This window comes from Helicobacter kayseriensis (assembly GCF_021300655.1).
In the GTDB taxonomy this organism is placed as follows: Bacteria; Campylobacterota; Campylobacteria; order Campylobacterales; family Helicobacteraceae; genus Helicobacter_G; species Helicobacter_G kayseriensis.
Genome location: NZ_JAJTNB010000005.1, coordinates 1 through 82,053 on the forward strand (window position 1 = coordinate 1; position 82,053 = coordinate 82,053).

Below are 82,053 nucleotides of genomic sequence, written 5' to 3' on the forward strand. Positions count from 1 at the left end.
ACATCACCTACATTGCTTGATCCTAGCTCTGAGATATCTCCTAGAGCAAGACCTTTGATAGTAATGGTATCTGTTTGGGTGTTAGTGCTTCTGCTACTTGTGTTTTTGCGATCTGTTGTAAGCGTGAGCAATCCATTGTCTGCGATGTTAGAGAAATAATCTTTATAAGCTTGGATGAATGATGTATTGTGACCTCCGATTTTTACAACTTTATCTTTAAGCTTAAGTTTGACTCCATCTTGATAAATAACACCTAGGACTTTAGAGCTTGTGCCCGAAACATCAGTGCTGTTGTTTGAAAAATTATCTTGGATAGGGTTTGTTCCAAGTGGTGTAGCTCCAGAGTTATTGTTATTTGCGAAGATAAAGGTCACTTCTCCAAGATGACTGGTCCCATCCCAGATGTAATTGTTATTTTCATCAAATCTTCCACCATAAGTCACATTGGCTCCAATATTGACTTGTCCTTGGACAACAATATTTGTTTTTCCATTGTTTCCAGCATTGATGACATTAAACATCGAAGTGCCTTGGGTCAAAGTGGGACTTGAAGTTCTTAAGACGATGTTTGTGGTTCCATAGTTATTTTTTAAGGTTCCAGTTTCAATGGATGGAATAGTCTCGCTATTTTCTTCTAATCTTCCACTGTTATTGCTTACAAGCTCTTTGTAGTTAGCAGGCAACCAAATACTATCTTCAAAGACGATGTTTGTATTATTGTTGATTCCAGAATCTGTTGTGATATTTCCTGCAAAGAATGAAAGGGTATTGGTATCCAAACTCCAAAGATTGGTATTGCTTGCTTTACCAGAGATGTAGATATTGTTGGAGTTGTGGCTATTGCTATTTCCTCCTGTTGTGATATCTCCAATGATTCTATTGGTGCCCTGAGATTGGAGAGTGATTGTGTTGGTTGCTATTCCACCACCCAATGCTTGAATATTTCCCTTGATTGTTGTATTGCTGGAATTTTGGCTATTGGCAGAAGTAGTAATAATGTTTGTTTGAGCATTATTGGTCAAATTGCCAGAGATCTTATTGTCTCCAGAATGGTTTTCAAAAGTAATGATATTGGTATTTTTGCTTAAACTATTCTGCCATTCTGCAGAGATCTCTCCCTCAATTTCATTAGTCCCAGTTCCTCTAAAAATAATCTCATTTAGAGCAGTTCCCCCTCCCCAAGCTCTTATCTTTCCTGTGATTTTATTGTTTCCTGATGTGTTAAAGGAGATCTTATTGGTCGATGTATTGGCTTTTACTTCTCCGGTGATCGTATTAGAAGGAGTGGTTGCAATGCCATCTCTTTCAAGTGTCCCAAAAGAAATCATTGCTGTTCCTACAGAGGTGTCAATATTTCCCGTGATCGTATTGGAAGTTTTTCCTTGGAAAGTTATTTTATTTTCTGAGCTTGAATTCCCTTGCGTGAGAATATTTCCTGCGATTGTGTTGGTTGCAGTTTGTTGATTAAAGACAATTTCATTACTTCCCTTACGAGTTCCATTGTTTAAATTTACTGTTGCGATAATATTGCCTTCAATTGTATTGATGGAATTTTCCCCTTCAAACAAAAGATGATTTTCTGCTGTTTTTCCATTAAAATTTGCATTTGCTTGGATAGCGATTCCATGTTGTGGATTACTTGTGTTTTTGATTGAATTGTTTGTTCCCCGAAAGATGAAAGAAGCCTTGGCAGCAGATTTATCTGCATACCACCCCGTATAGATGACCTCGTCATTAGATTCCATTGTGGCATTTTTTTCAAAGATAACTTCACTATTTCCTTGGATCGTCCAGATGCCTTGTGTTGTAAAGTTTTCTTTGAAGGTAATGTTATTGGTCGCATTTTGTGCACCTTGAATCGTAATCTTTCCTTCAAGTTTTTTTACTGTTTCTGTGTTTTGTGCATTTTGAGCACCATCTCCAAAAGTAAAAGAAGTATTGGCACTGGAGACTTGAGTATCAGATCCGATATTGATGCTTCCAGTCATTCCGTGTTTGAAAACGCCTGTAAATTGATTGCTGTTACCGCTACCAGAAATTTTTAGATTCCCCTTAAACTCTGCTGCTTCTGCAGTGAGATTGAAAGTCTTAGAACTTTGTCCATTAAAGTCAATGGTCATTGTTGAATTTGGGAAATTAAAGGCATCGCCATTAAAGCTAGTATCTTTCAGATCAACATTCGAAGTTGAATTCGACATGGTTACAGTTCTAAAGTCTTCAGAAATTTGAGTCGTGCTTCCTGTTCCGAATTTAAACGTCAAATCTCCATTAATATCCGTACAGGTTCCATCTCCTCCCACACACCCTGGCTTACTTACTTCTTGATCTGCATGCACACTCCCAGCACTCAATGCTAAGGCTAGTGAGCTTGCAATTAGTGGTTTGAATAGGTAATTTTTAGAGTTTTGCTCGAGGTTGTTAAAGACGCACTTTAATGTTTTATTGTTTTTAGCGTGCATATATTCTCCTATTTTGTGTTATTAAAAGTGTGAATGATACCAAAGTTAGAATAAAATAAGTCAATTAATAAAAATTTAAAATGAAGTAGTTTGTTTTAATTAAAGAAATGATAAATATCGTCTAGAAGGTCTTACCCTCCCTAGGAGAGGGAGAGTAGAGACACAAAACATCAAAAACATTCTTCAAAAAAAGTTATTGATGAAAAAACACTAAAAACACTTTTGGAGTCCCCACACGCTAAAGGGACTCCATAAAATGTTTTATCCCCCCCCCCCTTTTTTTTTCTATTATTCTCGGACTCAGCTTTGAGCTGTTTGTTTTTATAAAGCCTGCTGAGCCGATGATTGGATATTTTGATTTTCTTGTGTTATCTTTTCTTCTGTTGTGTTTTCTTGTTTTGTATTTTCTTCGGTTTTGCTTACTTCACTGAATTTTGGAGTCATTTTCCATTTGACCTGTTTGGGTTCTTCTTCATAAGCGACTCTTTTGCTGATATTTTCTCCAAAGCTCACTCTTACTCCTAGATTGACTTGATATTCTGTTGTGAGTTTCCCACCAAAACTTCTTTCAAAGTCAAAATAAAGCCTCGTGTCATCTTTGAAAGATACATTTGTCCCAATATTCATGACAAATCTTCCAGTTGATTCGTATGGGTTTGTTGAGATGATGTGTCTTTGTTTGGCTATATCCATATTGTCCATAGAGATATTCCCATTGGCGATGTAATCATAGACATAATAAGTGCCAAGATAGAGTTTTGCATTGGCTTTAGAATCTGCCTCAAAGAAATCTTTGAAATCAAATCCCCAGTTAACCCCCGCTCTGCTCCTAATGAGATGTATCTCATCTTGTGTATATTTGGCTTTTTCGGTATATTGTGTGTTGTTATCCACATAAACTTGGGTGAAATTTTTCCCTCCAAGATATCCATAGCCTATTTCTGCTTGAGGATCGATGAAGAAACCCAAAGGAAGCTTAGCTCTATATCCAAATTCTTGAGAGAAGCTTGCACCCGTAGAGTTCACATCATACTTTTCTGTTCCAGTTGTGGAGAGTGAGTTCATGATGTGAGAAATTTTCACGATACTGTCGCTATAAAATCCTCCCATCTCTTGATCTTGAATATAGCTTGCATAGAGTGCAAAATCTAGAGCATTGAGCATGCTAGAGTTGATGACGCTCGCAGCTCTTTCTCTCTCAACAACGCTATTAAAATCACTTTTTCCAAAAGAATAAGTGAAAGCCACACCAAAATAAGCTCCGGCATCTTTTAAGCTCAATTTCTCATCAAATCCTGCTTGCAATGAGGTGTAATTGACTGTTGAGCCTGTTGCAAAATCAAGGTGTTGCTGTCCATTATATACCCTTGTCCAAAATCCTTCTGTTCCTACAGAATCTCTAAGTTCTCCCATTCTTTTGTTGAGAGAGTTGAAATTTGCTGTGAAGACTTGATAAGTGCTCAAATAAGCCTGAATAGCCGTTTTGGCATAAGTTCCATCTAGACCTTTAGCGATAAGTTTTGCTCCGCTAGGGATGTAGTATTGATAATAAGATCCTTCTTCTTTGTTTTGGATATCCACAAGAAAGTTGCTAAATCCTTTTTGAATTACAAGGCGATCATCTTTTGAATCAAAGCTGGATCCTTTGGCATTTAATCCTTTAAATACAACAGAAGACTTGTAGGGATCATTGACTTCTATAAGGATGATGTCATTATCAAATCCACGATTGACAAGTCTTGGCATGTTCTCATTGGCCAAATTTACTTGGAAATAATGGGTTTGATTGCCATTGGAGAGATCGGCCTTATTGATCATGACTTTGTCTGCACTATTTGCATCTGCATAGAGTCTAAAAATGAGATTGTTGCCTGAGATTCCTTTTGAGGTTCCTCTTGATTGATCTCCGATCGTGAGGATTTTGTAATACTCTCTTTTTTGAGCATAGCCCAAATCAGGCATACTGACTTCTCCACTTTGAGCATGATAGATTGGAGAAGCAGAAAGATCGATAATGTTGTTTGTCGCTTGTGTCAAATCAAGGGTATTTCCATAGACAGAATTTGCATTGATTTGTCCTATTGATTCTAGGTTGTGGATGACTCCTAAATCAATTGTTTTATTTGGATTTCCATCTGTTCCAAAAACCAATCTGGCTCCATCTTTGAGTGTTAGATTGAGAAATCTTGTTTCATTGATGATCTTAGCATTGGCATTACCAAAGTTGAAGACTAGGGCAGAATTATCGACAGTGACATTTTGATCTCCTGATAAGGCTGTTGATGCGATTGCATAGGAATCTTTTGCTTGTCCATTGAGCCCAAAATAGACAAGTGATTTTTGATTGAGTGTCAGATCATTTCCATTTCCTTTGATTCCATACTCAGTTTTTTCTCCGGCAATATTCGCAAAAATCAAATGATTAGCTGTGAGCGTTCCGCCATTAAGAGCCATTCCCCCCGCAGTTTTTCCTTCTATGTTTTCAAAAATGAGTTTTGCTCCTTTTTGGAAAGAAAGAAAACTATCTTGACTAGAGATTCCTTCTCCTAGCCCGAATCCTATAGATTCGCCATTTTGTGATTTGATTTGCCTAAAGAGCAAAATTCCTTTGGAGTCGATTTTGTATGTCCCATCTTGGACTGCATGGTGGATTCCATAAGCATTGCCTGTTTCTGCGATGATGGGATCAAAAATCACTTGACCGCCAAAATGATAGATCCCATTTTCTGTTGTGAGGATTCCAGCTTTAAGATTCCTTGTATCACCATTGATGAAGTAAGCACCATTTTTGAACTCTATTGTGCTTCCTTCCTCTGTATAAAGGACAAAGGAGTTTTTGTTGGAACCAAAATCTTTTGTTTGGATACTCTTAGCATTGAGCGTGATAGAGGAATTATTATCGACATAGAGCCCATAGGAATTTCCAGTCCCTGAAGATCTGATATTTTTGATTTGAGCTTGATCTAGCGTGAGATTAAGTTTTCCAGATAGGTAGATTCCATAAGCATTTGTATTTTCTTTGGCTTGGAGAGTATCTATGATAAGGATTGAATCTGTACCAGATTTTGTTTTCTCAAATGTGACATGAGAGTTAGAGTTCATATCGTTTTGGAGATAGATTCCATAGATATTGCCTTCTGTTGCTTGCACTCTAAATCTTGCTTGCAATGAATTTTCAGGATCAAAGATTTCATTTGTAGAAATTTTTGCATTTCCTATTTTGTATTTGACAAATTTTGTGATATCTGACCCTGTGAGATTGGAATAGATTCCGGCCCTATGGTTAGATGTATCAAATTGAGCATGTTCTCCATAATAAAGCCTTGCTTTGTCAAAAGAAATCTTGCTTGTCTCTGTGAGTTGGATCACATATCTATTTCCACTTGATCTGCTGAGGTTTCTAATCTGAATATATCCAGAGCCATTATCACTTCCAGCAAACTTTAATTCTTTTGAACTTGCTTGATAGATTCCAGAATCTCCTCCAACATTCTTAAGATCAATGTAGGCTGTCTTGTGTGTGAGATTGAAAATATTTTCTGAATTTCCCAAAGATTGTATTCCTCGTCCCTTGATTGTTTCAAAGGCGATATTGGAATTTTCTCCACTGAGAGTAAAAATATTTTTTGAATTTTCAAGGGAGTTGATTCCATTTTGATCAATTGAAGTAAATGCGATCTTTGCATCTCTTCCTTCTAGCAAAAATTGATTTTCTCCAGATGTGTTGGCATTGCTGATCCCATTGGCTCCAACTGTATCAAAGCTTATATTGGATCCAGATCCATTAAGGCGATAGGTATTGTTTGAATCTCCAGCATGATAGAGTGCATTTTTAGCGCTTCCTTGTTTGAATTGAATTTGAGCGTTATCTCCTAGAAAGAACGTATTTTGAGAATTTAGACTTGAGCTAATGCCTGCTTCTTGAGTTTTTTGCTCAAAAATGATTTTTGCTCCACCATTAGCAAGAGTAAAGCTGTTGGTCCCACCTGTATTTTTGATCCCTGATCCTCCAATTTCTCCTACAAAAGTGATGTTGCTTGATGAATTTAGATTAAAAGAGTTTTCTCCACCTCTGTTTGCAATGCCATCTTGTGTAATAGCACCATTAAAGATAATCTTGGAAGATGCATATTGCAGATTGTAGGTTGATGCTCCTCCTTCATGGATGATACCACTTGATTGTGTGCCAGAAAGTTTATTGAAATTAAGATCCTTATAGATTTGATAGGTGATTTTTCCATCTTTTGCAAAGATCCCAGATACTTTTTTGTCTGCAGAATAGATGTTTTCAAATGTAGTTGTTCCATTGATGTAGTAGTTTCCATTTTGAGCATTATAAAATCCAGATCTTATATTGTTATCGACACTGATTGCATTGATGATTTGAGCTGAACTTGTAGAGCCACTTCCTTTGAGCGTGAGTTTTGAACCTGTATTGTCATAGATGTAGTTATCTTCTTCATTTGATCCAAGTGTTTTGAAGACTAGGTTAATATCTCCAGAAAGATTGACTTCTTTATTCCCCCCATCGATCCAAAGCCCTCTTGTTTTGTTAGAAGATGTGAGATCAAAAGTTAGGGTGTTGTTTTGATCAGATTGAATAGCAATATTTGCAGATTCTGTGATGGCAATCCCTCTAGCTTCCCCTGTTCGGTCTGAGCCAACAGCAAAAGATGCTTTCCCCTCAACTCTTAATCCTTGATTGCCTCCTTTGAAATGGAATACGGTGCTTGAACCTGTCCCGCCAATAGATCCGCTAGAAATTGTGATATTTCTGATTCTTGCATTAGCTCCATTCTCTAGGGTGAAAGCCGAAGCATTCCCTCCCCCGATTGAATTTTTTTGACTAAATGCTCCATTTTCTACAACCGATTCTCTTGCTAGGTTTCCATCAGAAGTTCCCAAGAAATCAAAGAGAATAGATTCTCTTGTCCCATTAATGGAATCGGGAGCAAAAGCAATATTTTTTGCATCAAAGTAGGATCCAGTCTCGAAAACAACGCCAGAGACTTTGCTTCCTTTGATCGCATTGGCTTGCAATGTGTATTGTGTAGAAAAATTGGATTTTTCTCCTGTTCGGACATATACCATTCCTGCAGATGAGTTTCCATTGATCGCGCCATTATTGAGAGTAAAACCTATATTTCCTACACTTGCCCCACTTGAAAGAGAGAAGAGGTAAGCGTGATCCCCATTAACGGTGTTGGTTACGATATTTGGAGTGCCTTCTAATCTAATGCTTCCCTTTCCTTCAAAGTGAACGAGAGCAGAAAGATCAGTTCCCTTGATAGAATTAGATGATAGAGTGAGATTTCCAAAATTTGTAATTGTTGCATTTGCGTTATTTTCTAAGACGATACCATAAGCTGATTTTCCTCTGATCGAGTTAGATTTGAAGATAAGCCAAGTGGCTTGAAGACTTTTATTCCCTGAACTAAAGGTAAAACCAGAAGCTTGTTTGGCGAGACTGTCTGTTCCTACATTGATTTGAAGAACTCCATCATTATTTGCATTGACACGCACCTGATCTCCAGAGACATAGACCCCAGAGATTTCTGAGGTTCCATCTCCTGTGATGTTGTAAGTATTGGTCACTCCAGATTTGTAAGAAAAGCTCAAAGTTCCACTCATTGCATAAAGTCCATAAGCTTTACCATTGTTTGAAGTGGAGATGTTTTGTGTCAAACCTTTTGTCCCACCTCCAAACCCACTTCCATCTTGTCCAACGGTTGTGTTTGCAGAGAAAGCAAATCCTGTGATGACTCCTCCACTTCTTGAGAGGGTTGTGGTGATTCCCCCTCCTGTTGAGAAGTTTCCAGAATTTTGTTCTCCATTATAAATGCTGTAGAAGATGTTGCTAAGTCCTTGAGTTGGAGTGCCATTTGCGATTTGAACACCATTGATATTGAGAACACCACTTTCTTGGTTGTTGATAGCAAAAACCCATCCTCTTGTGTTTCTTCCTGTCCCAGAAAAGATAGACTCGAAAGTGAGTTTATCTTCTCCATTTCCTTGGATTGTGAGACTTTTTCCATCTTCGATATAGATTCCATAAGCATTCCCCCCATTGCCTTGAACTCCAGCATTTAATCCAGAACTTCCTGCACTGCCTGGCTGTCGGAACGTTTCATCTGTAGCCCATCCTAGACCAGCATTCCCACCATATCCTCCACCCCCAACATTTCCGTGATTGCCCCCATTTCCAGCTCGAATAGTTTGTTTAATGAGACCATTGATGAAGAGTTGGGTATTTGGATTTTGCACATAGATTCCATATGCATTCCCCCCATCTCCCCCATTCCCTCCGTTTGCCCCATTCCCCCCATTCCCTCCACCTCCTCTATAGTCACTGTTGCTTGCGTGAGCCCATCCAGCATCTCCACCTTTTCCTCCATCACCCCCTCGACCTCCATTCCCCCCATTCCCTCCATCACCCCCTGTGATTGTTTGAAAGAGTTGTCCATTGACTCTGATAAGAGTAAATCCCCCGATTCCTTGAGCGTTCCCTCCATCACCCCCTCGACCTCCATTCCCCCCATCTCCTCCACCTCCTGCAATCCTGCCTTGTCCCCCATTCCCTCCAAGATTGGCTCCTCCCCCATTTCCACCATCACCCCCTCGACCTCCATCACCCCCTCGACCTCCATCACCCCCATTTCCACCAGTAATATCTTGAGAAAACCCCCCTCTGATATTAAGAGTGCCTCTTACTCCTCGTGCAAGTTGACCTGTTTGTCCATCTGCTCCTACTCCCCCATCTGCTCCTCCCCCTCCAATTCCTCCTCTTCCTCCAGCAGAGTTAATATTTGTTCTTCCTCCATCACCCCCTCGACCTCCATCACCCCCTCGACCTCCATTCCCTCCTTTACTTCCTGTAGCTCCTGTGACTTTTTGAGCAGATTGAGTGAAGCTAATGTCTGTTGGTCCAACAACGCCTTCTGAAGCAGAGTTGTAAGCATTTCCTCTTGAACCATTTGCTCCATTTGCACCTCTTGATCCATCATTTCCTTGACCACCATATGTTCCACTATAGCCATCAGAACCTTTGGAACCTGTTGTTCCATTGTTTCCCGATGATCCATCTCCGATGTATTGACCTATCACATCGGCGGGCTGAGCTCCAGATAAACTCATCGCTAAAGTTGAAGCAATGATAGGAATGAAGAATGTTTTAGAAATTTTAGAATCAAAAAGAGAAGGGGTTTTTGGATCTGTAGTTTTGGGATTAGTTAGTTTCTTTCTCCCCCCCCCCCTAGATGGATTATTTAAAAGCTTTTTCATAAGGGTATCTCCTTTATCAGTGTGTAAATAGGAACGCATATATTAGTCAGATTTTGAAAGGGTGATCAGAATATTTTTAATAATATTTAGAATAACTTAAAATAAATATTTTGATTTAAAATCATCTAAATACAAATCTTTCGGTTTTCTGCGATTCTTAATCAAGATTCTTAAAAAGACAGAATATTGATAGGTTTTAAAAATTGATAGAAGAATCTTTTTTTGAAATAATTTTTTTAAAACTAAGCCGTTTGAAAAGCTTTGTGGGCTGATTTGATATCTAAAGAGTTAAGATACTTGCAAGAAGCGATCTAGAGCTAGACTCCAAAATAGAGCCTAGCTGAAATTTGATCATTTATTTGATAACAATTGTTTTGATTCCATTTTGACTATATACAAGAATACGTTTTGACTTGCCTTTGAATTTTTCTAGAGCTTTTTTATAGCTTGCTAAATCTTTGATCGTGATATTTTCGATTTGCCCGATAATATCTCCAGATCTCAAGCCTGATTCATAAGCCTTGCTTTCTTCGTTGACATTATTGACTAGCACCCCATCAATATCTCTTGGGATTTGATTTCTTTGTCTGATTTGAGGAGAAAGCTCTTGAACACTAACACCATCCAAGCCTTGTGTTCCATTTGTTTCTTTTTTGTTTGCTTTACTAGAGCCTTTAGTATCTTTGCTTTCTGCTAAGGTCAGTGTAACTGTTTTTTCTTGTTTATCTCTTATGTAGGTGAGAGTAACTTTTTCATTTGGAGACATTGTTCCGATTAGATTTCTTAACTCTGCAGAACTTTTTATTGGGCGATCATTTACTTTTGTGATGAGATCCCATACCGCAAGTCCTGCTTTTTTTGCTGGAGAATCTGCCTCAAGGCTGATGATCACTGCTCCTTCGTGGTTGCCATAAGTATCTCGTAGATCAGTGCTTACATCTTGGATCCCTACGCCCAAATATCCTCGGCGGATAGTTCCATTTTCAATTAGCTGTTTAGCGATGCGTTTGACCATTTCTGAGGGGATTGCAAAGCCTATACCTTGGTTTCCTCCACTTTTTGAGATGATGGCTGTGTTGATGCCAATGAGGGCTCCTCGGCTATCAACAAGTGCTCCTCCGGAGTTTCCTGGGTTGATGGAGGCATCTGTTTGGATGAAGTTTTCATAATCATTGATTCCGATACCATTTTTGTTGAGTGCAGAAACAATGCCTTGAGTGATGGTCTCACCTACACCAAATGGATTCCCAATCGCAAAGACAAGATCGCCAACTTTGACAAGTGAGCTATCCGCAAATTTGACTGCGGGAAGATTTTTTTCTTCAATCTTGATGACTGCAAGATCAGTTCGAGAATCTGTGCCGATGACTTTGGCTTGATATTCTTTGTTGCTTCCCGGTAAAGAGACGATGACTTTATCTGCCCCATCGATCACATGGTTATTGGTGATGATATATCCATCATTGGAAATAATCACCCCACTACCCAAAGAGCGCTCTACTTTTTCTCTAGGGATTTGATTGTAAAAATCTCCAAAAAATTGTTGGAAGAAGGGGTCATTAAACATTGGGTGATTGCTCATTTGATTTTTGATCTTCTTTTGTGTCGAGATATTGACAACGACTTTTGAAGCCTCTTCGATTGAAGAATTAAAAGAATAAACCTTTGTTTGTCCTATATCTGGAAAAACTCTTTCTTGCACGCTTGGCATTTCTTGCACATCAAATCCAAGCAATAGGCTGACGCTTAGTGCAATGGGAATAAAAACTTTATGTTTCATAAAAACTCCTTGTTAGTTTGAAAGCTGATTTTTGAATATTCAAAGCTTAATCTGAAACTGTAAATGTTTTTAGAATGGTTTTTAAATCAATAGAAACCATTCTAAATAAGGCCGACAAGTTCTTTTGCCTTTTTGTAGGTGCTTTCTGCAATAGGTTGAACTTTCTCTCTTCCTTGATTGAGGACTTCTGCAAGATAATCTATCTGATGACGGATCTTAAGATACTCTTCTTGAATGGGGGAGAGAGTGGAGATAATCGCCTCAGCAATCCTTTTTTTCAAGACACCATATCCTTGATCGATAAATTCTGTTTCTATTTCCTCTCTTGATTTTTGCGTAAAAAGCTCATAGATGCATAAAAGGTTATACACTCCCTTGCGATCTGGATCAAATACGATTGATGAATGCGAGTCTGTGGTCGCTTTTTTGATTTTTTGTTCGATCTCTTTTGGGGTATCAAGAAGAAAGATTGCGTGGTTTTGGGCTGTGCTTGATTTGCTCATCTTGCTTGTAGGATCATCAAGACCCATGATTCTAGCTCCACTTTTGGCAATTAGGGGTTCTGGGATCTTAAAGCACTCTCCAAAGTCACGATTAAATCGTTGTGCGACATTGCGTGTAAGTTCAAGATGTTGTTTTTGATCTTCGCCAACTGGGACAAGATCTGTTTGATAGAGTAAGATATCGCTTGCCATTAGAGCAGGATAATCAAAAAGTCCGACATTGATATTTTTGGGATTTTTTTGAGCTTTGTCCTTAAATTGGGTCATACGCTCCATTTCTCCCATAGGAATATTGCAATTTAAAATCCAAGAAAGAGCAGGGTGAGTATCAATTTCACTTTGGATAAAAAGGCTAGAGTGTTTAGGATCAATACCGCAGGCCAAGAGGATAGCGACCATATCATAAGTTTGCTCTCTAAGAAGATAGGGATCTTGTTTGGTAGTGATGGCGTGCGAATTGACCACACAAAAGATGCTGTCATATTTTTCTTGTAGATAAACCCAATTTTTGACAGCTCCAAGATAGTTTCCAATTGTGATTTTTCCTGTGGGTTGAATCCCTGAAAAGACTCTTTGTTTCATACTGCTCCTTTGGTTTGTTTGGGCTGACCGATAAAGATCAAGCTCTCATATTCTAGGTCCCCTGTGTATTCCAAGATCTTTTTGGCTTGTTTATATTTTAAGACACCACCCCCCATAATTCCCGTATTGCGAAGATGAAGGATGAGATCTTTGTTGGTTGAAAAAGTGAGAATCTTATGTGCTATCTCAATTTCACCTTCAAAAAAATCTAAAAGTAATTTTTGCATATTTTCTTTTGTGGGTAGGGGGGATTTGGAATCTAAAAATGAATGAAAGCTCTTGAGTGTATTGGCAGTCATTATGCTGAGTGCGATCTTGCTAGATGTGTGTTGGGAGATAAGACCAAGAGTGTGCTTAAGAGATGTAGCCCATTGGAGCGATGAACTTGAAAAAATCAGATGGGGGGAAGAGATCTGCTCTAAGCAAATATTAAAATCTTGGCATATAAGAGAGACTTTGTTTTGTATGGCGGAGGGAGGATTAAAAACTTTGAGCATATTTTCAGAGAGATCGCATCCTATAAAATGATCAAATGCAATGTGATGATCTTGAAAGGCTTGGAGAGATGCTCCCGTCCCGCACCCTAGATCTAAGATGTCTTTAAAATTTTTACCCCATTTTTGGACTAAACGATCTATAAGCAATTGAAGAAAAAATTTTTGCACTTCGCAAGAAGCAGAATAAGAAGAGGCTTCGGAGTCAAAAGAAAATAAACGCAAGCTTAACCCTTGAGATAAGGTGGGATTTTCTGAATTATTATAGTCTAAAGTTTTGGTAAAATCACCCCATCAAACCCCAATTCTTAAGGATTCTGCAATGATTTCATTTCTTTTTATCACTCAAATTGTTTTGACAATTTTTATCGTCGTGCTTGTTTTGCTTCAAAAGAGTTCTGGAGGAGGGCTTGTAAATTATAGTGGAAGCAATGAAAGTGTGTTTGGAGCAAAGGGGGCTGCTGGATTTTTGACCAAACTCACCCTCTTTTTTGGGGCTCTATTTTTGGCCAATACAATTGCCTTAAGCTATTTGTATGTCAAGCAAACGCAAACAAGCTTGATGGATTCCATTCCTCAGTCTACACAAAGCACAGAGGCTCCATCTGCCCCTTTAGCGCCAACAATTCAATAACAAAAAGGAAAGATATGTTAAATGCCATTTATCAGCAAACTCAAACTTCAATGACTAAAACAATCGAATCTCTTAAGAGGGATTTTGCAACATTGAGAAGCGGAAAGGTGTCGATTGCGATTTTGGACAATATCCGTGTTGATTATTATGGAACTCCCACCCCGCTTAATCAAATTGGATCAGTGATCGCAACAGATGCGACGACGATTGTGATCACTCCATGGGAAAAGACACTGATTAAAGATGTAGAAAAAGCTATTCAAGAAGCAAATATCGGTGTCAATCCCAATAGTGATAGCGAAAGTATCAAGCTCTTTTTCCCTCCTATGACACAAGAACAAAGAAAAGAAGTAGCAAAAGATGCCAAAGCAATGGGAGAGAAAGCAAAAGTTGGAATTCGCAATGTGCGACAAGATAGCAATAATGCGATTAAGAAACTTGAAAAAGACAAAGAAATCACAGAAGATATGAGCAAAAAAGGGCAAGATGAGATTCAAAAGTTTACAGATGAGTTTGTCAAAAAAATTGAAGAGATGGTGAAGCATAAAGAAGAAGAGGTGATGAAGATTTAGCGCAAGGAGAAAAAATGCAAGGAAAAGAGATGAATGTAAAACAATATTATCTTGATGCAAATGCATTATTGGAAGGACATTTCCTTTTGAGTAGTGGGAAACATTCCCCTTTTTATTTGCAATCAGCAAGAGTGTTGGAAAATCCAAAAGTTGCTCAAGAGCTTGCAGAATCTCTTGCATTACAAATTAAAGATTTTGGTTTGGAAGTGGATTGTATTTGCTCTCCTGCTTTGGGAGGGATTTTGGCAGGATATGAACTTGCTAGAGCTTTGGGGGTGCGATTTATTTTTACAGAGCGTGTTGAGGGGAAGATGACTTTGAGGCGTGGATTTGAGATCAGCCCCAATGAAAAGATTCTAATTTGTGAAGATATTATTACAACTGGTGGATCTGCATTGGAATCTGCAAGTTGTGTAGAGGAATTGGGCGCTTGCATTGTTGGGTTTGCAGGGCTTGCCAATCGTGGATTTTGCAAAAGAGTAGGTTCAAAGCTTGAGGCCAAACCCGAAGGAAAGCTCCCTTCCAATCTCCCTCTTTTTGCTTTGGATGATTTTGTGTTTGAAATTTTTGCTCCAGAGGATTGTCCTTTGTGTCAAGAAGGAAAGCTCCCTGCTATCAAACCAGGAAGTAGGGGAAATTGACAAAAAAACATAAACATCTTAAAAAAAGCACAAGAGGTGTTGAGCAAAAGAAAGCAATGCCTCAGCGAGCATTCTTTCTTAAACGCTTTAAGGCACTTGTGATTGATTTGTTTATGATTTATACACCTATTTTGTATGTGATGACTTATGTGATTTTGGGAAACAAAGAAGCATTCCAATCAAATCAATGGGCGATTTTTGGCTGTGTTTTGCTTTATGGCGTGATTGATTCTCTTTTTTGTTGTATTTCTGGACAAACTCCTGGAATGCGTGCTCAAGGGTTGGTGCTACAAAATCGACAGGGTCAATTTCCCTCATTTTTTTTGAATCTATTGCGTTTTTTTGTATGGCTTTTGAGTTTGGGGTTGGTGTTTGGCTTTGTATTTCCTTTTTTTAGAAAGGATCGCAAAAGTTTTCATGACTTGGTTTTTTCCACACAGCTTGAAGAGAAGAATTGTGAGAGAAGGGTTTAGTCCCCCCCCCTGTTTTTAAAAGATGATTGAAATATATCCACCAAATCTCATCATGTCATAGTGCCGATCTTTTGGCTCTCTAATGCTCGCAAGCGAAGCATCTGCATCTCTTTTGTCATTTTTCATTTTTCCAAACATTGCCTTAGCGCCAATATTGATGATGTTTTTGATTCGATATCCAATGCTTCCACCATAGATTAGTCCATGATATCTTGCATTGAGGGATGCATTTTGATTTGCACCAATATCATAACCTTCCTTGATTTCATTGTAGCCATATCCTACAAGTCCTCGGAGATAAAAACCATTGACATCAATCCCTACACTTAGCGGAATCATCGCTCCCCATCCAAGTACTTCAGAAAAACTTTTGTGGTCTGTGAGGGTGTTGCTTTGGCCTTTTGCTGAAACATAGATAGGAAACTCAAAATCAATGCCAAAAATTCCTCTCAACCCTCCTGCAGTTGCAATCGTCGTAATTGTTGCAGAATATCCAAGATCAACAGAGATATATTCTGATCTTCCGATTTTTGTCCAAGATCCTCCGATAGATCCATCGTTGAAGAACATCCATCGCTTAAGATCACCTGTTGCCTTGCTTCCATTGATCACTGATCCTTTTTGCAAGTTTTTGACAGCATTTCCTGAGGGTTTTTTGGGAGCAGCTTCTAAGAATCCTGAAAGTAAAAATCCACAAACTATAAGGCTGATTATTTTTTTCATCAACTTTTCTCCTTTTGTTATTGTGTTCATTTTTTTGAGTTAAATCGGCAAGATTCTAACTTGATTTAAGGAAAGATGACAAAACTTGGTGATCCATTGCTAGAGTGCAAAATCATTGTTTGATAAAGTTTGGCGTAATATTGCATTAAATTTTTTTGGAGTGCGGGTTCGATTGTGTAAGGAAACCAAGCATTGTTACTAATGACGACAAGATAGGGAGGGGCATCTTCATAAGTTTTTTGGCTTGTTCCTTCATAGCAAATCACACTCTTGATGCGAAAGCCTTGATATAAAAAGGTTCCAAATTCTTTGCTTGCACTAAATCTAGGAGCTCCATCTCCCAAGAAGATTCGCTCTAGGGGTTTTGCTAGAAAATCTGGGAGAGGAATTTTTTCTCCAAATGGAGCCAAGATAACCTTATCAAAGATGGAGACTTGTCCATTTTGAAAGATATAAGTGGAGTTATAAAGCCTATCTTCTTTTTCTCGCATAGCTCCCACAACCAGTGTGCCCTGAAGGCTTAGATCTTTGAGGATCTGAAAGTAGGCTGATCTTTCTAGCACAAAAGGAAAGGCAGTTTCTGGAAGAATGACTAACTTGTTTCCCTCTTGTAGTGAAGAGCGAATTAATGCGATTTGAAACATTGTATTTTTTAGAGCATTGTCCCTTTGCCACTTGAGGTCTTGTGAGAAATTTGTATGCACAATATCAATTTGATTGAGGGTAAGAGTTGGAGAAGGAGGGGAAATGTAGAGTGCAGAGAATAAAAAAAAGCACACTAGAGGATAATAGATCAGCTTAGCTTTTTTGGAAGCTTGATAGGATAAAGTGCAGATAATGACGCTTAGAGCAAGTAAAAATAAGTCAGTTTTGGATACTCCAAAATAGCTATAAGCAAAAAAGCTATCAATTTTCATCCAATCAAAACCAAAGGGATGGATGAAGCTTAAACAAAGCAAGCCCAAAAGACGATAAAAGGGGTTGGAAAACCATAATGCTATGGCAAAAATAAGCATATAGATACAGGCTACAAGAATGCTGATAAGGGGAACAAGATAAGTAAAGCCAAAATAAACAAAGGAAAATCCCACCCAATAAAACCAAAATAGTCCCACAAAAAAACCAAACTTAAATTTATAAGAAGAGGGAATGAAAAGAAAAATATATAAACTCAATAGCCCAAAAATGGAATTTATCAAAAGCGGGAGTTTGAGATTGAGAATCATCTCAAAAATCCAAACCCAGTAAAGCGGAAGGACAAATACAAAAGCAAAAATTAGGGCTCGCAGCATAAATTTCCTTAGCTGATAAGAATCTCAAACACTTAAAGGAATTATTGTAGAATTCAAAACATTTTCAAGGGTTTGTTTGGAGCATTATACATGGATAACTTAGGTTATATTGATTTTATCATTCTTGCATTGATTGCCCTGAGTGCAATCAGAGGTTTTTTTTCAGGTTTTATTCGAGAATTGTTTGGAATGCTGGGGTTTGTTTTGGGGATTGCTTTTGCTTCAAGATTTTCTACTGAAGTTGGGCAATGGTTTAAAATAAAAGTTTTTGATTTTGATTCTCAGACTCTTCATACCCTAATGGGATTTATTTTGGTGTTTTTGGCTGTTTGGGCAATCATGCTTTTTTCATCATGGATCATTGATCGTCTAGTTAAGATTGCTTTTTCTAAATATCTTAATGGTTTGCTTGGAGCTTTGTTTGGAGCAATAAAGGCATTTTTGATTGTCGCAATTATTTTGCATTTTATTTTCCGATTGGAATTTATGTCTGGTGTTTTGGCTCATGTCGGGAATCACTGTGTGATGTATCCCGCAATGGAAAGCATTGCATCCAAGATTGCCAAAATCGATCTTGCTCAACATATTCCAAAAGATTCTCAAGATGTTGAGCAAAAGCTTAATGAAGCAAAAGAAGGACTTATAGATGAGGTCAAAAATCTTGAGAATCAGATGGAGCAATCTATGAAACAAAATCTTCAAGGACAATAAATGTTTGATAATCAATATATAAAACAGCGGATTCAAAAAGCAGATTCTCTTCGAGAACTCGGAAGAAATCCTTATGCTAATGGAAAAGAACGCAGTGTCAAAAACGCAGAATTTTTGGAGAAATATGCCCATATCGCTCTTTGGGAAGAAAAAAAAGATATGGAAAAGAGCGAAGAGATTGTTGGGCGTGTGAAATTTGAGCGATGGATGGGGAAGGCAAGTTTTGTTAAGGTCGAAGATGAGAGCGGAATCTTGCAGGTTTATTTTTCAAAAAATGAATTGGGAGATGAGTTTGAGATCCTTAAAAAGCATCTTGAAGTAGGGGATATTATCTATGCCAAAGGTTTTCCTTTTGTCACTAAGACCGGAGAGCTTAGTCTTCATGCAACTTCATTGGAGATTTTAAGCAAGTCTATCGTGCCATTACCTGAAAAATTTCACGGCTTAAGTGATATTGAATTGCGCTATCGCCAACGCTATCTTGATTTGATCACAAATCCTCATGTCAAAGAAACTTTTAAGATGAGAAGCTTGATTGTTTCGCATATTCGTAGATTTTTTGAAGAAAAAGGGTTTTTGGAAGTGGAAACCCCTATGCTTCATCCAATCCCTGGTGGAGCTAATGCACGTCCATTTATCACCTATCATAATGCGCTAGAAGTGGAGCGTTATTTGAGAATCGCTCCAGAGCTTTATTTGAAGAGATTGATTGTCGGAGGATTTGAAGCTGTTTTTGAAATCAATCGCAACTTTAGAAATGAAGGGATGGATCATAGCCATAATCCAGAATTTACGATGATTGAGTTTTATTGGGCTTATAAAACTTATCAAGATCTCATTCAGCTTACTCAAGAACTTTTTTCTTCTTTGCTCCAAGCACTTCATCTTCCGATGCAGATTCCTCACGGAGATGAGGTGATTGATTTTGCAAAAGTTTCTATTTTGACTTATAAACAGTCTTTGTGTCAAATTGGAGGAATTCCTCAAGAGGTTGTGGAAGATTCTCAAAAGCTTTATCAGTATTTGATTGATCAAGGTGTTGAAGTCAGTGCATCAATGAGTTATGGTCATCTTCAAAGCGAGGCTTTTGATGCCTTTGTAGAATCAAAACTCATCAATCCGACATTTATCACAGAATACCCCATTGAGATCAGTCCTCTAGCAAGACGCAATGATGAAAATCCGCTTTTGGCAGATCGATTTGAGTTTTTTGTTGGGGGGAAAGAGATTGCCAATGGATTTAGTGAGCTCAATGATCCCCTTGATCAGTATGAAAGATTCAAAGAGCAAGTAAAAGCCAAAGATGCAGGTGATGAAGAAGCACAATATATGGATGAAGATTATGTGTGGGCATTGGCTCATGGGATGCCCCCAACTGCAGGGCAGGGGATAGGAATCGATCGGCTTGTGATGCTTTTGAGTAATAATAAAAGCATTAAAGATGTCATTTTGTTCCCAGCAATGAAGCCTATTAAGCAAACCTATGAAATCAAGGAGGAAGGCAATGAGTGAGTATTTGAAGGCAAATGATCGAGAAATTTTTGATCTAATTGAAGAAGAGTTCCAAAGACAGAATACACATTTGGAGCTTATCGCAAGTGAAAATTTTACTTTTCCTAGTGTGATGGAAGCTATGGGGAGCATTTTGACAAACAAATATGCAGAAGGGTATCCTTACAAGCGATATTATGGGGGATGTGAATTTGTTGATCAAATCGAAGAAATCGCGATTGAGCGAGTTAAAAAACTTTTTGGCTGTGCATTTGCCAATGTGCAGCCCCATTCTGGGAGTCAGGCCAACAATGCGGTTTTTAATGCTTTATTGAAGCCTTATGACAAGATTTTGGGAATGGATTTGAGTCATGGGGGGCATTTAACTCATGGTGCAAAGGTGAGCTCAAGTGGGAAAACATATCAAAGCTTCACTTATGGAGTGAATCTTGAGGGATGCATTGATTATGAAGAAGTGAGGAAAATCGCACATATTGTGAAACCTCAATTGATTATTTGTGGATTTAGTGCTTATACGAAGAGATTAGATTTTGCAAAATTTAGAGAGATTGCTGATGAAGTGGGGGCGATTTTGATGGGAGATGTGGCACATGTGGCAGGGCTTGTTGTCGCTGATGAATATCCTCATCCTTTCCCATATTGTGATGTGGTGACGACAACGACACATAAAACTTTGCGTGGGCCAAGAGGAGGGGTGATCTTGAGCAATAGTGAAGAAATTGCAAGCAAAATTGATAAGGCTATCTTCCCAGGAACACAAGGGGGGCCTTTGATGAATCTGATTGCAGCAAAAGCTGTGGGTTTTAAAGAAAATTTAAAGCCTGAGTGGAAAGTATATGCTCAACAAGTTCGATCCAATATTGATGTGATGGCAAAAACTCTTATGCAAAGAGGATATAAACTCGTGGGGAATGGGACAGAAAATCATTTGATTTTGATGGACTTTTTGGAGAAAGATTTTAGTGGGAAAGATGCGGATCTGGCTCTTGGAAATGCCGGAATCACCGTCAATAAAAACACTGTTCCTGGAGAAAAGCGTAGTCCATTTGTGACAAGTGGCATTCGCTTGGGATCTCCTGCATTGACTGCAAGAGGGATGAAAGAAAAAGAGTTTGAGTTTGTAGCTCACAAAATCGCTGATGTGCTTGATGAAATAGGTGATCAGAGTGTGCAAAGTAGAGTCAGAGAGGAGATTAAGCAATTTACTCAAGACTTTAAGCTCTATACGCGTTCAATTTATTAAATAAAACAGAGGAGAAGATATGGAAAACAATTTAGATGATATTTTAGTAGATAGTGCAGAAAATCCAAATCAGCAAGATAAATCAAAGCGAAAAATTTTGATCGGTATTGCTTCGGCATTGCTTGTCGCTGTGGTTGTTTTGGTGGTTTATTTTGTTTTTATCAAAAAAGAGAAACCTCAAGGGCTAGAGGTAACGCACGCTGAACTTGAAAAATTTGTCAATCCTTCTTATGAGTCAGTGCCAAAGAGTAAGGCAGATGAGGAAATCGATCAGTTAATCGCTGAAATCAAGGCTAAAGATAAGGGTGCTGATACGCTCAATCAAGAAAAGCAACAAAACCAAACTATAGAAACTTCCAAAGAAGAGGCAAAAAATCCTCAGATTCAGGAAAATAGCGCTTCTATCCAAGCTCTTCAAAAACCACAAGAACAAGAAAAGCAACCACAACAAGCGCAATCACAACAAAGCGCACCTCAAGCTAAAACTCTTGAAAAACCAAAACCGCAAACCAAGATTGTTAGTAGCCCTCCAAAAGCTCAAAATAGTGAGAAAAAGCAAAATGCTTCAAAACAGCAACCTCAAGCAAAATCCGCTGTCCAAACATTTGATACATTGAAAAAAAAGATCCCAAATGGTTTTTATCTACAAGTAGGTGTTTTTGGAGGAAAACCAAATACAAAGTTTCTTGAGAAGCTCTCTAGATATTCTTATGAAGTTGAGAAAATGGACCAAAAAGGAAAAGTTGTAAATCGTTATTTGGTTGGACCTTTCAAAACAAGAAAAGAAGCGGAAATGAAAGTTAATGAAGTGCTTGAAAATATTGCCAAACCTCTAATCGTTGAGATTCGTTAAGCGATAAGCTTATGGGGCAAACCCATAAGCTATGATTTTAAGGAATCAAGCAAATCCTTAAAACTCACTTTAAATGCCTCCAATCCTTCTTGCAAAAGTTTTTTATAAAGAGCAGATAAATCATAATCTTTGAACACAGAAAGATCGCTTGCGCTTTCTTTGAGCGTTGTATCGTTGTTTGCAAAATAAGCGTGGATTGTCTCAAGTGGAGCTGTATTGAGAGAATGTGGCAAAAGAAGTTCATCGACATAATAGCTTGGTGCAAGTGTATGATCTTTGACACCTGTGCTTGCAAAAAGTGTGCGTGTATCGCGATCGCCAAGCTCTTCGATTAAGTTGTAAATGTGTTTTGCATTTGTGATTCCAAGTTTTTTTTGTAAATGTGGAGGAAGAGAAGGATCTAGAGCGCGATCAAGGCGAGATACAAAGACGCTAATGACACTTTTCCCCTTGCCTCCAGCTTTTCTTGCTCTTTGAAATGCATATGCACATTCAAGTGCTTGAGTGGGGGAAAAAATCAGTGTCGCATTGATGGGAATGTTTTGCTTCAAAAGCTCTTCCATGACCTCATATCCTGCTTTGGTTGCAGGGACTTTAATCATCACATTGGGCTCATTGATGCTTTGGAATAGTCTTTTTCCCTCTAGAATACTTGCTTGTGCATCATCGCAAAACAAAGGATCGATTTCAATGCTCACATAGCCATTGTCTTGATCTAAATCATAGATTGGGTGTAAAAGTTTGGCAGCAGTTTTGATATCTTTGATCGCAAGTGTTTCATAGATTTCTTTTGCACTTTTATGTTGCAAGGAAGAGATCTCCTCTTGATAGGCTGGAGAGTTTTTGAAACTTTGTGCGAAGATGCTTGGATTGCTTGTCGCACCAAAGATCTTCCCCTCTTGAATGAGAGAGGGAAATTCTTGAGTTAAAAAATCTCTTTCAATAAAATCACACCATAAGCTAAAGCCTTGATTTTGCAATGCTTTATCCATTAAAATGCTCCTTGAAGTAAAGTAAAGCTAGATTATAGCTAAGGAGTGGGAGTTGAGGGGAGTTGAGTTTGTCCCAAGTGATGATTTTCAAGAAGATATCAGAATCTTAGAAGAGTTATTGAGTTTTTTTGAGGTGGATTTTGTTTTGATTCCAGATAATCCCCTTGGCAATCCAAGCGTTTCTTCGCTTGTGAGTGCCACAATGATTGCCAATGCTTTGGGCATCAAAACTATTGCCACAATTAGCGGAGGGGGGAGAAGCAAGGAGGTGGTTAGAGCTTGTCTAAAGGGGGTGAAATATGCAGATCTTTTGGGAGTTGCTTGTGTCAGTGGAGATTGTCAGGGTAGCTATGGAATCAGTGCCTTGGAAATTTTGGAGTTGGCAAGAGAATTTGAATTTTTTAAGATTGTCAGCATGCGTGATTTGAAAGCTAAGATCCAAAATGGAGCAACGCATGCGATTACTCAACCCTTATTTGATAGCAATAAATCCTTTGTTGAAAGTATTCCTGTCTTTTGGAATTTTATGCCTGTTTTTTCTCATTCTACCTTTGCAAAAATCGCCAAAAATCAAAAACAACTTGGCTTTGATATCCCAAGCTCTTATCAAAATAGCTCTGATCTTATGGCGGAGAATGCAAGGCTTTTGGAGATGATTCTATCCTCTTGTGACAATCTATATCTCACACCTTTGAATCTCAAAAAGCAACTTCCTTATCTTAAAGAGTTATTTTTATTGGTCGGTGTTTGATGTGGAGATTGATAATTTTGTGAGTCCCTCCCCCTATAAGGCAAGATAGCTTAAGACAATCTGAAGATTTTTTTAAGATGGTGAGATGAAAGGTTTCCCTAATAAAAATCTTTACACAATGCTTTGAGTAAGTTGGGATTGATTCCGCCATTGATAGATTGATTGGTTGTGAGAAAACCAATAATGCTACCTTTTTTGATGAGGATAGGTGGAGTGTCTGACGATGAATTGTTGGCTGAGCATGGGCTGTGAGAATCTCCAAATATTCCATACTCATTAAAGATTGATGTTGGGCTATAGGGGTTTCCATAATTGCTAATTTCATTAAAAATTGAATCGCTTGAAAGAGAGTTTTCAATTTTTCCCAAATAGGTATTCTCATCATCTTGAGCAATAATTGATGCACCCTCTAGGAGGTAACATAAATCATTGCAATGGCCAAATAAACAAAGAATAAAAAGAATCAAAAACCTTTTCATTGTCCTATCCATTGATTTGATAAGATTGTTTCATAATGTCCATAATATCTTCAAGTTGATTGATATGGTTGTAGATGATTTCAAAGTCCCTTCCCCATATTCCGCTTTCTGAAATATCTGTCACAATCCCTTTGGGATCAAGAAATCTACTAGAATGATCTTTTTTGAAATTTGGATAAATCTTGATTTGTTTTTTTTGAATCAATGCAGATCCAACGCTTCGGATATTTCCTCTAAAAATAACATAAACGCGCGTAAAGTCAATCTCGATATTTGTATCAAGTTTTAGCATTTCTTCTTTGAAGGCAAAATACATTTCTTGAATGCGCGGAGGAGCAATGAAAAGATGATCTTCTTCTGTGTAGAAATCTTTTTTTATTGTAGTTCTTGGGATTTGCAAATGTGTTGTTTCTTGAATTTTCTTAAAAACAGAATCTTTGCAATGTTGTTTGAGAAGCTTGAGTTCTTCTAAAGAGATTGTTTTAAGCATTTCTATTTTTGAAAGATAAGTTTGAATCTCTTTGTTTTCTTGCTCCATTTTCAAAATCTCTTCTACAGTTTGAATATATTGATATACACCCTCCTCAATTGCTTTTTTGCGTTTGATTAGCTCAGCTTCTGCTCGCAAAACTTTGACACGATCTAAATCAATGGTCGAAAAATTTTCAAATACATATTTCTCCCATTGTTCAACCTCTTCTAGGGTTGCTATGTGGGAAAGTATTTTTTCTTCTATTGCTTTCATTTTGTATCCTTAAATAAAAATTATAGGGGAGAAATTCCTCTATTGATCAATATAAAATAAACATATAAAAATAAACATAAACAACTATAAAAAATAGATTATCTTATGGATTCCTCTAGACACTCAAAAGAGTTTTGAAAAATCAAAACCGATTCTTTTCATAGGATTGTTTAATTAAAGAAAGCACATAGTCTAAATCTTCAATTCTTGAGAAGGTGAGTCTGGAATTTGCTCCACGTCTCGAAAAGGTCATATTCTGTAACATACTGCAGGGATCTGTAAAATTGTCTCTATCGCAATTAAAGCTAATTTGCAAGCCTGTTGAGCCTTCAAATCTGGCAACCGCAAAATTCCTATTTCTAGAACCTCCCTTAAATGAAATTTGTGTACTATGAGCGATTATGGGGAAGTTTGAGAATTTTCTTATTTTCTCTTCAAGGGCAAAAAAGAGTTGTTTTTGTGAATAAGATGCATTTTCTTCTAAAAATTCTTGGATAGTTTTCATTTCCTAATCCTTTTTTATAAATTTGAAAAGGAATAATACTAAAAAATTACTAGAAAACAACATAAAATAAAAATTTATCTATATTTTTCTATTTAATTCCCCCTCACTCAAACACTCCACCCCTAGCTCTCTAGCCTTTTCTAGTTTGCTCCCTGCATTTTCTCCATAGATGACATAATCTGTTTTTTTGCTTACACTTGAGCTGACCTTGGCTCCCAGAGATTCTAAATATGTCTTAATGCTCTCGCGATCTTGGCTCATTGTCCCTGTGAGCACGACACTTTTCCCATAGAGCCAATGTGAGCTATCGCTTGATTTGGCGGGGCAGGTGGGAGAGATGATTTCAAGCAAACGCTTGATTTTTTCAGAATTGACAGAAATGAACTCGCTAAAAGATTCCGCCATTTCCTCTCCAAATCCATCAAGAGAGAGAAAATTTTCTTTGTTTTGATTAAAAACCTCTAGCCCAAAAGCATTTTGGAGCTTTTTGCTTGCACCCTCTCCGATATGTTCAATCCCTAGGGCATTGATCAATCGCCATAGTTCCACGCCTTTTGTCGCTTGGATTCCATCAAGTGCATTTTGGGCCTTTTTTTCTTTCCACCCTTCAAGCGCGAGCAGATCTTCTTTTTTGAGAGAATAAAGATCTTCGATGGTTTGAATGAGTTTTTGACTATAGAGTTGCTCAATGATTTTTCCGCCCAAGCCATCAATATTGAGCGCTTTTTTGGAAACAAAATGGGCGAGGGATTCTTGGATCCTAGCAGGACAGGTGAGATTTTGGCATTTGATAAATTTCTCTTCAATGAGCAATTCGCTTTGACAAATAGGGCATTGTGTTGGACGCACAATAGGGGTTTCATCGCCCTTTCGCAAAGCACTTAGGGGCTTGATGATTTTGGGGATAACATCACCACTTCGGATAATGATCACTTGATCCCCGATTCGGATATCTTTTTTGGCAATTTCTGAGAAATTATGCAAAGTCGCGCGTGAGATCATCGCTCCTTCAATTTCTACAGGATCAAGTTCAGCCACAGGAGTGATGATCCCTGTGCGTCCTACTTGAAGCGTGATAGAGCGTATTTTTGAGCTCTTCTCAATTGCGGGGAATTTATAAGCACAGGCAAAGCGTGGGGATTTGATAGTAAATCCAAGGGAGCGTTGTGTGGGAATCTCATCTACAACGATCACCATTCCATCAAGCATAACAGGATATTGATCACGATTATTGAGAATCTCTTGATAGCACGCTTGGATTTCATCAATGGATTTGCAATGTTTGATAAAAGGAGGTTTAAAAAATCCATAACTAAAGATTTCATTGACCAATCCAAAAAAGCTTGTGTGCTTTGAGGTGTGATATCCAACCCCCCAAGGGATAAAATTGAGTTTGCGTTGAGCAACGATTTGGCTATCAAGTTGTCTTAGGCTTCCCGCTGCGGCATTGCGAGGGTTAGCAAAGAGGTTTTCTCCATTTTGAGCCCTTTGGGCATTTAAAGATTCAAAGTTTTGTTTGTTGATAACCACCTCTCCGCGAATCTCAATTTTTTCTTGAAGGGGTATGGAGAGAGGGATAGAGTGAATTGTGCGTGCATTTTGCGTCACAAGCTCACCAATTTGCCCATCTCCTCTTGTGGTTGCTGTTGAGAGGATTCCATTTTCATAGCAAAGATTGAGTGATGCCCCATCAAATTTGGGAGAGCATACAAAGGAGGATTGAGGATAAGCTTTTAAAATCCGATCTACCCATTCTTTGAGCTCTTGAGTGTTGAAAATATCATCCAAACTCCACATTCTTTGAAGGTGAGTGTTCTTTTCAAATTCTTTTAGCGGAGTATCGCCTACTCTTTGGGTAGGGGAAGTGGGATCGATGATGTGAGGATGATCAGATTCGTATTTTTTAACTTGGTGATAAAGGAGATCATACTCTTCATCTGTAGCGATTGGATCATCCAAAACATAATAAGCATAAGCCATTTTTTTGAGTTGCGTTACGGATGTTTGATAGTCAAAAGATTTCATTGTTTTGCCTTTAGTTTTACTTTAAACCCTTTGCAAAATTGTAACACTTAAATTTAGCCTAGGATAGATGGGTTATAATTACGAGTTTTATCCAATCAATCGGAGTGAAGATGTTAAGAAGTCATTTGTGTGCAGAGTTGAGTGAGGCTCATATTGGGCAAGAGGTGCAGTTATGCGGATGGTGTAATACCTATCGCGATCATGGTGGGGTTGTATTTATTGATTTGAGGGATAGAAGCGGTTTGATTCAACTTGTATGTGATCCTAGCTCAAAAGCTCACGCGCTTGCTTCAAGTGTGAGAGATGAATATGTTTTGAGAATCAAAGGGTTGGTGCGAGCTAGAGGAGAAGGGCTTGAAAATCCAAAATTGGCTACAGGAAAGATTGAAGTTGTTGTTGAAGATCTTGTAATTGAAAACAAAAGCGCTACTCCGCCAATTGGGATTGGAGATGAAAGCGTGGGAGAAGATTTAAGGTTGAAATATCGCTATTTGGATTTGCGTTCTCCTAAGGCTTATAAGATTTTTGAAATGCGTAGTAAGGCTGCAATAGCTATTAGAAACTGTATGCATAAAATGGGGTTTTTGGAAGTAGAAACGCCCATATTGACAAAAGCAACTCCAGAGGGGGCAAGGGATTATCTTGTCCCAAGTCGTGTTCATGAGGGAGAATTCTTTGCCCTCCCACAAAGTCCGCAGATTTTTAAGCAACTTTTAATGATGAGCGGATTTGATCGTTATTTTCAGATTGCAAAATGTTTTAGAGATGAGGATTTGAGGGCAGATCGTCAGCCAGAATTTACACAAATTGATATTGAAATGAGTTTTTGCGAACAAGAAGATGTGATGGAAATCGCAGAGCAGATGATTTGTGAGGTTTTTGAGGCGTGTGGAAAAAGTGTGCAAAGACCTTTTATGCGTATGAAATATTCACAAGCGATGGAAGAATATGGAAGTGATAAACCTGATTTGCGATTTGCAATGCCTTTGGTTGAGGTGGCTGATTGCTTTGTGGATTCTAATAATGAAATGTTTGCATCTATTGCAAAAGATTCTAAGGCTAATCGCTTCAAGGCACTCAAAGTAGAGGGAGGAGATAGTTTCTTTTCACGCAAAACTTTGGGAGAATTAGAAGACTTTGTGCGAAAGTTTGGAGCTAAGGGACTTGCCTATATTCAAGTCAAAGAAGATGAGGTAAAAGGCCCGCTTTATAAGTTTATGAGTGGGGCAAGCTATGCAAAACTTGCTCAAAGATTGGATCTAAAAGTAGGAGATATTGTCTTTTTTGGAGCAGGGGAGAAAAAGATCGTATGGGATTATATGGGGCGATTGCGTCTCAAAATCGCACAAGATATGGGAATGATTAATGAGGAGATGTTGAAATTCTTGTGGGTGGTAGATTTCCCAATGTTTGAAAAAGATGAAGGGCGAATCAAAGCCTTGCATCACCCCTTTACAATGCCAAAGGATCTCAATAAAGATGACATTGAAGAGATAGAATCTGTAGCTTATGATATGGTGCTCAATGGCGTGGAATTGGGCGGAGGAAGTATCAGAATCCACAAAGAGGAAATCCAAAGCAAAGTATTTGAGCTCTTGGGCATCACACAAGAAGAGGCTCAAGATAAATTTGGATTTTTATTGGAGGCTTTAAGTTTTGGAGCTCCTCCACATGGAGGGATTGCATTTGGCTTTGATCGTATGATGATGCTCTTAAGTGGAGCAAGCAGTATCCGTGATGTGATTGCATTCCCCAAAACACAAAAGGCAACTTGCCCTCTTACTGATGCACCAAGTGCTGTGAGTTTGGAGCAACTAAAGGAATTGCATATTCGATTGAGAGAAAAAAAGGAGAATAAATGAAAAAATTATTTTTAATCATTGGTGCCCCAGGAAGCGGGAAGACGACAGATGCGCAAATTATTGCACAAAACAATCCTGAAGAGATCGTGCATTATTCAACAGGAGATTTACTTCGAGAGGAAGTAGCAAGTGGAAGTCAAAGAGGACAGTTGATCAATAGCTTTGTTAGCAAGGGAAATCTTGTTCCTCTTGAAATTGTTGTTGAGACGATTGTGGGAGCAATCCAGAGGGCTCCTAAGGAAAATGTCATCATTGATGGGTATCCAAGAAGTGTAGAACAAATGGAAGCTCTTGATAAGGTGTTGAAAGATCGCGATGATGTTCAGCTTGTAAGTGTTATTGAAGTGGAGGTAAGCGAACAAGTTGCTTGTGATCGTGTTCTGGGCCGAGCAAGAGGAGATGATGACAATGTAGAGGTGTTTAAAAATCGTATGAAGGTATATCTTGAGCCTTTAAATGAGATTGAAGCATTTTATAACCAATCCAATCTTTTGACAAAAATCAATGGTGAGCGAACAATTGAAGAGATTGTTGCTGATATTGAAGCTCATATTCGAACTAAACTTTAAGGAGAAGAGATGAATTTAGAAAAAATCAAAGTTGGACAAAATCCAGAGAAAATCAATGCAGTGATTGAGATTCCCTATGGAAGCAATATTAAATATGAGATTGATAAGGAAAGCGGTGCTGTTGTAGTGGATCGCGTGATGTATAGCGCGATGTTTTATCCCGCAAACTATGGATTTGTTCCCAATACATTGAGTGATGATGGTGATCCTGCTGATGTGCTTGTATTAAATGAGTATCCACTCCAAGCAGGAAGCGTGATTGCTTGCCGTTTGATTGGTGTTTTGTTGATGGAAGATGAAAGTGGAATTGATGAGAAGCTTTTAGCAGTCCCTGTAAGTAAGATTGATCCACGCTATGAAAAGATTCAGAGCTTGGAAGATTTGCCTCAAATTACACTTGATAGAATCAAAAATTTCTTTGAAACTTACAAAATGCTTGAACCAAACAAATGGGTAAAGGTCAAAGAATATAAAGGCAAAAAAGAAGCGGAACAAATTTTGCAAAAAGCAATTGAGAATTATAAAAGCTAAAATATTTTCTAGAAGTTTATATTTTAGGTCTAAGATTCGCAATTTTTTTAGGATTCCAAATTTTGTAGGATAAGAGATGAAAGCAAAAGTGTTGGTTGTATGTTGTTTGACTTTACTTCAGATACTTTGGGCAAACCAATCTGAAGGGAAAAAGAATGTGAAGCAAAAGTTTGGAATTGATCAGCTTTTGCCAAAGGAAACAAAGGGGGCTGTTGGGTTAGAAGAACTTCTTCAAAGGGCTAAGGGTAACTATCAGCTTATTGCCAAAGGAGATGCGGTCGCCAAAAGCGAAGCAGAAAAAATGGCTGCATATTTGGAGTTTGGTCCTACACTCTCGGCAAGTTATGGGTATCAGTATCAAACAAATCCATCAGTGAGTGGAAATTATTATGGGGGGAATAGTGCGAGCCTAACGGCAAATTGGGAGCTCTATAGTGGCTTTAGCACAATCAATAAGGTTAAACAACAAAGTGCTTTGCATCGAGCAAGCATTGCTGAGAAGCAATACTCAGAGCAAAATCTCTACCTTCAAATTATTCAGCAATATTATGCTTATTTTACAAATTATTCCAATCTTGTTTCTTTGCAGCAGAAAAAGAAGCTATTGCAAAGCAATGTTGAGCGGTTGCAAAGACTATATTCATCGGGTCTAACAACTGTTGATGATCTAGAATCCTTAAAGGCTGAGGCTTCATTGACAGATTATCAGATTGCTCAAAAAGAATTGGAGTTGGAGCAAAATCGACTCAATCTCTCATTGCTTACTAATAGTCGTGTTGTGCAACTTAAAAGAAATCATCTGAAATTTCCAAATATTAAAGTCAAACAAGAGCGAGCAGATATTACTGCTCTCAAAGAGCAGGCAGAAAGTATTGGCTATCAAAAGAAGCAACTTTCTTATGCTCCAAAAATTAGTCTTTATAACACCTTTACATATAACGATAAATTCGGCGATGATTATTTGAGGCCAGAGCACAAGATTCAAAATGTTGTTGGTGTTTCAGTCAGTATGACTTTGGATTCATTCTCTCTTTATAAGCAAAGAGAGGCAATTGGGCTTAGTCAAATGCAAGCTCTTAAAGAGTTGAATTACAAAAAAGAAGAACAGAAAAAAGACATCGCACTTTATAAAAAATCTCTTGATATTGCCAAAATCAAAGTTAAGTCCGCAGAAGCAGGCTTGCGGTCAGCTCTATTGACTTTTGAAAATGTAAGTAAGCGTTATGATGCACAACTTGTCAATTATGTGGACTATTTAAATGCTTTGAGTCAGAAATTTAATGCCGAAGCGACTTATGTTGAAAGTCTCAATGACTATGAATTACAAAAAGCAAATTTTGTTTTTTATAGCGGACAAGATTTAGAAAAGTATATTGAGAGATAAGGAGGAAAATTTGAAAAAGTTATTTGTTTTGTTTTTATCTTGTTTTTTGTGGGCATCAGATCTTCCTTCCAATGTAGAGAAGAAAGAAAATATTTATGCAATTTTCAATATTGAGGCATTTCAGGATGCAAATCTTGCGCTAGATAGCTCGGGAATCATCTCAGATCTTTTGGTTGATGTGGGTAGTGAAGTCAAAAAGGGGGATATTTTGCTTTCTCTTGCCAATAAAGATAAAGAGGCCAATGTAAAGGTCCAAGAAGCTCAAAGCAAAGCAATAGAAGAGCAATATCTTTTTGCAAAAAAGCAATATGAGCGCTATAAAAAAACAAAAGGGGCTGTTGATCGCAACACATTGGACAAATACTATTCTGATTTTAAGAATCTAGAGAGTAGTTTTATGCAGTCAAAATTCAATGTGGAGTATCAAAAAGAACTTCTAAATAAAACAATTCTTAGAGCTCCTTTTGATGGAGTGATTGCTTCAAGAGAAGTTCAGCTTGGGGATGGTGTGGGAGCCAACAATACAACACTATTTCGTCTGATAAGCAAAGAGACTAAGATGATCTTGGAATTTGATGTGAAATATGCAAATCGCGTGAAAGTAGGAGATGAATTTGTATTTATGTTGGATGGAAAAGAACAGAGAATTAAGCTAGAAAAAATCTATCCTGTCGTGGATCAAAAAACGCGTAAAATCAAAGCAGAAGCCAAGGTTGAGGGATTGATCCCAGGAACTTTTGGTGATGGGTTTATAAAGGTTTATTGAGATGTATAAGTTTGCAATTAGTCGTCCAATCACGACGCTTATGTTTGCCTTATCTCTCGTCTTTTTTGGAATTTTGGCTTTGAATAGAATGCCAGTTTCTTTGTTTCCTGATATTGACTTTCCTATTGTTGTTGTTAAAACGACTTATCCGGGAGCAAGTCCAGAAACTATGGAAACAAAGGTGACGGATAAAATCGAAGAGGCTGTTATGGGGATTGATGGGGTCGATAAGGTAACTTCTACGAGTGTGCGAAGCGCAAGTGTTGTTGTCATAAAGTTCAAGCTTGAAAAGTCAATTGATGAAGCAGTCAATGATGTTAGAGATAAAGTATCTTCTGTTCAGCTTGAAAGTGGTATTAATTCTCCAACAATCGATAAGGCAGATACAAGTGGGACCCCTGTTATCACTCTTTTTGTAAGCAGTGATCAAGTGCCAATAACTGATTTGATGAAGCATGTTAATGATCGCGTGAAGCCTGTTTTTCAGCGTGTATCAGGTGTTGGACTTGTTGATTTGAAAGGTTATCGAGAAAGGGTGATTAAAATTTTCCCCAATCCTACATTGGTGAATAAATATGGGATTACTTATTCTGATGTTGCAAATGCATTAAAAAATGGGAATGTGGAGATTGATGGAGGGAAGATTGTTGATACGACAAATGAGTGGACAATTATTACTGATTCAAATAGTCAAACCATTCAGGATCTTGGAAACATTCAACTTGCCGATGGAGTAAGACTAAAAGATATTGCTCAAATTGAAGATGGTCTTTCAGAAGATACAACTTATGCGACTTATAATGGAAAACCTGGTGTTGTGATTGATGTGCAAAAGATTGCGGGAAAAAATGATATTGAAATTGCTGATGGGGTAAAAGCTCTAATTCCTCAAGTAAAAGCTTTGGATAATCGCTATGAGATCAATATCGTCAATGACAGCACAGACTATATCAAAGCCTCAATCGCTGATGTTAAGTTTGACTTGATTTTGGGAGCCTGTTTGGCTGTCTTTATTGTTTTTTTCTTCTTAAGAAGTGCAACGATTACTTTGGTTTCAGCGATCAGTATTCCTGTTTCTGTTATGGGGACTTTTGCTTTGGTCCATTTTGCTGGATTTACGCTCAATATGATCACTCTTTTGGCCGTAACTCTTGCTATTGGAATTATCATCGATGATGCTATCGTTGTGATTGAAAATATTCACAAAAAACTCGAATCAGGATTGAGTAAGAGAGAAGCTGCATATGAGGGTGTGAGAGAGATTGGATTTGCACTTGTGGCAATTTCTGCCATGCTTTTATCTGTTTTTATCCCTGTAGGTAGTATGAGTGGGATTGTGGGGAGATTTTTTCAAAGCTTTGGGATCACGATTGCCTTAGCGATCGGTTTGTCTTATATTGTAGTCATTACGGTGATTCCAATGATTAGTGCTATTGTTGTAAGCCCCGATCAGTCGCGTTTTTATCACATAACTAAGCCATTTTTTGAGCGTATGGATGCAATTTATGCCAAGATCCTAGCCTTTGTTTTGCATTATCGATTTGTTGTGATTGGAGCAGTTTTTGCAGTTTTTGTTGGCTCAATTTTCTTATTGGGAAAAACGGGTGTTGAATTTATGCTTCAAGAGGATAAGGGCAAGTTTAATGTATTTGTTTCGACTGATCCTGGAATTAGTCTTGAAGAGATGAAGCACAAAACACTTGCTTTGCAAGAAATTGTCAATCAAGATCCAGATGTGGAGTTTAGTACTCTTGAGATTGGATATTCTAATGGAACGATCTATAAAGCAAAGATTTATGCAAGTCTTAAGGATATCAAAGAAAGAAAAAGAGGGCAATTTGAGATTGCTGATGATGTAGTAGAAAAGCTCAAATCAAGTCCTTTTTCAAAGAATATGGATATCAGCTCAAGCGAGGTAAGTGATTTTGGTGGAGGGGATAATTCGCCCTATCAGATGAATATCTTGGGGACAGATTATGAGAAAGTAAAGCAAAGTGCGATAAAGCTTATGGAGTTTTTGGCACGCAATCCAAATGTTCAAGGGATTCACTCAAATTACACAGAAGATCAACCCGAATATAGAATCAAAGTCAATCGTGCTTATCTGAATGAATATGGAATCTCTCCATCCGAGCTTGGAAATCTTGTCAGCTCTGCATTTTCTGGAGAAATGGCTATTTCTTACTATAAGGAGGGCGGAAGAGAATATGATATCACTATAAGGGTTCCAGATTCTCAAAGAGTTTCTATTGATGATTTCAAAAAGCTTCAAATCAAAAATAAAGATGGAGATTTGATGTTTTTGGATGGATTGGTGCATATTGAGAAGACAGCGGCCCCATCAAGTATTGCAAGATTGGATAGACAAAAAAATATTGTTGTTTACGCTACACCTAAGCGTGATAGTGGAGTGAGCCTGGGGGATATGATCAAGGCAAGCATTGCTTATAAGGATGAGTGGCTTCTTGATGGAGTAAGTTTCAAAACTCAAGGGGATGCTGAAAATATGCAAGAAACTGTTGATGCCTTTGGTGTAGCAATTTTGACGGCATTTGTGTTGATTTATTTGATCTTGGCAGCACTTTATGAGAGTTTATTGCAGCCTATTATTATTATGGTGACACTTCCTTTGAGCTTTGCGGGTGCCTTTATTGCGCTATTTGTTGTTGGACAACCTCTAAGTATGTTTTCATTTATGGGGCTTATGATCTTGATGGGCCTTGTAGGGAAAAATGCGACATTGCTCATTGATGTTGCCAATGAAAAGCGAGCAGAGGGAATGCATATTGATCAGGCTCTTGTAATGGCGGGTGAGCTTCGATTGCATCCTATTTTAATGACAACAATTGCAATGGTATTTGGAATGCTTCCATTAGCGATTGCTACAGGAAGTGGATCTGCGATGAAGTCTCCTTTGGGGATCTCAGTTATTGGTGGTTTGTTGATTTCTATGGTGCTTTCATTGCTTATTGTTCCAGCGTTTTATAAAATTTTGGCTCCTATTGATACTTGGACACAGCGTTTTTATAAGCCAAAAGAGGGAGATAAGTTTTAATTCAAAAACAAAAGAGGGGGAAATTATGAGGGTTTTCTTCAAACCCTTTTAGCTTTTTCTTATAATTGAAAAAATATTTTTTGGAGAATAAGATGATAACTCTCAAAGAAGCCCTACAATTAGATCAAGAGCATCTTGAAGCAATAAAACAAGAAATCAAACAAAAAACAAAAGAATCAAAACTCAACGCCTATATTGGAGAGATTGAAGAAAGTCAAAATCAAGGAGTACCAATCCTTATTAAGGATAATATCAATGTTAAAGGGTGGGAAATCACTTGTAGTAGCAAAATTCTTCAAGGCTATATTTCTCCATATCATGCAACAGTGATTGAAAAACTACATCAATCCAATATGTGTGGTTTTGGGCGTAGCAATATGGATGAGTTTGCGATGGGGAGTACAAGTGCAAGTAGTTGTTATGGTCCCACATTTAACCCAAGAGATCTCTCAAGGGTTCCTGGGGGGAGCAGTGGAGGAAGTGCAGCAGCTGTAGCTGGAGGATTGGCTATCGCAGCTTTGGGAAGTGATACGGGAGGATCGATTAGGCAACCTGCAGGGTATTGTGGCTGTGTGGGTTTGAAACCTACATATGGACGCGTGAGTCGCTATGGACTTGTCGCTTATAGTTCTAGCTTGGATCAAATTGGTCCAATTACTCAAAATGTCGAGGATGCAGCGATTTTACTTGATGCAATCAGTGGGCAAGATGCGTTTGATTCAACTGTTGCTCCTTTGGAATCAACCCAAACTTTTTCTCATCTTGATGAAAACAGGAAATTTAAAATTGCAGTTTTGAGAGATTTTCTAAATAATGCTGATAGGGAAATACAAGATGCATATGAAAAAACAATCACGCTCTTAGAATCGATGGGGCATACAATTGTTGAAAAAAGTATGCTGGATCCAAGTTATCACATTAGTGCTTATTATGTGATTTGTACTGCTGAGGCTAGCTCAAACTTGGCAAGATTTGATGGTGTGCGATATGGGAAGAGGGCTGCAGAGATTGCCAATCTTTCTGAGTTGTATCTCAAGACTCGTAGCGAGGGGTTTGGAGAAGAGGTGAAGCGACGCATTATGCTAGGAAATTTTGTTTTAAGTAGTGGGTATTATGATGCTTATTATACGAAAGCCCAAAAGGTAAGAGAATTGGTAAAGGCCGAGTATGATGCGATTTTTGCTGATTCTGATATGATTTTGTGTCCTATCGCACCTAGCGTTGCTCCTAAATTTAACAGCACACATTCTCCTTTAGAGATGTATTTAAGTGATATTTATACCATTTCAGTTAATCTTGCAGGATTGCCTGCCCTCTCTCTTCCTGTGGGGCTAAATCCTGAGGGGCTTCCAATTGGAATGCAGTTGATTGGAAAGGCTTTTGATGAACAAAGTATTTTGGATGCGGGTTATGCACTTGAGAAAAAAATTGGAAAATTGTTTTAAGGAGATGAAATGAAGATTGTGCAAAAAGCTTTGACTTTTGAAGATGTATTGTTGATCCCTGCTTATTCTGAAATTCTTCCAAAAGAAGTATCTCTTCAGAGCACCCTAAGTAAAAATATCAAGCTCAATATCCCCTTTGTGAGTGCGGCAATGGATACTGTGACAGAATATCGCACAGCTATTGCAATGGCTCGTTTAGGAGGGATTGGGATCATTCATAAAAATATGGATATTGATTCTCAAGTAGAGCATATTCGCAAGGTCAAAAAAAGTGAGAGCGGAATCATCAATGACCCTATTTCTTTGCGTGCTGATTCAACACTTTTGGATGCAAAGAAAATTACAGATAATTACAAAATCTCTGGTGTGCCTGTTGTTGACGAAAAAGGGATTTTGATCGGCATTTTGACAAATCGTGATATGAGATTTGAAACAGATCTTTCTAGGAAAGTATCAGAATTGATGACAAAAGCTCCATTGATTACTGCAAAAGAGGGGATTAGTCTTGATGAGGCCAAAGTGAAAATGCACGAACACAGAATCGAAAAACTCCCAATTGTTGATCAAAATAATGTGCTAAAAGGCTTAATCACAATCAAAGATATCCAAAAAAAGATTGCTTATCCCAATGCCAATAAGGATCTTCATGGAAGATTATGTGTGGGGGGAGCAATTGGTGCGGGACAGATAGATCGCGCAAAAGCTTTGCATGAGGCAGGAGCTGATGTATTGGTGCTTGATAGTGCGCATGGTCATAGCAAAAACATCATTGCAACATTGGAAGCAATTAAGAAAGAGATGCAAATTGATGTGATTGTAGGAAATGTTGTAACACCTCAAGCGACATTGGATTTGATTCAAGCAGGAGCAGATGCTGTGAAAGTAGGTATCGGGCCAGGCAGTATTTGTACAACGCGAATTATTGCAGGGGTAGGGATGCCACAGATTTCGGCTGTTGCAGGGTGTGCTGAAGTGGGGCAAAAATATGGTGTGCCAATTATTGCAGATGGAGGGATTAAGTATTCTGGAGATGTGGCAAAAGCTCTTGCTGTGGGTGCTTCAAGTGTTATGATCGGAAGTCTTCTTGCAGGGACAGAAGAAAGCCCAGGGGATTTGATGATCTATCAAGGAAGGCAATATAAGAGCTATCGTGGAATGGGAAGCATTGGGGCAATGACAAAAGGAAGTAGTGATCGTTATTTTCAAGAGGGAACAGCTCAAGATAAGCTTGTTCCTGAAGGGATTGAAGGGCGCGTTCCATATCGTGGAAAGATTGCAGATATTGTGCATCAACTTGCTGGAGGGCTTAGAAGCTCAATGGGTTATCTTGGAAGTAAGGACATTCCTACACTTTGGGAAAAGGCAGAGTTTGTTGAAATCACTTCAGCTGGCCTTAGAGAATCTCATGTGCATGATGTAGATATTACAAAAGAAGCTCCAAATTATCACGCTTGAATCTGAAGAGAGAAGGGGCAATACTTCTCTCCCAAGAAATTAAATTCTAGGGAATAAGCCCAGAGATGTAAAAAAGATGATCCAAAAAATTCTTCTCTTTGCATATCACTCAACTCTTTTTCTAGATACATTTGCGCATATTGATCTTGACACCCATAGAGGGGATCTCCAAGAATAGGGTGGCCAATAAAAGAAAGGTGCAAGCGGATTTGGTGCGTGCGTCCAGTAAGGGGCTTGATGCGCAAAAGTGTTGTGTTGTTATCAGAATCGTATTGGATAGGAATGATGAGGGTTTGAGAATCTTTTCCGTGGGGAGAAATTTTTGAACGAATGGAAAGATTTTGAGACTTTTCCCCTTTGAGTGGAGTGAGAATAGGGACAGAGATTAATTGCTGATGTGTGATTTTCCCTCTCACTCTTGCAAGATAGGTTTTTTGAATCTGATTGTGTTCAAAAAGTAGTTTGAGTGAAGCTTCATAGTGTTTATCAATCGAACATAAAAGCAGTCCCGCTGTTTCATAATCTAGACGATGAGCAGGGTTTGCAGAAGGACCAAAGTCAAATTTGAGTGCATCACATAAACTGGGGTGATTATGTGTTCCCTTGGGGTGTGTGAGGAGTTTGTGTGGTTTGTCATAAATAACAAAGTGGGGTGTTTGTAATATCTTTGGGATTTTAAGAGGAGTGGGAAAGAAATGCGTGAGCTGAACTTCTCCTATGATGTCTTGAGATTTGTGAATAGGGATTTGATTTTGTCTTAATCGACCCTTATCAAGAATTTTTTGAGCCTCTTTTTGGGTGCATTGCAATGTTTGCATTAGCCATAAAAAAGCCTTTTGAGTTTGATGGATTTGATAGGTTTGTGTGATGAAGGGCATCAGGTCTGAACCACAAGCATAGGGGAGGAGCTAAAAGAATCTTGAGTGATATAAAAAGTCAGTGGATCACAATTACTTTCAAATTCTGTGCAAAAAAAGGCAATAGCCTTGATGGGTTTTGATGTTGGGGATTGTAGGGTGAGAAGTGTGTGATTTTTTTCTTTTCCAATGAGCTTTTTTGAGAGTATAGGAAGAGGAGAAAGGGTAAAAAGAGGTTTTGGATTCCCTTCCCCATAGGGGGCAAATGATTTGAGAAGAGAGAGAAGATCGTTTGTGAGGAGATGGGGAGGGAGCTCTCCAAAGATGCGTTCTTCTTCTTGATCTTCTTCAATAATGGCTTTGAAATTTTGTAGAAAAGTTTGTATATCATTTGGGCCAATTTTGATACCTATTGCACCCTTATGTCCCCCAAATTCAATAGGGATATTTAGAGATTCTAGGCTTTTAATTAGATGAGTATTGCCAAATGCACGACCACTCCCTTGATAGATTCCATCTTTGGAGGTCAGAACAAATGCGGTTTTTTGATAGTCTTGCACAAGTTTTCCAGCCAAGATTCCCAAAATCCCATCATGCCAATCCTCTCCGCAAGCAAGCACACAATGTGAAGAAATCACAAGATGATTTTTCACTTGAATAAGTGTATCTTCTTGGATTTTTTTACGCTCTGCATTGAGTGCTTTTAGGGTTTGAAAATGACTGAGGGCTTCCTCTTGAGTTTGACTTAGAATAAAAGAGAGTGCAATATCTGCTTGAGCCATACGACCAGAAGCGTTTAAAAGTGGGGCAATATAAAATGCAATACATTCCTCATCGATTTCTGCATAGTGTTTGCTTAGAAAGATTGAAAATGCAAAACTTGGATTTTTGAGGAGAGAAAGTGATTTTTTAAGGATTGTTCTATTGAGATTTTTAAGAGGCATCATATCTGAAACGCATGCAATCCCTACGAGCTCTAGAAGTGGTGTGAGGTTAAGCTCAAGTTGTGCACAGACTTTGATTGCAGCACAAAAATACCAAGCAACCAAAGCACCGCAAATATCCTCTTGGACAAATCCACTGACTTTTGGGTTGATGATGAGGGCTTGAGGAAGAATATCTTTGGGGGTATGATGATCAGTAATGATTAGAGTTTTCCCTTTTTCTTTGCAAAATTGGGCTACTTCAATGGCTGTGATTCCATTATCTACCGTAATGATCAAATCAGCCTGCGGAAAGCGCTCCAAAATAGCAATAGAGATTCCATATCCATCACTGAAGCGATTGGGTATCACATAGGAAAAATGAGGATATGCAATCAATCTAAAAAAATGCACCATAATTGCAGTAGAGAGAATTCCATCTGCATCATAATCTCCGACGATAAGAATGTGTTGTTTGCGTTGCATTGCTTGAAAGACCAAAGATGCCCCTTCTTGGGTGTTTTGAAGTTCAAAGGGGTGAGGGATGTGGCAAAGTGAGGAGATTGTATCTCCCTCAAAGCGTTTTGCAAGTTTAGCTTTGATTGTCTCTAAAGTCAGCATTTATGTTTTAGGGCTTGATGGACAAATTCTAGGATAATTGGATTGGGATTTTGTAATCTTGAGGTAAATTCTGGGTGAAATTGCACAGCGACAAACCATGGATGATCTTTGAGCTCAATTGCCTCAATCAACCCATCGCTTTCTCCACTGATAATCATTCCAGCTTTTTCTAAATCTGTGCGATATTGAGGATTGGCTTCATAGCGATGGCGATGACGCTCTTTGGCAACTTCAAGGTTTTTGTATGCTTGTTTGAGTTTTGAATCTTGTTTGAGCTTACAATCATATTCTCCAAGTCGCATTGTTCCGCCAAGTGGAGAAGTGTGAGTGCGAATTTGCTTGCATCCTTCTTGATCAATAAAATCTTCAATCATATAAATCAATGCTGAGGAAGAGTGTGGATCAAACTCACTTGAGGTGGCATTTTGGATTCCTAAAACATTTCGGGCAAATTCAATGATGGAGAGTTGCATTCCTAGGCAGATTCCCAAAAATGGGATTTGATTCTCTCTAGCATATTGTATTGCTTTGATTTTTCCTTCTACTCCTCTTTCTCCAAACCCTCCAGGGATTAAGATCCCATCTAGATTCTCAAGGATAGAGAGATTGGATTGATCAAGGCTTTCGCTATCAATCCATTCAATTTGCACTTTTGTATCAAGATTTGCTCCAGCATGGATAAGAGCTTCAGTAAGGGATTTGTAGGATTCTTTTAGACTTAAATATTTTCCAACAAATCCAATTGTGACATTTTTTTGTGGAGCAATGATTCTTTGGACGAGCAAATCCCATTCTTGCATATTGGGCTTAAATGGAGGAAGGGAAAAATTGCGTGCAATGGGAGTGAGGATGTCTTCTTTAAGAAAGTTGAGTGGGACTTGATAGATGCTTTGTGCATCTTGTGCGACAATCACACTATCATCAGCCACATCGCAACTTAGAGCAATTTTTCTTTTTAGATCTTGAGTGAGGGGTTTTTCGCTACGTGCAACAATGATTTGGGGTTGAATTCCAATGCGTCGCAATTCTTGGACGGAGTGTTGTGTTGGCTTTGTTTTGAGCTCTTCTGCTGTTTTGATATAAGGAACAAGTGTAACATGGATGCTTAGCATATACTCATTGCCAAGCTCATGTTTCATTTCTCTGATTGCTTCAAGATAGGGCATTCCCTCCATATCTCCTACTGTCCCACCAAGCTCCACAACCAAAAAATCATTCCCCTCTCCTACATTGCGAATACGCTGTTTGATTTCATCGACAATGTGAGGAACAATTTGGACAGTTTTTCCTAAATATTCTCCTTTTCTTTCTTTTTCGATGACGGATTGATAAACCTGCCCTGTTGTGAAATTATTTTTCTTCTCTAAGCTTTTGTTAAGAAAACGCTCATAATGTCCAATATCTAAATCTGTTTCAGCACCATCTTGAGTGACAAAAACCTCACCATGCTCTAGCGGACTCATTGTCCCAGGATCAAGATTGATGTAAGGATCAATTTTAAGAATTGAAACCTCAAAGCCAGAATGCTTAAGAAGTGTAGCAATAGATGAGGAAGTGATCCCTTTTCCAAGAGAGCTTAATACACCACCTGTGACGAAGATATATCGTGTTTGTCGATTCATTTTAATCCTTGAGTATTTTGGATTGTATAAAATCTGTGATTATAGCAATTCTGTTAAAAAGTAGATGATTGTGTTGGTGTTAAAATGAAAAAGAGAGAAAATCTAATTTTTGCATTGACTTTTTGAGTTTTTTGCTATAAAATCCCGCCTTTATGTCAGGGTAGCTCAGCTGGTTTAGAGCGCTGGTCTCATAAGCCGGAGGTCGGGGGTTCAAGTCCCCCCCTTGACACCATCTTCTTATTTTTTATTTTATCCCCTATGTTTTTAGAATACCTGCATTAAGCTTGCGATGTATATGCATGCACTTTCAGATTTCAAGATCAAGTTTTCTTTTGTTGAAAAAGTAGGGAAGTTTTGCAGTTTTTCTCTTTCGCTTGGGCTAAAGCCACCTTCTGGACCGATAATGATAGGAACATCAAGAGAAGATTTTATTTTTTCTCCTCCAAAGTCAAAAATGGCAAGATTTTCATAGGTTGATAAAACATGTTCAAGATTTGTCAGACATTCAATCTTGACAAAATCACTTCTCCCGCATTGTTGCGAGGAGTTGATTAGGATTTTTTCAAGTTTTTGAAGATCTATTTTTTCATTTTTTTGTGAATAATCTGCATAAAACAATGTGAGTTTACCTACTCCAAGCTCATTGAGAAAGGGTAGGGCTTTTTGGAGGTTTCTTGAATCAATGATTCCAAGAATAAGATGTGAGGGGGATTTTGGTTTATTTGGAGAATGAGTTTTTGTTTCAAGAGAAAGTGTTGCACTTTTTCGATCAATATGAATTTGTCTATATTGGTAGAGCATGTCATCTTGAAGATTCCGAAAATAAAGAAGTTGAGCTTGTTTGGTGCGTCTAGACTTATAAAGATGCTGATAGGTTTCATCTTTGATGATAAGTTGTGCATCTCCTGCTTGTTGGTGATAAATGAACTGCATTACTTGCTCCAAAAAAAGATAAGAATAAATCCAACTAAGTCTAATAGGTAAAGAATTTTGCAGAATCGAACATATCTAAGCATGGCTTCTTGGCTAGTTCGTCTTGCAACCTTGAGGATTCTTATCCTAAATATTTCACCTATAAAAACAAAAAGCCAATATCCACACATAGCAAAAGCAACCATTGAGAGATATTTTTGGGTGATTAAGACATTGATTCCACTCAAAAGAGAGACGCTCAAGAGAAAGAAAATAAGGGGCATTGCATACCAGATTCTTTTGTTAAGTGAGGGGAAATTTTTGTAAGTGTAAAGTGTATAGAGATTGAGCACAAAGGGGAAAGCAAAAAAAGCACCAAAGAATGCGTGGTAAAACACAAGATCTGAAAAGGCTTTTTGTATCGTGTTGAGTTCTTCCATAATTTTTCCTTATTGTTTGAAATGTTTGAGGGTTCTATATATAAAAAATAGGGCAAAAACAAAGAAAGCAAATCCTAAGATTTCTGTCATTCCTTGAGTGAGAAAATTGAAATCAAATAAGTTTCCATCTCCACCATTCCCAATAGAAATCACAATGGCTCCTGCCAAAACCATCCCCATAAGGCTTTCTCCTACAATAAGACCAGAAGAGAGGAGAATCCCTCTGCGTTTAAAGGTTTGTTGTTTGTCTTGAGGGATATTTTTTTGCATAAAATGAGCCAATAGAGCCCCAAAAAATATAGGAATGGTGACAATGGGTGGAAGATAGATTCCCATTCCAATTGCAAGAGGAGGAAGTGAAAATTTTCTTTTTTGAAGTAGAAAATTTATTGTAATGAGAAATATTCCCAAGATAGCTCCTAGTGCAATATGAAGCCAATCAAGCGTGCTTTTGAAGATTCCCTCAGCAATAGAGCTCATAAGGAGTGCTTGAGGGGCGCTGAGAGCATTAGATTCGCTCATTCCTTCTCTAGGAAGATGTCCCACAAAACCATAAGCTTCATACAAGAGATTCATAACAGGACCAATTACTGATGCCCCTACAATGCACCCAATCATAAGGATAAATTCTTGCTTCCAAGGCGTGGCCCCCACAAGCTGACCTGTTTTGAGATCTTGAAGATTGTCATTGGCAATTGTAGAGATTGCGATGACTGTTGAGGTCGAAAAAAGTGCAAGAGCGATAAAAAATTTAGCGTTGTCTCCAAAAACCTCAAGAGAAAAGACTTTTGCAACTCCCAAAACAATCAAAGAGAGCAGGATGACGCCAATGATTCCAATTCCAGAAATTGGACTTGATGAAGATCCAACCAAGCCAGCCATATAGCCACAAGTAGCAGACATTAAGAAGCCGATTAGAATCGAACTTAAACACATTGTAAGTGCTAAACTCCAACCCACTATAGGAGAAAAAGAAGTTGAGAAAACAAACTGGTAAAAAACACCAATAAGAATAAGGGTAGTGGATAAAAAGATTATAGCCATCCATTTCAAGGGAAGATCTTGCGGGGCATGAGCTTGGATAGAAAATGAGTTTTTAAGTCCAGTAAAAGTGGGTTTAAGCATTGTTAGAAGTGTCCAGATGGCTGAGATTCCAATTACACCCACTCCGATAAAGCGCACTTGATCTCTCCAAATTTGAGTGCCAAGCTCTTCAAGTGTGGTAGGGAGAGCAGAAGAGTTTAAAAGGAGTTGAGCATTTGTGAGCATTTCATTGCTTTGAGAGCCAAGTAGAGGGACTAAGACCCCCCAAGCTAAAAAAATTCCTAGCAAAATGGCACTCCCTACATTTAAACCTACAAGCCATCCGGCCCCAACAAGAGCTAGAGAAAAACCTACGGGAATTTGAAAGATTGCCTTGCCAATATTGAAAAAATATCCAAACCCATCAGATGTAAGGCGAAATCCTTGAGAAAGTAAGATAGAAAACGAAGAGAGAGAAGCCCCAAGAAGCATTTCTTTCATTCCACTTTCTTTATTTTCTCCAAGTTTAAGGACTTCTGCAGCGGCCCTTCCTTCGGGATAGGGAAGTTTATTTTTTTCAACAAGTTCGATTCTAAAGGGAATTGTAAATAAAACACCCAAGATTCCACCTCCTGCGCAAACAAGAAAGGTTTGCCAAAAGTCAAATCCGCTCCAATAACCCACAAGAAATAAAGAGGGGATAATAAAAACAACTGCCGAAAGAGTTCCAGCGGCCGAAACTTGAGTTTGAACGATATTGTTTTCTAGAATGCTATTTTTTCCTAAAAGTTTAAAAAATGCCATTGAAAGAACCGCAGCAGGAATTGATGAGGCAAAAGTCAAACCAACTTTTAAACCCAAGTAAAGATTGGCTGTTGTAAAAATAAGTGTAATAAGAACTCCTAATAAAAGACCGCGAAAAGTAATTTCACGCATTACTTTTGTTTGCATTAAACATCCTTATAGACCAAAATTGAGAATCTAAAATTTTATTATGAAAATTTCATTTTATTCCTGATAAAAAATCTCTAGAAAGTAAAATTTTTGTTTATTTTGATTCTAATTTTAAAGTAAAATTATCTTTTACAAGATAAAAGATATTGTTTCTTTCATCTTCTAAAAAGTAACTGTTTGTAGCTCAAAATGATACAAAACCTTCAAATAAAGGAGAATGCGATGAAAAAAGGAATTCATGAGGTTTATGCTCAAGACCCTCAAAAGGCAGATCTAGATATTTTTGGACGAGAAGTCGATCCTGTAAGTCGTAGAGGATTTCTTAAAAAAACCTCTCTTTTGACAATGGCTTCTATAGTGGGAGCAAATATCCCTTTTGCGCAAAATATGCCAGGAGGATTGATTCCAGCATTATTGGCTAATAGCGATCAGCCTTTTAGTGTAGAAGGAAAAGATGGTTTGATTTATTTAAATGATCGTCCAGTCAATGCTGAGACTCCACCACAATTTTTAGATAGTCCATTTACAGAGCCAAAATATTTCTTCATCCGTAACAATGGAAATCCCCCAGAGCTTAAAGATATTGATCCTAAAACTTGGAAGCTTGAAATCAGTGGAGAATCTTGCCAAAAGCCTCAAAGTTTCAGTATTGAGGATCTTAAGAAAAAATTCAAAACTTATACTTATGCTTTAGTGATTGAATGTGGAGGAAATAGCCGTGCAGAGGTTGTTCCAGCAACAAAAGGAAATCAATGGCAATTAGGGGCAGTGGGATGTGGAAGATGGACAGGTGTAAGGCTGAGAGATGTTCTTGAATATTGTGGAATCAAGAAAGATGCGCAATATATTGGTTTTTATGGAGCAGATAAACGACTTGATGGAGATGAAAGCAAAGAAGTTATTTCTCGCGGTGTTCCAATGAAGAAGGCTTTGGAAGATGAAACTTTGATTGCTTGGTCTTATGAGGGGCAAGACATTCCTTATATGAATGGATATCCATTGAGACTTGTCATTGGAGGATGGCCAGCTTCGGTATCTGGAAAATGGCTTAAAAAAATTGTTGTGAGAAATAAAGTTCATGATGGTGTCAAAATGAATGGTCAATCTTATCGTATTCCTTGCAAGCCTGTTGCTCCAGGTGAAAAAGTGCCCGATGAAGATATGTGTATTATGGAATCAATGGTTGTTAAGTCAATTATTACCCATCCAATTTCTGGAATTAAGACTCCATTGAATAAGCAACTTGATCTTAGAGGAAAGGCTTGGGCTGGAGATAGAAGCGTAAAAGAAATGTATGTCAGTATTGATTTTGGGGCAACTTGGCAAAAAGCAAAGCTCAAAAAACCTCTTAATCGTCTTGCATGGCAAGAGTGGAGTGCAAGTGTGAAATTCCCACAAGAGGGATATTATGAGGTATGGGCGAGAGCTGTTGATGATGCAGGAAAATCTCAACCTATGGTTCTCCCACAATGGAATCCAAGAGGTTATCTTAACAATGCCTGCCATAGAATCGCTGTGCGTGTTATCTAAGGATTTGTGATGAAAAAAGTAGTTTTGGCTTTTGTGGCTTGTCTTTCTCTTTGGGGGACAGAGATTGACAAAGAAACAGGATTAAAGGTGGCAAAAGGATTGGAAGAAGTAAAAGCAAACTGCACAGTATGTCATTCTGCAAATTTTATTATTCAATCTAAGCTTAATCGCGATGAGTGGTTGACAACGATTCGGTGGATGCAAGATACCCAAGGACTTTGGGAATTTGATCCTCAAACTGAAGATATTATTTTGACTTATTTGTCAACTCAATATCCGCAATCAAACACTTCAAGAAGACGCCCTCAGCTTGATAAAAGCTTGCTTCCTCCAAAATAAGAATTAAAATAGGGGGAGGGGGTATTAGAATCGATGAAGTGTGAAGATTATTGATCTAACTTGTTTTGTTTGCGTACAATTCTTTCAAGAAGGAGTTGAAAATCTTGAAAAAAATTTATGCATATTTAAAAAGAAAATTTGGTCCTAATTTTGTAGGAATTCCTCTTAATCAAGCAGTATTGCAAGATCCAAATCATCTTCAGAGTCCTCTAAATCCTTGGGCATTTATTCGTGTTAAAGATGAGTTTTTGACTCTTCAGAAAAGTTTAGATTCTATTTTGGGTGCAATCAAAAGAGGGGTAATTGTGTATCATGAGTGTATGGATGACAGCGAGCAGATTATTTTGAATTTTTGTACAAAAAATCCTGATTTTATTTGCGTTCGCTATCCTTATGCAGTGCTTCAAAATGTTCATACAGATAAGGAAAGGGAAGCACAAGATAGGCATAAAATGTATGAATACTATAACTTCGCTTTAAATCTTATTCCAAAAAATCAGTGGCTTATTAAGATTGATGCAGATCAAATTTATGATGCCCAAAAACTAAAAGAGAGTTTTTCTCTTGTCCAATATCAAAATGATGTTGTGTTTTATTGCCGAATAAATCTTCATTTGGAGGGAAAAAGGCTTTTGCTTATAAAGAACTCACCTATTAGCGATGTTGATGATCACTGGCTGATTTTCAATCAAGATTTGAGCTTTGTAGATCATATTCATAGCATTGAAAATCAAAATGGAAACAAGATCTTTCACACTTGGGAATTTTTATCTATTGGTTTTTCTTTTCGTGCGATTCAAGCGCCTTTGGTAACTTGGCATTTTCCTCAAATGAAAGCAAGGAGAAATATAGATCAGACTTCTTTGATTCCATTTTCTCAATACAGAAGTGTTATTCCTCAAGAATTTATTTCCAAACGCATCCCTCTAGATATGCTAGAAGAGAAAAGAATTCTTTCTTATTGGTTTGGAGAGGAGGGTGGCAGGGATTTGATTCCTGCGCATAATTTTTAGGAGTCTAAAAATCTTGGATCTGCAAAGCTGTTGGCATGGAGGTTACTAAAGGCATTTTTGAGTGAGGTGAAGAATTCTGGGTTTTTCTCCTCTAGGCTTGCTAAGAATTGTTTTGTCGCTTCTCTAGCAATAGGTGGCTTGTCTGATCCTGGACGGCGTGCAGGGCAAGTGCAAGCTGGTGTGGTGGGAATATTTTGAGAAAGGACAAAATCTCGAGTTTGACGCTCTCTGACATGAATAAGGGGGCGAATCACATAAAGACCATTTTCAGCCTTATAAATAGGCGCCATACTACGCAAAGCGCCATTGTAGGTTAGATTCATAAAAAAGCTTTCAGCTGCATCATCGAGATGATGAGCGATGGCAACCTTATTGCATCCAAGTTCTAAGGCCTTACTATAAAGTGCTCCGCGACGCATGCGAGAGCAGAAACTGCAATAAGAGCTTCCCTCTCGACGCTTTTCAACAATGGTATCCATAATCGTTGTGTAATAAACTTGGTGATTGATACCTTGCTCTGCACAAAGTTTTTCAAGCCATGAAAAATCTTCTCCTATACCATAATGCACGGTGACTGCAATATAGTCAAATTCAAATGGCGCATGGCGTTTCATTCTTTCTAAAAGACAAGCCAATAGAATCGAATCTTTTCCTCCACTAAGCCCCAAAAGCACCTTATCCCCCTCCCCAATAAGATTATAAGCTGCATTTGTTCTTCCAACAGTGCTAAGAATTTTTTTGCTGATTGTATAAGTCATTTGAGATGCTCCTTAATGATTTGTTCTTGAATAAGATTTGGATTGTATTTGATGATAAGTTGATCTTGTGTTTGATAATAATCAAGAATTCCTTCAAGTTTTGATAAATTCTGAGATCCCTTATTATGGGGAAGAAAGAGAATCTCTTGCTTGGGAGGATTTTTGAGACATATGATAAGAGAAAGAATCCAAAGCAAACATATACCTCCAATAAAAAGAGAGAGATAAAAAAGGCCAATTGCGTTATAAAGGATTCCTCCCAAAACTGCCCCCAAAAAAGATCCAAGAAAACCAAAGGTTGTCAAAAGGCCTAGAGCAGAACCTCTTTGGGAGGCTTTTGGATATTTGCTTGCAAGAGATTGCATAATAGGCTCATGAATATCAAATCCAATAAAAAAGACAATAATCCCCACTACAAAGAGCCAAAATGTTTGGTAATAGTCTGATACGCAAAATAATCCAAAGCAGATTCCAAAGGCGATGATTCCTGTGATCATCATGCTTTTATATCGTCCATATTTTTCAGCCAAGATGCTTGCAGGTGCCATTGCAAAAACTCCTAAGATTCCTGCTGGAGCATAGAATTTCCACAACTCATCTGTTTTGAAATTAAAATCTTGAAATAGCACAAGAGGAATGATGACAAAGCCAAGATTGACTAGAGCTTTTTGTAAAAATGCACTGATATACATCATCCATAGATTGAGATCTTTGAGATAGAAAAAGCGATTTTGATCTTGCTGATAGTCATAGTGGATTTTTTCTCCTTTAGGAATTTTAAAAAGCAGGATAATGAGTGCAAGGATGGAGGCAAAGGTTGCAATCCAAAAGAGAGTTTTAACTCCATAACTTCCTCCAACAAATGGACCAATGAGCATAGAAAGCAGAAATGCAAAGGAGATTCCTCCTCCCATAATGGCCATTGCCTGAGTGCGTTTTTCTTCTGGTGTAAGATCTGCAAGAAGCGCACTCATCACGCTAGAGATGGCGCCACAACCTTGCAAAAGTCTTCCAATGACTAAAAGATAGATATTGTCTGTATAAGCACAAATCAGTGATCCAAGTGCAAAGATAATAAGACCAAAGGCAATAATGAGGCGTTTATCAAATTTATCTGCCAAGATTCCAAATGGAGTTTGGAAGATGATTTGTGTCAGAGCATAACCTCCAACAGCAAGGCCAACCATCAATGGGGTGGCTCCAAGAGAAAGGGCATAAACAGAAATAACAGGCATGACCACAAAAAGTCCAAAAAAACGCAATGAAGAAACAAGCGTTAAGGGAAAAGCAAGTTTAAAGAGATTCATCTTCTGCCTTTTATAAAATATGGTTTTAAAATCAAGACGCGCGATTGTAGCGTTTTGAGTGTTAAAAGTGGAGAAAATATGCAAATTATTCTTTCAAGTGCAAATGTTAAAAAAATAAGAGAAATTCAAGCAATTTTGAGTGATATTGATGTGCGAAGCTATCGAGATTTTTTAGATGAGATAGAGATTGTTGAGGATGGAGAAAGTTTTGAAGACAATGCCTTATTGAAGGCAGAGAAAATCTATGAGCTTTTAGAAACAGAAATGCAACAAGATTTTTTAGTGTTGGCTGATGATAGCGGAATCTGTGTTGAGGCTTTGGGGGGAATGCCATCTATTTATAGTGCAAGATTTGCCTCTATTGAAGCAAGCGCTCAAGATCTTATAAAGAAAAATTTTCTTCCACCTCTTCAATCTAATACCGATGAAAATAACAATCTCAAACTTCTTGCAAGCTTGGAGGAATTGGGGATAACAGAATCTAGGGCTTCTTTTGTGTGTGTGATTGCAGTATGTGGGAAGGTGGGAAATCAAAAGATTCAAAAAACCTTTCAAGGAGAGTGTGAGGGGAGGGTGGTCAAAGCACCCTTAAATCCTCAAGCTTTTGGCTATGATCCACTTTTTGTGCCAAATGGATATGATGTGACAATGGATCAGCTCAAAGAAAAAAATCTCATTTCTCATCGCTTTTTAGCTCTGCAGAAATTTCAAGATTTTCTTAAAAAAATAGATTTTATCAGCACTCAAAACTTAGGGTTGCGAGAATGAATGCACTCTTTGGGGTAGATAAACCCATTGGTATTAGTTCAAATTCTTTTTTAATGCGTTTGAAGAGAAAATATGGATGGAAAAAATGCGGATATTCTGGCACGCTTGATCCCTTTGCTTCTGGGCTTTTGATTGTTGGAGTGGGGGCTTATACGAGGCTTTTTCCCTATCTTGATAAGAGTAGGAAATCTTATCAAGCCACGCTTTGGCTAGGAGCAAAAAGTCAAAGTTTGGATATTGAACAAATCGATAAAATCGAGGATGTTCAAGAATTTTCCAAAGAGAGAATCTTGGAAGTCTTGGAAACATTGAAGGGAAATGTTTCTTATATTCCGCCTAAATTTAGTGCCAAGCATATCAATGGAATCAGAGCATATAAACTTGCAAGAGAGGGGGTAGAGTTTGAGATCAAGCAAAGCAAAATGGAAGTTTTTGATCTCAAGCTCCTTGCTTATTGTCATCCTTTTATTTCTTTTTTTGTAAGTGTGAGTGAGGGGGGCTATGTGCGATCTTTGGGAGAGATAATTGCTAATACTTTAGGATGCATTGGGAGTTTGTCATATTTGAGAAGAGTGCAAGAGGGACCCATTGAGCTAAAGGATTCGATTAAAAAACTTGACGCTTTAGAGGCCTTAAAGCTTCCAAAACTTACTCTTGAAGGCTTTCAAGATACGATTTTTTATGGAAAGAAGTTTTGTTTGCCTGATGAATTTTTGATCCAAAAGCATCAACCCTATTTAATCCTTTTTAAAGATTTTTTTTCTATAATTGAATTTAATGAAAAAAAAGAAGCCCAATATTTACTGAATAGGATGCCAAGATGCTGATTTTGTCACGAAGAGAAGAAGAGAGTATTGTCATTGGGGATGATATTGTTGTGAAGGTTGTTTCTATTGATAAGGGAAGCGTCAAACTTGGCTTTGAAGCCCCTCCTCACAAAGTGATTTTGCGATCTGAGCTCAAAGAAGCTGTTGCCAAACAAAACAAGCAAGCTCTCATTCTCCCAAGTGGGGGGCAACTTGAAGATATTTCTAAGCATTTTAAGCCATGAAGGTTTTCCCAAAAATTAATATTTTTTTAAATGTTTTGCCTCTCAAGGAGGGGATGCATCCTCTTTTTTCACGCTTTGTTCTTGCATATGGAGATCTTTATGATGAGATGGAGATTTCTTTTGATGCGGTTAAGCAGTTTGAGATTGTTGGGAATTTTGATTTTCCCTTAGAGAAAAATCTTGTTTTTAAGGCCAAAGAGGCTTTAAGGATGGCTTTTCCTCAATATGCAGAAGAATTAGAAGGGATAAGAGTTGAGATTTTAAAAAACATTCCTCAAGGTGCTGGACTTGGGGGAGGGAGTGCCAATGCTGGAGTGTTCTTGCGTGAAGTGGGCAAAAGGCTAGGAATCTCACAAGAAAACTTGTTGCAAATCGCGTCCAAGGTCGGATCAGATGTTGCATTTTTTGTCAGTGGGTATGAGAGTGCAAATGTGAGTGGAGTGGGAGAGGTGATTCAGGAATTTGTTGAACCAAGTCATTATGTTTATGAAATTTTTACTCCTCCCTTTGCGTGTGATACCAAAGGAGTGTATCAAGCTTTTGATGAGTGTGCGTTGCCTTTGCAGATCAAATTGGATTTTTTGAATCTTTCAAGTATTGATTTATTGTGTCGCTATAGTTTGGAAGAACTCAATGATCTTTATCTTCCTGCATGCAAAATATACCCTCAACTTCTTGAGGTTGCCCAAGATTTGGGGGAGGGATGGTTTTTTAGTGGGAGTGGAAGTAGTTTTTTTAGAATCAAAGGAATAAAAGAGAGATGAAAGTTGTCGCTAAAAACAAAAAAGCTTTGTTTGATTTTCATATTTTGGAGAAGTATGAAGCAGGTATTGAGCTAAAGGGTTCAGAGGTAAAATCCCTTCGAGCTGGACGCGCAAATCTTAAAGATAGTTTTATTAAAATCATCAAAGGAGAAGCGTTTTTGTTTCATGTGCATATTTCCTATCTTGAAACTACGCATAGTTATTATAAGCCCAATGAAAGGCGTGAGCGAAGATTGCTTTTGCATCGCAAACAGATTGATAAGCTTTTTGGGAAGGTTTCTCAAGAGGGATTAACCATCGTCCCTTTAATGCTTTATTTTAATCGATCCAATCGAGCAAAGCTTGAGATTGCTCTTGCAAAAGGAAAGAATCTGCACGATAAACGCGAAACCTTAAAAAGAAGGATTTTAGATCGCGAAGCACGAAGCGCTTTGAAAGATTATTAAGTAAGGAAAGAAAATGCGAGAAATGATTGATTATGGAGTGCTTGGATTTCTGCTTTTTTTGAGTGTTGTTGTGGTGAGTATTGCTTTGGAGCGAATTTGGTTTTATGCAACGATGAGAGTGACTGATTATGCAGATAAGAGACTTTTGGAGATTGATTTACATAAACGCTTGACCTTGATTGCAACAATTGGATCAAATGCCCCCTATGTTGGTCTTTTGGGGACTGTTGCTGGAATCATGGTGACTTTCTCTGAGCTTGGAAGTGGTACAGATACTCAAAATATTATGGTCGGATTATCTTTGGCGCTTAAAGCAACCGCTGCTGGATTGCTTGTTGCTATCCCTTCAATCGTGTCTTATAATCTTCTTGTGCGAAAGGCTGAAGTGATTTTGACAAAATGGGACATCGAACACAAACCCCTTGGAGATTAAGATGAAAAAAATGGATTCTATGAATCTTGTTCCATTTATCGATATTATGCTTGTTTTGCTTGTGATTGTTTTGACTTCAGCAACTTTTATCAATACTTCCAAAGTCCCTATTGATATTCCTCAATCTCAAGAAGAAGGACAAGGGAACAAAGAGATTGATCAAAAAGAGGTGATTGTCTCAATTGATAAAAATGGAAAGTTTTTTTTGGGTGATGAGCTTGTGAGCTTTTCGACTCTTAGCGCACGCATAGCAAGTATGGATAAAAAAACACATATTATTCTTAAAGGTGATCGTAAAAGTCAATTTGATGCATTTGTTCAAGTTATGCAGATGTTCCAAAAAAATAAAATGAATAATGTCTATATTTTGGTGCAAGAAAAATGAAAAAATCTCCCAAAACAAAGGCATAATTACACTTTTGTAATTTAAGTAATCTGTAAAGGATCTAGAATGAAAAGGACTTATCAACCTCACAATACTCCACGCAAAAGAACGCATGGGTTTCGTGTTAGAATGAAAACAAAGAATGGTCGCAAAGTGATCAATGCAAGAAGAGCGAAAGGAAGAAAGAGACTCTCTGTGTAAGTTTTGATGAAAACCCTAAAGAACAAAGCAGAGTTTGATCTTGTATATAAAAACGGCAAAAGATACGATAGGGGGTGCTTTCGTGTATATATCTTATTATTTTCACATTCTTCCCTAGGAGAGCGTCGACTTTCCTTTAAAGAAAGATCAGCGCTTTCTCATTTTATTTCTCAAAAGCAAAATTTTTATTTTGGGCTGAGTGTTTCAAAAAAGGTTGGAAATGCCCCAGTACGCAATAAAATCAAGAGATGGTTTCGCGCTTTTTGTCGCAATTATGAATCATTGCTTGAGGGGAGGGCAATGATTTTTGTCGCCAAAGACTTTCAATCTATGGAATATGCATTGATTCAGGAAGAAATGTTGAAAATTTTAAATAAAAGTTGTGCTTAATGGTGAGACAGTTATTTATTTTGATGATTGAATTTTATCGTCGATATGTTTCGCCACTCAAGCGTCCAAGCTGTCGTTTTTATCCTAGTTGTTCAAGTTACTCCCTAATGCTTTTTCGATTAACTCATCCGCTTTATGCTGTAATTTTTTCTATAATTAGAGTTTTGAAGTGCAACCCATGGGTAAAAGGAGGGTATGACTATCCTTTGGTGCGAGTGAAAATCTCAGGGTTAGAGTATCGTATTGTGCGATGTTCTTACTGGATAGTTCCTAAGCAGGGCATCAAAATACCTTTTTGTATTACAAAGCCAATTTATTTGTGGGCATATATTTTATTGAAGGATTAGCAATGCAACCGCAAAATCAAAATGTTTTTTCATTTTCAAAAATACTTTTTGCTGGAGTTTTGACGCTTGTTTTTTTAAGTGTTTATACTTACTTTTTTCCTCAAAAGCCACAACAAGAAAATCAAATACAACAAACCCAACAAGAAAAATCTGCCCCCAATCTTTCTGGATCCAATGTAGCGCAATCAAAGCAGGTTGATAGTGAAGAGATTCTTGCAAGAATTGAGGCGAAAGATTTTGATCTAGAAATTGATACTTTGGGGCGTATCCGACAGGTTTTCCTTAAAGATCAAAAATTTATCTCTCAGCCTCAAGAAAGTATTTTTGCAAAAATATTTGGACACAAACAAAAGGAAGAGACAAAAATATCTTTGCCTTTATTGGATGAAAAATCAATTCGTCCTCTTGAAATACGCTTTGCAGATTCATCTTTAAATCAAAAAGCTTTCAATACGCCCTATGTGGCAAATCAAAAGGTATTTAAACTAGAAGATCAACCCCTTGAGGTTGTTTTGACTCAAACATTGGGTGATTTTATTATCAAAAAGATTTTGACCATTAAGCCAGATTTGAGCTATACGCTTGAGATACAGACAAGCGATTCAAATCAAGAATTTTTTCTTACCAATGGTGCAAGACCCATAGCTGATTCTGATCGATATGCCTTCTTAGGAACAATTATTTCGGATAAAAATGGAAGACTTGAGAATCTTGAAGAGGGAGATATAGAGGGGATTCAAAAGTATAGCTCTTCAGTCTTTTTTGCAAGTGTTGATCGCTACTTTGCAAGTGTTTTATTTGATCGCCAAAACACCTTAGAGGTTGTTGTAGATGGCAAGATTGAGGCTAAAAATCCTATCGCTTTTGCTCACCTTAAGGGGAATGCGAAGTTAGAGGGGTATATCGGAGCAAAGAACTACCAAGAGCTTAAAGCTTTATATGCTCCATTGGGTGATGTGGTTGAATATGGGTTGATTACTTTTTTTGCTAAACCTTTGTTTTTGCTTTTGGAAATGATTTATGAGTTTTGTGGAAATTGGGGTTGGGCTATTGTGCTTTTGACAATTATTGTGCGTTTGGTGCTTTTCCCTTTGAGCTATAAGGGAATGATGGGGATGCAAAAACTCAAAGAGTTAGCTCCAGAAATGAAAGAAATCCAAGCAAAATACAAAAGCGATCCTCAAAAGATGCAAAAGCATATGATGGATCTTTATCGAAAGCACGGGGCCAATCCACTAGGAGGATGCTTGCCACTTTTGCTTCAGATTCCTGTTTTCTTTGCAATCTATAAAGTGCTTTATTGTGCAGTAGAACTTAAGTCTGCGCCTTGGATTTTGTGGATCATTGATCTTTCTGCAATTGATCCTTATTATGTGCTTCCTGTGATTATGGGGGTTACGATGTATATTTCTCAGATTCTAACCCCATCTAATTTCACAGACCCAATGCAAGAAAAAGTCTTTAAGATGCTTCCGCTTTTCTTTACTTTCTTCTTTATTATTTTCCCATTCCCAGCAGGACTTGTTTTGTATTGGAGTGTTAATAATGTGATTTCTATTTTCCAACAAATCTTGATTAATAAAATTGTTGCAAAACAAAAAGAGGCAAAGCAATGAAGAAATTTGTAGGTTCTTCAATCCAAGAAGCTTTGCATCAAGCCTTGTGTGAATTCTCCTGTGCTCCCAATGAATTGGAGTATGAGGTTGTTTTATCCCCAAGGAGAGGTATTTTGGGTTTTTTAAAAAGAGATGCGATTATCTTGGCGCAGAAAAAATCTTCAAATGGAGGTCAAGATAGCTACTCTCAGATTCAAAATAATTTTTTTCAAGATAAGCCCTCCGCTCAAGATATTGGCGATCAAATTGCTCGAGAAATTAAAGAGCTTTTCAGTCACTTGCCCTATGAGATTGATCAGATTAAAGCAAAAGTACATGGAAGAGAATTTGTTTTTGTTGAATTTAATGGGGTTGATTGTGGGTTGCTGATCGGAGAGAAGGGTTACCGCTATCACGCTATTTATCATCTACTATCGGCTTGGATCAAAAAAGAGTATGGAATGAATCTGCGTCTTGAAATTGCGGATTTTTTGAAAAATAAAGAAAAAAAAGTGGAAGAGTATCTTGAAGAGTATTATGACAAAATCATTTCAAGGACTTTTTTCCAAACTCAAGCATTTGATTCTCTAAGTGCAAGCATCGCCCTTAAGCGTTTTAGGGAAACAATTCCTGATAAATATATTGTGATGAAGCAAATTTCAGAGAATGAAAGTGTGATTGTTGTGAATGATTTCAGATAATTCTACTATTTCTGCAATTTCTACTCCCTTGGGGGGAGGGGCAATGGCTGTGGTGAGATTGAGTGGGAAAGATGCCCTTCAGATCACACAAAAGCTCACACAAAAAGAAACTTTTTCACCCCGTTATGCCACACTTTGTCGTGTTTATGATGCAGGCGATGTGCTTGATGAAGTGATTGTGATTTATTTTAAAGCTCCTCATAGTTATACGCGCGAAGATGTTTGTGAGATCCAGTGTCATGGTGGAAGTGTGATTGCACGCAGGATCTTGGATCTAACCTTGGAGCATGGAGCAAGGTTGGCCCAAAATGGAGAGTTTACAAAAAGAGCTTTTTTAAATGGTCGGATTGATCTTTCACAAGCTCAAGCGATTGCTCAAATGATTGAAGCCAAAAGCCTCAAGGCTCAAAAAACTCTTGCACGCCATTTATGTGGAGAGTTGAGTGAATTTGTCCAGAATGCGCGTGATCTTTTGTATGAAGCTTTGGCTTATAGTGAGGTGATGATTGATTATAGTGATGAAGATTTGCCTCAGGATTTGATTGAGAAGCTGATGCAAAAAATTGATCTAGTTTTGGGGCGATTAGAAAAGATTTTGAAGCACTCTATTGCAAGAAATGGAATCTTGGAGGGGTTTAGGCTGAGTATTGTGGGGAAGCCCAATGTTGGAAAAAGTTCATTGCTCAATGCATTCTTGATGCAGGAAAGGGCGATTGTGAGTGATGTGGCAGGGACGACGCGAGATAGGATTGAGGAGAGCTTTCATATCGCTGGGGTGTATGTCAAAATCATTGATACTGCAGGCATTAGAGAATCAAAAGATAGAATTGAGCAAATTGGGATTGAAAGAAGCAAGGAAGCTATGAGAGAAAGTGATGTGATTTTGGCGCTTTTTGATGCTTCAAGAGAATGGGAGAAGGAAGATGAGGAGATTTTGAATCTACTTAGAGAGGAGAAAGACAAGAAAATCATTGTATTGCTTAATAAAAATGATTTGCCCAGACAGATCGATCAAGATCAACTCAAAGAGTTTTCTCCCATCGCTTTAAGTGCCAAAGAAAAAGAGATCGATTCTGTTTTGGAGGCATTGGAGAAGGTTTTGAATGAAGAAGAAAGTGATGATGTGATGCTTTCAAGTGCCAATCAAATCAAAAGTGTCCAAGATTCTATTGAGTCTTTAAGACAGGCAAAGCTTGAGCTTGCAAATGGAGTGCTAGAGCTCTTTTCTTATAATCTCAAAGATGCGATTTGCTCTATCGGGGCGATTACTCAACCCTATGAAAGTGCTGAATTGCTAGATAAGATGTTTGGTGAGTTTTGTTTGGGGAAATAAGGGGATAGGGCGTTTTTTGAGATGAAACATTAAAAGATTAAAAGATGATAAGAGAATGCAAGAGTTGGGCTTTGCTGCAGAAGGCTTGTTTGTGTTGGGAAGATTAATGCGGAATCCTTTAGATTGTAGATTTGTGTAAGCTTTAGGAATTTTGTGTGAAAAGTTGAGGAGGGGGCTCGTGTTGAGTTATATTGCTACACCTTTAGAGAAGAAAAGATTCTTGGGGCGAGAGATTTATATCAAACGTGATGATTTACTTCATCCATATTTTAGTGGAAACAAGGCTAGGAAATTTTTTTCTCTGCTTGCTCAAAATCTTCAGGGCAAGATTCTTATCAGTTATGGAGGCAATCAAAGTAATGCTTTGATGAGTTTATCAGCGCTTTGCGAGATAAAAGATTGCACGCTGATTTATTTTACTCCCCCATTTTCAGAGGCTCTTATTCAAGAGATGAAAGGAAACTTTGCTTTTGCACAAAATACAAAAAGAGTGCGTTTTGTGCAAACTTCCTTTCCTCAAGAAGAAGCGCTTTCATATCATGATCAAAATTTAGAAAGTGTGTTTATCCCTCAGGGTGGGAGTGTGGAGCTGGCAATGAAGGGGATGAGAATCTTATCAGATGAGCTTAAAATGCAAACTTGCCATTTGCATCATCCTGTATTTTTTTACTCAAGTGGTATTGGCACAGCATCCTTGGCACTAGCTCAATATGATTTAGATGTTTATACGGCTTTGGGGGCTGGGAAAATGGAGCAACTCCAAAGATATTTTTCTCCTTATTCTAAAAGGCCAAATATTTTGGAAACTGTGTTTTATACACCTTTTGGAAAGCCTCATCAAGAGATTCGGAATATCTATCAAGAGTGGTTGAAAGTAGGGGTTGAGTTTGATTTGCTCTATGATTGTCCATTGTGGATAAATATCTTGGGTAATGTAAAAAAATTTGAGGAGAGAGATTTGGTATTTATCCACTCTGGGGGAACTTTTGGAAACATAACACAACAAAAGAGATATAAAAGCTCCCTCAAAAGAGGGAGATAGGCACGAAACTTTTTCTTTTTGGAGGGATAGAAAAAGATTTTTAGAGTCTCTTGGGAGAGACTCTATGAAATCTTTGTGTTCTCCCCCCCCCCTCTTTTGATTATTTAGGAAACACACTTATGAAAAACACTCTATGAGAGTTTCGGATTTCTCCGAAACTCTCAAGGGAATGTTTATCTTTTAAAAACAGATGGAATTCTACCAAAAAATTAATAAAAATTAGAAAAAAATAAAAAAATATTAATTTTATTAATATGTTTTTATTTTGGTTATATTGAGTGATACAAAAATTTTGACAACATTGGCTACACTTCTGATTTTTTAAAAAGGAGGAGTGAATTGCTATCTAAGGACATTATCAAATATTCTAATATCCGCTATGAAGTGCGTGCTTATATGTGCTATCTTTTTTCTCGCTATATTAAAAACCCCTTGATTTCTCCATCTGTAGAGCGAATCACTCAAGGTCTTGAAAAGATCGCTCTAGAAATTCAAATTTTTGATGCGATTTATATTCTTGATGCACAAGGAAATCAAGTCAGAAAGCTCAAACAAGAGAGTTGTGATTTGAGTAAAGATCAGATTCCTAATTACTCTGATCGTGCTTATTTTTATGAGTGCAAAAAAGAGGGGCGTTGTATCTTGACTGATCCATATCCTAGCAAGAATGGTGGGAAACTTGTCGTAACGGCGAGCTATCCAATCTATGATCAAAATAATCAGCTCCAATATATCGCTTGCATTGATCTTGAGCTCAAAGAGGCTTTGGCAATTGGTGCTCCAACTAAGCTATATGATTTCTTCTCAAGAACATCTAATATCGCTTATACAGGCTTATCAGCGATGCTTTTTTTGGTCAGTATCTTGCTTTTTGTACGTGGAGTTTATAGCTTTTGGCATGCGGTTGTGCATTTTAATCGACTCGATATTAAGGAGGTGTTTGAAGCAACGATTTTGCTGACTTTGTCTTTGGCAATCGTAGATTTGGTCAAAGCAATTTTTGAAGAAGAGGTTTTGGGGCGTGATAAGGGGCAGAGTCATTATGCAATCCACAAAACTATGATTCGCTTTTTGGGATCTATTATTATTGCTTTGGCTATTGAGGCATTGATGCTTGTATTTAAATTTAGCATTATTGAACCAGAGATGATTCGCTATACATTGTATTTGACTGGAGGGGTGGCTCTCTTGCTGCTAGGGCTGAGTGTTTATGTTAAGTTTGCCTATAGTGCGGTCAAAGATGATCGCATTGCAAACAGTGATTGAGATTTTTATAAAGAAAAACATTTCCAAAAGGGGAGAAAAAATCGCATGCCTCTTTGGCGGGGATGATAGAATCCTTTTCTCCCAAAAAGACTCTGATTTTTACTCCATTTTCATTGAGATATCTCAATTCTTCTTCTTTCCATTGAAAATGCAGTAATTCTTCTAATTCTTCTAAACATCCTTCTTTGAAATATTTTTGAGGTGGAGAGCCACATAGAGATAGAAAGTTTTGTCGATAGCGTTGAGGGTCTTTGCGAAAGCCTAAGATTTGCACTTTGATAAAGCTTGGTTTTTGGGTTTGGAAAAAAGCGGGGGAGAAGAGGTTGAGGGTTTGGATTCTTTGATGGGATTGGATTGCTTGGATAGAAGCTTGAAAGGCTTTGATCGCTCCATAGCTAAAACCACTTATGGTGTAGAGTTGATCAATTTGTGCAAAAGGAGCAAAGAGCTCCTCTTCATTTTGGAAACAAAAACCACTAAAAAATTTCATCGCAATCTAGAGGAGTTAGGCTTTCTTTTTCTAGCATTGTATCTGCGAGAGTTTTAACGTGCTGATGATGATTTTGAATGAAGATCAAGAGTTCTTGTTGGGCTTGAATGATAAGTGGAAGAGGATCTAGAGCAAAGAGGTTATCTCCCATTCCATATTGTTCTAAAATCTCTTTTGCGATTATTTTGGCTTTATTTAAATCGTCTTTTGCACAAGTGTATGGCTCTTTTGTAAGAAACTTGAGTGTCTCATTTCCACAAAGATAAAAAGCCAAACGGCGGAGAATTTGAGTTTTGTTCATAAAGTCTTCAAAGTAATAAATGCTTTCCTCATCCCATAATGAGATTTTTTCAAATGGAATCTGATGTGTGTGTGCATAGAGTGCTTTAGAGCTTTGATAGAGGGCAAGAATTTCGCGTTGAGAATTATTAAGGGTAGGAAATTTTTTAAGAGATAGCATTAGAGCTTGTTTGGCTTCTTTGAAATCTTTTTGTGTTAGATTGGAGCGTTTATCTCTTAGCATCAAGAGGCCTGCTTCATTGATGAGATTTTCTATCATTGCACCACTAAACCCTGCGCATTCTTTGGCAAATTCATCAATAGAAAAATCAAGGGATTTGTTTGAAAGATAGAGCTTGAAGATATCGATTCTTTCTTGCAATGAGGGAAGATCGATATAGATTTTGCGATCAAAGCGTCCGCTACGCAATAAGGCGGGGTCAAGAACTTCTGGATTGTTTGTCGCTCCAAACACAATAACATTGGAGCTATCAAGAAAACCATCCATTTCTGTTAGAAGCTGATTGAGGGTTGATTCTCTCTCATCATTGCGTCCATTTCCGCGCACCTTTCCGACAGAATCAATCTCATCAATAAAAACAATAGCGTTTTTGCATGCTTTGGCTTGAGCAAAAAGCTCTTGCACTTTTTTTGCTCCACTGCCTACAAAGATCTGAGAGAAACTACTCCCACTTTGATAGAAAAAAGGCACTCCAGATTCGTTGGCTAGAGCTTTGGCAAGCATTGTTTTTCCTACTCCAGGTGGGCCAACAAGCAAGATCCCCTTGGGCATTCTAAGTCCCAAGGAGGTGTATTTTTGGGGATGCTTGAGATAATCGATGATTTCTAAAAGTTCTGTTTTGATCGTCTCAATCCCTGCTAGAGATTTGAGTGTGATGCTTGGATTGGGTTGAGAAGGGGTGATTATTTCTTGTTTGGGTTGTTGATTGATGGATTGGGTGGGGAGAGAAGATGGTTTTTTGAGTTTTTTATAAAAGAAATATCCTCCTACAAAAGCAATACCCAATACAATGAGGGCATAAAAAAAATCAAGAAAATAGGCGGGCCAATCAGAGCGTGTTTGAATGGGGTATTTTTCTTTGACTTGTGAGAGAGTTTGCTCATCTTTGAGGAGTTTGTATGCTTTGTTTTGATTCCAAAAGTAAAGATAGTTATCATCAACTTCAAACTTTGAAGCATTGGATAAAAGTGCCTTAAACTCTTCTTGTGTGATGTTTTTGGAATAATCTCTCAAAAAAAGAAATGCCATCAAGCCGACAAAAATCACTCCTAGAGAAAAACCAATGACAAGCTTTGTTTTTGGTTTCATCTATTACTCCTTATAGTTGAGTAAAGTTGTGTTCTTGTGTGATTGTATAAGAATTAATCTCAACCCATCCTGAAAGTTTTTGAGAGGATTGGATTTTGACTTTGTTGAAAAATTGATCAAAGCCTTGGAAAGTTTCATCTCTTTGGTTTTCAATAAGGACTTTTAGGGGAACTTCGGCATATTTTTGACGGAAGTTAAAATTATTTTGAGCAATCAATTGGTTGATCATGTGTAGGCGTTTTTTGGCTTGATCTCCATTGATGCGTGGAGTCATTGAGGCTGATGGGGTCCCACTTCTTGGGCTATAGATAAAGGGGTGGATATGTGTGAGAGGAAAAAGCTTTAGGTTCTCATAAGCTTCATTCCAAACCTCCTCACTCTCTCCAGGATGTCCCACAATATAATCACTTCCTAGGGCAAAGCCTTTTGAGGCGATTTTTTCAAAAAGCTCTAGGTCTGTTTTGAAGCGATTGTGTCGATTCATAATCTCAAGCATACGATCGTGGGTATATTGAAGTGCGATGTGAAGATGGCGCTCTAAAAACTCTTCCCCCAAAAGTTCCAAAAACTCCTCATCAATCTGGCTTGGTTCAAGAGATCCTAAGCGGATGCGTTTAATGTTTGGAATCTTAGCAATCTGCTTGATGAGTTTAGCGACAGAAGTTTGTGTGTCCTTGCCATAGCTTCCCATATTTGTGCCTGTAAGAACAACTTCTTTGATTCCTTCTTGTGCAAGAGTTTGGATTTGAGTAAGGATTCTTTCTTGTGGAAGACTTCGGGCCTTCCCTCTAGAGAAGGGAATGATGCAATAACTACAAGTAAAATCACACCCTTCTTGGATTTTGATAAATGCTCTGCTTTTTCCTACAAACTCACTCACAAGGGTTTGGTCGATATGGGTTTGGTTTTGGGTAGGGAGGAAGAATTTGGTCTTATTTTTAAGAAGAGTGTTGATGTTTTCTTTGTGGTCATGGGCAAACACTCCAGAAACTTGTGGATATACTTCTTTGCCTTTTGTGGCAACACCACATCCTGTAAAATAGATTTTTTTCCCTTTTTTTTGGATTTTATTGAGGTATTGTCTTACACCAGAATCTGCTCCATTTGTCACAGTGCAAGAATTGATGATCACGATATGGGCTTCTTCTTCATTTTGTGTAAGTTCAAAATCTTTTAAATTTTCAATCATCACTTGGGTGTCAAATAAATTTGTGCGACACCCAAAGGTTTTAAAAAACACTTTTGGTTTCATGTTTGTCTCCATGAGTAAATCGTTCCCAAACCCCATCGCTTCCAGTATTGACGAGTTTTGTGGTGTTGTAGGCAATTTTGATATCCTGCTCTTTGGACAAAAGATCAATGATTTCCCCAGAAATATTGCTTCGGACATTGAGCGTTGTGAAAGCATTGGTTTGATACCACACAGAGATTCTCATCCCACTTGCTTCAATCATATTAAATACTCGAGGTTCAAGGCTGATGCGTTTGAGTGAATAGCGCTCTTTGAGGCGTGACATACGCTTTTTGCCAATCTCAATGTGAGGTTTGGAGTATTTGCGTGCGACTTCTGTGGCAATTTCAACGGCTTTTTTATAATTGCTATCAAAAGTGATTGTGAAATCAATCCCATCCCAGATTGTCGTCATTCCTCCATGTGTGTAATTAGAGATTACGGTATTGAAGATGAAATTGTTGGGGATGAAGATAATCCTTCCAGCACGGCGTGTTTCTACATAAGTATTGTATGTCACATCTTCCAAAAGGGTAATGCGTGTCATTGAGATATCCAAAATATCTCCTACATAGGTTGTGCTGTCTTTGTGAATCCTGATGCGATCTCCTGCATGTAGTGCCCCACCAACAACAATCACAAACCATCCCAATACACTCATAAAAAGATCACGCATCGCAAAAGCAAGACCAGCTGAAACAAAACCTAAGAATGTCACCAAATAAGTGATGTTGTTGAGATAGCTTAAAAGCAAGATTAAAATAATCAGTGTGATATAAGAAAAGTTGATGATTTTGTTGGCGATATAGAGTCTTTCATGATCGAGATATTTGCGCAATGCCATCTTAATCGCAAGTGCGATAAAAAATACAACTAGGCATAAAATGGTGATATAGATTGTTTTGAGGGTTTGTTTTTGGATTTGAGAGGTGATACTTAGATCAAGCTCTGTAACACGTCTTCCAAAAACCTCAAGAGATGTTTCAAGGATACTTTGTGCAGATTGAAAATCAAGCTTCATGCTTTGAATTTTTTGTAATTCTTTGAGGGTCTCATATTGTTGTTGTTTGTCTTGAAGTTTAAGTAGTTGGGTAAGAAGATCTTTTTTTTGATCCAAAAGAGCAAGGGTTTCTTTGAGTGTTTTTTGGTTGGTTTGGAGAGTCTTTTCCTGTGCTTTGATTTGTTTGAGGAAGTTGATCCCAGTAAAGATTGCAATAGGATTTGTCACTCTTGGAATATCTTCAATCTCTTTGACTTCTGTAAGTTCGCGATAGGGATTTCCCTCATAATCTGAGAAGAAATTTTTCTGTCTTTGGAGTGCTTCTAGGCGATTGGAGAGGATTTGAAATTCTTCAGGATTTTTGGAGGAAGGCTTTGTGTGCTTGAGTTTCCACTGAATGGTTTTGATTTGGTTGTTGATAGAGGTATATTTAAGATAGCTGTTATATCTTCTAATCCAAAGATTCTCATTTCCATTGAGTGATTTGTTGATGACTTTGATCTCATCAGTAATGCTTTGCAAGGTTTCCTGTTGGCTTGTAGAGAGTTTTTTCTCTTGGGGAGCATTAGAAGAATATAGTGTAAGAATTAGCACAAAAAAGAGAAAGAATAGTTTTTTCATTTTGCAAACTCGTTTAGAATTTTTTTGATTTCCTCAACTGGTGGATAAAAAAAGTCAAATGAACCAATTGCAAGTGGAAGTATAAATTTAATTTGTTGATTTTGGGTTTTTTTATCTAAAAAAAGTGATTGAAAAAAGACATCAGGGTTTTGAATCTTATAAGAAGTGGGAAGATTGTGGAGCTTAAGAAGAGAAAGGACTTGTGATGATTCTTGAAATCCTGCAATCTTACTTGCAAGAGTATTGGCCATAACCATACCAATACTGACTGCTTCACCATGTAAAAAGTTTTGAAAATTTTGCTCTTTTTCAATCGCATGCCCAAAGGTGTGTCCATAATTTAGGGCGGAGCGAAGGTGAGATTCTCTTTCATCTTGAGAGACAATGTTGGCCTTGATTGAGATGCTTTGGAAAATGATTTCTAGAAGATGATTTTGCACATAGGACACATCAAAGAGTTTCTCAAATAGTTCTGGAGAGAAGCAAACTGCCATTTTGATCACTTCTGCCATTCCTGCATTGAATTCTCTTGGAGGGAGAGATTTTAAGAAGAGAGGAGAAATCAGGACTTGAGATGGATGATGAAACAAACCAATCAAATTTTTCCCAAAAGGAGAATTAACTCCACATTTTCCCCCCACACTGGCATCCACTTGAGCTAAAAGTGTTGTGGGAATATTATAAAAATCAATTCCACGCATATAAAGACCACTTGCCAATCCTACAAGATCGCTAATGATTCCTCCTCCTAGAGCGATCATTGTGCTTTTGCGATCAAGTTTGCATGCAAAGGCAAAGTGTAAGATTTGCTCAAGTGTTTGGAAATTTTTGTTTTCTTCTCCTCCTTGAAGAACTAGAGAAAAGACTTGAGGGGCTTTGATTTTTTGAGAAATCAAATCAAGATAGAGTGAGGCAACATTTTTTTCAGTGATGATTAAAACACTCCCATCAAAGACCAATTCTTCGGGTTCTCCAAAAAAGATAGTGCTTGAGTGAAGATGAATAGTTTGCATTAGGAAATAGGGATCAGAATCTGTGGGTATTTGTTGAGCTTGAGTGCGTGGAATGTGAGTTGCGTGGAGAGTGCCCCAGAAATTGTGTTGCTAATTGATGCCAAATTGAGTGGGAGGAATTGCAAGATCGGCTTTTCTAGCTCCAAGAGATAGATCACGGGATTTTTTGTATTGCTTTTGATGAGGTGGATAGGTTTGTTAAAAATTTGTGAGAGATTTTTGTAAGTCTTAAAAGATTCTGTATGAAAGTGTCCATCAACATCAAAATCATAAAGTTCAAAATCTAATTGCAATTGAGAAGCAATATCTAGTGTAATAGAAGCAATATTTTGATCTTCTTCTAAAAATGAAAGACTAGAGTGGCAATCTTGGATGCTGACTTGTGAGGTTTTAAATGTGGGGATTGAAAGTTCAAAGAGAGTTTTTTTGATCTCAAGAGAATGAAAAAATTTATAGTGCATAATGGCTAGACCGATGCGTTTTTTATGATGATTTTGCAAAATTTCTGTCAATTTTTGTGTGCTATAGTCAATATAGACATTGATGTGCTCATCTTGAATGCATTTGATGTGGTTGATTAGATCAAATCTCTTGGGATTGAGGAGTGTAATGATGAGTTGATTGCAATTAAGATGCTTATGCAGAAAGAGTGCCTCACCGATGTCTTGCAGGATTTCATTTTCATTTTGTAAATCCTCATCAAGATATAAAAACAAATCTTTTCCAAAAGGGATAGGGAATTGTCCCAAAGAGCTTGTGATTTGTCGATAGACATTTTGAAGAATGCTAGGGTTGCCAATAGCAAGAAGTCTGTCGTTGGGTTGCAGACTTAGAGAATAGGTTCCAAGCAAGAGTTCTTCACCGCGATAAACTCCAGCGATTTTCCATTCTTTTTGAGAGATAGAGCCAATTGTACGATAGCAATATACGCTTCCTGATGGAATAGGGATTTCCATCACTTCTCCTTTCCCCAATCCTAGATCTTGAATGGGGGTGGGGATATTGGGAAGATAGGTAAGGAGTTTATTGCTTGCTAGGAGTGGAGAAGAAATTTCTTCTAAAAGTGGATCTTGGATCTCAAGAGATTGTGTAGAGTGAAAGATAATGTGCGCTAGAGGAAAGAGATCACGAATAGTGGAGTAGGTCATTTGGCATTCTTGAAAATCCTCAAAGACCAAAAAAATAAGATCAAGATCAAAAGCAAGTGTGCGTTGAATCTTGGGCTTTGAGCTTGGATCAAAACAATAAAAAGAAAAATTGTCAGGATAAGATGGAGGGATAAGATCGGGATTGGGTGTAATGACTGTATAAAAATTGGAGCTATGAAAAGACAGAAGAAGCTTGTCTAAAAAAAATTGAGCACATTTTCCCTCTAAAATCAATGCAATCTGTTTCATAAATCTATCTTATCTCTCTTTAAGTGTTGTCTTAAATCATAAATCAACTTGCGCAATTTTAGCCTAAATGCATAGAGGGCAAAAGCCAAAGAAAGAGAAAAAATGCACAACAAAACAAAAAGAGCAAAAGGGAATCAAAATCAAAAAGATTTTTCCAAGAAAAGTGAAATTTTGGAAGCTGATGATTTGTTTGGGTTTTGAAACATAAGCTTGAAAGGTAGCCCACGATCAAAGTGATCATCAGTCCAATTGGTGCATTCCACATCCAAAAGAAATTAAAAAGAGTTGATGCAAAAATAACCCCAATGATTCCAGCAAAAAAGCCAATCATTGCACCATTTTCATTGCTTCTTTGAGTGAAGATTCCTAGCAAAAAGACTCCTAAGACAGATCCCAAAATGAAAGAAGCATATTGAGTGATGAGTTCAAGGATTGACATTTGTGATTGTGAGAGATTGAGTGCAAGAAGAAGAATGAGCAAGCCTAAGAAGACGCCAACGATTCGTATGATCAAAATAGGATTGTTATGCTTTGCAAAGCGCGCAAGATAGGGATCAAAGAAATCTTTCATAAACACTGTTGTCATTGAGTTTATAGAAGAGTCGATACTGCTCATTGTAGCTGCAAAGATTGCCACCAAAAAAATCCCCAATACTCCTTGTGGAATCTCTTGCAAGACAAAAGAGATGAGGGCATCATTGGGATTTGAAAAAGAAAGATTGTTTTGATAGAAGAGATATAGTCCCAATCCTAAAACCAAAAAAAGAAAAGTTTGTATTAGGTTGATCACGCTACCTGCATAGAGGGATAGGCGAGCATTTTTAAGATTTTTCGCACTTAAGATTCTTTGAATTTGTGTTTGCTCTGTTCCATAATATGCAAGATGTATGATACCTCCGCCTATGATTCCAGCCCAAACTGTATTGGGAGCTTCAAAGGCAAAAGAAAAATCAAGTGCATTGAGCTTATTTTGAGTAATCAATGCAGAGAGGGATTCTTGCGGGGAGAGTGGAAGCAGGAGAAAAAGAAAGAAAAGTAAAAGAGCAAGCCCTATCCACATAATCAATAGCTGAAGTCCATCACTTAAGATCACAGAGCGAATTCCACCCAAAGTGGTGTAAAGCAATGCAAAAAGCACAATCAGACAAATGGTAATTTCAATAGGAAAAGAAAGGATGCGTGAGAGAATCAAAGAGGGTACATAAATGATCACGCTTGCAATCAATATGGTTTTAATAAGGTAAAACAGAGCAAGAATATTTTTGAGATTTTTTCCAAAGCGAAGTTGGAGATATTCATAAATGGATGTGATGTTGAGATGATAAAAATATGGAATCAAAGTTTTGCTTGCAATCCAAGCAACAAGGGGCAGGTTCAAAAAGAGTGCAATTGCCTTGAGCCCAGTTTGATATGACCAGCTTGGAGCCCCTATGAAAGTGATCGCACTCACTTGAGTAGCCACAATAGAAATGCCAATAATGGGCCAGCCAAAATGCCTACCTGCAAGAAAGAAGTCAGAAGATGTTTTGATTTTTTTGCAAGAGGAGAGTCCAATCCAGACAATCAAAACAAAATAAGCCAATAAAAAAATCCAATCGATCTTATTCATGGGGCGGGATTGTAGCAGAAGATTTTCTTATGTTTTAGAGACTTGCGGGTTTGGCAGAGGATTAAAACTTGTTAAAATTTTAATTTTTCAAAGGAGAAAAGGGTGTTTGAGCTATTGCAAAAAGATGGGAATGCAAGGGCAGGGAAAATCAAGCTTGCACATGGAGATGTGCAGACTCCTGTTTTTATGCCTGTTGGGACTCAAGGTGTGATTAAGGGGCTAGATTGTTTTGATGTGACAAATCACCTAGGTGCAGAAATTATTTTGGGAAATACTTATCATTTATATCTTAGGCCAACAGCACAGAGGGTGAGATACTTTGGGGGATTGCATGGGATGAGTGGATATAGGGGGAATTTTTTGACTGATAGTGGAGGATTCCAAGCTTTTAGTTTAGGAGGAAAAAGAAAAGAAGAGGGGATTGAGTTTAAATCCCATATTGATGGGAGCAAGCATTTCTTTACCCCCTCAAAGGTGCTTGATATCCAATATGATCTTAATAGTGATATTATGATGGTTTTGGATGATTTGGTTGGGTTGCCTGCAAGTAAGGAGAGGATTGAAGAATCAATTCATCGCACAACAAAGTGGGCACAAGAAAGTCTAGAACATCATCTTAAGCAACTCTTGCAGAATAAAGCTCAAAGCAATCATCTTTTTGCGATTGTGCAGGGGGGGACAGATGAGCATTTTCGAAAGATGAGCGCAACTGCTTTGGTGGAGCTTAGTGCAAAAAAAGAGGGGGTAGAAAAAAGATTTGATGGTTTTGCTATAGGTGGGCTTGCTGTAGGAGAAAGTGCAGAAGAAATGTATGAAACGCTTGATTTTACTCTTCCTTTTCTTCCAAGTGATAGACCACGCTATCTAATGGGTGTTGGAACACCTGAGAATATTCTTGAGGCAATCTCAAGAGGAGTGGATATGTTTGATTGTGTGATGCCTACACGCAATGCACGCAATGGGAGTATTTTCACAAGTCGTGGAAAAATTTCAATCAAATCTTCCATTCATGCGCTGGAGGATTTTGCTCTTGATGAGGAGTGTGATTGTTATACTTGTCAGAATTTCTCACGCGGATATTTGCATCATTTGTTTAGAAGTCATGAAATCACATATCATCGATTGGCCACAATTCATAATCTCAGGTTTTATCTTAATTTGACTAGAGGGGCAAGATTGGCGATTGTAGAGGGAAGATTTCAGCAGTACAAACAAGAATTTTATGAAAAACAGAGGAGGGGAAGTGGGAGAGCTTAAACGCTATGGTTTGATTGAGACAAAACATAAACGAGAGATTGTTTTGCTTCAAGGGAGTGGTTGTCGCTATAAGCATTGTCGTTTTTGCGATTATTATCTAGATGTTTCTAATCAGCAAGAAGAGATTAATGCTAAGGCTTTAAGTTGTGTAAGTGGAAAATATGGAGTGTTAGAAGTGATCAATTCGGGGAGTTTTGGTGAGCTAAGTATGCAAACTCTTCACAAAATCAAAGAAATTGCTTCTCAAAAAAAGATCACTCAATTGATCTTTGAATGCCACTATCTTTATAGAGATGAGATTCCAAATCTAAAAGAGTTTTTTAAAGATTTTAAAGTGAAGATTAAATTGGGTTTGGAGAGCTTTGATGAAGCATTCCGTGAAGGAGTGCTAAGAAAGGGAATCAAAGAAAAAAATTATGCTCAAATTGCAAAAGATTTTGATGAGGCAAATTTTCTTGTAGGTATCAAAGGTCAGAATATTAAGATGATTGAGAAGGATTTGGAGCTTGGCTTGGAGCTTTTTGAGAGAATTTGTGTCAATGTGATGTGCAATAATTCCAAAATGCAAGCAGACCAAACAATCATTGATGAATTTTTGCAGACAATTTATCCTAGATATCAAGATAATGAGCGGATTGACTTTTTATTGAGTAATACAGATTTTGGAGTCGGTTGAGAAATGATAAATGAAATATTATTGTGTCTTAGTCTTTTGATGACTTATGGGGGTGTGATCGTATCTTATACATTATTTGGAAGAAGGGGGCTTTTGGTTTTTGGTGTATTTGCAACGATTGTGGCAAATATTGAAGTGAGCCTTTTGATCGATGCTTTTGGTGTGACGCAAACTTTGGGAAATGTTCTTTTTGCTTCAACCTTTTTGATAACAGATGCATTGAGCGAAATAAAAGGGAAAGATGAGGCAAAAAAAGCTGTTGGAATCACCCTCTTTTTTAGTGCTTTGTTTTTGATGTTTTCGCAACTTTGGTTGCACTATCTGCCTATTGATCATCAAGCAGGAGAGAGTTTTCAAAAAGTTTTTGCACAAACTCCTAGAATCATTATTGCTTCTTTATTGGTTTTTGCCATCGCTTCTTATTTGGATGTTTGGCTTTATCATTGGTGGTGGAAATGGAGTATTAGGCTTTGTGGAGAAAGGGAAAGATGGCTTTGGCTCCGCAATAATGGATCAACATTGATTTCTCAATTTGTCAATACGATTTTATTTACTATATGTGCTTTTTGGGGAGTCTATCCTTTGGATGTATTAATTCAGATTATTTTGTCAAGCTATCTTATTTTTGTTTGCTTAGCAATTTTAGATACCCCAGTGCTCTATTTGCTTGTTTGTTTAGCCAAACGAAAAAATGATTATGATTTGAGAAAAATTTAATTTGGATGAAATGATATGAATTATGAATTAATTACTTTTTATTTGATTTGTTTTGTGATTCCAAATCTTTTTTTGAATATTTTGCAATATCGTCATATTCAAAAAACGATGCAATTTGATGCGGTGCTATTATCTCCCAAAGATTATCTTGAGGCTGGGCATTATGCTTTGGCTAAGTTGCGTCTGTCGATTTTTCAAGATCTTTTTGGTTTTGCATTTTTTGTATTTTGGATTTTATATGGATTGAAATGGCTCAATCTTGTTGATTTTTTTGCTCATGGATTTGGGAATCAAGTCTTAATCGTTTTGGGACTTTTGGTCTTTATGCAAATCTTTCATCTTCCTTTTAAGTATTGGCAAGAAATGGTGATTGATAAGCAATATGGCTTCAGTCATCAAACGATCAAATTGTTTTTGATGGATTTTGTAAGAGGAATGTCGCTCTTGGTAGTTGCGGGTAGTTTGGTGTTGTATGGATTGGTTTTGTTGATTCATTATTTGCAAACTTGGTGGCTTTGGTGTGCAGTTTTTGTTTTTGCAACTGTGCTTATGATCAACTTTTTGTATCCCACTTGGATTGCACCTCTTTTTAATACCTTCACCCCCTTGCAAGATTCTCTATTGCAAGAAAAGATTGAAGGGTTGATGAAAAGTGTAGGTTTTCAAAGCAGTGGTATTTTTGTCATGGATGCAAGCAAGAGAGATGGCCGACTCAATGCATATTTTGGAGGATTTGGAAAAAATAAGCGTGTTGTTTTATTTGATACCTTGCTTGAAAAGATCAGCTCTGAGGGTTTGATTGCAATTTTGGGTCATGAACTTGGGCACTTTAAACATAAAGATTTGGTTTTTGGCATTGTTGTTCAAGGTGTGTTTTTGTTTTGTATTTTTTATTTGTTGGGATCTTTGCCCCAATCTTTGTTTGAAGGATTGGGATTGTCTCAAACACCAGCCAATCTTTTGATGCTTTTATTGTTGATGATGCCTTTGATTGCATTTTGGTTTTTGCCATTTGTGGGATTTTTTTCTAGAAAAGCAGAGTATAGAGCAGATGCCTTTGGTGCATCTTTGAGTTCCAAAAAGGCTTTGGCGCAAGCACTTGTTCGACTTGTGGAGAAAAATAAATCTTTTCCACACTCTCATCCTTTATATATTTGTTTTCACTATACACACCCCCCTCTTTTAGAGCGTCTAAAAGCTTTGGATTATGAAATATCAAGATAAAAATGGATAAAAAAGCGATTCGAGATGCTCTTGCTTTTGGGGTGCAAGAGCTTGCGCAACTAGATCGTCCTAGATTAAAATCTGAGATTTTACTTGCATATATTTTGGGCGTGGAGAGGACTTATTTGCATGCTTTTAGTGAAAAGGAATTGCAAAAAGAAGACTTTGAGAAATTCCAAGCAAAGATTGCTAGGGCAAAAAGCCATATGCCTATTGAGTATTTGACTGAAAGGGTTGGTTTTTATGGATATGTATGGAATATCAAAGAGGGAGTTTTGATCCCCCGTCCAGAGACGGAGATTTTGATTGAAAAAGCAAGCGAGTTGATTCAAAAACATCATATTAAATATGTTTTTGAATTTGGTATGGGAAGTGGAATAATTGGTATCACTTTAGCTCTTTTGCATCCAGAGATTGAAGTTGTGGGGAGCGATATTAATCCACTAGCATTGCAAGTTAGTCAAATAAATTTGGACTTTTTTTGCAAAAATTATGACAAAACTCTTGAAAATCGTGTTAAATTCGCAAGGACCAATATCTTAGAGGATGTGGGATTATTGCATTGCAAAACATTTGATTTGCTCGTATCCAATCCTCCCTATATTGGGCTTGATTATTCTTTGCCGCCCAATGTTAGATATGAACCAAAAGAAGCCTTATTTGGTGGAGAAGGGGGAGAGGAAATACTGTATGCCTTAGTAGATAGGGTATGTGAGTGTTCTATTCCATTTATGGTTTGTGAAATGGGATATGATCAAAGAGCAAAGATGCAAAAGAAGCTTCAAGATAAGTTTTCTTTTGAGTTTTATCAAGATCTAAGTGGGTTGGATCGCGGTTTTCTAGCAACTTTAAGATAGAGATCAAAAGCTCAAGTTTTGAGCACAACATAAGGAGAATCTATGACTTTGTTTTTACAAAACTTTTTTTTACTTTCATCGTGGGGAACTTTACTTGCACTATGTGTTTTGGCTTGTATTTTTTTGTTGCTTAGGCAGGTTAGGAAATATTTAAGTTTTTCTCAAAGAATGTTTTTGGGACTTTTATGTGGAGTGGGATTTGGATTTGGGATGCAATATTTTGCAGGATTTCCACAAAAAGGTGTATCTGAACTCTCAAATGCATTGATTTGGTATAGCCAAACTTATGCGTGGATAAATTTTCTTTCTGCAATCTTTGTCAATTTCTTAAAGCTCATTGTCGTGCCAATTGTTTTGATTGGTATTTTGTATGTCATCTTGAATCTAAGAAGTGATATTAAACTTTCCTCAATGTTTTCTCGTAGTCTTTTTTGGCTTTTATTAACAACTGGGATTGCTTCTGGGATCGCAGTTTTGTTGGGGACTTATTATGCTTTGGGTGAAGGATTTTTGCTTGATGGATCAAAAGAGATTAGAGAAGTTCAAGGGCTAGATCAAATTTTGTTGGGGCTTATGCCAAGCAATATCATTGAGACAATGGCAAAAAATGCTGTTGTAGGTGTTGTGATTTTTGCGATGATTTTTGCCTTAAGTATTCGATCTGTGGGAGATGAACATCCTTTTTATCAATCATTTGTAAGATGTGTTGATTTTTTGCATCAAGTGATGATGAAGATTGCAATGCTTGTGATTGAATTTATGCCATATGCTGTAGTCACAATGATTTCAGGAGTTTTGATGAGATATGGTATTGAGGCTGTTTCTCCTGTTTTGAAATTTATCGCTTTGATTTATCTCAGTGCTCTTTGTGTGTTTGTTGTGCATGCTATTGTGTTGTCTTTGCATGGATTAAATCCACTGCTTTATTTTAAAAAGGCTATCCCTGCGCTTATGATGGCTTTCACTTCAAGATCAAGTGTTGCCACTCTTCCTGTAACGATTGATGTGCTTGAGAAGAGAATGGGTGTGAGTTCTATGAGCTCTTCTTTTGTCGCAACTTTGGCGACAACAATTGGTGCAAATGGGTGTGCAGGATATTTTGGCGGACTTGTAGGCGTTTTTGCTTTTCATGCTTTGGGTATTGAGGTGGGGTTGGTTCAGGGGATCATGATCGTGCTTTTATCTATGGTTGCTTCTATTGGTGTGGCTGGGATTCCAGGGATTGCGACAATGGTGGCTTCGATTGTTTTGACAGGTCTTGGTATGGGTGAGCATTTTGGGATTTTGGCAATTGTTTTGGCGATTGATCCGATTATGGATATGGCAAGAACGATGAGCAATGTCAGCGGAGGGATGATTGCAAGTATTGCCGTGGATAAAGAGCTTGGAATGCTAGATGAGGAGAAATATAAAAGCTAGGGAATGATGCGGAGGAGTTCTTCAGAACTGCTCCAAATGATTCCTTCTTGAGCGTTTTGGATAGAAGAGGGGGGATGGATTGTTCCAAATTGTGTGCGATTAAAAGTGGTTTGGCGTTTGGCAAGTTGAGCTGTGTGGGTGGAAATAAGATCGCATAGTTCTTGAGTGTTTTTGGCAATGATTGGATTGCTTGGAGGAGTTTTACCCTGTAAAACTTCAAGTGGAGTTTGTGTGAGATATTCGATACTTTCGCGCACACCAATGGCATTGGCAGGTTGAATCAAATAATCATATTTTGTAAAGATGCTTTCGATCTCGTGAAGTAACCCTTGATTGAGCATTTTTTGCGTGCGTTGCATGATGCGATTTCTTAAGATGTCTCGATCAATTTTGATGGCATATTTTTCGATTGGGTATGGGAAGCTTTCTTTGGGGTATTTTGCAAAATATTGTGTAGGGGGCATCTGAGTGGAGAAATAAATCTCAAGAGCCTTGTGAAGACGATAGGTATCGTTGGGATGGATGTTGTAATCTGGGTCGATTTGTCGCAAAAATTGATATAAATCAGGGAGAGATTTGATTTTTTGTGCGATGTTTTGAGATTGCTCTATGTTTAGATAAGGATGAGGTGAGAGTCCTTCAAGAATACTTTTGAGGTAAAAGCTTGATCCTCCGATAATAAGGAGCGAAGAGCGTCCTTTTTGTTTGCTTCGTTTGATCGCCTCAAACAAAAGATTTCTAAAAAGCATTGCATTGTTTTTTTCATTGGGTTTGAGGATATTGATTCCATAGTGTGGGATTTGGCTTAGTTCTTTTAGAGAGGGTTTGGCAGAGGCGATGTCAAATTCTTGATAGATTGATAAAGAATCTAGAGAGAAAATATCGCAGTGTAATTTTTGAGCTAGCTCTAAGCCTAGAGCACTTTTTCCACTCCCACTCCCACCCAAAATAGCAATAAGCCGAAAATCACTCAAAGCTTAGATTTTTCCCTTAGCTTTTAAGACTGATTGATGAGAGGCTTCTTGCAAGATCCCCTTAAAGCCTTTATTTTCAAGATAAGCCAAGCCTTCTGCAGTAGTTCCTGCAGGGCTTGTCACCAGAGCTTTGATTTCTTGAGGAGAATGAGTCAAAAGAAGTTGTGCAAAACCCTCAAAAGTCGCATATACAAGTTCTCTGCTTTGAGAGAGCGGGATCCCCTCACGCACACCAGATTCGATTAAGGCCTCAGCCACAAGAGACAAAAAGGCAGGAGAGCTTCCATTGGTTGCAATACTTGCATCAATGAGTTCTTCACTTGCCAAAAGCGTTGCGCTTCCAAAAGCTTGAGTAAGTTTTTTTGCAAGAGTTTGTGCCTCAAGAGAACCTAGGCAAAAAAGACTTGTTGATGATTTTTGAATGCTTGCGCCAATGTTGGGCATAGAGCGAGCGAAGTTTTGGGCTTGCGGGAAATGTTTTTGAAGAGTTGCAATATCAACTCCTGCCATAACAGAATAGAGCAAAAAGAAAGATTGATGAATTTGAAAAGATTGGATACCTTTGGGTTTGATGCACAAAATCAAAGTGCTATCTTGAGATAAATGATCTTCAAGAGAGGGGATTGCTTGAGCATTTGGATATTTTGAAGCAAAAGCTTTGGAGCGCTCAAAATCACGACCATAAATTAAAAATGAACAATGAGAAAACATCTGATGAGTGGAAAAACCTTGCATCATAGAAGAAGCAAGATTCCCATATCCGACTAAGATAAATTTTTGCATTAAGATTGGGGAGCTTGGTCTTTGTAGTAGGAGTCGATAGATTCTGTCAATCCATATTGTGGATATTTTGTGCTATCTAAGACAACTTGAGCCATTGTTTTGTTTTTGACATTGAAAATCACAGGAGCCAAAAAGTTGATCGTTGATTGTTCGATAGGGGTTTGCAAGACCATAATATTTCCTACCAAAACATCTTCTTCGCTTTTGATCTCTAGCAAAAGTTCAAGAGCTGAGGGGATTTCAAAATCATATGGGCGTAAAGCAAAGGGGTTGATGAGTGTAAAGATTGGTGAGGAATCTTCATCGTTGGAGAGTTTCATAAAAAGATCATCAATCTTTTCAAGCCTCATTTTTTTCACATCTTCAAATCCTAAGATGGGTGACTTAACCTCAAAAACCATTTCTGTCTCCTGTGTTTCATTGAATTATAATTTCTAGGTCGATTGTAATCGTCATTTTTGGGCTATTCTATCCTAAAAAGTTTGAAAATTAACACATAAACTATGGTTGTGTGAGATATAATCGCACTCTTTTTGCAATGACTGTGTGTAATGTTTGACAGAATTCAATCTCTTGACTGCACAAACAATGATCAAAGATAGGACGAGTTGAGGTGAAAGATTTAGTAGCAAAAAAGGGGGCAGTAATTCTTGTTGTGTGTTTGGGTCTATTTTTTGCCTCATGTTCCAAAAAAACAGATGAGTATGATAAACCCGCGATGTATTGGTATGAGGAGATTTTCAAAGAAATTCGCTATGGCAATTTGGAATCTGCGGATACAAAGTTTTCTTCTTTGCAGAGTGAGCATGTGAATTCTCCATTGATTCCAGAAGCAATGCTTGCTTTGGGTCATGCTCATATGGCAGAAGATGAGTTTATTTTGGCTGAGTTTTATTTTGATGAGTATTTGAAGCGTTTTTCTAACCGCAAAAACTATAGCTATATCAATTATTTGAAGATTTTGGCGCGATATTACTCTTTCAAAAATCACAGCAAAGATCAGCAGTTTATGATTGATTCGATAGCTGATATACAAAATTATTTAGATGCTTATCCCAATGATATTTATACGCCTTTTGTGGCATATATCATGACTAAGTTCAAGCTGGGGATGGCAGAGCTAAACGCTTCGATTATCAATGTTTATAAAAAAGAAGGCAAAGAATATGCAGTCAAACTTTATCTTGAACGCAATGATCAGGATTTGAGAAAAAATTTTAGAAATGTGACAAATGGTGTGCCTTGGTATATGATGGAAGCTTTGGAGATAAAAAAGATTGATTATATTTTGCCCTCTTATGTGCCTTGGTATGTGATGATTTTTAATTGGTAGGAGAAATGAATGAATGAAGAATTGATGAAGATCGATATTATCGTTGAGGAAAACTTAAATGTTTATCCCTTTATGATTGCTCCAGTCTTTATCAGTAATCAAAAAAATATTCAAGCAATCAACAAAGCTTTCAAAGGGGATAAAAAACTTTTGATTGCATTTTTCAAAGAAGGTAGCAATGAGGAGTTTTATCCCGTTGGTGTTGTAGGTGAGATGATGCGTAAGGTCAGCTTGCCTGATGGTCGCGTTAAGATTCTCTTTAGGGGGATTGGCAAGGCTGTGATTGAGGAGTTGATCTCTAAAACTCCGCTTGAGGGGATTGTAAGACCCTTTGTTTATAAACCATACAATCAAGAGATGGCTGAGGCTACCCTTGAGGTTTTGCGTGAGCAACTCCAATACCTAGCAAATGTAAGCTCAAGTATCGCTCCAGAACTCTTAAGGGCAACTGAAGATTCATCAGACCCTAATCGCATCGTTGATTTGATCGCTTCAAGTCTTAAGCTCAAAAAAGCCCAAGCTTATGAGTTATTTTCAAAAAATGATGTGCAAGAAAGACTTTTGCATTTGATTGAGTTGATTGTCGCAGATATTGAGAATCAAAAACTTCAAAGAGAGATCAAAAATCGCGTTCAAACCAAAATGGATCGCGTCAATAAGGAATATTTCCTCAAAGAACAAATTCGCCAGATTCATAAGGAATTGGGGCTTGAGGGACAAAAAGAAGAAGAGATTGAACGCTATAGAGAAAAACTAGCCCACATTAGACCTCATATTACCGATGAGATCCATAAAGAGATCAAGCGTCAAATTGATCGCTTAAGCAAAATGAATCAAGATAGTGGGGATGCAAGCATTGTCCAAAATTACATTGAATGGGTGCTTGAGATTCCTTTTGGAAAAATGAGCAAAGAAAAGCTCTCTATTGCCAATGTTCAAAAACAGCTTGAGAGTGATCATTATTCTCTTAAAAAGCCCAAAGAGAGGATTGTAGAGTATTTTGCAGTGAAAGAGTTGCTTGCATTGAGGGGGAAAGATAGCAAGGATTCTAAAGGAACGATTTTGTGTTTTTATGGCCCTCCTGGTGTGGGGAAAACTTCTTTGGCCAACTCGATCGCTAAAGCGATGGGAAGATCTCTTGTGCGTTTGGCTCTTGGTGGGCTAGAAGATGTGAATGAGTTAAGAGGACATCGACGCACTTATCTTGGGGCGATGCCTGGGCGCATTACTCAAGGGCTTATTGATGCAAAGAGCATGGATCCTGTTATGGTTTTGGATGAGATTGATAAAGTAGGAAGAAGTTTTAGGGGAGATCCTACAAGTGTTTTGCTAGAGATTTTAGATCCTGAGCAGAATAAGGAATTTAGAGATTACTATACGAATTTCAATCTTGATTTGTCAAATGTCGTCTTTATCGCGACAGCAAATGATATTTCTCAAATCCCAGCCCCCCTTAGAGATCGAATGGAGTTTATCCATATTTCAAGCTACACCCCTCAAGAAAAAGAACAAATTGCAAAAAAATATCTCATCCCCCAAGAGCTCAAAAAGCATGGGCTCAAATCTTATGAGGTAAGCATCGCTAATGGGGCTTTAAAAGAAATTATCGAAAAATATACGCGAGAATCAGGTGTAAGAAACTTGCGTCGGCAGATCGCGACGATTATGCGAAAAAGTGCGCAAAAGATCTTGATTGATAGCACAAGCGGAGAGAAAAATAAAGTCTCTATCACACAAAAAAATCTCAACGAGTTTCTTGACAAGATTGTTTTTGAGATCGATCCTGCAGACAAGGTGGATCAAGTGGGAGTTGTGAATGGTTTGGCTTGGACTTCTGTGGGGGGAGATGTATTGAAAATCGAGGTAGCAAAGATTTTAGGGAAGGGGAGCTTGAATCTCACAGGAAGCTTGGGTGATGTGATGAAGGAGTCTGCACGGATTGCTCATTCTGTGGTGAAAGTGCTTCTTTCAGAAAAACTTCTCAAAAGCAATCTCAAAGCACCCAAAGATTCTAAAGAATCTAAGCCTATTTATGAATATTATGATCTTCACCTTCATGTTCCAGAGGGAGCTACACCCAAAGATGGTCCAAGTGCAGGGATCGCTATGGCTAGCGTGATTGCTTCTGTTTTGAGCGATCGAGCAGTTAGGGCTGATATTGCAATGACAGGAGAGCTAACATTGAGTGGGAAAGTCTTGCCTATTGGAGGACTTAAAGAAAAGTTGATTGCGGCACATAAGGCAGGGATCAAGAAAGTATTAATCCCTCTAAAAAATTATCAAAGAGATTTGGATGAGATACCAGAAGAGGTCAGAAAATCTCTTGAGATCATTCCTGTTGAAAAGATTTCTGAGGTTCTCAAAGAAGCATTGGTGTGAAGAGCTAAAAGCCTCCCCACCTTTTGGGTGGGGAATGACTTTAAAAGACACACACTATAAATTATGAAAAACTTTTGGAGCCTCCAAACACAAGAGGCTCCATGAAATCTTTCATTTCTTTCTCTT

The 82,053-nt window shown here is 37.8% G+C and carries 73 protein-coding genes and 1 tRNA gene; 44 read left to right on the forward strand and 30 right to left on the reverse strand.

The annotated features are described in order from the left end of the window. From LW137_RS04745 to LW137_RS04765, 5 genes are all read right to left on the reverse strand, one after another. Positions 1-2,459, reverse strand: a 2,459-nt coding sequence (locus LW137_RS04745) for a hypothetical protein (protein WP_233033699.1), incomplete at its 3' end; no start/stop codon positions are given. Positions 2,460-2,780: 321 nt separating this feature from the next. Then, positions 2,781-9,740: an autotransporter outer membrane beta-barrel domain-containing protein gene (locus LW137_RS04750; protein WP_233033706.1), complete on the reverse strand. Its 6,960-nt coding sequence runs from the start codon at positions 9,738-9,740 to the stop codon at positions 2,781-2,783. 355 nt (positions 9,741-10,095) lie between these two features. Beyond that, positions 10,096-11,520: a DegQ family serine endoprotease gene (locus tag LW137_RS04755; RefSeq protein WP_233033708.1), complete on the reverse strand. Its 1,425-nt coding sequence runs from the start codon at positions 11,518-11,520 to the stop codon at positions 10,096-10,098. Positions 11,521-11,621: 101 nt separating this feature from the next. After that, a complete protein-coding gene (trpS, locus tag LW137_RS04760) occupies positions 11,622-12,605 on the reverse strand; it encodes a tryptophan--tRNA ligase (protein WP_233033710.1) in 984 nt (327 codons plus the stop codon). Next, the gene (locus LW137_RS04765; protein WP_233033712.1) at positions 12,602-13,324 is read right to left on the reverse strand and encodes a methyltransferase domain-containing protein; all 723 of its coding nucleotides are present in this window, start codon (positions 13,322-13,324) and stop codon (positions 12,602-12,604) included. The genes trpS and LW137_RS04765 overlap by 4 nt, the downstream gene beginning before the upstream one ends. A gap of 97 nt (positions 13,325-13,421) precedes the next feature. Here LW137_RS04765 and secG point away from each other — a divergent pair, with 97 nt between their 5' ends. From secG to LW137_RS04785, 4 genes are read left to right on the forward strand one after another with little or no spacing between them, the layout of a single operon-like run. Then, positions 13,422-13,733, forward strand: coding sequence for a preprotein translocase subunit SecG (gene secG, locus LW137_RS04770; protein ID WP_233033714.1), 312 nt, complete (start codon positions 13,422-13,424; stop codon positions 13,731-13,733). 14 nt (positions 13,734-13,747) lie between these two features. Beyond that, a complete protein-coding gene (frr, locus tag LW137_RS04775) occupies positions 13,748-14,305 on the forward strand; it encodes a ribosome recycling factor (protein WP_233033716.1) in 558 nt (185 codons plus the stop codon). 29 nt (positions 14,306-14,334) lie between these two features. Then, complete coding sequence (pyrE, locus tag LW137_RS04780; protein ID WP_233033858.1) at positions 14,335-14,946, forward strand: orotate phosphoribosyltransferase; 612 nt, start codon at positions 14,335-14,337, stop codon at positions 14,944-14,946. Next, a complete protein-coding gene (locus LW137_RS04785) occupies positions 14,943-15,419 on the forward strand; it encodes an RDD family protein (RefSeq protein ID WP_233033718.1) in 477 nt (158 codons plus the stop codon). Before pyrE ends, LW137_RS04785 begins: the two co-directional genes overlap by 4 nt. A 15-nt stretch (positions 15,420-15,434) precedes the next feature. Here LW137_RS04785 and LW137_RS04790 read toward each other — a convergent pair whose 3' ends face one another. Beyond that, positions 15,435-16,142 carry an autotransporter outer membrane beta-barrel domain-containing protein gene (locus tag LW137_RS04790; RefSeq protein ID WP_233033720.1) on the reverse strand — a complete coding sequence of 236 codons (708 nt, stop codon included), beginning with the start codon at positions 16,140-16,142 and terminating at the stop codon, positions 15,435-15,437. 65 nt (positions 16,143-16,207) lie between these two features. Then, positions 16,208-17,434, reverse strand: a complete 1,227-nt coding sequence (locus LW137_RS04795; protein ID WP_233033723.1) for an apolipoprotein N-acyltransferase — start codon at positions 17,432-17,434, stop codon at positions 16,208-16,210. Between the two features lie 90 nt (positions 17,435-17,524). Between LW137_RS04795 and LW137_RS04800 the strand changes: the two genes are divergently transcribed. Genes LW137_RS04800 through LW137_RS04815 form a run of 4 tightly spaced genes read left to right on the forward strand, consistent with a single transcriptional unit; the run spans position 17,525 to position 21,753 of the window. Next, entirely contained in the window at positions 17,525-18,145 is a 621-nt protein-coding gene (locus tag LW137_RS04800) for a CvpA family protein (protein ID WP_233033725.1), read from the forward strand. Continuing rightward, positions 18,146-19,657, forward strand: a complete 1,512-nt coding sequence (gene lysS / locus LW137_RS04805) for a lysine--tRNA ligase (RefSeq protein WP_233033727.1) — start codon at positions 18,146-18,148, stop codon at positions 19,655-19,657. It begins immediately after the preceding gene. Beyond that, entirely contained in the window at positions 19,650-20,900 is a 1,251-nt protein-coding gene (locus LW137_RS04810; protein ID WP_233033729.1) for a serine hydroxymethyltransferase, read from the forward strand. The genes lysS and LW137_RS04810 overlap by 8 nt, the downstream gene beginning before the upstream one ends. A gap of 19 nt (positions 20,901-20,919) precedes the next feature. Further along, positions 20,920-21,753: an SPOR domain-containing protein gene (locus LW137_RS04815; RefSeq protein ID WP_233033731.1), complete on the forward strand. Its 834-nt coding sequence runs from the start codon at positions 20,920-20,922 to the stop codon at positions 21,751-21,753. A 29-nt stretch (positions 21,754-21,782) separates the two neighbouring features. On the opposite strand, the gene LW137_RS04820 is transcribed toward LW137_RS04815, so the two are convergent. Continuing rightward, a complete protein-coding gene (locus LW137_RS04820; RefSeq protein ID WP_233033733.1) occupies positions 21,783-22,745 on the reverse strand; it encodes a transaldolase in 963 nt (320 codons plus the stop codon). 52 nt (positions 22,746-22,797) lie between these two features. Here LW137_RS04820 and LW137_RS04825 point away from each other — a divergent pair, with 52 nt between their 5' ends. Beyond that, positions 22,798-23,496 carry a methylenetetrahydrofolate reductase gene (locus tag LW137_RS04825; protein WP_233033735.1) on the forward strand — a complete coding sequence of 233 codons (699 nt, stop codon included), beginning with the start codon at positions 22,798-22,800 and terminating at the stop codon, positions 23,494-23,496. A gap of 98 nt (positions 23,497-23,594) precedes the next feature. On the opposite strand, the gene LW137_RS04830 is transcribed toward LW137_RS04825, so the two are convergent. The 4 genes from LW137_RS04830 to ligA form a co-directional block, all read right to left on the reverse strand. Then, positions 23,595-23,975: a hypothetical protein gene (locus tag LW137_RS04830; RefSeq protein ID WP_233033737.1), complete on the reverse strand. Its 381-nt coding sequence runs from the start codon at positions 23,973-23,975 to the stop codon at positions 23,595-23,597. Between the two features lie 4 nt (positions 23,976-23,979). Beyond that, positions 23,980-24,720: a hypothetical protein gene (locus LW137_RS04835; protein WP_233033739.1), complete on the reverse strand. Its 741-nt coding sequence runs from the start codon at positions 24,718-24,720 to the stop codon at positions 23,980-23,982. 142 nt (positions 24,721-24,862) lie between these two features. Beyond that, entirely contained in the window at positions 24,863-25,225 is a 363-nt protein-coding gene (locus LW137_RS04840; protein WP_233033741.1) for a DUF5655 domain-containing protein, read from the reverse strand. A gap of 78 nt (positions 25,226-25,303) precedes the next feature. Then, entirely contained in the window at positions 25,304-27,250 is a 1,947-nt protein-coding gene (ligA, locus tag LW137_RS04845; protein ID WP_233033743.1) for an NAD-dependent DNA ligase LigA, read from the reverse strand. Positions 27,251-27,360: 110 nt separating this feature from the next. Here ligA and aspS point away from each other — a divergent pair, with 110 nt between their 5' ends. The 8 genes from aspS to guaB all read left to right on the forward strand — a co-directional run bounded on the left by aspS (position 27,361) and on the right by guaB (position 38,317). Continuing rightward, on the forward strand, positions 27,361-29,112 hold the full coding sequence (aspS, locus tag LW137_RS04850) for an aspartate--tRNA ligase (protein WP_233033754.1): 1,752 nt from the start codon (positions 27,361-27,363) through the stop codon (positions 29,110-29,112). Further along, positions 29,109-29,681 carry an adenylate kinase gene (locus tag LW137_RS04855; RefSeq protein ID WP_233033756.1) on the forward strand — a complete coding sequence of 191 codons (573 nt, stop codon included), beginning with the start codon at positions 29,109-29,111 and terminating at the stop codon, positions 29,679-29,681. The genes aspS and LW137_RS04855 overlap by 4 nt, the downstream gene beginning before the upstream one ends. 9 nt (positions 29,682-29,690) lie before the next feature. Beyond that, entirely contained in the window at positions 29,691-30,212 is a 522-nt protein-coding gene (gene ppa / locus LW137_RS04860; RefSeq protein ID WP_233033758.1) for an inorganic diphosphatase, read from the forward strand. A 76-nt stretch (positions 30,213-30,288) separates the two neighbouring features. Beyond that, positions 30,289-31,596, forward strand: a complete 1,308-nt coding sequence (locus LW137_RS04865) for a TolC family protein (protein WP_233033760.1) — start codon at positions 30,289-30,291, stop codon at positions 31,594-31,596. 46 nt (positions 31,597-31,642) lie between these two features. Beyond that, positions 31,643-32,362: an efflux RND transporter periplasmic adaptor subunit gene (locus tag LW137_RS04870; RefSeq protein WP_428845621.1), complete on the forward strand. Its 720-nt coding sequence runs from the start codon at positions 31,643-31,645 to the stop codon at positions 32,360-32,362. A gap of 1 nt (position 32,363) precedes the next feature. After that, complete coding sequence (locus LW137_RS04875; RefSeq protein WP_233033764.1) at positions 32,364-35,417, forward strand: efflux RND transporter permease subunit; 3,054 nt, start codon at positions 32,364-32,366, stop codon at positions 35,415-35,417. Between the two features lie 80 nt (positions 35,418-35,497). Further along, positions 35,498-36,862 carry an Asp-tRNA(Asn)/Glu-tRNA(Gln) amidotransferase subunit GatA gene (gene gatA, locus LW137_RS04880; protein WP_283092250.1) on the forward strand — a complete coding sequence of 455 codons (1,365 nt, stop codon included), beginning with the start codon at positions 35,498-35,500 and terminating at the stop codon, positions 36,860-36,862. 9 nt (positions 36,863-36,871) lie between these two features. Beyond that, positions 36,872-38,317, forward strand: coding sequence for an IMP dehydrogenase (guaB, locus tag LW137_RS04885; protein WP_233033768.1), 1,446 nt, complete (start codon positions 36,872-36,874; stop codon positions 38,315-38,317). Here the strand turns inward: guaB and LW137_RS04890 are convergent. Genes LW137_RS04890 through pyrG form a run of 3 tightly spaced genes read right to left on the reverse strand, consistent with a single transcriptional unit; the run spans position 38,308 to position 42,340 of the window. Then, a complete protein-coding gene (locus tag LW137_RS04890; protein ID WP_233033770.1) occupies positions 38,308-39,195 on the reverse strand; it encodes a pseudouridine synthase family protein in 888 nt (295 codons plus the stop codon). The genes guaB and LW137_RS04890 overlap by 10 nt on opposite strands. Then, positions 39,195-40,718, reverse strand: a complete 1,524-nt coding sequence (gene recJ, locus LW137_RS04895) for a single-stranded-DNA-specific exonuclease RecJ (RefSeq protein ID WP_233033772.1) — start codon at positions 40,716-40,718, stop codon at positions 39,195-39,197. The genes LW137_RS04890 and recJ overlap by 1 nt, the downstream gene beginning before the upstream one ends. Further along, positions 40,712-42,340: a glutamine hydrolyzing CTP synthase gene (gene pyrG / locus LW137_RS04900; protein WP_233033774.1), complete on the reverse strand. Its 1,629-nt coding sequence runs from the start codon at positions 42,338-42,340 to the stop codon at positions 40,712-40,714. The genes recJ and pyrG overlap by 7 nt, the downstream gene beginning before the upstream one ends. A gap of 154 nt (positions 42,341-42,494) precedes the next feature. On the opposite strand from pyrG, the gene LW137_RS04905 reads away from it, so the two are divergent. Further along, a tRNA-Met gene (locus tag LW137_RS04905) sits at positions 42,495-42,572 on the forward strand. Positions 42,573-42,604: 32 nt separating this feature from the next. Here LW137_RS04905 and LW137_RS04910 read toward each other — a convergent pair. Genes LW137_RS04910 through LW137_RS04920 form a run of 3 tightly spaced genes read right to left on the reverse strand, consistent with a single transcriptional unit; the run spans position 42,605 to position 45,666 of the window. Then, positions 42,605-43,273, reverse strand: a complete 669-nt coding sequence (locus tag LW137_RS04910; RefSeq protein ID WP_233033776.1) for a 16S rRNA (uracil(1498)-N(3))-methyltransferase — start codon at positions 43,271-43,273, stop codon at positions 42,605-42,607. Next, positions 43,273-43,692, reverse strand: coding sequence for a hypothetical protein (locus tag LW137_RS04915; RefSeq protein ID WP_233033778.1), 420 nt, complete (start codon positions 43,690-43,692; stop codon positions 43,273-43,275). The genes LW137_RS04910 and LW137_RS04915 overlap by 1 nt, the downstream gene beginning before the upstream one ends. Positions 43,693-43,701: 9 nt before the next feature. Beyond that, positions 43,702-45,666 (reverse strand): OPT family oligopeptide transporter, encoded by a 1,965-nt coding sequence (locus LW137_RS04920; protein WP_233033780.1) that lies wholly within the window; start codon positions 45,664-45,666, stop codon positions 43,702-43,704. A 225-nt stretch (positions 45,667-45,891) separates the two neighbouring features. Here LW137_RS04920 and LW137_RS04925 point away from each other — a divergent pair, with 225 nt between their 5' ends. The 3 genes from LW137_RS04925 to LW137_RS04935 all read left to right on the forward strand — a co-directional run bounded on the left by LW137_RS04925 (position 45,892) and on the right by LW137_RS04935 (position 48,551). Continuing rightward, positions 45,892-47,199: a sulfite oxidase gene (locus tag LW137_RS04925; protein ID WP_233033783.1), complete on the forward strand. Its 1,308-nt coding sequence runs from the start codon at positions 45,892-45,894 to the stop codon at positions 47,197-47,199. 9 nt (positions 47,200-47,208) lie between these two features. Beyond that, positions 47,209-47,538 carry a cytochrome C gene (locus LW137_RS04930; protein WP_233033785.1) on the forward strand — a complete coding sequence of 110 codons (330 nt, stop codon included), beginning with the start codon at positions 47,209-47,211 and terminating at the stop codon, positions 47,536-47,538. Positions 47,539-47,642: 104 nt separating this feature from the next. Beyond that, positions 47,643-48,551 (forward strand): beta-1,4-N-acetylgalactosamyltransferase, encoded by a 909-nt coding sequence (locus tag LW137_RS04935; protein WP_233033787.1) that lies wholly within the window; start codon positions 47,643-47,645, stop codon positions 48,549-48,551. Here LW137_RS04935 and LW137_RS04940 read toward each other — a convergent pair. Continuing rightward, positions 48,548-49,309: a tRNA 2-thiocytidine biosynthesis TtcA family protein gene (locus LW137_RS04940; RefSeq protein WP_233033789.1), complete on the reverse strand. Its 762-nt coding sequence runs from the start codon at positions 49,307-49,309 to the stop codon at positions 48,548-48,550. The two genes, LW137_RS04935 and LW137_RS04940, sit on opposite strands and share 4 nt — an antisense overlap. Next, positions 49,306-50,616, reverse strand: a complete 1,311-nt coding sequence (locus tag LW137_RS04945; RefSeq protein WP_233033791.1) for an MFS transporter — start codon at positions 50,614-50,616, stop codon at positions 49,306-49,308. Before LW137_RS04945 ends, LW137_RS04940 begins: the two co-directional genes overlap by 4 nt. 78 nt (positions 50,617-50,694) lie before the next feature. Here LW137_RS04945 and LW137_RS04950 point away from each other — a divergent pair, with 78 nt between their 5' ends. From LW137_RS04950 to LW137_RS05020, 15 genes are all read left to right on the forward strand, one after another. Continuing rightward, on the forward strand, positions 50,695-51,384 hold the full coding sequence (locus tag LW137_RS04950) for a non-canonical purine NTP pyrophosphatase (RefSeq protein ID WP_233033793.1): 690 nt from the start codon (positions 50,695-50,697) through the stop codon (positions 51,382-51,384). Then, complete coding sequence (truB, locus tag LW137_RS04955; RefSeq protein WP_233033795.1) at positions 51,381-52,211, forward strand: tRNA pseudouridine(55) synthase TruB; 831 nt, start codon at positions 51,381-51,383, stop codon at positions 52,209-52,211. The genes LW137_RS04950 and truB overlap by 4 nt, the downstream gene beginning before the upstream one ends. Next, positions 52,205-52,435, forward strand: a complete 231-nt coding sequence (locus LW137_RS04960; RefSeq protein ID WP_233033797.1) for a carbon storage regulator — start codon at positions 52,205-52,207, stop codon at positions 52,433-52,435. The genes truB and LW137_RS04960 overlap by 7 nt, the downstream gene beginning before the upstream one ends. Before the next feature lie 53 nt (positions 52,436-52,488). Next, the gene (locus tag LW137_RS04965) at positions 52,489-53,199 is read left to right on the forward strand and encodes a 4-(cytidine 5'-diphospho)-2-C-methyl-D-erythritol kinase (RefSeq protein WP_233033798.1); all 711 of its coding nucleotides are present in this window, start codon (positions 52,489-52,491) and stop codon (positions 53,197-53,199) included. After that, on the forward strand, positions 53,196-53,645 hold the full coding sequence (gene smpB / locus LW137_RS04970) for an SsrA-binding protein SmpB (protein WP_233033799.1): 450 nt from the start codon (positions 53,196-53,198) through the stop codon (positions 53,643-53,645). Before LW137_RS04965 ends, smpB begins: the two co-directional genes overlap by 4 nt. A 13-nt stretch (positions 53,646-53,658) precedes the next feature. Continuing rightward, positions 53,659-54,078: a TonB-system energizer ExbB gene (gene exbB, locus LW137_RS04975; RefSeq protein ID WP_233033800.1), complete on the forward strand. Its 420-nt coding sequence runs from the start codon at positions 53,659-53,661 to the stop codon at positions 54,076-54,078. 1 nt (position 54,079) lies between these two features. Further along, positions 54,080-54,463, forward strand: a complete 384-nt coding sequence (locus tag LW137_RS04980; RefSeq protein WP_233033801.1) for an ExbD/TolR family protein — start codon at positions 54,080-54,082, stop codon at positions 54,461-54,463. A gap of 66 nt (positions 54,464-54,529) precedes the next feature. After that, positions 54,530-54,664, forward strand: a complete 135-nt coding sequence (gene rpmH, locus LW137_RS04985; RefSeq protein ID WP_027327788.1) for a 50S ribosomal protein L34 — start codon at positions 54,530-54,532, stop codon at positions 54,662-54,664. Between the two features lie 6 nt (positions 54,665-54,670). Continuing rightward, complete coding sequence (gene rnpA / locus LW137_RS04990) at positions 54,671-55,054, forward strand: ribonuclease P protein component (protein WP_233033802.1); 384 nt, start codon at positions 54,671-54,673, stop codon at positions 55,052-55,054. A 2-nt stretch (positions 55,055-55,056) separates the two neighbouring features. Then, a complete protein-coding gene (gene yidD / locus LW137_RS04995) occupies positions 55,057-55,401 on the forward strand; it encodes a membrane protein insertion efficiency factor YidD (protein WP_233033803.1) in 345 nt (114 codons plus the stop codon). Between the two features lie 2 nt (positions 55,402-55,403). Further along, entirely contained in the window at positions 55,404-57,017 is a 1,614-nt protein-coding gene (gene yidC, locus LW137_RS05000; protein ID WP_233033805.1) for a membrane protein insertase YidC, read from the forward strand. Then, the gene (locus LW137_RS05005) at positions 57,014-57,697 is read left to right on the forward strand and encodes a Jag N-terminal domain-containing protein (protein ID WP_233033807.1); all 684 of its coding nucleotides are present in this window, start codon (positions 57,014-57,016) and stop codon (positions 57,695-57,697) included. Before yidC ends, LW137_RS05005 begins: the two co-directional genes overlap by 4 nt. Further along, positions 57,684-59,030, forward strand: a complete 1,347-nt coding sequence (mnmE, locus tag LW137_RS05010; protein WP_233033809.1) for a tRNA uridine-5-carboxymethylaminomethyl(34) synthesis GTPase MnmE — start codon at positions 57,684-57,686, stop codon at positions 59,028-59,030. Before LW137_RS05005 ends, mnmE begins: the two co-directional genes overlap by 14 nt. A gap of 178 nt (positions 59,031-59,208) precedes the next feature. Further along, positions 59,209-60,072, forward strand: coding sequence for a hypothetical protein (locus LW137_RS05015; protein WP_233033811.1), 864 nt, complete (start codon positions 59,209-59,211; stop codon positions 60,070-60,072). A 339-nt stretch (positions 60,073-60,411) separates the two neighbouring features. Then, positions 60,412-61,338, forward strand: coding sequence for a PDC sensor domain-containing protein (locus LW137_RS05020; RefSeq protein WP_233033813.1), 927 nt, complete (start codon positions 60,412-60,414; stop codon positions 61,336-61,338). Here the strand turns inward: LW137_RS05020 and bioV are convergent. From bioV to LW137_RS05055, 7 genes are read right to left on the reverse strand one after another with little or no spacing between them, the layout of a single operon-like run. Beyond that, complete coding sequence (gene bioV, locus LW137_RS05025) at positions 61,307-61,828, reverse strand: pimelyl-ACP methyl ester esterase BioV (RefSeq protein ID WP_233033815.1); 522 nt, start codon at positions 61,826-61,828, stop codon at positions 61,307-61,309. The genes LW137_RS05020 and bioV overlap by 32 nt on opposite strands. Then, positions 61,815-63,437, reverse strand: coding sequence for an AAA family ATPase (locus tag LW137_RS05030; protein ID WP_233033817.1), 1,623 nt, complete (start codon positions 63,435-63,437; stop codon positions 61,815-61,817). Before LW137_RS05030 ends, bioV begins: the two co-directional genes overlap by 14 nt. A gap of 10 nt (positions 63,438-63,447) precedes the next feature. Beyond that, positions 63,448-64,689: a tRNA (N(6)-L-threonylcarbamoyladenosine(37)-C(2))-methylthiotransferase MtaB gene (gene mtaB, locus LW137_RS05035; protein WP_233033819.1), complete on the reverse strand. Its 1,242-nt coding sequence runs from the start codon at positions 64,687-64,689 to the stop codon at positions 63,448-63,450. Continuing rightward, positions 64,667-66,262, reverse strand: coding sequence for a mechanosensitive ion channel family protein (locus LW137_RS07245; protein ID WP_233033821.1), 1,596 nt, complete (start codon positions 66,260-66,262; stop codon positions 64,667-64,669). Before LW137_RS07245 ends, mtaB begins: the two co-directional genes overlap by 23 nt. Before the next feature lie 23 nt (positions 66,263-66,285). Next, positions 66,286-67,302, reverse strand: a complete 1,017-nt coding sequence (aroB, locus tag LW137_RS05045; protein WP_233033823.1) for a 3-dehydroquinate synthase — start codon at positions 67,300-67,302, stop codon at positions 66,286-66,288. Next, positions 67,302-68,699: a TrkA C-terminal domain-containing protein gene (locus LW137_RS05050; protein ID WP_233033825.1), complete on the reverse strand. Its 1,398-nt coding sequence runs from the start codon at positions 68,697-68,699 to the stop codon at positions 67,302-67,304. The genes aroB and LW137_RS05050 overlap by 1 nt, the downstream gene beginning before the upstream one ends. A gap of 58 nt (positions 68,700-68,757) precedes the next feature. Next, on the reverse strand, positions 68,758-70,308 hold the full coding sequence (locus tag LW137_RS05055) for a sodium:solute symporter family transporter (RefSeq protein ID WP_233033826.1): 1,551 nt from the start codon (positions 70,306-70,308) through the stop codon (positions 68,758-68,760). A 102-nt stretch (positions 70,309-70,410) separates the two neighbouring features. On the opposite strand from LW137_RS05055, the gene tgt reads away from it, so the two are divergent. Genes tgt through LW137_RS05085 form a run of 6 tightly spaced genes read left to right on the forward strand, consistent with a single transcriptional unit; the run spans position 70,411 to position 76,458 of the window. Next, a complete protein-coding gene (gene tgt / locus LW137_RS05060) occupies positions 70,411-71,565 on the forward strand; it encodes a tRNA guanosine(34) transglycosylase Tgt (RefSeq protein ID WP_233033828.1) in 1,155 nt (384 codons plus the stop codon). After that, a complete protein-coding gene (locus tag LW137_RS05065; RefSeq protein ID WP_233033830.1) occupies positions 71,531-72,241 on the forward strand; it encodes a hypothetical protein in 711 nt (236 codons plus the stop codon). The genes tgt and LW137_RS05065 overlap by 35 nt, the downstream gene beginning before the upstream one ends. A gap of 3 nt (positions 72,242-72,244) precedes the next feature. Beyond that, positions 72,245-72,958 carry a queuosine precursor transporter gene (locus tag LW137_RS05070; RefSeq protein WP_233033839.1) on the forward strand — a complete coding sequence of 238 codons (714 nt, stop codon included), beginning with the start codon at positions 72,245-72,247 and terminating at the stop codon, positions 72,956-72,958. Positions 72,959-72,973: 15 nt separating this feature from the next. Next, entirely contained in the window at positions 72,974-74,182 is a 1,209-nt protein-coding gene (locus LW137_RS05075; RefSeq protein WP_233033840.1) for a M48 family metallopeptidase, read from the forward strand. Between the two features lie 2 nt (positions 74,183-74,184). After that, entirely contained in the window at positions 74,185-75,039 is an 855-nt protein-coding gene (locus LW137_RS05080; RefSeq protein ID WP_233033842.1) for a N5-glutamine methyltransferase family protein, read from the forward strand. Positions 75,040-75,081: 42 nt separating this feature from the next. Next, positions 75,082-76,458, forward strand: coding sequence for a dicarboxylate/amino acid:cation symporter (locus LW137_RS05085; RefSeq protein WP_233033844.1), 1,377 nt, complete (start codon positions 75,082-75,084; stop codon positions 76,456-76,458). Here the strand turns inward: LW137_RS05085 and miaA are convergent. Genes miaA through fliW form a run of 3 tightly spaced genes read right to left on the reverse strand, consistent with a single transcriptional unit; the run spans position 76,455 to position 78,616 of the window. Beyond that, the gene (gene miaA, locus LW137_RS05090) at positions 76,455-77,432 is read right to left on the reverse strand and encodes a tRNA (adenosine(37)-N6)-dimethylallyltransferase MiaA (protein ID WP_233033846.1); all 978 of its coding nucleotides are present in this window, start codon (positions 77,430-77,432) and stop codon (positions 76,455-76,457) included. The two genes, LW137_RS05085 and miaA, sit on opposite strands and share 4 nt — an antisense overlap. A gap of 3 nt (positions 77,433-77,435) precedes the next feature. Next, positions 77,436-78,215, reverse strand: a complete 780-nt coding sequence (locus tag LW137_RS05095) for a pyrroline-5-carboxylate reductase (protein WP_233033847.1) — start codon at positions 78,213-78,215, stop codon at positions 77,436-77,438. Further along, the gene (gene fliW, locus LW137_RS05100; protein ID WP_233033848.1) at positions 78,215-78,616 is read right to left on the reverse strand and encodes a flagellar assembly protein FliW; all 402 of its coding nucleotides are present in this window, start codon (positions 78,614-78,616) and stop codon (positions 78,215-78,217) included. Before fliW ends, LW137_RS05095 begins: the two co-directional genes overlap by 1 nt. Positions 78,617-78,828: 212 nt before the next feature. On the opposite strand from fliW, the gene LW137_RS05105 reads away from it, so the two are divergent. Further along, positions 78,829-79,548, forward strand: coding sequence for an outer membrane protein assembly factor BamD (locus tag LW137_RS05105; RefSeq protein WP_233033849.1), 720 nt, complete (start codon positions 78,829-78,831; stop codon positions 79,546-79,548). 9 nt (positions 79,549-79,557) lie between these two features. After that, positions 79,558-81,927 (forward strand): endopeptidase La, encoded by a 2,370-nt coding sequence (gene lon / locus LW137_RS05110; protein ID WP_233033854.1) that lies wholly within the window; start codon positions 79,558-79,560, stop codon positions 81,925-81,927. Positions 81,928-82,053 lie beyond the last annotated feature (126 nt).

What these genes read in the sequence shown, in the direction of transcription:
- yidC (WP_233033805.1), top strand. Translation starts at nt 55,404, where the DNA reads ATGCAACCGCAAAATCAAAATGTTTTTTCATTTTCAAAAATACTTTTT.
- LW137_RS04980 (WP_233033801.1), top strand. Translation starts at nt 54,080, where the DNA reads ATGAAAAAAATGGATTCTATGAATCTTGTTCCATTTATCGATATTATG.
- LW137_RS04945 (WP_233033791.1), bottom strand. Translation starts at nt 50,616, where the DNA reads ATGAATCTCTTTAAACTTGCTTTTCCCTTAACGCTTGTTTCTTCATTG.
- LW137_RS04800 (WP_233033725.1), top strand. Translation starts at nt 17,525, where the DNA reads ATGGATAACTTAGGTTATATTGATTTTATCATTCTTGCATTGATTGCC.
- LW137_RS04840 (WP_233033741.1), bottom strand. Translation starts at nt 25,225, where the DNA reads ATGAAAACTATCCAAGAATTTTTAGAAGAAAATGCATCTTATTCACAA.
- trpS (WP_233033710.1), bottom strand. Translation starts at nt 12,605, where the DNA reads ATGAAACAAAGAGTCTTTTCAGGGATTCAACCCACAGGAAAAATCACA.
- LW137_RS04965 (WP_233033798.1), top strand. Translation starts at nt 52,489, where the DNA reads ATGCATCCTCTTTTTTCACGCTTTGTTCTTGCATATGGAGATCTTTAT.
- LW137_RS04795 (WP_233033723.1), bottom strand. Translation starts at nt 17,434, where the DNA reads ATGCTGCGAGCCCTAATTTTTGCTTTTGTATTTGTCCTTCCGCTTTAC.
- LW137_RS04960 (WP_233033797.1), top strand. Translation starts at nt 52,205, where the DNA reads ATGCTGATTTTGTCACGAAGAGAAGAAGAGAGTATTGTCATTGGGGAT.
- lysS (WP_233033727.1), top strand. Translation starts at nt 18,146, where the DNA reads ATGTTTGATAATCAATATATAAAACAGCGGATTCAAAAAGCAGATTCT.
- LW137_RS04855 (WP_233033756.1), top strand. Translation starts at nt 29,109, where the DNA reads ATGAAAAAATTATTTTTAATCATTGGTGCCCCAGGAAGCGGGAAGACG.
- mtaB (WP_233033819.1), bottom strand. Translation starts at nt 64,689, where the DNA reads ATGAAACCAAAAGTGTTTTTTAAAACCTTTGGGTGTCGCACAAATTTA.
- lon (WP_233033854.1), top strand. Translation starts at nt 79,558, where the DNA reads ATGAATGAAGAATTGATGAAGATCGATATTATCGTTGAGGAAAACTTA.
- exbB (WP_233033800.1), top strand. Translation starts at nt 53,659, where the DNA reads ATGCGAGAAATGATTGATTATGGAGTGCTTGGATTTCTGCTTTTTTTG.
- LW137_RS04920 (WP_233033780.1), bottom strand. Translation starts at nt 45,666, where the DNA reads ATGCAAACAAAAGTAATGCGTGAAATTACTTTTCGCGGTCTTTTATTA.
- LW137_RS04925 (WP_233033783.1), top strand. Translation starts at nt 45,892, where the DNA reads ATGAAAAAAGGAATTCATGAGGTTTATGCTCAAGACCCTCAAAAGGCA.
- LW137_RS04930 (WP_233033785.1), top strand. Translation starts at nt 47,209, where the DNA reads ATGAAAAAAGTAGTTTTGGCTTTTGTGGCTTGTCTTTCTCTTTGGGGG.
- LW137_RS04810 (WP_233033729.1), top strand. Translation starts at nt 19,650, where the DNA reads ATGAGTGAGTATTTGAAGGCAAATGATCGAGAAATTTTTGATCTAATT.
- rnpA (WP_233033802.1), top strand. Translation starts at nt 54,671, where the DNA reads ATGAAAACCCTAAAGAACAAAGCAGAGTTTGATCTTGTATATAAAAAC.
- LW137_RS04915 (WP_233033778.1), bottom strand. Translation starts at nt 43,692, where the DNA reads ATGGAAGAACTCAACACGATACAAAAAGCCTTTTCAGATCTTGTGTTT.
- LW137_RS04820 (WP_233033733.1), bottom strand. Translation starts at nt 22,745, where the DNA reads ATGGATAAAGCATTGCAAAATCAAGGCTTTAGCTTATGGTGTGATTTT.
- aroB (WP_233033823.1), bottom strand. Translation starts at nt 67,302, where the DNA reads ATGCAAACTATTCATCTTCACTCAAGCACTATCTTTTTTGGAGAACCC.
- secG (WP_233033714.1), top strand. Translation starts at nt 13,422, where the DNA reads ATGATTTCATTTCTTTTTATCACTCAAATTGTTTTGACAATTTTTATC.
- LW137_RS04910 (WP_233033776.1), bottom strand. Translation starts at nt 43,273, where the DNA reads ATGCAGTTCATTTATCACCAACAAGCAGGAGATGCACAACTTATCATC.
- pyrE (WP_233033858.1), top strand. Translation starts at nt 14,335, where the DNA reads ATGAATGTAAAACAATATTATCTTGATGCAAATGCATTATTGGAAGGA.
- LW137_RS04940 (WP_233033789.1), bottom strand. Translation starts at nt 49,309, where the DNA reads ATGACTTATACAATCAGCAAAAAAATTCTTAGCACTGTTGGAAGAACA.
- mnmE (WP_233033809.1), top strand. Translation starts at nt 57,684, where the DNA reads ATGATTTCAGATAATTCTACTATTTCTGCAATTTCTACTCCCTTGGGG.
- LW137_RS05070 (WP_233033839.1), top strand. Translation starts at nt 72,245, where the DNA reads ATGATAAATGAAATATTATTGTGTCTTAGTCTTTTGATGACTTATGGG.
- guaB (WP_233033768.1), top strand. Translation starts at nt 36,872, where the DNA reads ATGAAGATTGTGCAAAAAGCTTTGACTTTTGAAGATGTATTGTTGATC.
- rpmH (WP_027327788.1), top strand. Translation starts at nt 54,530, where the DNA reads ATGAAAAGGACTTATCAACCTCACAATACTCCACGCAAAAGAACGCAT.
- LW137_RS04790 (WP_233033720.1), bottom strand. Translation starts at nt 16,142, where the DNA reads ATGAAAAAAATAATCAGCCTTATAGTTTGTGGATTTTTACTTTCAGGA.
- truB (WP_233033795.1), top strand. Translation starts at nt 51,381, where the DNA reads ATGAATGCACTCTTTGGGGTAGATAAACCCATTGGTATTAGTTCAAAT.
- LW137_RS05085 (WP_233033844.1), top strand. Translation starts at nt 75,082, where the DNA reads ATGACTTTGTTTTTACAAAACTTTTTTTTACTTTCATCGTGGGGAACT.
- LW137_RS05005 (WP_233033807.1), top strand. Translation starts at nt 57,014, where the DNA reads ATGAAGAAATTTGTAGGTTCTTCAATCCAAGAAGCTTTGCATCAAGCC.
- LW137_RS04890 (WP_233033770.1), bottom strand. Translation starts at nt 39,195, where the DNA reads ATGCCCTTCATCACACAAACCTATCAAATCCATCAAACTCAAAAGGCT.
- LW137_RS05095 (WP_233033847.1), bottom strand. Translation starts at nt 78,215, where the DNA reads ATGCAAAAATTTATCTTAGTCGGATATGGGAATCTTGCTTCTTCTATG.
- recJ (WP_233033772.1), bottom strand. Translation starts at nt 40,718, where the DNA reads ATGCTGACTTTAGAGACAATCAAAGCTAAACTTGCAAAACGCTTTGAG.
- pyrG (WP_233033774.1), bottom strand. Translation starts at nt 42,340, where the DNA reads ATGAATCGACAAACACGATATATCTTCGTCACAGGTGGTGTATTAAGC.
- LW137_RS05055 (WP_233033826.1), bottom strand. Translation starts at nt 70,308, where the DNA reads ATGAATAAGATCGATTGGATTTTTTTATTGGCTTATTTTGTTTTGATT.
- ppa (WP_233033758.1), top strand. Translation starts at nt 29,691, where the DNA reads ATGAATTTAGAAAAAATCAAAGTTGGACAAAATCCAGAGAAAATCAAT.
- LW137_RS04865 (WP_233033760.1), top strand. Translation starts at nt 30,289, where the DNA reads ATGAAAGCAAAAGTGTTGGTTGTATGTTGTTTGACTTTACTTCAGATA.
- LW137_RS04750 (WP_233033706.1), bottom strand. Translation starts at nt 9,740, where the DNA reads ATGAAAAAGCTTTTAAATAATCCATCTAGGGGGGGGGGGAGAAAGAAA.
- ligA (WP_233033743.1), bottom strand. Translation starts at nt 27,250, where the DNA reads ATGAAATCTTTTGACTATCAAACATCCGTAACGCAACTCAAAAAAATG.
- frr (WP_233033716.1), top strand. Translation starts at nt 13,748, where the DNA reads ATGTTAAATGCCATTTATCAGCAAACTCAAACTTCAATGACTAAAACA.
- LW137_RS04830 (WP_233033737.1), bottom strand. Translation starts at nt 23,975, where the DNA reads ATGAAAAGGTTTTTGATTCTTTTTATTCTTTGTTTATTTGGCCATTGC.
- smpB (WP_233033799.1), top strand. Translation starts at nt 53,196, where the DNA reads ATGAAAGTTGTCGCTAAAAACAAAAAAGCTTTGTTTGATTTTCATATT.
- LW137_RS04835 (WP_233033739.1), bottom strand. Translation starts at nt 24,720, where the DNA reads ATGAAAGCAATAGAAGAAAAAATACTTTCCCACATAGCAACCCTAGAA.
- LW137_RS05065 (WP_233033830.1), top strand. Translation starts at nt 71,531, where the DNA reads ATGAAAAACAGAGGAGGGGAAGTGGGAGAGCTTAAACGCTATGGTTTG.
- LW137_RS05080 (WP_233033842.1), top strand. Translation starts at nt 74,185, where the DNA reads ATGGATAAAAAAGCGATTCGAGATGCTCTTGCTTTTGGGGTGCAAGAG.
- aspS (WP_233033754.1), top strand. Translation starts at nt 27,361, where the DNA reads ATGTTAAGAAGTCATTTGTGTGCAGAGTTGAGTGAGGCTCATATTGGG.
- LW137_RS05075 (WP_233033840.1), top strand. Translation starts at nt 72,974, where the DNA reads ATGAATTATGAATTAATTACTTTTTATTTGATTTGTTTTGTGATTCCA.
- LW137_RS05030 (WP_233033817.1), bottom strand. Translation starts at nt 63,437, where the DNA reads ATGAAACCAAAAACAAAGCTTGTCATTGGTTTTTCTCTAGGAGTGATT.
- bioV (WP_233033815.1), bottom strand. Translation starts at nt 61,828, where the DNA reads ATGAAATTTTTTAGTGGTTTTTGTTTCCAAAATGAAGAGGAGCTCTTT.
- LW137_RS04755 (WP_233033708.1), bottom strand. Translation starts at nt 11,520, where the DNA reads ATGAAACATAAAGTTTTTATTCCCATTGCACTAAGCGTCAGCCTATTG.
- fliW (WP_233033848.1), bottom strand. Translation starts at nt 78,616, where the DNA reads ATGGTTTTTGAGGTTAAGTCACCCATCTTAGGATTTGAAGATGTGAAA.
- LW137_RS04815 (WP_233033731.1), top strand. Translation starts at nt 20,920, where the DNA reads ATGGAAAACAATTTAGATGATATTTTAGTAGATAGTGCAGAAAATCCA.
- LW137_RS04950 (WP_233033793.1), top strand. Translation starts at nt 50,695, where the DNA reads ATGCAAATTATTCTTTCAAGTGCAAATGTTAAAAAAATAAGAGAAATT.
- LW137_RS05050 (WP_233033825.1), bottom strand. Translation starts at nt 68,699, where the DNA reads ATGAAACAGATTGCATTGATTTTAGAGGGAAAATGTGCTCAATTTTTT.
- LW137_RS04875 (WP_233033764.1), top strand. Translation starts at nt 32,364, where the DNA reads ATGTATAAGTTTGCAATTAGTCGTCCAATCACGACGCTTATGTTTGCC.